We start from the raw sequence: 105443 nt of genomic DNA on the forward strand, positions 1-105443 counted from the left end.
CGTCATCGTTGTAGACCGGCTTGGCGAAGCTGTGCAGTTGGAAGGTCACCTCGGAGCGCGCTGTGCATCCGCGCCCGGCCGGGATCGCTTGTGTCCCTTCGAGGACGATGAACGGCCACACCGTATAGCCCTCGTCATCAACACCGGCAGTGTTTGGCTGGGGGTCAATCGATGTCGGCGCAATGATCGAGGCAAGCGGTGCATCGGCCTTCAGCGAGATGACGCAGGCGCGCTCGACGGCCCGCAGGAGATCATTCGCCATCCGCCTTGGCCTCTTCCTCTTCGGCGATCACGGCGGCGCCTACCTCAATGGCGGCATCGGCGACCTCATCCGCCACCTCGGCAGTCATGCCAGCCTGATAGACCGTGTAATAGCAGCACCCCGTGAGCGCGCTGTAGCGGCGTTTGAACGTGATAGTCTTCATGGGCTTACTCCGTGGATTTCGAGCGCTTCACGACACGGTTTACGGCGCGCTGGACGAGCTTCTGTGCTTCCTTGAGCTTGGCATCGCGGGCTGGGGCCATATAGGGGCGGGCCGGAACCTTGATGTCGTGCGGCTTTGTTTTCGGCAGCGCATGGTGCGCGCCTTGTCCGCTGTTGCTCACAAAGACCGGCTTACCATCCCTCATGAAATAGGGCGTCCCCCCAGAATGATTGATAGTCCCGCCGAACTCATGGATTGCGGCATATTCCGCATTGCTGGACACCTCGACGACGAGGGGCGCCTTCTGAACCGTCTCGATATTTCCTGCGAGGTGCCCGGTATCATTATTCGGAGGCTTCCCCGGAGCCGAAGGTCTATGCTTCGCCCCACTCACCGCTCCCGCAGTGATACTAATCTGCGCCTCGCGCTGGATAATCTCACCGGCTGCGAAAAGCGCGGAGCCAACCTCGCGCGTCATCTCGGGCCCGCGCAGCTTCTTGAGGCGTGCGACATGCGCCTTCACACCGATGATGCCGGACCGCGCCATCAGTTCTTGCGGCCAGTTCCGACCCAGCCTGCGGCGGCGGGATCGCGTTCGAGGCCGCCCACGGTCCAGATCCCGGCGAATGGGCCCAACAGCACCTCGATGCGCGCCTCGGTGCCAAGCGAGCCGGTCAGCGTGGCCGAAAGAACGATGAAACGCACGTCTGTCTGCACGAAGCCTTCAGCCTGGCGCATGTCCGTGTTGGCGACGTCGATCTGAACCGAACAGGGCCGGTGGGTCACGCCCCCGGGCGTGACTATGCTTCCTCCTGCATCGTAGACCGGGGCGGTCTGCTCGATCGTGCGCGCATCATGGAACGGTCCGCCGAACGTGCCCGAGAATGCGAGGCCGATCTCGCCGAAGGCTGCTGCCAGGTCCATCAGTAACGAGCCCCGAAGCCCATCAGCAGAGGACCGCCGAACAGTCGTCGGCGGAGCGCAATGAGTTGCTCGCCCCAGATAGTCGATCCGAGATCGCCTTTGGCACGCCGCGATGCCACGCTGTCGGAGATGGTTGCGGAGAAGGTGCCGCTCTTGAACGACGTCGCGCCACTGGCCGCCAGTGTTCCGGCACCGGTTCCCATGCCGATGCCCTGCACGGCGATATAGTGTGCGGTGAGCAGCTCGGTGGCGCGCTGCTGGTAGGCACCGAAGTTCGAACCGATCTCGGCTTCGGCCTCGGTCGCCCAGGCGTCGTAAGCCAGCTCGGTCAGAGTGGTGAAGGCAGGATATTTCGCTTGGAAGGCGGCAAGGGTGAGGCGGACATAGGCCATGGTTGGTCCTTACGAAAAGGGCCGCCGCGACAATGCGAGGCGGCCCCTGCGTGACGATGGATCAGTGATTAGGACTTGCTGGCCGTCAGGTCTGCGACCTGCTTGGTCAGCGCATCCTTATCGGAGGCGAGACCATCGCGCTCGGCCGTCAGGTCCGCGACCTGCTTGGTCAGGCTCGCTACCTGGGCTTTGAGCTCCTTGGTGGAGGCGCTGTCCGCTGACTTCGAGGACGGCTCACTGCCCATGTCGGGGATTGCGATAGCCTTCGACTTGTCGATGTCAGCCGAGGCACCAGGCTCGACCCAAACGGTCGACCCGTCCTTCATCCGAATGCCGCGCATGCCCTGGGTGTGGTTGGTAATGCTCGCCATGGTCTCAGACTCCGTCGACGAAGGTGATGGCCTTCGGGATGCGGTTCTCGTAACCGCCGATCGCCATCAGGCCCGGGACCTCCCACGAGAAGGGGCCCTTCTGATAGGGCTGGCTGTTGAATAGCTGATGGCCGCCGCCTGGCAGATGAAAGCGGTGTACCTCCGGCGTGTTCGCATACGCGGCGATGCGTTTGGTACCGCCGGCGCCCGCGGTCTCGAGGTGTCGGGTCTTCTTGATGGTCAACGGGCCACGATCCGTGCTCTCGCGCAGATATTGAAGAGCGCTCATGGTCGTGCCAGCCAAGCGCTTCTTGCGCAGAATGTTGAACGTGGTCGAGGGCAGGGCGATGGTATCGGCCTGGTAGGTCTCGCCCGTGTTCTGCTCGACCGAACTGATGGCGTCTTCGATGATCGCGAGATCGTCGTCGGCATCGGATGCGGCAGTGATCGCAGCGGCCCCCGTGGTCGTGGTTGCCAGCGGGTTGTTGACGAAGCCGGTCGCAAACTTCACGCCATCGCCGCGGAGCGCGGTCTTGTGGATGAAGCGCTCAGCCGACTTGCTGGCAGCATCCGCCTTGTCGGCAAGGACGTTGATGCCGAGCTGCTGGCCACGTTCGAGATCCAGACGGTTCCACTTGTAGCCAATCGCGGCCATCCAGTTCTCCTGCAGGAACTGGGTGCGGCTTGCGTCGGCATAAGGCATGTCGTCGGCGGCCGCATCGAACCACTCCGGCTTGCCGGCAATGTCGCCCGAATAGTAGAGCGAGCCAGCGGACCAGATGGTGCCCTGCGTGTCCACCGGCATGAATTCGGCATAGTCCGCCGCCGGGTACTTGATCATGTAGACGCCCTGCTCAACTCGGAGCAGCTGCGGAACAAGGAACGCATTGACCTGCTGCGCGTCGTTCAGGTCGACGCCGCGGATACCGTCGACGAAGGCCGCAACCGATGCGTCCTGCGCTGCCAGGTGTGCGACTGCTGCGGCGACGCTATCGAAAAAAATCTTGGTCATGTGGCCCCCCTTAGCGGCGCACGATGCGGACGAGGCCCGCAGCAGTGATGGTGTCGTCGAATTCCCAGCCATCGGCAGCCGTGTTGTCGGTGTCGACGTTGGTGATGGCGCCTGCGGCCGTCAGATAGACGGGGTCCTTCTTTGCGACAGCGACTGAAGAAGTGACCCAGATCTTGCCTCGGTTCTTGACCGGAAGCGTGTCGCCGGGGGCATAGGTGTCGGCAGCACGATCAGCCGTGACGACATTGCCCTTGTGCGCGATGGCGAATCCGAGAAGATCGGCCGACACGGTGAGCACCGCGCCACGATCTGCCGAACCCTGGAAGACCGGCGCGCCGAACGCACAGGCGTCTTCGCCTTCGAGGATTGCGCTGAGGATGTTGGACAGCTCGCCATCGGCTTCCATGCCCGGATAGCCGTAGGGAATGTCCTCGTTGAAGGTGCTCTGAAGGATGCCCACGTCGATATCTCCTTAGGCGGCCTGACCGCGATAGGCGGTCTGCTTGTCTGCGAGCCATTCGGCTCGGGCGTTCGCCGCAGCGGCGGTGCTGTCGTTAATCGGCTTGGGTGCACCGATCGGTTTGACTTCCGGCTTCGCGTCCTTGGTCAGGACGGCGAACGAGGCGGCGATCTGGTCGGCGGACCAGTCCTTCGCGGCATCGCCCATGTGCTTGGTGACGGTGGCGGTCATGATCGCGGTCTCGTCCATCTCGTCGGAGACGGTGACGCCGAGCGACTTGGCCTTGTCGGCGGTTACCATCAGCGCCTTGCCGGCTTCGCGCAGCTGGGCCGGAGTCGGCTTTGCGTCCTTCACCTGCTGCTCGAGCGTGGTGATCTTGGCGTCCTTGGTCTGGCTCTCGGCGGTCAGGGTCGCGACCTGCGAGGTCAGGTCGGTGACCTGGGCGGTGGCAGCATCGCGCGCGGCGATGAGCGTCTGCACGGTGGCGATGGCCGTATCGGTGTTCGCCATGTCGACGGTCAGCCCGTCGATCAGGATGGTCTTCACGGGCTTCTCCTGGGTGAAGGAATCGAAGAGGTTGGAGGGAAGGGTGTCGCAGACGGCGAACCCGTCCTTGATGGCGCATTCGGAACCTGCGCGGCCTCGATCGACGAGCGCGACGTGGTTGCCGGAAATGGAGGTCTGGCGTGCTTGGCACTTGGTGCCATCGGGCGCAGTGAAGTCGCCGAACTGCAGGTCGCTGCTGTAGCCGTTGCTCAGCTCGCGCTTGCCGCCATCGACCTTGGCGATCGCCTCGGCGTCGGTGAGCAGGAGGTCGAAGGCGAGGTATTCGCCGTCACGCATTGCGCCCATGATCGTGCCGCGCGCGTGGTCACGCCAGTTCGAGGTCGTGACGGGAGCTGCGGGATGATCGTCAGTGATCGGCTTGCCGATGAACGAACGGACCGACTTCTCGTCGAACACGGTGCCGTCGTCGCGCAGAACGTTGACCAGTGCGGTATCGCGCAGGTTGTGCTTGTTCTCGGGATCTACCTCGGAGCCAGCGTACTGGTAGACGCCGGTTCGGGCGGCCCGGGCGCGGACGGCCATGGCGCCATCATTGAGGCGGCGCGGGGCATCAAGGGTGAGGCTGTCCCGAAATTGCATAGGCGGGACAATATGTTTCGGAGTATCGGCAGTTTACCGTTATAGGTTGCAGAAATGTCTGCTCATTCTGGAGGCGAAATGACCTTTTTTTGAATCAACGTCAATAACAGTCGGCGATATCAATTCGGTCAAGGGAACTGCATTCTGCCGGCTTTTGAGGCGAGGTAATTTACCAGTTTTGATAACTGGCGGGGATAAGAATCATGTGATGTTCCTCGAGGGGGATTTGAAAGGGCAAGGGTATCCATTGGAAGGAGGGCGTGAGGAACAGGCTCTCATTTTTGATAATGTCTTGATTGAAGTAGACCTATCTTCTGCTTTTAAAGGTGAGCTGATAAGTCAGCCTGCAGGTGCTTTTCGCCGATCCAGAGATTTTCATGGCGTTAGTATTGTGGCTGCTGACGGGCACGGATTTTCAAATTTAATCGATGTGGAAGTCGGGTATAGCGATGTCATCCGCAGGAATCTTGATGCGGCGACCGTTGGTTTCAAGAAATGGAGAATTGTCAGGGGGAGCGGTCCTGAAAAGATCACTCTTTTTGAATTCGAAGCCGATAGTCTTGCAAGCTATTAGTCAAATTTCATCACAGCTTGCGACCGGCACCCGCAATACGGCAACTGTCCCGGCAGATCCTGCGGTGCCGTCGCATCGGTGTACTCGTTCCCGTCCCGCGCCGCGTGCTCGGGGCGGTAATGCAGCTTGTGGCTTGATCGCCACTTCCAGGTATCGATTCCGGCTTCGCGCCTCCGCTCATCCGCTAGCGACGACGTCAGCTTGTTGAGCTGGTCCGACGCAATCGCGATCGATCGGCGTCGCCCCATGCTGACCGCCTCACGCATGGACTTGGCCACATCGCGCGCCGGCGTCCGATTCCGCAGCCCGTCGAACACCGCATTTCCGATCCGCTGGCGCGCTTGATTGCTCACGTCCTTAATGAGCGACGTGTTCCACTCGATGTGCGTTTCCAGCGAGGCGCGGACGTCCCCGGCGCCCAACATCGTGTCCAAGTCCACGCCGGTCGCGCTCAGCACTGCGCCACGCCATTTCCCGCGGTACCACTGCTCAGTGCGCAGGGCCCAGTTTCGGACCTCAGGTGTCAACAGCAGGAACAGCCGGGTGAGGCCCTCCGAAGCGCGATCGATCTCGGCTTGCACGTCGGCGGGGCTGTCCGTCGTCATCTCGGCGATGGTGCGTGCGTAGGCTTCCTCGATGGCGGGCAGGGCAGCGGACCATGCGGCGATCACCCGGGCATAGGTCGCGCGGTAAAGGTTCGTGGCGAGCGTGGCCGGCGGCACGATGTCGCGCAGGACGATGCTCGAGCGGCGTAGGCCTGGATAGGCGCGGCGGGTGAGGGAGGCGAGGTCGAAGCGAGGCATCAGCCTTGCCTAGGCGGTGGCGGCCTGCCTTTGTTCGATGCAACATGGACTGGATCGGCACACACTGGGCACGACACCGTAACGAAATCACCGTCGCGCTGATCGCTGGTGAACTTGGCATCGCTACGCAGGAAGCGAAGTTCCGATTTGCACCTGCGACACGTTACGTCGAACTGGTCATTTTCGGGCAAATGACCATGGCGGATCACCTCGATTGCCATGATCAGGCCGTGATGTGCTTCACCGCCCACATGACGGCTTCCTCGACCTTCTCGGCAGCGATGTTCAGTTCGCGATCGAATGTGCAGATGGCGACGGTATCGCCGTTGATCTCCCCGGCCTGCTCGGGCGTGGTACGAAGGCTTTCGATGAGGTTGAGGAATTCGGCGCCCTCGTCCTTGATTGCCACCATCTGCGCCTTCTCGGCTTCGCTCAGGACGCGGAAGGTGTGGCGGACGGCGTTGTTTGCGGTGCGGTCACAGCCCGCGCTATCAACGTGTTCGGTCATGCTCAGTTCTCCGTGATTTTGCGTTTCCAATCGAGGTCCAGCGGCTCGAATAGTTCAGGCCCGAATTCCAGCGCGCCGGTGAAAGGCTTCACTGCAGTCAGGTCCATGTCCGCCGGCGCCTCAAATGAGATCGTGACGTGCGGGTGGTACTCGTCGAAATCGTGGCTACCGCCAGCGTCGACCATGGAACGATGTCGGCTCTCCAGTTCCCACGAGGCGAACAGCAGGACGACGGCATTTTCACCGAAACGTTCGATCGCGCGCGGGCCGCCGGGCTTTACGCGAATGCGGCCCTGGTCGTCACCGGCCCAGCTCTCGCCCATCTTCATCGGATCGACGGCAGTGCGCGAGTAGAGCACCGTAACGTGCATGTCGCTCGCGGCGAGCGTGGAGGTAAATCCGTTCTTCTTTGCCCAGGTGATCAGCTCGGAGGCGTTGAGAAGCTTGCGCTGGACGTAGAGAGGGCGAGGCTGGGCATCCGTAAAGAACCCATCTTGCGTGGCGCGGCCGGCGGGCACGTTCGTCCCGCCGCCGGCAGATGCAGGATCACCTCCTTCGCTCGACTGTAGCGCTGACGGGTCGGTGCCGTCCGCACTTGGGTTGAGACCGTAGCGTTCGTCTTCCGGGATATCGTCTAGTGCGGCGTCAATGCCCGGAATGAAGCCGTTTTCGATGAGCCCGTTCTGATAGCCCTTGTTGTAGGCCTCATCTGGGACGGCGCTGCTGACGCGCACGTTCTCCATGGCGTCGGTCCAGACCTTGAAGCGCTCGGTCGCTTCCTTGTCGGTCTCGATCGACAACGGTGCCCATTTCCACCAGATGCCGTCCGGCGATACGCCTGCCGAGCGGATCAAGACCGGGTCGAGCTTGGCGAGGCAGGGGCGCGTCTCGAGCTGCTGGCCGGACATGACCATCTTGTTCCAGTTCCGGTCGTCGCTCTCGCCGGTGGCGTTCATGCCAGCTGGGGAACGGCCGGTCAGGCGCGTGAACGGGATATCGGAAACGGCGGCGACGCGCTGATCGAAGGCGTCCATCATCGCGGGGATGCCAGCCCAGGTCACCTGATAGTCGTCGAGCTTTTCGCCTGCATCGTCCTGGCCGCCCGAGGATCGGTAGACCGTTGCGTTGAGGCTGCTCTCGCCCAGGGCGATGACCTCCATGCGCCGGGCGAGCTGCTCGGGATCGCGGCTGTCGAGGTCGGGGATGCCGATGCGCAGGAGCTTGGCCTTGCGCACGAGCGCAGCGAACCATGCCTGTGTCTCATCCGAGCGAGTGACTTCGTTGAATACCCGCAGGAGTCGACTGTCGCCCCAGAAGGCGTCTTCGTCGGAGATCGCGCCGCCAGCGGGAATGCGCGCGCCGCGGAACGGGATGACCCGGCTTGGGTGGATTCTGATCTGGGTGCCGTTCTCGCCCTCGATCTCCCACATCGTGGGTTCACCGTGCTGTGGCGAAGCGAGATCGCGGATCCAGTCCTTGCCCCGTATCTGCCAGCGCGAGACCACGTTGATCGCGACAATGCCACCCTTGCCGATGGCATCAGGCTTGAGTTCCTCGGCATGGTCGCCGGTCGTGATGATGATGAGGGCGCCGCCGCCGATGCCGCGCAGGGTTTCCGCTTCCTGCACCTTGGCGATGAGGGCGAGGCGCTCCTCTTCCTCTTCCAGCGCCGTGATTTGCTCCTTGGCAGCCTGCCAGTCGCGCCACTCGCGCACGCGGTCCTCGGCCGGAATGGCGATGACCTTCCGCATCATGCCCGATGACATGTAGGCGGCGAGGGCCAGCTGGTGCGTGAAGATGCCGGGGAGGGCCGGGCCACCTCCGGTGAAGCGTGCGAGCGGGTTTAGGCGGCCGACTGCCTCGATCGCGCCACGGAGACTATCGGTGATCCAGGCCATGCGGGGGAGGGTAGTTGCGGAAACTTGCGGGAATTACCGCTGTCAGGTGAGGTTCGACATGTTGTAGCGTTTGCTCTGCGACACGACCTCGAACGCGCGCGAGGTGCTGTCTACCCGGTCATCGTGCTTCGCTGACGGGAACGCCTCCAGCTCAGTGAACCACGGATCATTCCACTCCCCGCGCAGTACGTCGACGTTGCCAGCCTCAGCCTGCGCGGAGAAGGGCCCGAATCGCGTGACCTTGTCACCAGTCTCGGTGCTGGACCGGACCGTGTAGCCCGACAGCATCAGCGTCAGCGCTTTGACCTGGCTCTTGCCAGCCTGCCCGGGGTCCTGTGGCAGCGAGATCGTCACCGCCTTTCCGTCCTGCGATGCGTTGTTCTTGATGAACGTCTCGACGCCCGCCGGTGTGGCCTGAATGGTGTTGTTGTGGACGACGATGTAGCGACCGTCGGGCATGCGACCGACCTTGGTCCGGCTCGTGGCGTCTGGATTCGGGTTCTCGGGCGAGGGCGGAGTGGCCGCAAGATCGTAGCCGACGCCGAACACGGTCCCGGCGGGCACGGCGTCGACCACGCGGCACCAAGCGCGTTGGAAGTAGAGCCCCGCGGCAGGCCGGATCTTCCAGTTGCCACCTAGCAGGCGCTCACGCTCGACGAGGGGCAGAGCCAGCAGCGACGCCATATAGCCCGGATCGGCGGCCATCAGCGCCTTGTTGTCGGTCAGCTTGGCCGGAATGAACGTGAGCGACTTCGCCGGGATCGGCACGCTTTCGCCCGCGTCGTTGAGCATGGTGTACTGGGCGAGGTCCGCCGGATCATCCGCCCAGCGCAGGTCTTCCCCAACGCGAACGAACCAGCGCAGCTTGCCCGAGCGTTCTGGGATCGGCAGGCCGGTATCCTGGTCGATCCACCATGCGATGAGGTCGGCCACCCAGCTGTCGGCATCGGGGTTGCAGGTCGCGCGAATGTACGGCCGGACGCCGCACATCGAACGGTTGCGGCTGACCATGTACCAGAACTGGGTAGGCGTGAAGTGGGTCAGCTCGTCGAAGCAGATGAGCGGGATCTGGCTGCCCTGCCAGTTGAAGCGGGTCTTGTCGTGCTCGAGGTGAGCGAACGAGACGCTGGCGCCGGTCGGGAACGTCCACGAGAGGGTGTGCTCTTTCGGCTCGGCGCGCAGGAGGGGATAGAGCGTGGTGCTCTCGTCCCACAGGCCGCCCTCGTTGCGGATCTGGACCGTGGAGCGCCGGAAGAACACCGCGCCGAAGCCGGGATTGCTGACGTGGCGCAGCGGCTCCATGAGCAGGCCCCACGTCTTCCCGCCGCCGGCACCGCCGCCGTAGATGACGATGTCGGCGGCGCTGCTGAGAAACTCGGTTTGCGGGCCTGGCTGGGGCTTGATCGTCTCGGCGGTGATTTGTGGGCCGCCGTTGTGGCCTATGCCGGGAGAAATCGAGGCTTGGGCGTTCACAGGTGGACGCGTTCCTCGCGCAAGTTATCCGCGGCACGGCGCAGGTAGGCGTAGTGAATCCCGGCTCGGCCGTCCTTGGGTATAAGGCTTTCGATCATGCGTGCGGCGACCAGATGCGGGGCGCTATCGAAGCAGCGGCCATCCATGGTGCAGCGCCCCTGATCGGAGCATGAGGGTGCGTATCCCTCGCACGCGAGGATCGCGTAACCGAAACGCACCGAGTTACCCCCGTGTCGCAGGTCGCGTTCAGTGACCTTGACCCTCACGCGTCCCTCCCATTGTCCGGCAGCGCGAACACGGCGACGGCCGGCGCCGCAGCGGGCAGGTCCTTCCCGTCCTTGCCGGTCACCTCGCGCCGGTTGGTGTACGCGTTGCCCATCTCTTCGGCGGCCTGCTTGTGCAGCTGTGCGGCCAGCGGGAAGTTGCCCTTGCGTTCGGCAGCCGAGGCCATGCGTTGTAGCGCTCGGAGCCGGGTGGCCCGGTGCGCGATCGCGATGGTCGACGTGTCCTCGGTGAACGCCTTTCGAGCAGCCTCAAACATCACCCGCCATTTCTGCGACAGGTTGCGACCGGCGTGCTTCGTCGGGTCGTACGTCTGGATCGCCTGCGGGGTTAGAATGATCCCGTATTCGTCCTTGAGGGCAGTAGCGACCTGAGAGGGGCTATCGAACGACGCGAGCGCCTGAATTACAAAGGCTTTCACCTCATCGGTCATCGCCTTTTTGCGAGCAGCCATATTCAAGCAACCTTCAATGAGCAGGTGCCGCAAGCGCCGGCGATGGATGCTCGACCAATCAGCGGTGCGCGCTTGGCGGCATCGACCATTGCGGCCACGCCTGCCGCCTCGGCCCCATAGCGCGCGACCACGCCGACGAACTCCTCGACGTCATGCGACCGCATGGTGAAGATCGGCCGCCCGTCCTTACCGAAAGCAGGCATGCCGTACTGATCCAGCTTGTGGGCACAGTGGAAAAGCTCGTGTTCGACCAGGGCGCAGAACGACGGATCATCCATGCCAGCGGCAGCGGGCGCGCTGAACGTCAGGAGGAAATCGGGCATTCCGTCGAACCACTCTTCGATCTGCTGGACTGCCCGGGCCCGTTGCCACTTGCCCATGGCCATCGGTGGCATCTGCTCTGCCTGGCCGATGACGGTGCGCCCTTTCTTGCTGTTGTCGCAGTTGGTCCAGAGAACGCCGAGCGCGGCCTCGCGCAAATGGATGTGCTCGGCGTTGTAGAGCGGGCTCGTCTCGGCGAGGAACGTGTCACGGATCCATGCTTGCAGGTCCGGGGCGGGCTCAAAGCGGTCCGGCATTTCAAGGTTCGACGGATCGACGAGCTCTTCGGGAGGATAGGGGCGGGTCACTGCGCTTTCTTCCCCTTGAGGTACTGCTTGCGCATCTCGGCCATGCGCTTCCGGCCGATCACCTTCGACCAGGCGAGCACAGTGGACTTGCCCCACATGTTCTCGACCCGGCGCCAGCCATGCTGGACGAACTTCTCGAGGAACTCGGGCGGGATCGGCTTGGGCGCACAGGTGGGCAGGAGCTTACTCTTCGCCATCTTGCACCTCATCCTCGTCGATGATCCCGAATTTTACCGTCTTCGCCAGCTCCATGAAGCTCTCGCGGGCATCGGGCGTGGCGCGGTTCCAAGCGCGCACGATCAGCGTGCACAGCGTTGTGTCGGTGTCCTCGTCGTCGAATAGGGCCCCAGTCTCGTAGCGGCGCTGGGTCACGGCTTCGCGCAGATCCTGCACCTGGAGGTGTTCGCTCGAGGCGCGCTTGAGCAGGGGGAGCGCCTCGTCCTTGGGGAGGCTGGCAACCGCGGCGTGATGCTCGACGGACAGTCGCGTGTCGCGCAGCGCCGGCGGGAAGTTGGTCGCGGCCTTCAGTGCGTCCTTGAGGCGCTTTGGGGCAAGTCCGAGGTTGTCGCTCAGGAAGTCGAACTTTGCCTGGCTGAGGTGGCCGGCTTCCTTGCCCTCGGCCATCCAGTCGGCAATGGCCCAGTCTACGTCCAGACGCTGGGCTACGAGGCTACGGCCCTTTTCGACCCAGTCGGTGAGGGCGCCGGTCGGCGCCGCGATGATGGTGACGGCGTTCATGCTTCCCCCTTGTTCGGGTTGTGAGTGGGGCAGGCCATTGGCCGCTTCGGCCGGCGCACAGTATGGATGCCCAACCCGTTGTTGCGGCGATAAGCATCCATCCAAGCTGGTGTTGTCGCACGAGCGACCTGATCGATCGAACGCATGCCGCGCCGCAGTTTCACGAACCGGCTACTCCAGAAGCCATGAATGCCGTCCGGAGCCAGAACGCCCTCAAGGTTCAGGCCATCGCCGACGCAGTTGCTCACCGGAATAACCCCGGAGACGACGTAGACCTTGCCCGCTTCCAAGCTCGGATGCGCACACCGCGTACCTTCGACGCAGTATGCGCGATCACCTACCCGCCACCCCTCTGCGGGTGAGATCGTGAACATACGGGTCATCCCTCATCCCCTCTGCAAAATCGCGCCCACCCTCGGGCGTGCTGACGGATGCGGTCCCACTCTGTGCCGAGCTTATGCTTCCACGTGTTCGGCGGGAGGACTGTTGTCACTTTGCCGTCCTCGATGACGATGCGCTGTCCGGTATCGCGCTTGACGTGAACCTTGGCGCCTTTCGCGAACTCCGCGGCGCACTGCACGGCCGGAGTATCCAGCGCGGCGATAGCCTCGGCTTCGGACTGGATACCCGGCAGCCGCTCCATCGCTCTGGTGATGGCGTGCGAGGTGATGCGGATCATAGACCTGCCTCCTGCAATGCGTGTTCGATCAGCCCGCGGTGGATGTCCTTGAACTCGCCGGCCTTGCGGCGTTCGTTGAGCTGGGCGCGGGTGATCCGGTTCGTGGCGATCAGGCCGAGCAGGCGGCCATTGTCCTCGCCTGGACGCGGCCGGGCGGTCATGCAGTGGCCTCTCGATTGTCGGGCGGTGCAGCGCGGCGCGGGCGAAGCACGTAGCTGCCGCAGTCGCAGCGCCACAGGTGCGACCGCGTTTCGCCGATCCGCTTCCATCGATCAGGCATGGCGTCGATATCGTCTTGCGAGACTTCGCCGGCGGCGAGCCGGGCCATTGCTTCCTCGAACCGGGCCTGGCGTTCATCGGAGATCCGGCGCAACACCACACCGCGCTTGCTTTCCAGCGGATTGCTCGGCGCGATCTGGCTCAGCATGTCCAGGCACTCCCGGATGGTCGGGAACCACTGGCAGCGGCGCAGGGCCTCGTCCCGCATGGCGCGGATGGCAGCGACCGGATAATTGCCGAGGGCCTGCCGATAGGCTTCGGCCAGAACGTCCTTGGAAACCTCGCCGCGGTGCTGGCTCGGCAGTGCGACCGCAAGGACGGCCATTGCCTCCATGAACTCGGCCTCAGAGCAGGGTACGGGCCGGGGCAAGGGCGCCGCCGCGATCTCCTCGAGCCGGGCCAGCATCCGGTCCGTCAGGCGTTCCGGCACTTTCGCGAGATCGAGCTGCTGCAGCGCGTCGGGCGAAGCCGGACGCGGGGCCGGAGAAGTCGGGCTCAGGGCGGCCTGATGGACGCGATCCGTAATTGTTCCGATTTGCTGCATTTCGGTCTTCCTTGGGGGGATAAAGTCCAGTCCAACTGTGTTCGGTGGCGTCATCGAGGATCGCACCAGGATCGTGGCCATCGGCGCGCCAGCGATCGAGCTTCGCGATCATCAGTTCCTTGGCGCGGTCGGTCATGGGTTTCCGGATGCGGTCACGCATCGCGACGTATCCGTCCCAGGCTTCCATCGGCATCCAATCCGGTATGGCGGGAGCGAGCGTCTTTGACTTCCTCGAAGGTGCGCGATCGGGTTTCGTGATGCGCGCGCCTTGAGGATGCGAAGCATCCGATAGGTTCAAGGATGGTTCTTGGGTGGTTTGGGTCAAATTCTCTGACCGGTGGGGTAAAGGATTTTGACCGGTGGGGTCTGTCTTCTTGACCGGTGAAGCAATTTGACCGGTCAAATTCTCTGACTGGTCATCGGCATGCGATTTGACGAACGGCAGAGCCCGAAGAGCGCGGACGTTGATTGCGTATTCGACGGTATATCCGTTGGCGCAGCGACGCTGCCCATGCTCCAGGAGAAGGCCGTCTTCGATCAACGCACGGATGGTTGAGATGACGGTCTGCTTGGAGGCGCCGATCTCATCTGCCATTCGCTGCTTCGAAGCCCAAATACCTGACCCGTCGTCGCTCGCCTTGTCAGCCATGAGCACCATGACGGCTTTGCGGGCGATGTTGCCCACCTGGCGCTTGTAGACCTCAGATGTGAGGTGGTTGCTCATGCTGGGATTTGCCCTTCTGATTTTGCATATCGGTCTTGGTGAAGAGCGCGCCTGATGGCCCCGCGCACACCAATGCATGGCCGGTGAACCAAGGCGCCGCACTGAGGGCATGAGACATCCAAGGCCGCACGACGTCGGCTGACATGGCCGGGGAGGTACTGCCTCACGTCAGCGCCCCCACGTCACGGAGGATCTGCAGGCCGGCGGCGGCACTTCGCACGGTGTGATGGGGTACTCCCATCGCCAGACACCAATCACGGAAGTCCTTCTGGCCCGGCGTCATCGAGCCGGTCTTCGACTTGAATTCGATCGCGAGGGAGCCCGCCTCCATCAGGAAGAGGTAATCTGAGGTTCCAGTGATCAGCCCCAAGGCGCGGGCAAGGGCTACTTGGGCGGGGACTATCACTTTGCCGCCGGGGCCCTTGCGGACCATGCCCGCGAGCTCATTCGCCGGATGAGTGAACACAGCGCGCAGGCGTCCTTCAAGGGCAGCCGCGCGCAACTCGGTCGCGAAAGCCAGGCACTCCGCATCCTCCGGGCCTACCCGGATCGAGCGCGACAGCCCCCGATACTGCATCAGGCGCACAAGGAAGGCGGGTGTCGTCGTGCTCACCGATCGGCCCCAACCAGTTCGGGAAGGCCCATGCGGATCGCTTTGCGTTCGAGCATGACAACCTTTGCCCGCGCGGCTTCGAGCTGCTTGGGCAGGTGGTAGCGCTGGTTGTAGTCGCGGATGCGGTTGGCAGCCTGGCGCTCGGCTCGTGTTTGGCAAGTCACAGCTTGCTCCAATCAATCGGGGGGAGGTCTTTGCCCTTGGCGCGCAGGTCAGAGCGCAGGCGATCTGTCATCGCCCTTTGCTTCGCCTGCTGTTCGGACATGCGATGCCTGCTCAGCGCAGCAGCGGCGGCGCTGACGTCGATCGCCGGGGCCTCTGGCTGCTTGCGGCTGAACAGGCGAAGCATCAGTCGAGGCCCAGGGCGTCGCGGTAGGTTTCGAGGACCATGTCCATCTCGCGGCGGTCGTCCGGCTTCATCTTCCGGAGACGCACGATCTGGCGCATGATCTTGACGTCATACCCGATAGCCTTGGCCTCGTTGTAGACGTCACGGACATCGTCGCTGATGCCTTTCTTCTCTTCCTCCAGGCGCTCGATACGTTCGATCAGCAGGCGGAGGCGGTCATCAGTCACTGCGGCCATTTCAGGTCCTTTCAAAGCATCAGGGGTTGTTCGTCGGGGCAGTTCGCGATCCAGTCAGCGCGGGCTTCGACGGCTTCGTGATGGGCGCGAACTGCATCGTTCCATTCGGCCTGGGCGGAATCGCGCTTCTCAACGGCGCGGCGCAGGCGGCGCTCGGCGAGCCGGACAAGCTCCTCATGAGCTTCGAGGCTGTCCGGAGTTGGCATCAGGCCGCCGGCTTCAGCTTGGCGAGCTGCGCCTCGATCGCAGCCCGAGCCTTCTCCAGGTCGGATCGGCAAAGGCGGACCTCTTCGGCGCTGATCGCGTCGTCGTCTTCGAGGGCTTCGGACAGCGCCAGGGCGGCCTTCAGGACGTCGGATTGGGCGCGACGATCGTGCAAGGTGGCGAGGCCGGGGCGGCTCGTGATGCACAGCTGATCCAGCGAGCCAGTGAACCGCCCATTCCATTCGCGCTTGGCCGCCGCGAAGGCGACGACGCCCATCTCTGCGAGGCCGGTGCGGTACTTCGCTGCCTGATCTTCGCTCTTGCCGAGGATCCGGCCGATGTCAGCATCGGTGAGGCCATCCTCGGCCTTGATCGTCGTCAGTTCGCGCGCGATCGCCTCAAGCACGGCTGAAGCGGAAAAGATGCTGCGCTGCGGTGTGGATTGCCGGTTCATTGCTGGGTTACCTCGGCGGTATGGAATGGAGCGAAAGTGGAAGGGCCGGGGCTGGCCAACAGGGGGAAGACCAGCCCCGACAGGCGCGCGGCCTCTGCAGGGCCGCGTGGAGAGTTCGTTTGGCCGGTGCCGCGTTTGCGGCGGTCACCGACCGGCGACCCGGAGGCTCCGGGGAAAGTCATGCTGCGTCTGGCGGATCGACATTGTCGTTCAGCGCCGGGCGGGCGGTGGTGAAATGATGAGCGATCTGAGCCTTGGCTGCGGTCAGCAGAACGGCGCGGAAGAGCAGAGCGTGAGGCATCTATCGAGCCTCCCGCGCGGGTACGATGCCAGCGTATTCGAGATCGCTATGGTGGCAGTGTTCCTGGTGGCAGACCGAGCAGAGCGGGCGCGAGTTGCGCGGCGTGCTCGTGAATCGATTGCTGAGCGTGTCGGGTTTATCGGACATGCTGGGGGCTGCGAATATGAAGCTATGCCGGGTCATGTGGCGCTCACCGGGGTGGACTCTCCCGACGAGACCGTGAAGTCTGCGCAGGAAAGGAATGCGGATGACGGAAAAATCGATACGCCCTGGATCTCCGGAGACATGGGGCCCGGACGACGATGGCAATGTGCGGGCTCACGTGGTGGATGGATGGCAGATGGCCGCAGTGATGCGGACATGCCTCGTTCGGATACGGGCGGAGCCGGAAGCGGACGATGCTCGTCCACTTGCGGTGAACTTTGCAATGTCAGCGGACCAAGCCGATGAAATTGGTCAAGGCTTACTCGAAATCGCCCGCCAGCTGCGAGCAGACGGTTCCGCTCTGCAGTAGCGGGGGCGCTGTCGTCGTGAGCGCTCATGCGGCGCGGCCTTGGGGGGCCATCGAGCGCTTCTCGCTGGCATCGCGTGGGCGACCGAAGACAAGATCATGTGCGGTGACTTTCCCACCGGTCGCCTTGACGATGGCTTTGATCGCGCTGTGCGAGGCGTTCTGTTCACCGAACAGGATGCGCCCTATCGAGACCGCACTCAGGCCAGTCTTCCGCGCAAGCTCGGCGGGCGTCATCGCTCCGCTTTTTAGGTAGGCATCTAGCGTCATGCATGAGACTTACACCCCATGTAAGTTCAGGGTCAAGCCTGAATTACGCCCGATGGCATTACCGAGTTACGCCGGATGCCAGATAATGGCGGGCATGGCCGACAAGCGCATTTATCTCAAGCAGTGGCGGAAGTTTGCGCACAAGACGCAGGCGCAAGTAGTCGCGGCTTTGGAAGGGATGGACGATCCGAACCTTCCCACTACCGAGGCGAGCTTGTCGCGCCTAGAGAATGGGAAGCAGCCCTACAGTGAGCGCGTTCTCTTGGCTCTGGCCGAGATTTATGGCTGCGAGCCGTGGGAGCTGATCGGGCGCGACCCAACGAAGGAGGGTCAGGTCATCGACATGGTTCGCCATCTCGATGAGATCGAGCAGGCTCGCGTGATCGCCTATATCGAGGGCATGAGAGCTGGTAACGGCACTGATGGCTGATGCCTCAGGCTTGGCTCTGGCCATTTCGGCGGGCGCGCTCTTGCTCGCAGGCCATGCACAATGGCGAATTTCCAGAAAAGAGAAGCTGGATCGCGGCAGATTAGAGATTATCGAATCTCGTGTCATGAACCTATTTCATGGCGGAAAACCAATGCTTCGAATTACGATCAAGAATGTTGGCCCGGCTTCGCTGTCCATAACCAGCGCCGGGATATCATCTTGGCTACACGACGGTCCCGAAGATGAACCCCAAGCAATCGAAGTCGCAAAAGCGTCTCATCATCTAGAGGCTGGGGAACAGAGATTGGTTCTTCATCCCGTCGAAGTGCCTCCCGAACTCCTAGCCGACGTGATAGAAAGGCGAACCGAGCTACGCGTTGCCATTTACCTCGCAGCTCATGACGCCATTGGCGCGCTCTCATTGACCAGGGCCTATCGCAATATTCCAGGTAACGTCGATATGGCTGATCGCCTAGAGCAGCTAGATCCCGCTCCCATTGTAGCCGCTCTAAGCGTCTAGCCCTGATTTCGACATTCACCGAAATAGCGATCGTCGCGACCGACATCGCGATGGCAGTCCAGTCCATGGGATCCATTCTCAAATCTCCTGTTTCCTACATCACTGCCGAGCGCCATGCTTAGCGTGGCGATTCGTGCGCATGACGCCGGATGCAATATACTTACGCGGGATGTAATTTTCTCGTTGACACTAAACTTACGCAGAGTGTAAGTCCATCTCCAGCAGCCGGTGAGCCGAAAGCGCAGGCCCGGCCAAGTTGGAGATCATCATGGCCCTTGCCATTCCCACAATCCGAACTGCCGAACAGCGCATTGACGCGATCGGCCTGCTGCTCTCGCAGTGCTCTCAGGATGAGCTGGCGGACATCGCCTTCAAGATCATCGAGGGGCGCTACAGCGATCTGAGCGACGCCTTCATCGACACGTTCAACGACGCCTATCACGCGCTCGACAAGGCCACGGCCCAGTGGGCGGACCGTCACGAGCCTGAGGGAGACCTCTACCGCGGCGAGCGCGTCACCTTTGGTATGCACCATCCTGACAGCCCCCAGTTCGGCCGGGCGGCATGATCCGCCTCAAGACCGGGCGCGGCTACGCCACCTTCGACAACTTCATCGACCTGTTCGACTTTGTGCTCGAACGCATGGTGAAGGCAGGGGAGCTGTGATGGCCAAGATCGCCACGCTTGCGAATGGCCAGCCCGCCCACACCGCCGGAAAGCCGCGCCAGCGTCAGAGCCACTACGACGCGCTCCGCCTGGCCGGCGAGCGATATCGCCAGCTCAAGGCGAGCGAGGAAGGCTTTTCCGATGAAATGGGCCTGCGCCGCGAGCCGGGCATCGCCAAGGGCATCGCCTGGATGGGCGTCACGCTCGTCGCGGTCGGCCTCTGGTCGCTGATCTTCTTCGCAATCCAAGCGAACTAAGCGGGCAGGGCGGTCGCCGCTGACTGCCTCCCCAAATTCTCCCGACGCAGCACCAACCGGCGCCCCCCATCCCCCCTGCCGGTACTGCGAAACCAGCTCGCGGCGTTGGTGCCGCCGCGGGCCAAGGAATTCAGCGATGAACGCACAAACCAAGATTGAGGCTGCGGCTGTCCCTGCGGTCTACGGGAAGATTGCTGCCGTCCAGGCGGACATCGCTCGCGAGGGCATTTCCAAGGAACGGCAGAACAGCTTCGACCGCTACAACTTCCGCGGGATCGACGACGTCTACAACGCTCTCTCGCCGATCCTCGCCAAGCATGGCTTGAATATCCTTCCCCGCATCATCGAGCGGGACTGCCAGGAACGGCAGAGCAAGAAGGGTGACGCGATGTTCTACGTCACCGTGACGGCCGAATTCGACCTGATCGCGGCCGAGGATGGTTCGAAGCACACGATCCGGACCTATGGCGAGGCGATGGATCGCGCCGACAAGGCGACGAACAAGGCGATGTCGGCGGCCTACAAGTACGCGGCGTTCATGGCCTTCGCGATCCCGACCGATGGCGACAACGACGCCGATTCCGACACACCCCAGGTCGAGCCTCGCCAGTCCAGGTCGACGGGCATGCCCGACGACGCCTTCGCCAAGCTGGGGAACCTGCTGAGAGCTACAAACACGACGCCCGCGGTTATCTGCGATCACTACAAGGTCAAGGACCTGCGCCGCCTCAACGGCAAGCAGCATGCCGAGATCGTCGAGCGCCTCGAGCAGCGCCTGGCCGCGATGGCCAAGGAAGATACCAACCGCGCTGGCCAGAGCGATGGCAGCGACTTCAACGACATCGATCCGGCTGACCTGCCGTTCTGAGGAGCAACCCATGTTGACCCATTACAAATCCAGCAAGGGGCCGGTCGAAATCGCGACGATGCCTCTCCGCTATGCCAAGAACGCGCGAGACAAGCTCGTGCGAGGCGAGCCCGAGCGGGCCGAAGAGATCGACGTGCTCACGGCGCACATCGAGAAGCTCGAAGCTGCGGCTGAGGCTTCCGAGGGCACTACGACGCAGTCCGTCGCCCAGATAGGCGACAATGGCGGCCCGGCGATCGAGGAGATTGATGCCGGACCGGGCGCATGGAATGCGGTCCAGGCCGATCTCGACGACCTTCTCGAGGAGGCTGCTAACTGGGCCGATGGCGCCGAGATCACGAACGACGCGCAGGCAGATGAAGTCGGCAAGTTGCGCGGCATGCTCCAGCAGTCGACGGCGTACGCGGACCAGCTGCGCCAGACTGAGAAGAAGCCCTTCGACGAGAAGGTTGCCGAGATCCAGGATCGCTACAACGCCTACATCGCGCCGATGAAGAACCGGAACCCGGGCAAAGCAAGCAAGGCCATCTTCGCGCTCAACAACGTCCTGACCGTTTGGCTCAACAAGAAGGAAGCCGAACGCCGCGTCCGTGAGCGCGAGGTAGCTGCAGCTGCGGCCAAGGCGGCGCAGGAAGCGCTTGCTGCTCGTGAAGAGGCAAAGACCTCGACGGATTTGGGCGAGATCGACCGGGCTGACACCATGCTGTCGGATGCGGAAGCACTGATCCGTGAAGCGAAGGGCTTTTCGAAGGAGAAGGTGCGCGCCGGCGGTGGTGAAGGCCTTCGCGCAGTTGGTCTGCGCTCCACCTGGCACGCCGAGATCACGGATCGAAAGGCAGCCCTGCTGCACTACCTCGCCCAGCAGCCGGAAGCATTCCACGCGCTGCTTCAGGAGCTCGCCGACAAGGATGCCCGGAACGAGGCCACCCGCCGCACAATCCCCGGCGTGGCGTTCATCGAAACGAAGAAGGCGGCTTGAGTATGGCGAGCGTCAACAAGGTCATTCTCGTCGGCAACCTTGGTGCGGATCCGGAATTGCGGAGCTTCCAGAACGGTGGCCAGATCGCGAACATGCGCATCGCCACGAGCGAAAGCTGGAAGGACCGCCAGACCGGCGAGCGCAAGGAACGTACCGAGTGGCACAGCGTGGTAGTCGGCTCAGAAGGCCTCGTTGGGGTTGTCGAACGGTTCTTGCGCAAAGGCTCAAAGGTCTACGTCGAGGGGCAGCTCCGCACCCGCAAGTGGCAGGATCGCGATGGGAACGATCGCTATTCGACCGAGGTCGTCGTGAGCGGCATCGGCGGCAAGATCGTGATGCTCGACAGCCTGCAGGGCAATGGAGGCGGCGATCAACGTGGCGAGCGAAAGCGCGGCTATGATGATCGTGACAGCGGGCAGCGTCAATCCGGCAAGGGCAACGACGATTGGGGCAGTTCCGGCAGTAGCTGGGGCGATGACCTCGACGACGACATTCCGTTTTAGGGGCGGCTGAACGATGAAAGGCCAGACGCTCATCCTGTCGAACCCGAACGTGCGGCGCCGCGCTCATCAGCTGATCGAGTGTGCGCCGGACCGGGCCGTCCTCAACATTCGCGAGGCAGGGCGCACGAACGATCAGAACGCCAAGATGTGGGCCATGCTGTCCGACATCGCCCGTGCGAAGCCGCAAGGGCGCGTTCTCACAACGGAGAACTGGAAGGCGCTGTTCATGAACGCGGCGGGCTTCTCCTGCACGTTCGAGCCTGCCCTAGACGGAAGAGGCGTCGTTCCCCTCGGCTTCAAGTCCAGTCGGCTCAACAAGGCCGAATTCAGCGACTTGATCGAAGCAATTTACGCCTTCGGCGCCGAGCATGGTGTCGAGTGGACGGACCCAGTTGAAAGGAAAGCCGCATGAGTTGGTCCCCGCAGCAAGATGCCGCCATTCGTGCGGTGCGAGGCTGGATCACTGATCCGAAGGGCGCTCAAGTCTTTCGCTTGTTTGGCTACGCCGGTACCGGAAAGACGACCCTCGCCAAGGAAATCGCCGAAAAGGTGAAGGGTAAGGTCCTCTATGCCACCTTCACCGGCAAGGCCGCTCTGGTCCTTCGGAAGAAGGGCTGTGACGGGGCGTCTACGATCCACTCGCTCATCTACCGCACCGAAATTGATCCGGAGACCGGCATTGCCGAGTTCAAGCTGAACGACGAAAGCGACCTGGCCGAAGCTGCACTGCTTATCGTGGACGAGGTATCCATGGTCGGCGAGGATCTCGCACGCGACTTGCTTGGCTTCGGCACGCGCATCCTCGTTCTCGGCGACCCCGCGCAGCTCCCGCCGGTGAAGGGGGAGGGCTACTTCATCAATGGCGAGCCGGACGTGATGCTCACCGAGGTACATCGCCAGGCGCAGGACAATCCGATCATCCGCATGTCCATGGACATCCGTCAGGGCAAGGAGCTGCAGGTAGGAACGCACGGCAACAGCCTGGTCACGCCTAGCCGATCGCTTGGCCGGGACCGTCTTGGGGAACTCGTTCTTGGCGCCGACCAGCTGCTGTGCGGTTTGAACCGCACGCGGGTTTCCTACAACCAACGTATCCGGGCGATGAAGGGGCTGCAGGGATCGAGCCAGCCTTGGCACCCGACTAAAGGTGACCGGCTCATCTGCCTGCGCAACGACAAGGACAAGCACCTGTTCAACGGTGGCTTGTGGGATGCGCAGCGGATCGAGGATCTAGGCGACAAGCTTGCGATCAACGTCAATTCGCTCGACGAGGAGCGCGATCCGCTGCGTGTCGAGGTCTTCCCGCACTTCTTCAACGGCACCGAGCAGACGATCCCGTGGCAGGAAAAGCGCGGCACGCAGGAGTTCACTTTCGGGTGGGCGATTACCTGCCACAAGAGCCAAGGCAGCCAGTGGGACAACGTGATCATCTTCGATGAGAGCGGCGCGTTCCGCGATGCAAAGCGCAATTGGCTCTACACAGCCGTCACGCGCGCGGCGGAACAGGTGACGGTGATCGTATGAGCCGCCGTCTCCTTCCGAACATCAGCGTTGCAGGCTGGGGTGGCCCTGGCGAGAACATCGACCAGGTCTACGCCGGGCATTCGCTCGTGGTGGAGTGGGGCCCGTTCATCCTCGAAATCTGCATGGGGAGGGCGAAGTGAGCCCCCAAATCGAAAGCCTTATCGCGCGCGGCGCGCTGTTCGTGATCAACGACAGCGCTGGGAAGGATAGCCAGGCGCAGAAGATCAAGGTCATGTCGATGGTTCCGCATCGACAGATCCTGATTGTTCACGCGCTTCTGCCTGAAGTTGAATGGGATGGGACAGTTGAGCACATCGAAGCGAACAGTGGGAATATCCGCATTGTCTATGCCCGCGCTCGAAAGACGCTCTTCGAGATGGTCGAGCATCGCGGCATGTTCCCCAGCCCAGCAAATCGGCAGTGTACGTCAGACCTCAAGCGGGGGCCGATAGAGCGCGAAATTCGTCGGTACCTGAAGGCGCATCCTGAGTTCGGTGGCCTTGTCGTCAACTGCTTGGGAATGCGCGCTGAGGAAAGCACTGGGCGAGCCAGGCTGACGCCATTCAAGCTCAACGCGGCAAACAGCATCGCAGGCCGCGAGTGGTACGATTGGCTGCCGATCCATGACTGGGCGACCAGCGACGTCTTCGCCTGCATCGCGCAAGCAGGCCAGAAGCCCCATTGGGCATACGCGGCTGGAATGACCCGCCTGTCGTGCTGCTTTTGCATCATGGCAAGCCAGGCGGATCTCACGACCGCCGCCAAGCTCAACCCGCCACTGTACCGCAGGTACGTCGAAACAGAGCAACGCTTGGGCTTCACGCTCAGCATGTCGCGCAAGGCGCTTCCGGAAATCACGGGGATTGCAGCATGAAGAACAAGCTCACCGACTTGAACGATCACCTGTTCATGCAGCTCGAGCGCCTGGGCGACGAGGGCATGGACGCAGACAAGATCGAGCAGGAGGCCAAGCGCGCCGATGCGATGGTCCAGGTCGCCGATCAGATCATTCGCAACGCTGACCTGCAGCTGAAGGCCGCGAACCTCATCGCCAATCACGGCGACCGCTTCCGGCCCATGCTTCCCATGATCGAAGGCAAGTCGGAATGAAGGGCCGGGCTATCCCCTACAGCGCTGCCGAGATGGTATGGCTGGAGGCGAACAAGACGCTGCTGATCGGCGACTACCACGCCGCGTTCCAGGAGCGCTTCGGACGCGCCGACGTGACGGCTGCAAACCTTCATGCCCTGCGCAAGCGCAAGGGCTGGCGCACCGGCCGCACGGGATGCTTCGTGAAGGGGCAGGAGCCCATGAACAAGGGGAAGACGTGCGCCCCGGGGCAGGGCGGTCGACATCCGAATGCGCGTCGGACCCAGTTCAAGAAGGGGCAGATGAGCGGCACTGCCCAGCACAACTACAAGCCAATCGGGTACGAGCGGATCACCGAGGACGGCTATGTCGAGCGCAAGATCAGCGACAGCGGTACGGCGCGGCAGCGGTGGCGGGCTGTGCACCTGCTGAACTGGGAGGCCATCCATGGCGCGCTCCCGGAAGGGCATGCCCTCAAGTGCCTGGATGGCAACAAGCAGAACACCGATGCAGGAAACTGGGAACTCGTGCACCGCGGCGTGCTCGCGCGCCTCAATGGCGGTCGCTTCCGCAAGACGATTCCCTATGACGCCGCCCCAGCCGAGCTCAAGCCGACTGTGATGGCCGTTGCGAAGCTGAAGCATGCTGCCAGCGAACGGAGGAAGGCATGACCGTCTATGTCGACGACGCCCACTCACTCCGTGATATGCATGATCTCCAGCGACATCTTGCTGATGGTGCTGTCGAGCATCTGCAGGCGCCGCGCAAAATGCGCAGCCCGGCCAAAATCGCCGTTGGCCCGTGCAGTTTCGAAACTTCGGCGCGCGCTGGCCTCGATGTTGACCAGCCTCTGGAGCGCCACTGCGTCATCCATGGTCATCATGCGACTCACCTCTCTGTGCTCTGGATAACACAGGTAAGGGCGAGGGCGCGAATCTCTGAGCTGGTGCGGCAGGGAAGACGGGCCGCATGACCCGCAAGCAAGCCGCTCAGTTCCAGCAGCGCGCCAATGCGCTGCGCAATCATCTCCTTGGCGCGGTTGAACCGTCCGACGCCGAAAGCCTCTCGCGCTCCTATGGCCTGCCGCTGGCAGAGGTTGAGCGCATTATCAGGAGTACGGGAAATGCTCGATAGCGCGATCTCGCCTAACCAGGTCAGTGCGCAGACCGGCGTGACCTTCGCGGTCGCCCAGGCAGCCGTCTACATGCGCATCTCGGCAAGCGACGGCTGGACCATGGCCGACTTCACGCAGCGGACCGGCATGACCAGCCGCGCGGCGAGGGGCCTTGCCTTCAAGTTCGGCATTGCGTTTCCTGACTACCCCCCCCTGGGCGAACCAGTGCGGCTGGAATGGCGCAAGGCGAAGCCAGGCTGGGAGCTGTTCAACGGCGCGGAGCTGATTGGCTCCTGCACGCGAGAGCCGGATCGGCAATATCACGTCCGTGTGAATGGCCTGGACCACGCGGAGCTAGAGCTGGGTTCCGATCCTCGCGTGGTCATGCGCAAGGCAGCTGCCGCTATCGATGCGCTTTCGCCCAAGATCTTCCAGGGCGCTCCGGTAACCGCCTGCATCATCGAGGCGGATGGCTCGGTGGAGACGCTGTTCCCGCCGCTCGACGAAGAGCTGAGCGCGTGCAGGAAGGTGTTTGATGCATGACCGAAGATCCATTCGATTGCTTCGAAGATGGCGGCTACATGATCGTCGATGAGCCAGCCGCTTGGGCGGCCATCCCCGACGACCTCAAGCCCAAGGTAGAGATCGCGGCGAAAGCTATGTGCCGTACGACCTCGGCGCTCGGCGAGGAAGGCCCGGACCACTGCGCGGGCTGCGACACGCCGGCACGCGGCTCGTGCTGCGCCTTCGGCCTTTGGGGCAAGGTGGCGCTCGATGTGGTGAAGGCGCTTGAGGAGGGGAGGGCAGAATGAGCTATGACCTGTTCACACGCGACCTCGCCAACAAAGCCGCAGATGACGCGGCCGAGGCGATCTATCGCACGATGGCTCTTCACCCTTCGCTTTCCGGGAAGACCATGATCGCGATCATGGCGGCAGGGAATGCGATGGCGATCCCTGCAGGCATGGTGGCAGCTCAGAGCAGTGGCAGCCCGGAGGAGGTCGTCCAGGCGCTGTGGCAGCGTCTGCGGCCGGTCATTCTGCGGGCGACTACTGACGCGATGAAGGGGGCGCAGGCATGACCGACTTCTACATCATCGATGTACGTCAAGAATGGCGCAACAAGCCTTACATCACCGTATGGCGCCCTGATGATGGTGGCTACGCCTACCCACTCGAATGGGCTGGGAAGTACAGCAAGGAACGGATCGATGGGAACCCGAACTATTATCACAAGCATCGCTGGCCTTCGCAGCGGGCGCTAGAGCGCTTTCCAGTTGCTTGCGCGATTGTCGACCGGATGGGCGTCGCCCCGAACCCGCGCGAGATCGACGGCGACGCTGGCCCGGTCATTCCAAACACGGGGGTGAACCGCGCCGCGCTGCGGCGCGCTCGCTATAGGCCCGCCGCGTCGGAGAACTCCCATGTGTGATTGCGAAGTACCTCAGGCGTTCAGCGAGCGCTGGCGTAGCGCCCGCAAGCCTCACCGCTGCTGCGAGTGTGCAGCTTGGATTAAGCCCGGAGACCGCTACCAATACGTCAGCGGGATCTGGGACAACCAGCCGGACAGCTACCACACCTGCGTGGAGTGCGTGCAGGTCCGCGACTGGATCGTCTCGCAACTGACGGGATGGGACTGCGGGCCGTGCTTCACCCAGCTTTACGACGACATGCCCCGCGCAGAGTGGCCGCCTCACTTGGTTGAGGCTCAGGCGGCGCTCAGGGCGGAACTTGCGAGGGAGGCTGCATGACAGCGCCGAGCTTCAACATTTCATCGCCTCCGCCGCTGACCGTGAAGCAGGTCGCCTCGCGCTGGGGATGCAGCACCAGCCTCGTTCGGAAAGTCATCGACAGCGGTTCGCTGCGTTGCTTTCGCCTTGGGTCTCTGATGCGAATCAACGTGTCGGAAGTGGAGCGTTACGAATGCGAAATGACACAGGCGGCGCAGAAGCCGCAGAAGACTACTCAGTCCAGCGCTTCCGAGGCGGATTTGCCCTCGTCTGGCACGAAGACAACGGACATGGCGGGCGCAAGCGTCGTCGCCGCCAGCTCGAAGCGTCAGATCGGCAGGGCGCCGAGGCGGAAGCGCGCCGGCTCTGGCAAGACGGGGACAGTTCACCTTGGACCGTGGGCCGGATCATGACCGGCTACCTCGCCTCCATTCAGGACAAGCCCTCGTACTCGCGCCGAATCGACGCATGGAAGGCGATGAAGCTGTATTGGGATGGCATCGACCCGAAGCTGATCGACGAGCCGATGGCCCGCACCTATTACAACCGGCGTCGCGTAGGCCCCGCGACCGTGCGCTACGAGCTTATGCAGCTTTCGACGGCGCTTGGCTGGGCGACCACCAACGGGCCAAAGCTGGACCGTCGCATTCCGGTCTGGCTGCCCAAGCCGCCTGAGACCAAGCGACGCCACCTCGACCATCGCGAGTTCGATCGCTTCTTTGAGGCCGTCGTGGCGCCGCATGCCCGCATCTACATGATGCTCGGTCTCTACACGATGGCCCGGCCGACCGCGATCCTGCAACTTACCTGGGACCGGGTCGACTTCATGCGCCGTCAGATCGACTTCACGCCGCCCGGCCATGTGCGCACGTCGAAGCGCCGGACCATCGTGCCGATCGCGACCGACCTCCTGCCGGTGCTGCAAGAAGCCTTCATGGCGCGCACGTGCGAATCGGTGATCGAGCGGGGCGGCCAGCCGATCGCCTGCATCAAGAAGGCGTTCCAGGCGGCAAGCGAAAGGAGCGGTGTCCATGCGACGCCGTACACGCTGCGTCATACCGGGGCGGTTTGGGCTGCTGAGGCAGGGGTGCCGATGCCGCAACTCGCCCAGTTCATGGGCCATGACGACGATCGCACGACGCAAAAGCACTACGCGAGGTTCAGCCCGGGCTACCTGCTTGGCGTTGCCGACGCGATCCGCAAGCGGGCGTAGGTTCAGAACGAGCCTTCGGCCCCTGTCCAGATTGACCCCTGTTGAAGCCAAAAAGGACGGTTTTCTGCGATGTTATTGAAAGTGAAATGGTCGGGGAGAGAGGATTCGAACCTCCGGCCCCTGCCTCCCGAAGACAGTGCTCTACCAGGCTGAGCTACTCCCCGACCGATGTCTGGAGCGCCGAAGCGCCCCGGGCAGGTGGGCGCCTATATAGGGGGTGTTCGGGGCTGGCAAGGGGAAAATTCAATTTTCGTTCCGCTTTTTACGCGGCCTGGCGCATTCCGCCCAGATTTCCGCCATGTCCTTCTGCGGAAACCTGAAAATGCTGAACCAGTCGCGCCATGGCTTCGGCTTCGCTGGAGAGGTGGCGGGCCGCGGCCGTACCTTCCTCGACCATGGCGGCATTCTGCTGTGTGGCGGAATCGAGGCGGCCGACACGCTCGTTGATGCGGCCGATTTCGCCCGCCTGGTCCTGCGAGACCGACGCGATACGTTCAATGGCCTCGTTGATCTCGGCGATCCCGGAGACGATCGTCATCAGCGATTCGCCCGACTGGCCAACGAGCTTGACCCCGCGCGCGACCTGTTCGCCCGAGGTGTCGATCAGCGCCTTGATGTCGTTGGCCGCATCGGCCGAGCGCTGGGCAAGCGCGCGAACTTCCGTGGCGACGACCGCAAAGCCCTTGCCCGCCTCGCCCGCGCGGGCGGCCTCGACACCCGCGTTGAGCGCGAGGAGGTTGGTCTGGAAGGCGATGCCGTCGATGAGCGCGATGATCTTGCCGATCTCGTCGGCTGAACGCTCGATCTCGCTCATGGCGAAGACCGCATTTTCAACCACTTCGCTGCCCCTCAGCGCGTCGTCGCGAGCCTTGCTGACATTTGCCTGGAGATTGTGCGCAGAGGTGGCGTTTTCCGAGACGGTGGTGTTGAGCTGGCGCAGCGTGTTGGCGATGTCTTCCAGCGTCGAGGCCTGCTGTTCGGTGCGCAGGGCCAGATCGTCGGTTGCCGAACGAATCTCGAGCGAGCCGGTCTCGATCTGTCCGGCCGAGCGGGTGACGTCGCGCACGATGCGGTCGAGATCGCTTGCCGCCCCATTGAAGTCGTTGCGCAGGGCCTCGTAACTTTTGGGAAAGGCGTTGGCGATCCGGCGCGACAGGTCGCCGCCGGCAAAGGCGCGCAGGCCCTCACCGATCTCGTCAATCACCTGTTGCTGCTCGCGGGCGGCGCGGGCGCGTTCCTCTTCGGCGATTTCCTCGGCGCGGATGCGCGCGCTTTCGGCCGAGGCCTGCTCGACGACCAAGCGTTCAAAGTCGCGGGCGATGATCACGAGAACCGCCGTTTCCGCGACGACGATGACGGCGTGAAGCAGGACGCGCGCGAAATCCGGGCCGTCCGGGAAGACGAGCGAGGGGGCCAGGAAGTTGGCAAGCAGGTGGTGGGCCGCTGCAACGCCCGCTCCGAGCAGGACGGGGCGCCAGTCGGCAATCAGCATGAGCGTTGCGAGCGAGGCGAAGATCGTCATGTGCAGGTCGATCATCCAGTGGCTGCCGGTCCACTGCCACAGCAGGATCGCGGGATAGATCGGCGAGGTGAAGCCCAGGATCATGCGCATCTGCTGCCCTTCGGGGTGTTGCAGGGCGAGCATGGTGGGAACGATGGAAACCACAATGGCAAGCACCGGGGGAAGGAAGCCGGTCTCCGCAAAAAAGGAGCACCCGATCGTGATCAGGACGTAGACCCAGCCCAAGGCGACCAGGGACAGCGCGCCCTTGCGGCGCAGTTCGTTGAGTTCGTTCATGGTTCTAGAGCCAGTTTGGTTTGGGCAGGGCTGCCGCAGAGAAATTCCGGGACGGCGAAGAGCAGCGCGCCGCTTTGCAGAGCCTCACCCGTGAGGTTGTCTGCAGGCACCCGGACGAAGAAGGAACCGCGATAGGGTCCGGGCGCCACGAGCGCGGCGCCGTGCGTGCGCGACCAGGCAACGGTGCGCGCCGGGCTCGTGGCGGTCAGGGGCAGGTAGAGCGCTGTCCCGCGCGAGGCCGGGGACAGCGCGATGAGCAGGACGCCCAGTGCAAGAAGAGCCTGCACGGCCATGGGGCTGGGCAGGACTTTGTGCAGGGAAACGGGCAGGCGGACGTGCATGTGCGTTTCATGCACCCAGGCGCTTTTCGGTCGCGCAAAGGCTTGCTTACGCAAAAATGCGGATGTTCAAGCCGGATGATCGTTGCGCAAGCGTAGCGCAAAGCTGGCATCTTGCTATTAGAGCCAAAGCCATGACCGAGTCTCTCTCCTCCACCAAGCCGCCCGCTCCCGCCTCCCTTCAAGGGGAGGCCCGTTCGCGCCACTGGGAATGGCAGTATCTCGATCTCATGCGCCACATCTGGGAGCATGGGGATGAACGGGTAGACCGCACAGGCGTGGGCACGCGTTCGGTTTTCGGGGCGACCATCCGCTTCGATCTGGCAGGGGGGGCAATGCCGCTCCTCACCACCAAGCGGGTCTATTGGAAGACGGCCACGCGTGAACTGCTCTGGTTCCTGACCGGCGACACCAATATTCGCAAGCTGTGTGCGCAGAACGTGCAGATCTGGACCGACTGGCCGCTTGAGCGCTACCGCCGCGAGACCGGTGATGCCATAACCCGCGAAGCGTTCTCGCAGCGCATCGTCGAGGATGCGACGTTCGCGTGGCTGTGGGGAGATCTCGGCCCGGTCTATGGCAAGCAGTGGGTTGACTGGCCCACCTACGAGCCGGTGGGTGAGGGCCTGTTCCGAAAAGGGGCGGGCATCAACCAGGTCGCGCAGGTCGTCGAAAGCCTGAAAAGCAATCCAGGCAGTCGTCGGCACATCATCGAGGGGTGGAACGTCGCCGAACTCGATTCGATGGCGCTGCCCCCGTGCCACAAGACCTACCAGTTCCATGTTGCGGACGGGAAGCTCTCGTGCCTGCTCTACCAGCGCAGCTGCGATCTGGGCCTGGGTTTTGCCTTCAACATGTGGTCGCTCGCCGCGCTGACGCGAATGATGGCCCAGCAATGCAACCTCGAGCCGGGTCACGCCGTTTGGACAGGAGGTGATGTCCATCTCTACCTCAACCACGGGGCGCTGGTGGAAGAGCAGCTTGCGCGTGAACCTGCCGGGGATGCGACGCTGACCTTCGCACGCCGCCCGGCCTCGATCTTCGACTATACGATCGAGGATTTCGAGGTGACCGGCTACGCGCCCCAGGCCCATATTGCCGCGCCCGTCGCGGTCTAGATCGGGTTTCCGGAGCGATTGATTGACATTGCCACGGTTTGAAATATTCTGACCTAACCGTGGAATTTTGATGCACTGCAAAAGATAACCGCAGGCGCCTGTTCTCACGGTCCGTAAACGACGGGAGAGAACGTGATGGTCGACCAGACGGGACGAATCGGCATGCCGCGGGGCAACCTGCCGCCGCTTGAGCTGCATGTGCCCGAGCCGCGCTTTCGGCCGGGCGATCCGGTCGACTATTCCTGGCTCGATATTCCTGGTGCCGGGGAGCTTCCCCGCTTTGACGAGGCCTGCGAGGCGCGCGAGACGATGCCCGCGACGCTGGGCATGGTGCGCGTGCTCGATGACAAGCACCGCGCGGTCGGCCCCTGGGATCCGCGCCTCGATCCCGAAACGCTGCGCCGCATCCTGCGCACCATGGCGCTGACCCGCGCCTTCGATGACCGGATGTACCGGGGCCAGCGGCAGGGCAAGACCAGCTTCTACATGAAGTGCACCGGCGAGGAGGCGGTCTCGGTCGCCCATGCCTATGCGCTGGCGGGCGATGACATGGTCTTCCCCAGCTACCGCCAGCAGGGCATTCTGATCGCGCGCGATTATCCCCTCGTCGAGATGGTGAACCAGATCTACTCGAACCGGGCCGACCGGCTGAAGGGGCGTCAGCTCCCCATCATGTATTCGGCGCGCGATTACGGCTTCTTCACCATCTCGGGCAACCTGGCGACGCAATTCCCGCAGGCTGTCGGCTGGGCCATGGCAAGCGCGATCAAGGGTGACACGCGTATCGCAACCAGCTTCGTGGGCGAAGGTTCGAGCGCGGAAGGGGACTTTCACGCCGCGATGACCTTCGCGGCGGTCTACAACGCGCCGGTGATCCTGAACGTCGTCAACAACCAGTGGGCGATTTCGAGCTTTTCCGGGTTCGCCGGGGCGGAGCGTTCGACCTTCGCGGCGCGCGCGGTAGGCTATGGCATTGCAGGGCTTCGGGTGGACGGCAACGACGCGCTCGCTGTCTACGCGGCGACGCAGTGGGCGGCCAACCGCGCGCGGGCCAACAAGGGGCCGACGCTCATCGAGCACTTCACCTACCGCGCCGAAGGCCATTCCACTTCGGACGATCCCAGCGCCTATCGCTCTGCGCACGAGCGCGAGGAATGGCCGCTGGGCGATCCGGTCATGCGTCTTGCGCGCCATCTTATTGCCCTTGGCGAATGGGATGACGAGCGCCACGCAGCCATGGACCGGGAGGTGGCCGAAGAGGTGAAGGCGGCGGCCAAGGCGGCCGAGAAGAATGGCGTACTTGGCCACGGCTTCCACCATCCGTTCCACACGATGTTCGAGGATGTCTTCGAGGACCTGCCGTGGAACCTGCGCGAGCAGGCTGAGCAGGCGATCCGCGAGCGCGAGGCCAAGTGGCCCGATGCCCGAGGGGCGGGCACGGGCGAGGAAGGAGAGGGCGCATGATCGAGGAAACCGCCGTCAGCCTGCAGGAGGGCGAGGCGCGGCCGATGAACATGATCGAGGCCATCAACGATGCGCTGCACGTCATGATGGGCCACGATCCCGACGTCGTCGTCTTTGGCGAGGATGTGGGCTACTTCGGCGGGGTGTTCCGCGCGACGGCAGGCCTGCAGGCCAAGTTCGGCAAGATGCGCGTCTTCGACACCCCCATCAACGAGTGCGGCATCATCGGCGCGGCGGTCGGCATGGCGGCCTATGGTCTGCGTCCCGTGCCCGAGATTCAGTTTGCCGACTACATATACCCCGGCCTCGACCAGCTGATCTCCGAGGCGGCGCGCCTGCGCTATCGCTCGGCGGGAGAGTTCACCGCGCCGATCACGGTGCGCTCGCCCTTTGGCGGGGGTATCTTTGGCGGGCAGACGCACAGCCAGAGCCCGGAAGCGCTCTTTACCCACGTCTCGGGCCTGAAGACGGTGATCCCGTCCACCCCGCACGATGCCAAGGGGCTTCTCATCGCGGCGATCGAGGACAACGATCCCGTCATCTTCTTCGAGCCCAAGCGCATCTACAACGGCCCGTTCGACGGCTACTATGACCACCCGAGCAAGACCTGGAAGAACTACCCGGGCGGACAGGTGCCTGAAGGCTACTATTCCATCCCGCTGGGCAAGGCGCGCACCGTGCGCGAGGGCTCGGCAATGACCGTGCTGGTCTATGGCACCATGGTTCACGTTGCCGAAGCCGTGCTGGCCGAGAAGGGCGTGGACGCCGAGATCCTCGATTTGCGCACGCTCTGGCCGCTCGACATAGAGGCTGTGGAAAAGTCTGTTCAGAAGACGGGGAAATGTCTCGTCATCCATGAAGCCACGCGCACCTCGGGCTTTGGCGCCGAGCTCGTCAGTCTCGTCCAGGAGCGCTGCTTCTACCATCTCGAAGTCCCGATCGAGCGCGTGACCGGCTTCGATACCCCGTACCCGCACAGCCTGGAGTGGGCCTATTTCCCCGGCCCGGTCCGCATCGGCGATGCGGTCGACCGCCTGATGAAGGAGTGATCCCATGGCTCGTTACACGTTCCGTCTTCCCGACATCGGGGAAGGGATTGCCGAAGCCGAGATCGTCGCCTGGCACGTCGCCGTGGGCGATCATGTCGAGGAGGACGCGCGGCTTGCCGACATGATGACCGACAAGGCCACGGTCGAGATGGAGAGCCCGGTCACGGGCACCGTCGTCGAGATCGCGGGCGAGGCGGGGGAGATGGTGGCCATCGGATTGCCGCTCGTCGTGCTGGAGGTTGAAGGCGCGGGCAACGCGCGCGAGGAGGCTCCGGGGAAATCCGAGAAGGTGCAGGCGCCAGTCGAAGAGCCGGAGCAGGATACGGTGTCAGAGCCTGCACCTGCGCCCTCTCCAGAGCCGAAGGAGACGGTTACCGCGCCGAAACCAGCAGCAAGCCCTCCGGCCGCGCCAGCACCAGCGCCCGCCAAGCCCCAAGCGGCCGTGCAGGGTGATGGCGCGCGTATCCTCGCCAGTCCGGCGGTGCGCAAGCGTGCCACCGATCTTGGTATCGATCTTGGCGAGGTCCGCCCGGCCGAGGACGGACGCGTGCGCCACGGTGATCTCGACGCTTTTCTCTCCTACAATGCGAGCGGGGGCTTCCAGCCCGCCGGGCGCACGGGCGAGGATGAGCAGGTGCGCGTCATTGGCCTGCGCCGCCGCATCGCCGAGAACATGGCCGCCTCCAAGCGCCACATCCCCCATTTTGCCTATGTCGAGGAATACGACGTCACGGCGCTCGAAGAGACGCGCGCGCAATTGAACGCTGGGCGCGGCGAGCGCCCCAAGCTGACCATGTTGCCGTTCCTTGTCGCGGCGATCTGCAAGCTGATCCCCAAGTATCCGATGCTGAACGCGCACTACGACGACGAGGCGGGCGTGGTGACGCGCTATGGGGCGGTACACCTGGGCATGGCGGCACAGACCGCCTCGGGCCTGATGGTGCCGGTCATCCGTGATGCGCAAGGCCGCAACCTGTGGCAACTGGCCGCCGAGATATCGCGGCTGGCGGAGGCCGCGCGCGAGGGCAAGGCAACTTCGGGCGAACTGACCGGCTCGACGATCACCATTACCTCACTTGGCCCCAAGGGCGGCGTCGCGACGACGCCGGTCATCAACCGCCCCGAGGTCTGCATCATCGGGCCCAACCGCATTGTCGAGCGCCCGATGTTCGTGACCGATGCCAGCGGGGTGGAGCGGATCGAAAAGCGCAAGACGATGAACATCTCGATGTCCTGCGACCACCGTGTCGTCGACGGCTGGGATGCGGCCAGCTTTGCGCAGGACCTCAAGACCCTGATCGAGGCTCCCGCGCTCATCCTCGCCGGGTGAGGGCGCGGGGGCGAATCATGCGGAGCTTGTGATTCGTGTTCGCGAAAAATTTTGCAGCGCCATGAACGTCGCGGAAATCTGCGGTTTATCGCGTCATTTGGGTTTGAAAACAGAAGTTTGGATGAATTTCCCAAGGCGTCCTCCATCCTCTTTGATGCGGGATGGAGGGCGCGATGAAACCGGCTTCGTCATTTTTTCGCGCAGCCTTTTGCGTCCCTAACCACGCATTTCTGCGGGCCTCGCGGGGGGTGGCCGGGAGAGGGCACAAAAAAATGCATCGGCCGGTGTAATTCCGTTGACAGGGTCGCCTCCCCGTCATAGATGCGCGGCTCCCAAGCGGACGCACCGCCCAAGTATGCGGGTGTAGCTCAGTTGGTTAGAGTGTCGGCCTGTCACGCCGAAGGTCGCGGGTTCGAGTCCCGTCACTCGCGCCACTTGGGAGTTGCTTCGTTCCAGCCTCGGCTGGACGGGGTCTTTCCGGGAAACCGGAGGAAAACATAGGGATGTTCGGGTAACCGTTTGTTCCATGCTGCGCGGGTGTAGCTCAGTTGGTTAGAGTGTCGGCCTGTCACGCCGAAGGTCGCGGGTTCGAGTCCCGTCACTCGCGCCACTTTCCTTACCGAAAGTGGCCATACAGCGCGCAAGAGGCCGGGGTAACACCCGGCCTTTTTCCTTTTCGGCATACTCTTTCGGCACAGGACCTTCCTCGCGATGGTGGACACCGCGCGCCCGACCTTGGGCATCGACTTCGGGACGACCAATTCGGTCATGGCGCTGGCGGCCAGTGAAACCGAAGGGGAGATGATCCGCTTTGCCGCGCCGTCGGGCGCAAGCTCGGTCTTCCGCTCGGCGCTGTGCTTCTGGCAGGAAGAGGGCGTGCGTGGTGGCCTCGCCCATGAGGCAGGCCCCTGGGCGATCGAGGAATTCCTCGAGTTCCCGCAAGGTTCGCGCTTCATCCAGTCTTTCAAGTCGGTCGCGGCCAACCCTGCGTTCGAGACCGCCGGCATTTTCGAGAAGCGCTACCGCTTCGAGGACATGGGCAAGGTCTTTCTCGATCACCTTCTGGCGCACGCGGGCGATGCTCTGCGGGATCTGCCCGAGCGCGTCGTGGTCGGGCGTCCGGTGCGCTATGTCGGCGCGCGCGCCGATGCGCAGCTGGCCCGCACGCGTTATGACGCGATGTTCGCAAGCCTCGGGCGCGAGGTGCACTATGTCTACGAGCCCGTGGGGGCGGCCTTCAGCTTTGCCTCGCGCCTGAGCGAACCTGCAACGCTCATGGTGGCCGACTTCGGTGGCGGTACGAGCGACTTTTCCATCGTGCGGGTCGAGGCGCCAGGGGCGGCGCAGCGTTGCACGCCGCTTGCTGCGGCGGGTATCGGCCTGGCCGGGGACCGCTTCGACTATCGCATCATGGACAACCTTGTCCTGCCGCAGCTGGGCAAGGGTGGGACGTACCGCTCCTTCGACAAGGTGCTGGAGATCCCGCCGGGGCACTTCACCGACTTTGCCGACTGGTCGCGTCTGGCGATGATGCGCAACAAGCGTACGCTCGAGCAGCTCAATAAGCTGCAGCAGAGCGCCACCGATCCGGCCTCGATTGCCCGTATGATCGCGGTGATCGAGAACGAACTTGGCTTCGGCCTCTACGAAGCGGTGGGCGCTCTGAAGCGCGCCCTGTCCGGAGAAGAGCACGCCGCGCTCGACTTCGAGAGCGACGACCTGCGCATTCACGCCGAAGTGACACGCGCCGAATTCGAGAGCTGGATCGCGCCCGACCTTGCCCGTATTGGCGAGACGGTCGACGAGGCACTGGCCCGCGCCGACCTGGCGCCCGAGCAGATCGACCATGTCTTCCTGACAGGCGGGTCCTCGTTGATCCCGGCTGTGCGCCGCCTGTTCGCGCAGCGCTTCGGCGAGGCGCGCCTGGCAAGCGGGGACGAGTTGACCTCGATTGCGCATGGCCTCGCGATGATTGGGCAGTCGGGCGACCTTGCGCAGTGGGCGGCGCGCGACGAGGTCTGAGCGCGCGGGCGCTTCAGCCCCAGCGGCCGGTCTCCATCCAGGCGAGGTAGCGCTTCAGCGGAAAGATCCAGACGATGCCGAGCGCGATATAGACCGGCAGCTGGAGCAGCGCGTGCCAATCCGCGATCACCGGGTGCACGTAGCGCGCGATCAGGATCGCATAGACAAGCAGGGCGGCGCATAGCGCCAGTACGCCCACGGGAATGCGCCAGGTCGGGGTCTCGCGCATGTTCTCAGCCCACCCCGTGGTAGATGCGCGTCGGGGTAACCACGGCGCTGAGCGGCTGGTCGTGCGCTTCAACCGGCAGCTCGTCAGCCAGCTGGCAGTCCCAGGCAAGGCCAATGGCCTTTGTCCCGGGATTGGCGGCGAGCCAGCGGTCGTAGTGTCCGCCCCCCTGGCCCAGGCGGTGTCCCTCCTGGGTGAAGGCGATCAGCGGCACGACGACGATGTCCGGGGCCGCAAAGGCAGCCGTGCCCGTCGGCTGGGGCATGCGGTAGGGCCCTTCTTCCAGTGCGTCGTCGTCGAAGGGGTTGGCCCATTCGCGAAATTCCATGCCGGCGCTGCGCGCGGCAAAGCGGGGAAGTGCGACCCGGCGATTATTCTCGGCAAACCAGCGCGCCCACCCCAGCGAAGGCGCTTCGGGGCCGAGTGGGTAATAGAGGCCGACGCTCGCCCCTTCCGGGATCATGTCGCTGACCGGAGCCGGGGGGCGATTGAGAATCAGTGCGCGCAGGTTCTCGGGCAGGCTGGCCACGTGTTCGGCGCGCGCTGCTCGGAATTTCCTGCGCAGGAGGGCCTTCGCATCGGTCAGGCTGGGAGGGGGTACCATCAAACGTCTTCCTGCGCGCCGCTCGCGGGAGGCGAGGGTGTCCAGGGGGACTAGCGCAGGCCGGGCCTTGCAACAATGGTGGTGTGGCAGGGCATGGTGCTTGTGGGAGCGCGATGCTCCTGACAGGCTTGCGGTCGGCACCCGGCGGCCTTGTGCGACCGTCTCCGGGGTGCCTTCCAGGCTTTCCTCTCACTTAAGACTCATCCGGATTTCCGGATTGGATTAGTGTGTCTCAGCACCCGTTGGACTTGTAGTCGTGGATATGGCCCTTGCCGCGACCATTGCCATGGCCCTTGCCCTTGCCATTTCCTGGGCCGCCCTGTGCCTGGTTGACGGCCCAATCCAAGGCCGCGCTCTTCATTGACGAAGGCGTGAACTTGGCATCACCGGCGTGGGTGCCGGCCAGGGCGGGGGTAGCGACACCGAGTGAACATGCTACGACAAGCATGGCCGTAGTGGCTCTTTTCATCAAGTAGTCTCCGGTTTTAGGTTTAGCGACGAACCCAACTGATTTTATGTCTCGATATGCGTTGGGGTAATCGATTGCACCTCATGTTCCGGGTTCCGTCAATCGAAGTAACCTAATATTAACTAGGGATATTATGTTCCTGTGAAGGACTTTCTAAGGGGCTTAACTAAACTTCGAGATGCATTGCTCGAAAAGTTTACGACCTGTTAGGGTTTGTAGAGAAGGTGGGCGCTGCCTTCGCGTGAAATTTCCCACCGATGTGCTCAGTTGGCCTTGTGTCCAGGAGTGCGCGGAGATTTTTTCCGTTAATCACTTTTTATTCCGCCCCGGGCTGCGGATAGGCAGCGCAGCGCAACCCAACGCCGAGGCGGCGAGGGAGGGGGCGTCTTCGGTCTCAGGTAATGTTGCCGCGCACGGTCGCGGCCGTGCCCTCAGGCGAATGATCAGATTGGATCGGGGGAAAACGGTGACGGGTCCACCATGGGTCGTTTTCCTAGAACTCCTCTGACGCCTCAACGTCAGGTGGGGGCCATGTACGTCGGACCACGGTCCGGGCAGGGACAGCCCCCTAGGATTGCTTATAGCCTCAGGGATGTTCGAACGGCTCGTGCCGGGCAGATCCCGTCGCGCGTCTAATTAGAGATCCTTTGCCCCATCCTCAAGTGGCGTCTCGAGCAGGTCGGCAAGTTTTTCCATCTTTTCGGCAATCCGCGTGAGGCGCGCTGTCTCTTCCGGATCCGGGGCAGGGGGCTCGGTGTCCGCGGGAGCGGGTGTCGCGGTGCCTGCGCTGCGCTTCAATTCGTCGTTCTCGTCTGCGAGAAGGAGGGCGGCGAACAGCAGCATGCGCGCTTCCGAGAGCCCGCGCGCATTGGCGGCATCGACCTTGTCGGCAATGACCTTGCCGAGCGCGCGGACATGCTCTTCCTCGCCCGGGCCACAGCCGACGAGGAAGTCGCGTCCGCCGATGACCAGTTCGACGTTGTTCATGGTGCGCTTCCTTCGATCAGCGTATCGAGCTCACCCAGCGTCTCCTCGACGCGGGCGCGAAGCGCGCCGTGGCGCTGGAGGAGAGCGTCCTCCGCGCGCAGGCGGTGCGCACAGGCGCTCTCGATGCGGGCAAGGGCGGCTTCGATCCGGGCAAGGGGGGAGGCGTCGGGGGCCTCGCCCGTCTCGGCGGACGGCGCGGGCAGGACAGTTTCTGTCTCTTCCATGGTGTCTCGCTATCGCACTTGTCGCAGAACGCAATCGTCTCGGCGCGTTTGTTCACAAGCCAGCCTGTATCGCAGGGCAATTGTGCGCATGTCCAAGATTGGGCTGGACGGCGCATTTCCGGGGTGCTGAACTTGACGACGGTGCGGCCTGCCCTAAAGGGGGTCGGCAAGTCCGAATCATAGTGTAATAATCCGTTTTCCGGAGCCAGTCTGATGACCCTTGCCCCCGCCCGCCTCGCGCCGATGGCCAACGCCATTCGCGCGCTTTCCATGGACGCGGTCCAGGCGGCGAACTCTGGCCACCCCGGCATGCCGATGGGCATGGCCGACGTTGCCACCGTTCTCTACGCCAAGCACCTCAAGTTCGATCCGAAGAACCCGCAGTGGGCCGATCGCGACCGCTTCGTGCTGTCGGCGGGCCATGGCTCGATGCTGATGTATTCGCTGCTGTACCTCACCGGGTACGAGAGCCCGACGATTGAGGACATCCGCAACTTCCGCCAGATGGGCAGCCCTTGCGCGGGCCACCCCGAGAACTTCCTGCTCGAAGGCGTGGAGTGCACGACCGGTCCGCTGGGCCAGGGCCTGGCGATGGCGGTCGGCATGGCGATGGCCGAGCGTCAGCTCAATGCAACCTTCGGCGATGACCTCGTTGACCACAACACCTGGGTCATCGCGGGCGACGGCTGCCTCATGGAAGGCATCAACCACGAGGCGATCGGCCTTGCCGGCACGCTGGGCCTGGGCAAGCTCAAGGTCCTGTGGGACGACAACGACATCACCATCGACGGCAAGACCGGCCTGTCGACCTCGGAAGACATCCCCGCGCGCTACCGCGCTTCGGGTTGGGACGTCTTCTCGTGCGACGGCCACGACTTCGCCGACATCGAGCGTGCGCTGGCGGAGGCCGCGGCTTCGGACAAGCCTACGCTGGTCGGCTGCAAGACCGTCATCGGCAAGGGCGCGCCCAACAAGCAGGGCGGCTCGGGCGTCCATGGCTCGCCGCTCGGCGCGGACGAGATCGCGGCAGCGCGCGAAGTCCTGGGCTGGAGCGCGGAACCCTTCGTGATCCCCGAGGACATCCTTGCCGACTGGCGTTCGCTCGGTGCCAAGGGCGCCGAGGCGCGCGAAGCCTGGGAAGCGCGCAAGGTCGCGAACCCCGAGGCGGCCGAGTTCAGCCGCCGCATGGCCGGCGAACTGCCGGACACTGAGGAAGTCGCCAAGACCTTCGCCGGCTGGCTGGAAGGCGATGCCAACGTCGCCACCCGCAAGGCCTCGGAGAACTGCCTCAACGTGCTCGCCCCGGCGCTGCCCGAGATGATCGGCGGTTCGGCCGACCTTACCGGCTCGAACAACACCAAGGCCAAGTGCCAGGAGCCGTTCACGGCCGAGAACTACGCCGGTCGCTACGTCTATTACGGCATCCGCGAATTCGGCATGGCCGCGGCAATGAACGGCATGGCGCTGCACGGCGGCGTGATCCCCTACGGCGGCACGTTCCTGATCTTCTCGGACTACTGCCGCAACGCGATCCGCCTTTCGGCGCTGCAGCAGGTCCGCGCGATCTACGTGCTGACCCATGACAGCATCGGTCTTGGCGAAGACGGTCCCACCCACCAGCCGGTGGAACAGGTCATGTCGCTGCGCCTGATCCCGAACCTCAACGTCTTCCGCCCGGCCGACGTGATCGAGACGGCGGAGTGCTGGAACATCGCGCTGCAGACCCAGGAAACGCCCTCGGTCCTCGCGCTGACCCGCCAGAACCTGCCGCAGCTGCGCACGTCGGGCGAGATGCTCTCGGCGCGCGGCGCCTACACGCTGCGCGCGGCGGAAGGGGACCGCAAGGTCATCCTCATCGCCAGCGGTTCGGAAGTCGAGCTGGCCTGCACCGTGCGCGACGAACTCCAGGCCCAGGGCATCGGCGCGGACGTCGTCTCGATGCCGTGTATGGAGCTCTTCGACGCGCAGGAAGAGGCCTACAAGCACGAAGTGCTGCCCCACGATCCCTCGATCCTCAAGGTCTCCATCGAGGCCGGCACGACGATGGGTTGGGAGCGCTACACCGCGACAAGCCGCAATGGCGGCCTCAATATCGGTCTGGACCGTTTCGGCGCGTCGGCCCCGGCCCAGGATCTGTTCGCTCGCTTCGGCTTCTCGGCCGCTTCGATCGTTCCCAAGGTCCTCGAAAAGCTTAGCGTCTAAGGAGGAGATTTGAATATGGCGACCAAGGTTGCGATCAACGGTTTCGGACGTATCGGGCGTCTTGTGGCCCGCGCTATTCTCGAACGTCCCGACTGCGGTCTGGAACTGGTCTCGATCAACGACCTGGCCGACACCAAGTCGAACGCTCTCCTCTTTGGCTTTGATACCACGCACGGGCGCTTCCCGGGCACGGTCGAGGCCGGTGAAGGCAAGATCATCGTCAACGGCAAGGAAATCGCCGTGACCGCCGAGCGCAACCCGGGTGACCTGCCGCACGCCGCGCAGGGCATCGACATCGTGCTCGAGTGCACCGGTATCTTCCAGTCGAAGGAGGCCTCGCAGCCCCACCTCGACGCCGGTGCCAAGCGCGTGCTGATCTCGGCTCCGGCCACGGGCGTCGACAACACCGTCGTCTTCGGTGTGAACCACGAGACGCTGACGGCCGACCACATCGTCGTGTCGAACGCCTCGTGCACCACCAACTGCCTGGCGCCCGTCGCCAAGGTCCTGAACGACACCGTCGGTATCGAGCGTGGCTTCATGACCACGATCCACTCGTACACCAACGACCAGCGCATGCTCGACCAGATGCACAAGGATCTGCGTCGCGCCCGTGCAGGCGCTGCCAACATGATCCCGACCACCACCGGCGCTGCCCGTGCGGTCGGTCTCGTGCTGCCGGAACTGAAGGGCAAGCTCGACGGTTCGTCGGTGCGTGTCCCGACCCCCAACGTCAGCCTCGTCGACCTGTGCTTCGTGCCCCAGAAGGACACGACGGTCGAAGAGATCAACGCGGCGCTCAAGGCGGCTGCCGAAGGTCCGATGAAGGGCGTTCTCGCCTACACCGACCAGCCGCTGGTCTCCTCGGACTTCAACCACTACCCGGCCTCGTCGACCGTCGACAGCCTGGAAACGGCGGTCATGGAAGGCAAGTTCGTGCGCGTCGTGTCGTGGTACGACAACGAGTGGGGCTTCTCGAACCGCATGCTCGACACCGCAGGGGCGATGGCGAAGTTCCTCTGAACGTGATGTCGGCTTACGGCACGCTCCAGGGCATTGCGCGGCGAACGCGTTCGCGTGCGCCCATGGAGACCGTGCCGCAGGCCGAAGTGACAATCGCCGCGGGAATCCAGGGGGATTCCCGCGGCGTTGCACGTGAGGGCAAGGTTCCGCGCCGCCAGGTCGCGCTGATCGAGGCGGAAAGCTGGCAGGCGGCGATGGATGAACTCGGGCTCATGCCGGGCATGGAACTGCCCTGGTATGCGCGCCGGGCGAACCTGTGCGTGGCGGGCCTGCGTCTCCCGCGCGAAGCGGGCCACGTGCTCGCGATCGGGCCGACCTGCCGGATCGAGACAACCCTGGAATGCGATCCATGCAGCCGCATGGACGAGATAGCGCCCGGGCTCATGGCCGCGCTGACGCCGGACTGGCGTGGTGGCGTGCTGGGCCGGGTCATACGCGACGGACCCGTCTCCGTCGGTGACGAGGTGAGGATACTTAGATGAGCGCTTTCAAGACTCTGGATGACCTTGGCGATGTGGCTGGCAAGGTTGCGCTGGTGCGCGTGGACCTGAACCTGCCGATGCAGGACGGGCTCGTGACCGACGCGACCCGCATCCGCGCCGCGGTGCCCACCATCAACGACCTGTGCGCCAAGGGCGCGAAGGTCCTGTTGCTCGCGCACTTCGGCCGCCCCAAAGGCGAGCGCCACTCGCAGATGTCGCTCTCGATGGTCGTGGGCGCGGTCGAGAAGGTGCTGGGCAAGGAAGTGATGTTCGTGCCCGAGATCGCCGGTGACGTCGTCGCGCAGACGGTGGGTATCCTCAAGGGCGGCGATGTCGCCATTCTCGAGAACACCCGCTTCTGGAAGGGCGAGGAAAAGAACGATCCCGAACTGGCCAAGGCGATTGCGGCCAACGCCGATTTCTACGTGAACGACGCCTTCTCGGCCGCGCACCGTGCGCACGCCACCACCGAAGGTCTCGCCCACGTGCTTCCCGCTTATGCAGGCCGTTCGATGCAGGCCGAACTCGAAGCGCTCGACAAGGCGCTGGGCGCGCCGGAGAAGCCGGTGGCGGCGGTCGTGGGCGGCGCGAAGGTCTCGTCCAAGCTCGACGTGCTCAAGCACCTTGTCACCCAGGTCGATCACCTGATGATCGGTGGCGGCATGGCCAACACCTTCCTCGCCGCAAAGGGCGTGGACGTGGGCAAGTCGCTGTGTGAGCACGATCTTCTGGACACTGCCACGGACATCCTCGCCAATGCCGAGGCGAGCGGGTGCACCGTGCATCTGCCCTACGAGGTGGTTGTCTCCAAGGAATTCGCAGCCAACCCGGAATCGCTGCGCACCTGCAACGTGCACGAAGTCGCGCCCGACGAGATGATCCTTGATGCCGGGCCGCTCGCGGTCGAGGCTTTGGCCGACGCGCTCAAGACCTGCCGCACGCTAGTCTGGAACGGCCCGCTTGGCGCCTTCGAGATGGAGCCCTTCGATGCCGCGACCGTCTCGCTGGCCCGCACGGCCGCTGCGCTCACCATCGAGGGCACGCTGACGTCGGTCGCGGGCGGCGGAGACACGGTCTCGGCTCTGAACCACGCTGGAGTGGCCGAGGACTTCTCGTACATCTCGACCGCGGGTGGGGCTTTCCTGGAATGGATGGAAGGCAAGGAACTGCCTGGCGTCGCGGCGCTCTCGGCCTGACAGGTCCGGGCCGCGAGGAACATCGCGGCCCATCATTCTGCACTGCAGCGAGGGTAGAGCGCAAGGAAGCCGGATCCACGAGGAGGCGTGATCCGGTCGCTCGGCTCTCGGCATATTGGCTATTCGCCGTAACCTGGCCCCCACCCACCCCGGTGCGGAGGTATTGTATCCTCGCGATACATGGTTGCACCTTTGCCGCAGTTGCGAATTTCTCAGGCGGGCTCTAGCCTGCCATCCACACGACGCATGACTTGAGGAGGAGTTTTATGCAGGTTTCGGAAATGACGGCCAAAATGGCCGACGGTGACGGTTTTATCGCCGCGCTGGACCAGAGCGGCGGGTCGACCCCCAAGGCGCTCAAGGGCTATGGCATCGAGGATGATGCCTGGGCCTCGGAAGAAGAGATGTTCGGCCTCATCCACGAGATGCGCAGCCGCATCATCTCCTCGCCGGTCTTCACGGGCGAGAAGGTCATCGGTGCGATCCTGTTCGAGCGCACAATGGACGGCACCGTGGGCGGCGTGCCGACCCCGGCCGCGCTGATCGCCAAGGGCATCGTTCCCTTCATCAAGATCGACAAGGGCCTTGAGGACGAGGCCAACGGCGTGCAGCTGATGAAGCCGATGCCCACGCTCGATGCGCTGCTCGAGCGTTCCAGCGCGCTCGGCGTCTTCGGCACCAAGGAGCGTTCGGTGATCCACTCGGCCAACGCCGAAGGTATCGCCGCCGTGGTCAAGCAGCAGTTCGAAATCGGCGCACAGGTCATCTCGCACGGCATGATGCCCATCATCGAGCCCGAGGTGAACATCAAGAGCGAGACGCGCGCGGATTGCGATACGATCCTCTGCGCGGAAATCCTCAAGAACCTCGACGCGCTGCCCGAGGGGCAGAAGGTCATGCTCAAGCTCTCGCTGCCGGTCGTGCCGGGCACGTTCGACGCGCTCGTCGATCACCCCAAGGTTCTGCGCGTGGTGGCGCTTTCGGGCGGTTTCTCGCGCGACGAGGCCTGTGTCGAACTGGCTAGGAACAAGGGCATCATCGCCAGCTTCAGCCGCGCGCTCCTGTCCGAACTGCGCGCGCAGATGAGCGACGATGAATTCGACGCCGCGCTCGGTGAGGCGATCGATGCGATCTACAAGGGCTCGACCCAGAAGGTCGCGGCCGCGGCCGCAGCCTGATCGCCGCCGCGGCGTGCTGGCCGCGCCATGACGGAATAGGCGGGGCGCTTTCCTCTGGGAAGGCGCCCCGTTTCGTTTCGGCTTGGCCCATGTCGCGAGGCGCTTCCCTTGGAGAGCGGATTTTCCTAAGGGACAGGTCATGACCGACGACACCGATATCGAACGCGAACCTACGCAGCTTTACCTGATTTCGCCGCTGGAGGTGGGAGGCGACTTCCCCCAGCGCCTGGAGCGTGCGCTCGACGCTGGAGAGGTCGCGGCTTTCCAGTTTCGCGTGAAGGATATCGACCAGCATGAGGCGGTGCGTCTGGCTGAGCCGTTGCAGGCGATCTGTGCCGCGCGGGGCGTCGCTTTCATCGTCAACGATTCGATCAGCCTCGCCAAGCGCCTCAAGGCCGATGGCGTGCATCTGGGGCAGGACGACGACACCGTTGAGGAAGCGCGCAAGGCCCTGGGCATGGATGCGCAGATCGGGGTGACCTGCCACGACAGCCGTCACCTCGCCATGGAAGCGGGCGATGCGGGCGCGGATTACGTTGCCTTCGGAGCTTATTTCCCGACGACCACGAAGGAAACCAAGCACGTCGCGGGCACGGACCTGCTCGAATGGTGGCAAGCCATCTTCGAGATTCCGTGCGTCGCCATCGGCGGCATCACGCCGGAAAACTGCGTGGATCTGGTCCGCAAGGGCGCCGACTTTATCGCGGTTTCGGGCGCAGTCTGGAACGGGGATGAGGCCGAGGCTGTGGCCGCGTTCACCAAGGCCATTGCCGAGGGCACAGCGCACATGACCTGATCGGCTATCCCGGCGTGCATGGCCGATCAGGTCATGTGCGCTGTGCCCTCCAGGATCCGCCGCACCAGTTCGGCCTTTCCGCGCACGCCCAGCTTGGCGTAGATGCGCTTGGAGTAGTTGCGCGCCGTCTCGACGGTCAGGCCCATGGCCTGTGCGGCTTCGGCAATGCTGAGCCCTTCCGACAGTTTCAGGGCCAGTTCGGCCTCGCGCGGGGGCAGGGCGTGCAGGGCGGTGAGGCGGGCCTGGGCGTCGTCTGACGGCGCGTGGGGGAGGGCGAAGACGGCGAGAAAGCGCGCCGTGCTCGCAGGGGCCGGGTCATCGTCCAGCGCGATGCGTTGCACCAGGGCTTCAACCCGCGGAGAATCGCTCAGGAGCACAGGCCGCGGCGCGGCTGCCTTATCCCGCGCGAGCTCGTCGATTGCGCTGAGCAGGCCGCGTTCGACTGGACGCGCCAGGCCAAGGAGGCGCTCCCCTCTGCGTGGAGGCTGGCCATAACGCGCGCTCCACCATGTCTGTGTTTGCGCACTGAGGTCGACGAGGCGGCCGTCGGCATCGAAGGTCATCCAGCCATTTCCCGAGCGCGCCATTCCGGCCGCGTTGATCCGGGCACTGTCACGCGCGGCGTCGAGATCCCGTCCCGAGCGCAGCGCTTCGGCAACATAAGGAGCCAGATTCGACAGCAGCGCGCTGTCGCTCGCGCTGCAGGGGCTCGTGCGGGCAAGCACCAGCCAGGCATCGAGACCGGGATCGGCGAGGATACGCACGATCCGCTCGTCGGCCAGGCCAAGGTCGCGCAGTTCACGCCAGCGCTGGGCCCTGAGTACCGGGTCGTGATCGACGAGTTCGCCCAGCGCGTAGACGCGTCCGGGACGCAGGCTGTCGTAGTGGGCGCGGTCGAGGTCGAACAGCGCCGAACTGCCCGTGACGGGGCTTCCGGTCGGAAGAGGATCTCCCGCGTGAAACTCGGTGATCGGAGCTTTGCCGAGGCCGCCCTGGCGCGTGAGAAGGGCAATATAGCGCGCGCCGGTGCGCCTCCGCAGGCGCTCCAGGAACGTGGAAAAGCGCGGCGTTTCGCGCATGGCTCCCAGCAGCGGGAGCAGCAGATCTGTCTCGTCGGAGCTCGTCAGGGCCATACCCTCCCATATGGGAGGTTCGCGCCGCTGTCATCCCTGTAGGTTCAGGCTATTCCCGTTCCCAGGCGCTGTCGCCCGGGGGACGCGCACGGCTCGAAGAGGGAGTTCGATGAAGAAACTGACGCATCTTGAAAGGCTGGAAGCGGAAAGCATCCAGATCATCCGCGAGGTCGCCGCCGAGGCCGACAAGCCGGTCATGCTCTACTCGGTGGGCAAGGACAGCGCGGTGATGCTCCACCTTGCGCGCAAGGCCTTCTATCCCTCGCCGCCGCCGTTCCCGCTGCTCCACGTCGACACGACCTGGAAGTTCAAGGCCATGTACGACCTGCGCGACAAGATGGCCGAGATGTCGGGCATGGAACTGCTCGTCTACAACAACCCCGAAGCCAAGGAAAAGGGCATCAACCCCTTCGACCATGGCTCGCTTCACACCGACATGTGGAAGACCGAAGGGCTGAAGCAGGCGCTCGACAAGTACGGTTTCGATGCCGCCTTCGGCGGGGCCCGCCGCGACGAGGAAAAGAGCCGCGCCAAGGAGCGTATCTTCTCGTTCCGCACGTCCTCGCACGGCTGGGACCCGAAGAACCAGCGCCCCGAGCTGTGGAACCTCTACAACGCGAAGAAGGCGCGCGGCGAATCGATCCGCGTCTTCCCGATCTCGAACTGGACCGAGCTCGACGTGTGGCAGTACATCCGCCTCGAGAACATCCCCATCGTGCCGCTCTACTTCGCCGAGAAGCGCCCGACCTTCGAGTGGGAAGGTGGCCTGTTCATGGCCGATGATCCCGAGCGCTTGGAAAAGGTCCTGGGCTACATGCCCGAGATCACCGAGAAGTCGATCCGCTTCCGCACGCTTGGCTGCTTCCCGCTGACCGGCGCGGTCGAGAGCGAAGCCTCGACGCTGACCGAGGTCATCCAGGAGACGCTCCTGACCACCACCAGTGAGCGGCAGGGCCGCGTGATCGACAAGGATGCCGGCGGTGCCGGTATGGAAGTCAAGAAGCAGCAGGGGTACTTCTGATGGCCGATATCGAGACCAAAGAGGCCGCATACGTCGTCGACAAGCTGATCGCCGAGGACATCGACAGCTATCTCGACCAGCACGAACACAAGACCATGCTGCGCTTCATTACCTGTGGCAGCGTGGATGACGGCAAGTCGACCCTGATCGGGCGCCTGCTCTACGATTCGAAGATGATCTTCGAGGACCAGCTCGACGCGCTCGCCAACGACTCCAAGAAGGTCGGCACGCAGGGGCAGGAGATCGACTTCGCGCTCCTCGTCGACGGCCTCGCCGCCGAACGTGAGCAGGGCATCACCATCGACGTCGCCTACCGCTTCTTCAACACCGAGAAGCGCAAGTTCATCGTCGCCGACTGCCCGGGCCACGAGCAGTACACGCGCAACATGGTGACCGGCGCCTCGACCTCGGACCTCGCCGTCATCCTGATTGACGCGCGCAAGGGCGTGCTCGTCCAGACTCGTCGCCATAGCTACCTCTGCAAGCTTCTGGGCGTGAAGAACATCGTCCTGGCCGTCAACAAGATGGATCTTGTCGACTACAGCCAGGAGGTCTTCGACAAGATCCTCGCCGACTACCGCGAGTTCGCCGAATCGATCGGCATCGAGAACTTCACGGCGATGCCGATCTCGGGCTACAAGGGTGACAACATCACTACGCTTTCCGAGAACACGCCCTGGTACAAGGCCCCGGAATACGCCGGTGTTCCGCTTATCGAGCACTTGGAGACCGTCGAAGTCCTGACCTCGGACGATGCGGACAAGCCGTTCCGCATGCCGGTGCAGTGGGTGAACCGTCCCAACCTCGACTTCCGCGGCTTCTCGGGTCAGATCGCGACCGGCGTGGTCAAGCCCAAGGACAAGATCCGCGTTCTGCCTTCGGGCAAGACCAGCACCGTCTCCAAGATCGTCACCTTCGATGGCGAGCTGGAAGAGGCCGGGGCCGGTCAGTCGGTGACGATCTGCTTCGAGGACGAGATCGACTGCTCGCGCGGTTCGGTGATCTCAGTCGCCGATGCGCCGCCGCAGACCGCCGACCAGTTCGAATCGACCTTCGTGTGGATGGCGGACGAGGCGATGGTGCCGGGCCGTGCCTACTGGATGAAGATCGGTACGCAGATGGTGTCGGCCTCGGTTGCCGAACCCAAGTACGAGATCAACGTCAACACGATGGAAGAGCTGGCGGCCAAGACGCTTGAGCTCAACTCCATCGGCGTGGCCGAGATGACGACCGACAAGCAGATCGTCTTCGAGCCCTACACCGAGAACCGCCAGCTTGGCGGCTTCATCCTGATCGACAAGATGACCAACGCGACGGTCGCGGCGGGCATGATCAACTTCAGCTTGCGCCGTTCGCAGAACGTCCACTGGCAGGCGGTCGACATCAGCCGCACGCAGCACGCCGCGCTCAAGAACCAGAAGCCGGCCGTGCTGTGGTTCACGGGGCTCTCGGGTTCGGGCAAGTCGACGATTGCCAACATGGTCGAGAAGAAGCTGCACCGGATGAACCGGCACACCTTCCTGCTCGATGGCGACAACGTGCGCCACGGTCTCAACAAGGACCTGGGCTTCACCGAGAGCGACCGCATCGAGAACATCCGCCGCGTGGGCGAGGTCTCCAAGCTGATGACCGATGCCGGCCTGATCGTGATCACTGCGTTCATCTCGCCGTTCCAGGCCGACCGTGAGCTGGTGCGCGCGATGCTGCCCGAGGGCGAGTTCCTCGAGGTCTTCATCGACACGCCGCTCAAGGTTGCCGAAGCGCGCGACGTGAAGGGCCTCTACAAGAAGGCCCGTGCCGGTGAGCTCAAGAACTTCACGGGCATCGACAGCCCCTATGAAGCTCCGCGCAATCCTGAAATCCGCATCGACACGACCAAACTTTCGCCAGAAGAGGCGGCAGACCTGATCGTCGACACGCTGCTGGGAGACGTCTGATGACGATGACCGACGGCGACCTTGCGGCGCATCTCGCCAACGTTGCGGGCAAGATCCTCATCGAGGTGCGCGAATCCGGCATGTTCGAGGGCAAGTCCCTCGGCAAGGCCGGCGACCAGACGGCCAACCAGTTCCTCGTTCACGCGCTGCGCGAGCAGCGCGCCGAGGACGGCCTTCTCTCCGAAGAGGAGAAGGACAACGCCGAGCGTCTCGCCAAGGAGCGCGTGTGGATCGTCGATCCGGTCGACGGCACGCGTGAATATGGCGAAGCGCGCGCCGACTGGGCGGTCCATGTCGGCATGGCGGTAAACGGCGTGCCGACGCTGGGCGCGGTCGCGCTGCCAGGGGCCGACATGGTGCTGCGTTCGGATCAGCCGGGTGAAATCCCGGCTGCGCCCGAGAAGCTGCGCATGGTGGTCAGCCGCACGCGTCCAGCCAAGGAAGCGACCGGCGTGTGCGAGGCCATCGGCGGCGAGCTCGTCCCGATGGGCTCGGCGGGCGCCAAGGCTATGGCGATCCTGCGCGGCGAAGCGGACATCTACCTGCACTCGGGCGGCCAGTACGAGTGGGATAGCTGCGCGCCCGCAGCGGTCGCACTGGGCTGGGGCCTTCATGCCTCGCGCATCGATGGCAGCCCGCTCGTCTACAACCAGGAAGACGTCTACATGCCCGACCTGCTGATCTGCCGGAAGGAGCATGCCGAGATGGTGCTGGAGAAGGTCAAGGCCTTCCTCTGACACCCCATGTCCACGAAAACGTGAAAGGCCCGTCCCGGGATGCCGGGGCGGGCCTTTCACGTTTCGGATGGGGCGCGGCTCTGTCCGGCCGGGATCAGCTCTCGCTGGCGTTGGCGTGGATGCGGTCCATGAATGCGCACATCTGTTCCAGTTCGCCGTCGCTGAAACCCTTGAAGAGCTGGGCCTCGTTCTCGGTTGCGGCCTCGCCCAGAGCGGCGAGTACCGGGGCGGCTGCCTCGGTCACGTAGACGACACGCGCGCGCCGATCGTCCTCCTTGGCGCGGCGCTCAAGCAGGCCTTCCTGGCACAGCTTGTCGATAAGGCGCCCGGCCGAGGCTTCGGACATGTCGAGATACTCGGCGATGCAGCGCTGGGTCGAGCCGGGATAGCGTGCGACAATCGCGATCATCGTCCATTGCGAGCGGGTGGCCTGGAGTGAAGCGGCCTTCCGGTCGAAGGAATTGCGCAGCAACCGGGCGAGGACGGAAAGGCGGATGCCGACCTGCCGCTGCAGCGAATCTGTCTCTGTAAACAGCGATTTCATGGTCTTGCCGGTGCTGGCATCCGGCGCATTCGTGCTCACGTCTCGTTCCTCGTAGTCGCGCATCGCCCGCGCAGGTCACAGGGGACGTGCCCCGTGGTGAAAGGCGGCACGCATGGTGCATCGCCGCCCATCGCGTGTCGCGCACGCGGGGTCAAGTGGACGCGCGCTGCGCCGATTGCATGGGCGGGTGCCTAGTTTGCGGCCTCGTCGGGGCGCGGCTGACTTACCCACTCGCCGCCGAGCACGCGGTAGAGCGTGATGCGGTTGACCGCGCGGGCAAGTCGCATGCCCACTTCGGCCTGCCGCGCGGCATAGAGGCTGCGCTGGGCATCAAGGTTCTCCAGCGAACTGGCCATGCCCTGCCGGTAGGTGACCTCGACGAGGCGCGCGTTGTCGGCGGAGACTTCGGTGAAGTTGGTGGCCGCATCCAGCCGCTCGGCGATGGTCCCCTGGTCGGCGAGCGCGTCGGCGGTCTCGCGAAAGGCGGTCTGGATCGCACCTTCGTAGGTTGCAAGCGCGGCGTCGCGCTGGGCCTTGGCAACGCCGACATTGGCGCTGCGGCCGCCCGCGTTGAAGATCGACCATTCGCCGTTGCCGCCGTAGCTGGTGGAGCGCGACGCCTCGTCGAAGAGACCGGAGAGCGACTGCGCGGCAAAGCCGGTCAGAGCCGAGAGCGAGATGGTGGGGAAGAGCTGCGCGCGTGCAACACCGATGTTGGCGTTGGCGGCCCGCAGCGAATACTCGGCCTCCAGCACATCGGGGCGGCTGAGCAGGATGGTCGTATCGGCGCTGGCCGGGACTTCGGCAAGCGCGGCGTTGACGCGCGTGATGCTGCCTGGAAGCGCGCTTTCGTCGAAGTCCGCGCCGACGAGCAGGCGAAGGGCGTTGACGTCCTGGGCAAGCGCGGTCTTCTGGGCGGCCAGGTCGCTGCGCGCGGTTTCGAGCACTTGCTGGGCCTGACGCAGTTCGCTGCGCGCCGCGATCCCCCCTTCGAGGCGTGCCTGGGTCAGGCGCACGCTTTCCCCGGCGATGCGCGCGGTGTCTTCGGCGATGCGCAGCAGTTCACGGTCCGCGGCGTAGGTCGCCCAGCCTTGCGCGATGTCGGCAACGAGGCCGAGCTGTACGGTGCGTGCGGCCGCTTCGGTCGAAAGTGCAGTGTTGACCTGCGCGGCGGTGGCGTTCTTGAGCCGCCCGAACAGGTCGAGCTCGAAATTCGAGACGCCGCCGCGAAGGGCGTAGGACCAGCCGTTGAGGCCGAAGCCGCCGCCCGTCTCCTGGTGGGTGGCGGATGCGGTGGTGGCAAGCGCCGGGAACTGGTTGGCCCGCGTTACCTTCACCTGGGCTCGGGCCGCTGCGATATTGGCCGCCGCGACCCTGAGGTTGCGGTTGTTCTCGAGCGCCTGTGCGATCAACTCCTGCAGCGCGGGGTCCTCGAAGACCTCGGCATAGGTGAGCGGGTGGGGCTCGGCGCTCACCGTGTCACGATAGGCTTCGCCGTCGGGCCATGTCTGGGGCACCGGGCTGTCGGGCTGGACGTACTTGGGGGCCATCGAACAGGCGCCCAGCAGGGCGGCGCTAAGAAGGGCGCTCGTGCGCCTCAGATGCGAGCGGACGATGCGCGTCGACGGCCTCATGCCGCGTCTCCTGCGTTGGAGGCTTTTTTCTCGCGGCGCGTTTCGAGGCGGGCGCGGGCGGCGGCGAGGCCGTCGCGTACGCTGCGGCGCACGATCACGAAGAACAGCGGGATGAAGAAGATCGCAAGAATCGTCGCGGTCAACATGCCGCCCACGACCGAGGTGCCGATGGCGATGCGGCTGTTGGCGCCCGCACCCGAGGCGGTCGCGAGCGGGATCACGCCGAAGATGAAGGCGAAGCTCGTCATCAGGATCGGGCGCAGGCGGATGCGCGCGGCTTCGACCGCGGCCTCAATCACGCGCATGCCCTGACGCTCGGCGTGTTCGGCAAATTCGATCATCAGGATGGCGTTCTTCGCGGCGAGGCCCATCGTGGTGAGCAGGCCGATCTGCAGGTAGACGTCGTTCTCCAGCCCGCGCAGCGTAACCGCAAGGATCGCGCCCAGGAGGCCCAGCGGAATGATCAGGATCACCGCAATCGGGATCGACCAGCTTTCATAGAGCGCGGCAAGGCACAGGAACACGACCAGCAGCGAGAGCGCATAGAGCAGCGGCGCTTGCCCCGAGGAGAGGCGCTCCTGATAGGAGGAGCCCGCCCAGGCGACCGAGATGCCCTGGAACTGGTGGGAGAGCTCTTCCATCACGTCCATCGCCGTACCCGAGCTGACCCCGTCGGCGGGCGTGCCCGAGAATTCGTAGGCCATCAGGCCGTTGAAGCGCGAGGTGGAACTGGGCGCGGTCGACCAGCTGGTTTTCGCAAAGGCGGAGAAGGGCACCATCTGGTTGTCCGAGCCACGCACGAACCACTTGTAGAGGTCTTCCGGGCGCGAGCGCGAATCCGCCTCGCCCTGGACGTAGACGCGCTTCACGCGGCCCTTGTCGATGAAGTCGTTGACGTAAGTACCACCCCAGGCGGTCTGCAGTGTCGAATTCACGTTGGCGGGCGTCAGGCCATAGGCCGTGAGCGCGGCAATGTTGTTGTCGACCTTGAGCGTGGACACCTCGGGAAGGTCGGAGAGGCGCACGCTGGAGAGGCGCTCGTCGGCCTGGGCGGCGGCGAGCAACTGGTCGCGCACTTCCTGGAACTTCTCGCGCGTCAGGCCAGACTGGTTCTGCAGCTCCATGGTGAAGCCCGAGGACTGACCAAGGCCGCGGATCGCGCCGGGCACGAGGACGAAGACCTGGGCATTGCGCAGCTTGGCAAAGGCCTGGTTGGCGCGTGCGACAATCGCGGTCGCGGCCTGGTCGGGGCGCGTGCGCTCGGACCAGTCGCGCAGGCGGATGAAGCTGGAGCCGGCGTTCTGGCCCGATCCGCCCGGACCGCCGCCCGAGATGGCGAACAGGCCGGTGATGTTTTCGGCTTCTTCCTTGAGGAAGTACTGCTCGACGATATGCTGGATGTCCTGGGTTTTCGAGAGCGGCGTGCCCGAGGGCAGGCGCCACTGGACCATGATGTCGCCCTGGTCCTCGTTCGGGAGGAAGCCGGTGGGCAGGCGCTGGAACAGGAAGAAGGTGCCTGCACAGATGAGGGCGAAAAGTGTGAGCCAGCGCCACTTGTGGGCGACCACCGTCTCGACCTGACGCGCGTAGGCATCGCTCATCCTGTCAAACGAGCGGTTGAACCAGGTGTGGAACTTCTCCCAGGCGCGCGCGAGCCAGGGCAGATGACGTTCGGTCCAGGTCTTCTTGCGGTCAGGGGCCCGGTTCTTGCCCTTGAGAAGCTGCGCGCACAGCGCCGGGCTGAGCACGAGGGCAACAAGCACCGAGAGGACCATGGCCGCCACGATGGTGAGCGAGAACTGGCGGTAGATGACGCCGGTGGAGCCCCCGAAGAAGGCCATCGGCAAGAACACGGCCGAAAGCACGAGGCCAATCGCGATCAGCGCGACCTGGATTTCCTTCATGGATTCCAGGGTCGCATCGCGCGCGCTCATGCCCGGATTTTCCTCAAGCAGGCGCTCGACGTTCTCGACCACGACGATGGCGTCATCGACGAGGAGGCCGATCGCCAGGACAAGGCCGAACAGCGTCAATGTGTTGAGCGAGAAGCCCATGAGGTAGAAGATGGCAAAGGTGCCCAGCAGCACGACCGGAACGGCAATCGCCGGGATCAGCGTTGCGCGCCAGCTCTGCAGGAACACGAACATGACGATCACGACGAGGATGATCGCCTCGAACAGGGCCTTTTCGACCTCGTCGACCGAAAGCTGGATGAACTTGGTGCTGTCGCGGCCGTACTCGAACTCGATGCCCTCGGGCATGTTCTGCGCGAGTTCCTCGACCTTGGCCTTGACCCGTTGCGCGGTGGCAAGGGCGTCGGCGCCCGGCGAGAGCGAGACGGACAGGCCTGCGCCCGGGAAACCGTTGTAGTTGGTGACGACCGAGTAGCTTTCGGCGCCCATCTCGACACGGCCAAGATCCCCCACCGTGACGGTCGAACCGTCAGGGTTGCTCTTCACCACGATGGCCCGGAACTGTTCGGCGGTCTGCAGGCGCGAGCCGGCGGTGACCGTGGCGGTCAGGGCCTGATCGTCCGGTGCGGGCAGATCGCCCACGCTGCCTGCGGCCACTTCGGTGTTCTGGGCCTGAATCGCCGAGACGACGTCGGCTGGGATCAGCGAGACGGCCGAAAGCTTGCGCGGATCGAGCCAGATGCGCATCGCGTGGGGCGCGCCAAAGACGTTGACCTCGCCCACACCCTCGACGCGTGAGAGCGGGTCCTGGATGTTGGAGGTGAGGTAGTCGGAAACGTCCTGGTTGGAGCGGTTGCCGGTCGAATCGTAGACCGAGACGACCATCAGCTGGTCCGGGTTCGACTTGGTGACGCGCACGCCCTGCGCCTGCACGGCCTGGGGCAGGCGCGAGAGCGCGGACTGGACCTTGTTCTGGACCTGGACCTGCGCAATGTCGGGATCGGTGCCCTTGGCGAAGATCGCGCTGATCGAGGCGCGGCCGCGGTTGCTCGACTGCGAGCTGAAATAGAGAAGTCCGTCGATACCGGTCAGGTTCTGCTCGATGACCTGGGTGACGCTGTTCTCGATGGTTTCGGCCGAGGCGCCGGTGTAGGTCGCGCTGATGTTGACCTGGGTCGGCGCGATGTCAGGGTACTGTTCGTTGGGCAGGAACATGAGCGCGCCGAGCCCGGCGAGCATGACCACGATGGCAAGCACCCATGCGAAGATGGGGCGGTCGATGAAGATCCGTGACATGGGGGCTTAGCGACCCTGCCCGGCAGGCTTGGGGCGTTCGACCGGCTGCGGCTGCGAAGCGGCCACGGCCTTGACCGGCATGCCCTGCCTGAGGCCGTTGAGGCCCTGCACGATGATCCTGTCGCCCTTCTTCAGGCCCTTGGTGACGACGAAGAACTCCTTGTAGGTGCGCCCGGCATCGAGGTTGCGGCGCACCGCCTTGCCGTCCGGCCCCGCCAGCATGACGTACCCGGTCCCGTCGAAGTCGCGCTGGACGGCGCCCTGGGGAACGAGGAAGGCGCCCGGGTTGCGGGCCTGGTCGAAGATGGCGGTTGCGAACATGCCGGGCAGCAGCAGCCCTTCGGGATTGGGGAACTGCGCGCGCAGGGTGACCGTGCCGGTGTCCTGATTGACGGTCACTTCGGAGAACTGGACCCGGCCGGGTAACCCGTAGTCGGTGCCGTCGTCGAGCTGGAGGCGCACTTCGGTGCTGCCCGGCTCTGCGCCGCCCTGGCTCAGCTGACGGCGCAGCGCGATAAGTTCGGAGGCTGACTGCTGCATGTCGACGTACATCGGGTCGGTGCGCTGGATCACCGCCATGGGATCGGCCTGGCTGTCGCTGACGAGTGCGCCGACGGTGACGAGGTTGCGTCCGATGGTGCCCGAGATCGGGGCGGGGACGGTGGAGAAGCGCAAGTTGACGCGCGCGGTCTCCAGCGCGGCGCTGGCCTGGGCGATGGCGGCCTGCGCCACGCCTGCATCGGCCTTGGCGTCGGTGTAGTCCTGCCGGGCGACAGCTTCCATCTCGGCAAGCGGCTTGAGGCGCGCGGCGCGGGCCTTGGCGGATTCGGCGGTGGCCTTCGCGCTGGCGAGGTTGGCTTCCGCTTCATGGACGGCCGCGCGGTAGAGGCTGGGGTCGATCTGGTAGAGAGGTTGCCCGGCCCGGACGGTGGAGCCCTGCGTGAAGTAGATCTTCTTGATGACGCCGGTTACCTGCGGGCGCACTTCGGAGGTCTCGTAGGCGACCGTGCGTGCGTTCAGCGATACCGGCATCGGTACCGTGCTCGGCTTGGCCTCAATGATCCCCACTTCGACTTCGCGCCCGCCCATTCCGGGTCCTGCTTCCTGCTGCGAACAGCCGGAAACCGCGACACTTGCGAGCATGAGGGCCGCAAGTGCCGGTTTGCAATGGTGGAAGGCATGCGAAAATGGGGAGTAGTACAAGCCGGTAACCTCAGTCGCGGGGAATGCGCCGTATCGAAAGAATTGTAGCGCAGTGCAAGCACTTGTGGACGCTGTGCGACAATTTGTGACGACTGAATTCGGCGTCCGAACAGAATATTCCCGCGTATCAGCCGTTTGCGGCGAAATGCCCGCTCTGGTGCGAGGAGAACTTGCGGCAGTTACCGTCTGTCGGGGAAGTCGTGCGGTGTGGAAATGCCCCGCATTCGCGAGCTTTCGGGCGGGGCTGGCCGAGCCTGGGGCCTGTGTTCTTGCGTGCCCGTGCCGAAACAGCGGAGGTTTGGAGGAGGAGGAGCCGCCTCGGGCACGGGCACGCGCGCCGCGTGCTCCCGGGAAGGGGGGCGCGCGACGGATTGCAGTCTCGAAGGGGCGAGGCTGCAAGCCAAGTGAAAAGCGCTTCACATGGGCGCGTTGTTCCAGCTTGCAGGAGTGTCGGTCGACACCAAGGTTGCTGAAAAGCTGAACCTGAAATTTTGGTTGAGGAGCCGACTTACCTGCTTTTCTCAGGTTTTCAGCGTTGCACCAGCTTCATGGGGAAGTGGTGCCCGAGGGCGGATTCGAACCACCGACACTGCGATTTTCAGTCGCATGCTCTACCAACTGAGCTACTCGGGCATCTTCGTGATCGGCGTTTTCGTTTACCGCCGATCAGCTGGTTGCGGGCCTATGAAGAAGGGATTGATTCGTTGCAAGCCCTAAATTGGCAAGTTTTTTCAATCTTCGTCCTGATCCCCGGAAAACGGGGCCAAATCGCTTGAAGAAAGATCGGGAGGCCCCGGCAGGGCATAGCCGCCATCGAGCCATTGCAGCAGGTCGCGGTCCCGGCAGCGCTTTGAACAAAAGGGAGAATGTTCCTCGGACCGGGCCTTGCGGCAGATGGGGCAGGTGCGTTTGGGAGTCGTCATGATGCGACGGCCTGCGCGAAACCACCGCCAAGGGCAAGGCCATCGTCCACGCTCCAGCGCAGAGTGCGGCCGGTGCGGCGGGCCAGTTCCTCTTCCCATTCGGGGCGTATCGCGGCGCGCACCGCGCGCGAGGCACCAAGAAGGAGGATGCCCGGCTCGCTGACCGCTTCGGCCCGGCGCAGCAGCAGACGTGCCCCGGCGCCGGCAGGATCGTTGTGCACGCGGTGCAGCAGGGAGGGGCCCTCGCAGCGGGCGACAAGCTGGACGAAGCCAAACCCGTTCATGGCCGTGGACTGGTGGGGCCAGTGGTCCAGCGCTTCGGCCAGGGCCGTATCGACGGCGCGGCGCTCGTCCTTGCGCTCGAGGGATGGGAAGTCGATGCCGATCGCCCCGTTGAGATCAAGTTGCCCGATGCACGCGGCGATTGCCGGGACGGCGGCCATGGCCAGCGTGGCTGGGGGAAGGGTGCCGTCGATGTCGATCAGCGTCATCGCCGGAGTCGGGCTGACAAGGAGCGTGCCGCCGGGAAAGGGGATCTGTCCGTCGAGCGCCTGAAGCACGAGCTCGGGCCAGGGATCGTCCGGGAAGCGGCGCACCTGCTCGAGGGCAAAGCCATCGCGTTCCAGTTCCTCGCGCGGCGTGGGCGGCGGGCAGGGCGCCTTGTCGGTCGGGCGCACCTGCATGCGCTTGACGCGGCTGCCTTCATGGATGGCGCTGCGTGTCACGACAACACGTAAGGGCGCTCCCTCGCTGGCGCTCTTCTCAAGCCCGTCGATTAGAGCTTCTTCGCCCGAGGGCAGGCGCACGGTGCCGCGCCGGGAACCGGATTGGCGCGCGACGAGCCTGGCCTCGAGGACGGCGCCCGCGCGCGTCTCGCCGGGGAGGAACAGGCGCGCGGCCAGGACCTCGCCATCCTCGACAAGGACGGCGCGTGTCTCGCCGATGCCGTCCTCGATCAGCCAGCGCGGCATCGAAATGTCAGGTGAGGGGGAAGCCGGCGGCCTTCAGCAGGGCGCGGGCTTCGAACAGGGGCAGGCCGACGACAGCCGAATGGCTGCCCTGGATCCAGGCGATCAGGCCCTCGGCACGGCCCTGGATGGCGTAGCCACCGGCCTTGCCGTCCCAATCGCCGCTGGCGATGTAACCGTCGATTTCCTCGGCGGTCAGAGGTTTGAAGCGGACCACGGTCTCGCTCAGGCGCTCGTGCAGCGTGCCATCGGGATGGCGCAGGGCAATCGCGCTGAGAACGCGGTGGCGTCGGCCCGAGAGCAGCTTGAGGCAAGCGCGTGCGGTCGCCTCGTTCTCGGCCTTGGGTAGGATGCGCCGTCCGCAGGAGACCACGGTGTCGCCAGCGAGGATGTGCGCGTCGCTGTCCGGGATCGCCAGCGCCTTTTCACGCGCCATACGGCGGGCATAGACACGCGGAAGTTCGGCCTTTGCGGGCGTCTCGTCAATGTCGGCGGCGCAGATCTCTGCGGGTGTCACCCCGAGCCGCGCGAGCAATTCGCGACGGCGCGGGCTGGCAGAGGCCAGGACCAGGCGCGGCGCGGGCGCCGCGTCAGCAGTCTCGGTCATGGCAGATCAACTGGGTGATCAGGACGAGTAGCCGCCGGGGCCGCCGCGTCCGGGCATGAAGCGGTAGGTGATACGGCCCTTGGTCAGGTCGTAGGGGGTCAGTTCGACCAGCACCTCGTCGCCCACCAGCACGCGGATGCGGTTCTTGCGCATCTTGCCTGCCGTGTGGCCGAGGATCTCATGGCCGTTTTCCAGTTCGACGCGGAACATGGCGTTGGGCAGCAGCTCAACGATGCGGCCGCGCATTTCGAGAAGTTCTTCTTTCGCCATTGGCGATCAATATCCAATCGTTTTGTAGGGTGTTTGCGGCGCGACATAGCCATCAACCGGCCAAAATGGAAGCCTTCACGCAACAAGAAGGCCAATCGGGACTTATTGGCCTGTCGCAGGACCCACAATTTGCGACAAAGTGATACCGCGCGAAGGCTTGTCGAAACACATCCGAAACGGCAGCAGGACGTCACAGGGAGAGGCCGAATTTCTTTACGGAGACAGTGTTTGCGACTGACCTACCTTCTGGCCCTGGCCACCAGTGTTTCGATGCCGGCACTTGCCGCCGCCCAGGACATGTCGGTCCCTCCGGGCAGCGCGGCGACGAATACGGACGACGAGGAAGAACTCGGCGGGGCGCTCGGTTCCGATGCTGTTATCGGCAACGAGATCATCGTGACGGGCCGCAGCGTGCTGCCCGGCGCTGTCGATACGCCTTACGAGCCGATCCAGACCTTTGAGGAAAGCGACATCGCGGCTTATGGCGCGTCCTCCATCGCCGAGCTGCTCGACGCGATCTCGCCCCAGACGGGAAGCGGGCGTGGGCGCGGCGGCGGGCGTCCGGTGATGCTCGTCAACGGCCTGCGCATCACCAGCTGGCGCGAGATGCGCAACATTCCGCCCGAAGCCATCCGGCAGATGCAGGTCCTGCCCGAGGAAGTGGCGCTGCAATTCGGCTACTCGGCGGATCAGCGGGTGGTCAACCTGATCCTCAAGGACAATTTCGCGGCGGGAACCGGCGCGGGCGAATACAACCGCCCGACGCGCGGCGGCTATGACAATTATGAGCTGGAAACCGGCATTTTCAGCGTGTCGGGCCCGCGCCGCTACAACCTGTCGGCCAAGCTCACCGAAACCTCGATGCTGACCGAGGACGAGCGGGGCATCGCGCGCGAGCCGGGCGAGATGCCCACCGTGGCGGGCGATCCCGATCCCCGCCGCTTCCGCAGCCTTGCGGGTGACGAATCCGAACTGGAGATCAACGGCACCGTCACGCAGGGCCTCGGCGAAGGGGGCATGAACGGCCAGATCACCGGGAACCTGGCCTATACGCGCACGGTCACCAATTCGCTCTCGGGCCTCGACACGTTCACGCTGAGCGACGGCGCGGGCAATTCCGAGATCCGCACCTATGACGATCCGCTTGCGCAGCGGGTCTCCACCGATCTGTTCGAAGGCGGTCTGGGCTACAACCGGCAGATTGACGGCTGGCAGCTCAGCATCACCGGCGACGGCGCCTATACCGACACCGCGACCCAGGTGGACCGCCGCCGCGACACGAGCGCGATCGAGGCCGATGCGCTTGCCGGTGACCTCGACATCGCGGGGGCCTTGCCCCAGCTTCCCGGTCCGGGCGTCGACTTCGCGCGCAACCGCACGCTGGCGCTGACCTCGCTGGGCACCTTGTCGGGCCGTCCGGTCAGCCTCCCGGCGGGGGATGCGAGCCTGACGCTCAAGGCCGGGTACAATTATTCGCGCACGCTGAGCGATGACACCCGCAGCGAGTTCGACACCGTGCGCCTGACGCGCGGCGATGTCTCGGCGGGCGTCAACCTGGCACTGCCGCTGACGAGCCGGAACAACTACTTCCTCGATGCCATCGGCGATCTCTCGCTGAACCTGGGCGCCGGGATCAACCATCTTTCCGACTTCGGTACGCTGACCAACTGGACCGCGGGCCTCTCCTGGTCGCCGACCGAGACGCTGACGCTCCAGGCGACGTACTTGGGCGAAGAGGCCGCGCCCATGCTCTCACAGCTGGGTTCGCCGCAGATCGTGAACTACAACGTCTCGGTCTATGATTTCACCAATTCGACAACGGCGCTGGTGACCGCGACAAGCGGGGGCAATCCGGATCTCCTCAAGGAGAAGCGGCGGGACATCAAGCTCTCGGCCAACTGGCAGCTGCCGTTCCTCGACCGTTCAAACCTGGTTCTGGAGTATTTCCGCAACCGCTCGGATAACGTCTCGCAATCTTTCCCACTGCTGACGCCCGCCATCGAGGCCGCCTTCCCGGACCGGGTGACGCGCGACGAGAACGGCTCGCTCATCGCCATCGATCAGCGTCCGGTGACTTTCGATAAGGTGTCGAGTTCGAATGTGCGCTGGGGCTTCAATATCAGCGGGAGCCTGGGCGCCACCGAGCCTCCTTCGGGAGGTCCCTCGGCGCGCTCGCAGAATGCCGATGCCCCCCGCGGGCCGGGCGGTCCGGGAGGTCCCGGCGGCGGGCGCAACTTCGATCCGGGCCGCTTCGAGGCGATCAAGGCGGCGCTGTGTACAGAAGGGCAGGAGCCCGACCTTTCCGCGCTGCCCGAACCGATGCTGGCGCGTCTGCGCAAGGAAGACGGCTCGATCGACAAGGAGCGCCTCGCCGCGATGCGCGAGCGGATCTGCAATTCGGACGGACCGCCGTCGCGCGCCGGAGGAGCGGCTGCGCCCGCCTCGCCGGCGCCAGCACGTCGCGGTCCTCCGGGCGGGCGCTGGAACCTTTCGCTCTACCACACCTGGCGCCTGTCCGAAGACGTGCGCATCGGCCCGAACAGCCCCGTGCTCGACCAGCTGTCGGGCGAATCGCTGGCCGCTGGCGGCACGCCGCGCCATTCGATCGAGGCCGAGGGCGGGTTTTTCCTCAACGGCAACGGCGCGCGCCTGAAGGGCGAATGGAGCGCGCCTACACACGTCAACGGGACTGGTGCGCCGGGCAGCTCGGACCTGCGCTTTGGCAGTACGTTCGAGCTCGACCTGCGCATCTTCATGGACCTGGGGGGCAAGGAAAGCCTGGTGCAGAAGATGCCCTTCCTCAAGGGTTCGCGCCTCTCCTTCACGGTCGATAACATCCTTGATTCGCGCCAGAAGGTGACCAATGCCGGAGGCGAGATCCCGATTGCCTACCAGCGCGGGTACCGCGATCCGCAAGGGCGCGTTATCGGTATCGACTTCCGCAAGCTATTCTGAGGGCAGGCTCCGCTTAACTGCGGATAGGACGCGGACGGGGCTGGAGAAGCGCCGTCCGTGCCCCTATCTGGAGGACATGTCGCGAACACCGGCCGGAACTCCGGAAACTCCCCAGGGCACCGAACGCTTCCACGAGGATCGGGCCACCTCCACCGTGCGCGGGTCGGACAAGCCTGACCTCGAAGCCGGTGTCGAGGTGATCCGCGATACCGTGCGCACGCTGCCCACGCGTCCGGGCGTCTACCGCATGCAGGATTCGCGCGGCGAGGTTCTCTACGTTGGCAAGGCCCGCGTACTGCGCAACCGCGTTGCCAACTACACGCAGTGGGAACGCCTGCCCTCGCGCCTCCAGCGCATGGTCAGCCAGACCCGCTCGATGACCATCGTCACGACCAATTCCGAGGCCGAGGCGCTGCTCCTGGAAGCGCAGCTCATCAAGCGCTTTCGGCCCGCCTACAATGTGCTTCTGCGCGACGACAAATCGTTCCCCTTCATCCTTTTGCGTGCCGATCACGACTATCCGCGGATCATGAAGCACCGGGGCGCGCGCAAGGCCAAGGGCAATTACTATGGCCCTTTTGCCAGCGCGGGATCGGTCAACACCACGATTAATGCGCTTCAGAAACTCTTTCTCCTAAGGAGCTGTACTGACAGCTTTTTTGCGCGCCGTGATCGTCCCTGCCTGCTCTACCAGATCAAGCGCTGCTCGGCGCCATGCGTGGGCCGCATCGACGAGGCGGGCTATGCGGAACTGGTGCGCGAAGCGAAGGATTTCCTGGGCGGCAAGTCCAACGCGGTGCAGCGCAAGATCGAGGCGCAGATGGCCGAGGCGGCCGAAGCGCTCGACTTCGAGCGCGCGGCCATGCTGCGCGACCGCCTGCGCGCGGCGACCTTCATCCAGGGCAGCCAGGCGATCAACGCCGAAGGGCTCGACAGCGCCGACATCTTCGCGATGGCGGTGAACAATGGGCAGGTCGGGATCCAGGCCTTCTTCATCCGTGGCGGGCAGAACTGGGGGCACCGCGCCTTCTTCCCGACGCACACTGAGGGCCTTTCCGACGAGCAGGTGCTGCAGAGCTTCCTCACCCAGTTCTACGAAGAAGTGCCGCCAGCCAAGGTCATCCTTGTCGACCGTGAAATTCCCGAGAACGACCTCCTCTCTGAAGCCTTCCGCGAACTGGCCGGGCACAAGGTGGAAATTTCGGTGCCCCAGCGCGGTTCGCGTCGGCGCCTTATCGACCAGGCTGCGCGCAACGCGCTCGAAGCGCTCGAACGGCGCCTTGCCGAACGCGGCACGCAGGCCAAGGTCATGCGCGAGATGGCCGAGTTTCTCGAACTTCCCGAGATACCCCAGCGCATCGAAGTCTACGACAACTCGCACATTCAGGGCGCCAAGGCCCTGGGCGCGATGGTCGTGGCGGGGCCCGAGGGCTACATCAAGAACCAGTATCGCAAGTTCAACATTCGCGAGGCCCAGTCGAACGACGACTACGCGATGATGCGCGAGGTGATGACCCGCCGCTTCGGCCGCGCGATGGAAGAGGACCCGGACCGCGAAAGCGGCACCTGGCCCGACCTCGTCCTGATCGACGGCGGCAAGGGGCAGATGAGCGCGGTCAAGGAGGCGCTGGAGGAGCTGGGCGTCGAGGACGTGACGCTGATCGCCATTGCCAAGGGCCCGCACCACGGGCGCGAGGGGCGGGAGGTATTCCACTTTCCCGATGGGCGCGAGAAGATGCTGCCGGTCAATTCCCCGGTGCTGTTCTACCTTCAGCGTCTGCGCGACGAGGTCCACCGCTACGTCATCGGGGCGCACCGTGCCAAGCGCAGCCGCGCCATCACGGCGAGCCCGCTCGACGAAATCCCGGGCATCGGCCCGGCGCGCAAGCGCGCGCTGCTGCTGCATTTCGGGACAGCAGGCAAGGTGCGCGCGGCGAGCCTGGAAGACCTGCAACGCGCGCCCGGCGTCAGCGCGGCCGTGGCGCGCACGATCTACGATTTCTACCACCCGGGCGGGTGATCGGCAGGACGCTCCGCTAACCTGAGGCCAGCGCGGCAAGAAGCAGGAGCGCGACGATGTTGGTGATCTTGATCATCGGGTTCACGGCCGGTCCGGCGGTGTCCTTGTAGGGGTCGCCCACGGTGTCACCGGTGACGGCGGCCTTGTGGGCTTCGGAACCCTTGCCGCCGAAGTTGCCGTCCTCGATGTACTTCTTGGCGTTGTCCCAGGCGCCGCCGCCCGAGGTCATCGACAGCGCCAGGAAGAGGCCGCCGACGATCACGCCCAGCAGCAGCGCGCCAAGCGCGGCAAAGCCGTTCTCCCGCCCCGCCACCAGCGTGATCGCGAAATAGACCACGATAGGGGCCAGCACCGGAAGCAATGAGGGCACGATCATCTCCTTGATCGCGGCCTTGGTGACGAGATCGACCGTGCGCGCATAGTCGGGGCGGGTCTGGTGGGTCATGATGCCCGGGTTCGCCTTGAACTGCGCGCGCACGTCGCGCACGACATCGCCCGCCGCGCGTCCGACGGCGGTCATGCCCATCGCGCCGAAGAGATAGGGCAGGAGGGCGCCGAGCAGCAGTCCCACAATGACGTAGGGGTTCTCCAGACTGAAATCGACGGTGAGCTCGGGAAAGAACTCGCGCAGGTCCGTGGTGTAGGCGGCAAACAGCACCAGCGCGGCAAGCCCTGCCGAACCGATGGCGTAGCCTTTGGTGACGGCCTTGGTCGTGTTGCCCACCGCATCGAGCGCGTCGGTCTTGGCACGCACGCTGTCATCGAGCCCGGCCATCTCGGCAATCCCGCCTGCGTTGTCCGTGACAGGCCCATAGGCGTCGAGCGCCACGACCATGCCCGCCAGCGCCAGCATGGCGGTCGCTGCATAGGCGATCCCCAGTAACCCTGCGATCTGGTGGGCAACGATGATCCCGGCCACGATCAGTAGGGTGGGAAGGGCCGTCGCCTCCAGGCTGATGGCGAGGCCCTGGATGACGTTGGTGCCGTGCCCCGTGACCGAGGCCTTGGCGATGGACTTGACGGGGCGAAAGCTGGTGCCCGTGTAGTATTCGGTGATCCAGATGATGAGCCCTGTGATGGCAAGGCCGACCATCGCGCTGTGGAACAGGTCAAAGCCATGGACTTCGCGTGCGCCGACCTGGAACTCGCTTGCCATGCCGCCCAGGGCGTAGGAGATCGCGAGCCAGATCGCCGGGATCGAGAGCACAGCGGAGACCAGGAAGCCCTTGTACATGGCGCCCATGATGTTGGCCTTCCGGCCCAGCTTGACGAAGAAGGTGCCCACGATCGAGGTGACGATGCAGGCCCCTCCGATAAGCAGCGGAAGCGCCATGAGCGAGGGGAGCCGCGGGCCGACATCGCCCAGCAGCAGCGCGGTCAGGATCATCGTCGCGCCCACGGTGACGACGTAGGTTTCGAACAGGTCGGCGGCCATTCCGGCGCAGTCGCCCACGTTGTCGCCCACGTTGTCAGCAATGACGGCAGGGTTGCGCGGGTCATCCTCGGGAATGCCGGCCTCGACCTTGCCGACAAGGTCTGCGCCCACGTCCGCCGCCTTGGTGAAGATCCCTCCGCCCAGCCGCGCGAAGATCGAGATGAGCGAGGCCCCGAAGGCGAGGCCCGTAAGGCCGTTGACGACGCTGCGGTCCTCGCCGCTCCAGCCATGGCCGGCAGGCCCGGTGAGGTACCAGGAGAAGACGGCTATCGCGAGAAGGGCCAGGCCCGCCACAAGCATCCCGGTGATCGCGCCTGCCCGGAAGGCGAGGGTGAGGCCCTCCTGCAAACCGTCCTGCGCGGCCGAGGCGGTTCGGACGTTGGCGCGCACCGAGATGGTCATACCGATGAAGCCCGCGGTCCCGGACAGCACCGCGCCGATCACGAAGCCGGTCGCCGAAATCGCGCCCAGTGTCAGGAAGAGGATAACGGCCACGACCACACCGACGATGGCAATGGTGGTGTACTGGCGTTTGAGGTAGGCCTGTGCGCCTTCCTGGATGGCGGCGGCGATTTCCTGCATGCGGGTGTTGCCCGCATCGGCACCGAGCACGAACCGGCTGGTGACGAAGCCGTAGACCAGCGCCATCCCACCCAGGGCGATTGCAATCGTGAGTGCATTCACGCGATTGTCCCCTTCCCACTGTTATTATCGTTCTTGCGGCGGGTTTCTCCCGCTCAGGAGCTCTCAGAGCTACGCCTGTGCCGGGAAACTGGCAAGTTGCTTGTCAGGGGAGGGGGTCAGTGCTCGTAGCCAAGGTGGGTCGGGAGGGGGATTTCCGCACCCTCGCAGGTCAGGTGCAGACCCGCATCTGCGCCAATCGTGCCGAGCGCACGCACGGCGCCGCCCGTGGCCTTGGCGACAGCTTCGATGTGGGCCGTGTTTTGCGCTGGCGCGGTGAAGAGCAGGACATAATCATCGCCCGCACAGGCCGCTTTCATGCGGGCCTCGCGCGTGGTTCCGGCAAGAGCCGTGTACGCCGGAGACAGCGGCATGGCGCCAAGATCGATCCGGGCGCCGACAGCGCTGGCCGTAGCCAGGCGAGAGAGGTCGACGAGGAGGCCGTCTGAAACATCCATCATCGCATGCACATAGTGCGCAAGCGCCGGGCCGAGCGGGGTGAGGGGCATGGGGCGCCGGTAGCGGGTCTTCAGCCAGTCCGCCTCGGGTCCGGTTGCCGTTCGTGTTCCCTGCAGGATGTCGAGGCCGAGACCGGAATCGCCGATGGTCCCGCTGACCCACACGATATCGCCGGGGCGGGCCATCGTGCGGGCGGGCGGCTCGGTGCCTTCGGGGCCTTGGCCGAGTGCGGTCAGTGAGAAGCTGCGCGGCGCGCCTTCGGGCATGCGTACGGTGTCTCCGCCCAGCAGCGGCAGCGTAAAATGGCGGCAGGCCTCGGCCAGCCCCTCCAGGAAGGCGGTGTCCCAGGCGTCCTCGCCCAGCGCGTGCGAATAGAGGCAGCCGAGCGGGGAAGCCCCTTGGCCGAAAGGTCCGAGGCGTTGACCGCAACCAGCTTCCAGGCCACGTCCTGCGCCGGATCGTCGGGGAGGAAATGCACGCTCTCGACCACGGTGTCCATGGTCAGGACCAGGTCCGCGCCGCCCACGTTCAGGACGGCGGCATCGTCCATCAGCCCGCGCGCAGCGGTGCTGGACGCAAGGTTGCGCAGCGCCGAGATGAAGGCGGTTTCGGAGCTCATGGAAAAGAGGATAGACCGGAACGCGATGCTCCGGTCAATCCGGGTATCGGGCTTAGCGGACCGACTTCGCGACCGCGTCGAGGACGCCGTTCACGAACTTGGCTTCGCGCTCGTCGAAGAAGGCGTGGGCGACATCGACGTACTCGGTGATGACCGCGCCGGTCGGCACGTCGGCGCGGGCCATCAGTTCGTAGGCACCGGCGCGCAGGATCTGCAGCATCGTCTTGTCGAGGCGGGTAAGGGCCCAGCCTTCGGCAAGCTTGCCCGAGACGATCTCGTCGATTTCGTCGCGGCGCGCGATCACGCCCTTCACCACGTCGTCGAAGAAGGGGATGTCGGCATCGGCAAACTTCTCGTCGTCGATTTCCATGCCAAGGCGATGGCGGCGGAATTCGTCGAGGAGGCTGGCCTGGGGCGTGCCTTCCATGTCGAACTGGTAGAGCGCCTGGACGGCGGCGAGACGGGCGGCAGCCCGCGATTTCTTGGAACCGGACATTACTTTTCAAGCCTTACGGAAACGGAGCGGGCGTGCGCGGGAAGACCCTCGGCCTCGGCCAGCGCCACGGCGGCGGGGCCGACGGCGCCAAGGGCGGCCTCGTTCAGCTGGATGAAGCTGGTGCGCTTCATGAAGTCCAGCACGGAAAGCCCCGAGGAGAAGCGCGCGCGGCGCCCGGTGGGAAGAACGTGGTTGGGGCCGGCGACATAGTCCCCGACCGCTTCGGGGGTCATGCGGCCCAGGAACACCGACCCTGCGTGGCGGATCCTGGCAAAGATCGCTTCGGGATCGTCGGTGGCGATCTCGACGTGTTCGGCGGCAAGGCGGTTGGCGAGGGCGGGCGCCTCGTCGAAATTCTCGACCACGACGATGACGCCGTTGTCGTTCCACGAGGTGCGCGCGGTGCCTTCGGTCGAAAGCTTGGTGAGCTCACTCTCGATGGCCTCGGCGACGGCGTCGGCAAAGGCGGCATCGTCGGTAATGAGGATCGACTGCGAGGTCGGGTCGTGCTCGGCCTGGCTGAGAAGGTCGGCGGCGGTGTGGACCGGATCGTTCTTGCCATCCGCGATCACGAGGATCTCGCTCGGCCCTGCAACCATGTCGATGCCGACGACACCGTAAAGCTGGCGCTTGGCTTCGGCGACCCAGGCGTTGCCCGGGCCAGTGATGACGTCGACCGGCGCGATGCGCGCGGTGCCGTAGGCCAGCGCGCCCACCGCATGGGCTCCGCCCACACGCCAGACTTCGTCCACACCAGCGAGGTGCGCGGCGGCGAGCACCAGGGCATTCACCTCACCCTTGGGCGTCGGGGTGACGACGACGAGACGCTCCACGCCCGCAACCTTGGCGGGAATGGCGTTCATCAGCATCGAGGAGGGGTAGGCAGCGCGCCCACCCGGCACGTAAAGCCCGGCCGCATCGACCCCGCGCCAGACCGCGCCCAGGCGTACGCCGGCCGCATCGGTGTAGTCGCGATTCTCGGGCAGCTGGGCCTCGTGGTAGGCGCGGATGCGCTCTGCGGCGAGTTCAAGCGCGGTGCGAAGGTCAGTGTCGAGCGCGTCGAAGGCGGCCTTGCAATCCTCAGCCGAGACCTGCCAGCCCGTGGCGTCGAGATCGTGGCCGTCGAACTTCGCCGTCAGTTCGGCGAGCGCGGCATCGCCGCGCGTGCGCACGTCCTTGAGGATCGCGGCGACATCGGCCGCGACATCGGTCGCGCTTTCGCGCCGGTCATCGACGACGCGCGCGAACGCCTCCTCGAAGCCGGGATCTCGGGTGGAAAGGCGCTGCATCAGGCGGCTTCCTTCTCGCGCGCGACGGCGGCGCGGAAGGCATCGACCAGCGCGGCCACGCGCTCGTCGGTCTTGAGCGCGGCGCGGTTGACGATGAGGCGGGCGGAGATCTCGAGGATCTTGCTCGTCTCGATAAGGCCGTTTTCCTTCAGGGTCCGCCCGGTCGAGACAAGGTCCACGATGCGGCTGGAGAGGCCGAGCGTCGGGGCCAATTCCATCGCACCATTGAGCTTCACGACCTCGGCCTGCACGCCCAGTTTTTCAAAGTGGCGGCGGGTGAGGTTGGGATACTTGCTGGCAACGCGCAGGTGCGAGGGCAGCGTGTCGGTCTGCTCGCCCTTGATCTCGGCGACCGAGAGGTGGCAGTGCCCGATGTCGAGATCGACTGGCGCGTAGAGATCGGGGTAATTGAACTCCTCGACCACGTCCGAGCCGACGATGCCGACCTGCGCCGCGCCATGTGCGACGAACGTCGCGACATCGAACGCGCGCACGCGGATGAGACGCATGTCGCTGTTCTCGCACGCAAAGGAAAGCGCGCGCGACTTCTTGTCATGAAACTCGGCGTCGGGAACAACGCCTGCGCGCGCCATCAGCGGCAGAGCTTCATCGAGAATACGCCCCTTGGGCACGGCAAAGGTCAAAGGTGTCGGCATGGTGCGCGCATTTAGGCGCACGCAGGCCAAAGGGCAACCTGCAGAAGCCCGCGATTTTGGCGATGGCTGTCATCGCCAAAATCGCGGGGCAAATTTGCAGGACGCGATCACTCGCCGGGCGCGCGCGCCTTGATGGCAAGGGCATGGACCCGCTCGCCGGGAATGTCGCCCAGTGCAGCGTTCACCATGCGCTGGCGCTGGAGGCGCGAAACGCCTTCAAATTGCGCACTTTCGATATGGATCGTGAAGTGCGATTCGCCCGTGCCGTCATCGCCCATGTGGCCCGCGTGATGGGCCGAGTCGTTGACGATCTCGAGCTGGGTGGGAGCGAGGGCAGCGGTCAGGCGCTGGGCGATTTCCTGGGCGATAGGTCCGGTCATGGGGTTTCATTTAGCGACTGTTTCGCCCATCTTGAAGCGGGTGAGACAGCATAGATTTCATGGAAGATACGATTCCGACGGGCGCGAATGCAGCTGGCCGGGATGTGAAGAGGCAGGCGAATTTCGTGCGCCGGGTTCGCGCTCGCCCAGTTTCGACGGGCCAGGCGACTATCGGTGGTTCTGCCTGGAGCACGTGCGCGAGTTCAACGCCGGTTACGACTATTTCGAGGGCATGGAAGCCGAGGAAATCTTCCGCGCGCAGTCTCCGCTGCACGGTTGGGAGCACACCGCGCGCGCCTTCCGCCCCGACGAGACGGTCGATGGCGCGCCGCACTGGGCGCATTTCTCCGATCCGCTGGAGGCGATCCAGGCCCGCGCACGCCAGCACGTCAAGCGCCGCCGTGGCGAGGTGCAGGACGAGATGCGCGCCAACGCCCGTTTCACGCCTGCCGAACGCGGCGCGCTGAAGGTGCTCGGCCTCGAACTCGATGTCGACCGCAAGACGATGCGCATGCGCTACACCCGCCTCCTGCGCCAGTACCATCCCGATCAGAATGGCGGCGATCACGGCCATGCCGAGAAGCTGCAGAAGGTTGTCGAGGCCTACAACCTGCTCAAGAAGGCGGCGGCTTTCGCCTGAAAAGTGGATTAGAAGAGTTTGAAGCGATGATTCCGAGGGCCATTGCCCTCGGGCTCCCAAAACTGTCTGGCTCACCTCTCACCAGCTGCGTGGGCCGAGAGAGGTAAGGTCGCCCATTTTGGGGGCAAGGGGCGATGGCCCCTTGGAAAAGCATACTTCCTTTGTCTTCGCGCTGACTGTCAGCGCTCCAGCACGGCTTTCCAGCGTGCGGCATTGGCCTCGCCGAAGACGCGCGGGACGTCCTTGCCACGGTAGAAGGCCTCGAAGGCTTCGGCGCCTTCGGGGATGACGACCCAGTCCTGCTTGGCCTTGGTGAAGATATGCAGGTCGGGAACCACGGCGTGCGTGTTGTCGAGGGTGCCAGCCCGCACGAAACGGGCCTTGTCTCCGGCCTGGTGGAAGGTGGACCACAGCGAGATGCGGCAGTGGGGGCATCGGAAGTTTGCCTGTCCGTGACCGCTTTGGGTGGGCATTTCCACAGCTTCGGGGGCTTCGCCCAGCAGGGTGATGTGCGCGGTCTCGATCACCAGGTTGAGGGCAAACGCGCTGCCGGTCTGGCGCTGGCAGGCGTGGCAGTGGCAGCATTTGGTGACGATGGGTTCGGCCTCGAGCCGGTAGCGCACCTTGCCACAGTCGCAGCCGCCTTCCTCTCCGCTCAGCATCGCATCACACTCCCTTGATGGACGGGTGGCTCACGCCTTGTCGGACTTGGCGATCAGCGCGCCGTCGATGGCCTTGGCCTCCTTGTAGGCGCTGCGGGCCTGGCAACGCTCGGTATAGGCGACGAAGGATTCGTTGGGCGGCAGCAGGCCGAAGTTGAGCCCCCAATCGATCGAACTTCCGACATAGACATCGGCCATCGTGAAGCGTTCGCCGCACACCCACATGCGGTCTTCGAGAAGGTGGTCGAGCGTGGCGATCAGGCGCTCGAAATTGCCGAAGCTGACGAGCCCTTCCTGCCGCGCGTCGGAGGGGCCGAAGCCCAGCGCCTTGGCGGTGAGGGCCTGGTCGACGGGGCCTGCGCAGAAGAAGGTCCAGCGGTAGTAATCCGCCATCTGCGTATCGTCGGGCAGCAGTTCGGCCTCGGGGTGCATCTCGGCAAGATAGAGGCAGACGGCGGCGGCCTCGCTCACCACGCGCGGGCCTTCGTTGGCGTGATGGATAAGGGTGGGAACCTTGCCCATCGGGTTTGCCGCGAGGAAATCGGCGCTCTTGGCGCTCCAGTCGACCAGTTCCTGATCGTAGTCGGCTTCGACTTCGTGCAGGGCCCAGCGCGCAATCTGCCCGCGCGACATGGGATTGGTGTAGAACGTGTAGTCAGCCAAGAACCGTTCTCCTTGCCCGGCGAACCCCTGCCGCAGAGCCTTGTCCCGGGAAGCTGCGGCAAGGCGCGCCTGCCGTCAATCGCTTCGCGGCGGACCGAAGGTGTGGACATGCCAGGAGATCGCGGGGGCAATGAGGCCCTTTTCGCTCCGATGTGGAGGCAGTCCTGTTTTGTGCCGGTCTGGTGGAGGGTTACCAATTGCAACCATGGGACTTCAGCAGATCTCGCGTCAAACGGATGGCACGTCGGGGGCGGCACTGGCGCAGGCACCGGCCCACAAGGCCCGGCGCTGGTACCAGGACGGCTGCGGGGCTGCCCAGGCGCTTGAGCTCATGGGGGAGCGGTGGTCGCTGCTGATCGCGCGCGAACTCCTGCTTGGGGCGCGGCGCTTCAACGAGATTCGCGCGGCCTTGCCGGGCCTCTCGGCCAAGATCCTGAGCGAGCGGCTGGAGACGCTGGAAGCCAGCGGCGTGGTCCAGCCTTGCCTGCTGCCGCCTCCGGTCTCCGCGCGTGCCTACGGGCTCACGCAATGGGGGCAGGGGCTTGAGGACGTGCTGCGCTCGCTCGTGCGCTGGGCGCATCGCGAGGGGGACGTGCAGGGCGAAGAGCTCCCGCTAACTCCGGTGGCCTTGATGCTCGCCTTGCGGTCCTGGCTCGTTCCCGAACGCATTGGAAAGCTCGATCTGTGGGTCGCTTTCGACATTGCCGAACAGCGTTTTGCCGCGCGCGTTCGGGCCTCCGGCATGACCATTCATCCCGGAGGCGCGGCCCTGCGCGCACCGGACCTGCGCTTCACGGCGCGAAGTGCCCGGGATCTGCACGAGGTGCTCTTTTCAGGCGCAGAGCGTGACGTGCCGGAGAAGGGCCTGCGCAGTGAGGGCGATCCGGCTCTTGCCGACCGCTTTGCCGGACTTTTTGCGCAAGCGGGTCCCGAACCACTCTGATCGTTCGTAGCGCGACGGGTGCCCGACACCAGCGGACCGGGAAAAAGCCTTTGCGGTGCAAAGCATGTTGCGGTGCGGTGCTCTGTCCTTTAGTCGGGTAGCGCGATGACAGAGACAGCGATGACCCAAGCCGAGAACCGCGAAGCCACCGTGCTCGCCGCACCCGATATCGAACTTGATGTTCGCGAAACCTTCGGGATCGACATCGACATGAAGGTGCCTGCCTTCTCCGAAGCGGACGAGCGCGTTCCCGATCTTGACGAGACCTACGTGTTCGATCCGGACACCACGCTCGCGATCCTGGCCGGCTTTGCCTACAACCGCCGCGTGATGGTCCAGGGCTATCACGGGACCGGCAAGTCGACCCATATCGAACAGGTCGCAGCCCGCCTCAACTGGCCGTGCATCCGCATCAACCTTGATGCCCACATCAGCCGTATCGACCTGATCGGGCGTGACGCGATCGTGCTGCGCAACGGCATGCAGGTGACCGAGTTCCGCGAAGGCCTGCTTCCCTGGGCGCTGCAGCACCCGGTTGCGCTGGTCTTCGACGAATACGACGCGGGTCGTCCCGACGTGATGTTCGTGATCCAGCGCATTCTCGAGACCGAGGGCAAGCTGACCCTGCTCGACCAGAACCGCGTGATCCGCCCGGACAAGCACTTCCGCCTGTTTGCGACGGCCAACACGGTGGGCCTTGGCGATACCTCGGGCCTCTATCACGGCACGCAGCAGATCAATCAGGGCCAGATGGACCGCTGGAACCTGGTCGTCGGCCTTAACTACCTCCCGTCGGAAACCGAAGTCGACATCGTGAGCAAGAAGGTCACGCAGGTCGCCCCCGAGGTCATCGCGCAGATGGTCAAGGTCGCTGATTTCTCGCGCCAGGGCTTCATGAACGGGGACATCTCCACCGTGATGAGCCCGCGTACCGTCATCACCTGGGCGCAGAACACCGCGATCTTCAACGACGTGGGATTCGCGTTCCGACTCTCGTTCCTCAACAAGTGCGACGAGACCGAGCGCATGCTGGTGGCCGAATACTACCAGCGCGTCTTTGGCAACGACCTTCCCGAAAGCGTCGTCGGCAAGGCCTGATCTTTCGCTGCACCTGGGTGCGGCGAAGGCTCTGAAAGACAAAGATACATCCAATTGCGCCCCGGAGCGGGAGGGAAACCTCTCGGTCCGGGGCGCAATTGCGTTGGCCGCATGTTGAAAAATACTCACGCGGTGCTGAGAAATGGGTTACAATGCGTATCTGGCAATCGCGCTTTGTTTAACTACATAGCATCGCAACAGGGGCTGACACCAAGCTGACACAATCCCGCAATCTGGTTCGTGTTGGCCATGGCCGTCGATGGTCTGAAACGCACTGCAAAACCCCCGAAGAGGGCCGTTTCGGCGACTGGATGTAGCCTCCCTGTGTGAAGCTGTGTCCCATCCAGGAAACGAAGACCCTGTCATGATTATCGATTTCAAGTCCACCGAACTGTCCACCTTCGATGCCGACGTGTGCATCGTGGGATCCGGAGTTGCGGGTATTACCGTCGCGCGCCGCCTGCTGGCGGCCGGCCGAAGCGTCACGATCCTGGAATCGGGCGGCTTCGACTACGAGGAGGACACGAGCGATCTCAACGCGGGCGAAACGGTCGGCGCGCCCTACTACCGACTCGATCACGCCCGGATGCGCTTCTTTGGCGGCACCACCGCGATCTGGGGCGGGCGCATCGCCGAGCTCGACCCCATCGATTTCGAGCGCCGCGACTGGGTGCCGCACTCGGGTTGGCCGGTCTCCTATGCGCAGATGCAGGAATACTACGACGAATCGCGCGGCTATTTCGGCCTGCCCGAGCGTCGGCTCGAAGCCAAGGATCTGGCGCGCGTCGGCGTCTGGTTTCCCGAATTCGACGATACGATGACCGTGAAGCTGTGGAATTTCGACCCGGAATTCAGTCGCTTCAACATCAAGAATTGCCGTGACCTCGTCAGCCATCCGCGCTGCACGATCCTGACCCACGCCACCGCGACCCAGATCCGGACCGACCACAGCGGGGCCCATGTGACCGGTCTCGACATCGCGAACCTTGCGGGCCGCCGCGCGCGCATCAACGCCCGCGAGGTCGTTCTCGCCTCGGGCGGGATCGAGAACCCGCGCCTGCTGCTCGCGTCCAACCAGGTCCATGCCAAGGGCCTGGGCAACGGGCACGATCTGGTCGGCCGCTTCTTCATGGAGCATCCCCACGCGCGCGGCGGACATGTCACGACCAGGCTCGTCTGGGACATGTTCAAGGCCTATGGCCGCCGCCACACCCTGAACGGCCAGACGGTGGCCGCGTTGCTGGCCGCCGCCGAGAGCACCCAGCGCCGCGAGGGCATGCTCAACACCTCGATGACGATCGCTCCGCGCCAGCCGTCGGACAGCCGCCAGTTCATGGGCATGCGCGCCTACAACAAGATCAAGCACGATCTCTCGCCCACGCGCCACGCGCGTCTCATGTGGCTGGTCACCAAGCGGGCGGCGACGATGGCGCAGAAGGTGGCCGACCCCGCGCGTTCGTGGCTGCTGTACAAGCTCAACCGCGTGGAAGCCGCGCTTCTCGTGCGCGCGGAACAGGCGCCCAATCCCGACAGCCGGGTGCGGCTTTCGGGCGAGCGCGATGCGCTGGGCATGCCGCGCGTGGAACTGGACTGGCGCCTCACCGACCTTGACGTGCACTCGGTCGACCGGCTGGTTTCCACCTTCGGGGCGGAGATCGAGCGGATGGGGCTGGGCAAGGTGGACAAGGAGCCCTGGCTTTCGGGCGCGCGGCGTGAGTGGACGTTCGATCCGCTGGTCAGCGCGCATCCGATCGGCGGCTACCACCACATGGGCACGACGCGCATGTCCAATTCACCATCCGAGGGTGTGGTCGACGCGCAGTGCCGCGTCCACGGGGTCAACAACCTCTACATCGCGGGCAGTTCGGTCTTCCCGACCTCGGGTTGGGCGAATCCGACCTTCACCATTGTCGCGCTGGCGCTGCGCCTCGCCGACCAGATCGCGGGTCAGCCTGCGCAGCCGGTTCTGAAGAAGATCGCCTGATCGCCTGATTGCCTCCTGGGCCTATGTGAAAAGGGCCTGCCGTTCCGTGGGGAGCGGCAGGCCCTTTTCGTGTCAGGAGCTGGTGCGGGCGAAGCTCTTGGGCCGCCCGTCCTTGTCGACGGCGACCATGGTGTAGCGTGCGGTCGCGGCGTGGCTGCGCAGGCCGCTCAGCAGTTCCTCGGCCCACAGTTCGACCTCGACCAGCATCGAGGTGCGCCCCGTCATGCGGATGCGCGAGACGAGCTCGATCATCGAACCTTCGCGGATCGGCGAGGTGAAGTCGATGCGGTCGGAGGAGGCCATCACCACGATCTCGCGGCAATGGCGGGTGGCCGCGATGAAGGCGGCCTTGCCCATCATCTTCATGGCATCGCCGCCGAACAGGTTGCCGTGGTGGTTGGTGGAGGTGGGAAAGACCATCTCCACCATGCGCAGCGGCTCGTCCTCGGCTGGTTCGGGGGCCGGGGCAGGCATCGGCGGGAGGGGCAGGCGCGTATCGGGGCCCTTGCGTGCGACCATGGTGAAGAGCCCGCGCGTCAGGTTGCGCCGCTCGCCGCTCACCAGTTCCTCGGCAATGACATTGACTTCGACATCGAGCGAGCTGTTGCCCACGCGCGTCAGCGTGCCATGCACTTCGACCATTTCGCCCGAGAACCCGGGCGCGGTGAAGTCGATGCGTTCCGAGCGCGCGGTGACGAAGGGCGCGCGGCCGTGCCGCGTGGCGGTCAGGAAGGCCACCTTGTCCATATGGGCCAGAGCCACACCGCCGAACAGCGTGCCATGGTGGTTGGTGTCGCCCGGAAAGATCATGTCGATCAGGCGCACCGAGCTGTCGGCAAAGGTCTGGGTGTCTTCGGGGGTAGGGGCAATCAGGTAATCAGAGGACATTCGGGTTCCCGCGTGGACGTGGTGGCAACAGGGACGGCGCAGGCATACCCCAGCTTCGGCGTAATGCCGGGAAGGGGGACCTTTGCTCTCCTGTGGGGTTCGGGCGCGGCGCGTGCGGGGCGCTCATGCGCCCGCAGCTTTAGTGCGCCCCGGTTGCAGCGCCGCCGTTCCGGGGCTGCAACACGTGCGTCGCGTATCCCTGTGAGCGTTACCGTCTCAGGTCAAGGGCTTGGCGCGAAGGCTTATTGCTGTGCGGATAGCGCGCGCTCGAAGCGCTCAGGCCTCGGGATAGATGGCGCGCACGAAGTAGAGCCCGTCGGGCGGCGCGTTCAGGCCAAGCGCCTGCCGGTCCTTGGCGGCCAATGCCTTGCCGACTTCGCTCTCGTCCCAGCGGCCCATGCCGACCAGTGCGAGGCAGCCCACCATCGAGCGCACCTGGTGGTGCAGGAAGCTGCGGGCCTCGGCCTCGATCAGCACCATATCGCCTTCGCGCCGCACGTCGAGCCGATCGAGCGTCTTCAACGGGCTTTGCGCCTGGCAGTGGACCGAGCGGAAGGTGGTAAAGTCGTGGCGCCCGACCAGTGCCTGCGCGGCGCGGTGCATGGCTCCCTCGTCGAGTGGGCGCGAGACCTGCCACGCCTTGCCGCGCTCCAGTGTCAGCGGGGCGCGGCGGTTGGCGATGCGGTAGATGTAGGAGCGCCCGATGCACGAAAAACGCGCGTGCCAGTCGTCGGGGACCACTTCGCAGGCGGTGACCGCGACGGGATCGGGCCGCATCCTGGCGTTGAGCGCTTCCATCAGGCGAAAGGCGTCGAAGGGTTTGGCGATCTCGATATGCGCGCGCATGCCCAGCGCATGGACGCCCGAATCGGTGCGTCCGGCCGCGTGCATGATTACATCCTCCCCGGTGATGGCGTGAGCCGCATCCTCGACCGACTGCTGCACCGAGGGGCCGTGCGACTGGCGCTGCAGGCCCATGAAGGGCGCGCCGTCGAATTCGAGAGTGAGGGCAAAGCGGGTCACGCGATCTGGGTTCCCACAGGGATCGCGCGGCCGCGCAGGAGGTCCTGGGTCGCCATGGCCGGCTTTCCGGCGCGCTGGATGCGCGTCACGCGCAGCGCCCCTGTGCCGCAGGCGATGGTGAGCGCATCGTCGAGCGTCGTGCCCGGCGCTCCGGTGCCGTCGACGACCTCGGCCGCGTGGACCTTGTAGCGCTTGCCCTCGAACTCGAAAAAGGCGCCGGGCGCGGGCATGAAGGCGCGCACCTTGCGTTCGATGGCCTGGGCGTCCTGCGTGAAGTCGATGCGGGCCTCGCCCTTTTCGATCTTCCTGGCGTAGGTGACGCCATCTTCGGGCTGGGTGACGGGTCGGTGATTGGTCAACTCGCGCAGCGTGCCGACCATGAGCTGTGCGCCCTTGTCGGCCAGTTCCGCGGTCAGCTCGCCAGTGGTCTTGCCATCGATGGTGGTGCGCAAGGTGGCAAGCATGGGGCCGGTGTCGAGGCCCTTTTCCATCTGCATGATGGTGACACCGGTGGTCGGGTCGCCCGCCTCGATCGCGCGGTGGATGGGCGCCGCGCCGCGCCAGCGCGGCAGGATCGAGGCGTGGATGTTGAGGCAGCCGTGGCGCGGCGCATCGAGGATCGCCTGGGGCAGCAGCAGGCCATAGGCCGCGACCACCGCGACATCGGCCTCGAGCGCGGCGAAGGCGGCCTTCTCCTCTTCGCCCTTGAGCGAGACCGGCGTGCGCACCTCGAACCCGCGCATTTCGGCCACCTTATGGACGGGTGTCGGGGTCAGTTCGCGGCCGCGGCGGCCACCGGGACGGGGCGGCTGCGAATAGACGCAGACGATCTCGTGGCCAGCATCGGCCAAGGCTTCCAGCGCCGGGACCGCGAAATCGGGGGTTCCCATGAAGATGATACGCATATTGTGGGCAACTTCCTCGCTCGTCGTGGTGCCGGGCTTCCGCTCGGACCGGGGAGGCCCTATCTCTCTCCTCATGGCATCGCAAGAGATCGAGACGCTGACCGCCGCGCTGGCCCGCTTGCCGGGCCTTGGCCCCCGTTCGGCCCGGCGCGCGGTGCTCTGGCTCATCAAGCGGCGTGAAAGTTCACTCGTTCAGCTGCTCGAGGCGCTCGATGCGGTGCGCGAGACGCTGGTCGAATGCAGCGTATGCGGCAATGTCGACACGCGCGACCCTTGCGGCATCTGCGCCGATCCGAGGCGCGACCAGCGTTCGCTCTGCGTGGTCGAGGAAGTGGCCGATCTGTGGGCGCTTGACCGTGCGCATCTCTTTACCGGGCGCTACCATGTTCTGGGCGGACGGCTCTCCGCGCTTGATGGCGTACGGCCCGAAGACCTTGCCATCGACAGCCTGCTTGCCCGGATCGAGGAGGGCGGCATCGATGAGATCCTCCTCGCCATGAACGCCACGCTCGAAGGCCAGACAACCGCGCACTACATCGCTGAAAAGTTGGAGAACCGGCCTGTGCGTATCACCCAGCTGGCGCATGGTTTGCCGGTGGGGGGTGAACTCGATTACCTGGATGAAGGCACGCTGGCGCAGGCGATCCGCGCGCGCCGCCCCGTCACCTGAGCGAGGGGACTGGCGGCACGATTTCTGTGATCGCCATCGCAATCTTGCGAAACGCGCAGGCTGCGCTTATTTGCAAGGCATGGCTATCCGCGAAATCCTTGAAGTTCCCGATCCTGTCCTGAAGCAGGTCTCCAAGCCCGTCGAAACTTTCGACGACGAGCTCAAGACCCTTGTCGAGGACATGTTCGAGACCATGTACGATGCCCCCGGCATCGGTCTTGCCGCCATTCAGGTCGGCGTTCCCCTGCGTGTCCTCGTGATCGATCTCCAGCCCGACGATCCCGATGCAGAGCCCGAAGTGTGCAACCACGGCGGGCACCAGCACACGCACCAGCCCACGCTCAAGGAGCCGCGGGTTTTCATCAACCCGGTCATCCTCGACCCGTCCGAAGAGCATAGCGTCTACCAGGAAGGCTGCCTCTCGGTTCCCGAGATCTACGCCGACGTGGAGCGTCCCGCGACCTGCCGCGTGCAGTACCAGGACCTGGACGGCAACCACCATGAGGAAGCCATCGAGGGCATGCTGGCAACCTGCCTGCAGCACGAGATGGACCACCTCGAGGGTATCCTGTTCATCGACCACCTCTCGCGTCTCAAGCGCCAGATGGCGCTGCGCAAGCTGGAAAAGCTGCGCCGCGCGGCCTGATCCATCCAGAATTGCGGACAACGGACCGGGAAGGTCTGGCGTTCTTGAATTGTTCCAACTAGAATGGCGGCATGGACATCATCCTTGCCGCCATTCTTGCACTCGTCGTCGGCCTTGGTGCCGGCTGGTTCTTCGGCTCGCGCCCCACAGCGCAGGCCAACGCGCGCCTCGCCAGGAGCGAACGCGCCCTCCAGGAACTGGAAGAGCGCTTCCGCGCCGCGATCCGCGATCTGGCGGGAGCCGAGGCGCGCGCGGGGCGTGCGGACGAATATTCCGCCGCCCTGACCCGCGAGCGCAGTGCCTATGCCGATCAGCTGGAGCGTGTGCGCGGGGAGGCTACGGCCACTCTGGAGCGCGAACGCGCCGAGGCGACTGCGCGCTACGATGCGGCCCGCAACGCGTTTGACACCGAGATGGGCCGTCTGCGTGAGGCCTATCGCGAGGCCAGCGACGAACTTTCCACCCTGCGCGAAAAAACCGCCAACTTTGATGAGCAGAAGCGCCTTCTGATCGAGGCGCAAGACGCGCTGCGCAAGGAGTTCGAGAACGCGGGGGCCAAGGTCCTCGAAGGTGCGCAGGAAGCCTTCCTGCGCCGCGCGGGTGCGCGTTTCGAGGAAAGCGAGAAGGCCAACGCCGAACGCATCCGCGCGCTGCTGGAACCCGTCGGCGCGCGCCTTCAGAGTTATGAGGCGCAGGTGTCCGAGCTGGAAGCCAAGCGCGTCGATTCCTTCGGCCAGCTGACCGGCCTCATCCAATCCATGCGCGAAGGGCAGGAGCGGGTGCGTGAGGAAGCGCAGCGCCTTGGCAACAGCCTGCGCAACGCCCCCAAGGCGCGCGGGCGCTGGGGGGAGCAGCAGCTGCGCAACCTCCTGGAGCAGTGTGGCCTGTCCGAACACACCGACTTCGTGACCGAGCATTCGATCGACACCGAGGAGGGGCGTCTGCGTCCCGATGCCATCGTCAACATTCCGGGGCAGAAGAAGCTGGTGATCGATGCCAAGGTGTCGCTCAACGCTTACCAGGAAGCCTTTGAGGCCGAGGACGATGCCGCGCGCGAACTGGCGCTCAAGGCCCATGTCGCCTCGATGCGAAATCATGTGCAGACATTGGGCGCAAAGAGCTATCAGAGCCAGTTCGAGGACGCCCCGGACTACGTGGTGATGTTCGTGCCGGGAGAGCATTTCGTGGCAGCCGCGCTCGAATACGATCCGGAACTGTGGGACTTCGCTTTCCGCAACCGCGTTCTCCTGGCCACGCCCACCAACCTTGTCGCCATCGCGCGCACGGTCGCGCAGGTCTGGCGCCAGGATGGCCTCGCCCGTGAAGCGCGCGAGATCGGCCGGATGGGCGGTGAACTGTACGACCGCATCGCGGTGGCGGCCGAGCACATGAAGCGCGTGGGCGCGGGGCTGGAAACGGCGGTCAACAATTACAACAAGTTCGTCGGCAGCTTTGAGCGCAACGTACTTTCGTCGGGACGGCGCCTGCGTGAAAAGCACATCGAGATCGGCAAGCGTGAGATCGAGGAGGCTCCCCGTGTCGAGGCCGCGCCGCGCTACGGCGCTGCGGATATCGAGGACGCGCTCCCGGAGTATCCCGAAGCTGAAGCGCGTGCTGCGCTGGCTTCGGCTGACAAGGACTAAGGAGCGCTCAGTCCTCGACGCGGATAAGCTCGGCGGTGTGGCCGCTCGATTGCAGGATCATGCGCTCCTCGTTCACGCGGATGCGCGGCGTGGACGCGAGGAGTGAGCCGACGGCCTTTTCCTGATCCCAGGCCGGGGCAGGGCAGGCCATTTCGGTCTGCACCAGGGGGCCGGCGACGAGACGGTCGGCGGAAATCCGCCAGGGCCCGCTCATGCGGTTGCAGCCGACGAGAACGCGGACCTCGCCCTTCTCGAAGCGCATGTCAGCCGCATCGGACATCGGCGACTGGCCGTCGATCAGGGCAAAGCTCCAACGGCTGGCGCTGAGGTGCTGGCCTTCGGTGTCCGGGGCGCAGGCGATGAGGGCCAGCGTGGGAAGGGCGCCTGCCAAGGCGCGGCCGAAGGAACAAACTCGAATCATGCCTGCATGGTGCCATGCAGCATGTGAGAGCGCGATGAACGGGCCTATCCGCAAAAGGCAGGCGCAGTCGCGCTGGGCTACCCGCCGCGCTCAGGGATCGAGGTGGGCGAGGGCTTCGTAGGCGAGGACCGCGCCTGCGACAGCGGCGTTGAGGCTGTCCGCGCGCCCGCGCATCGGGATCGTGACCCGCAGGTCGCAGGTGTCTTCGTATTCGGCCGGGAGCCCTTGCGATTCGTTGCCGACCATGAGGAAGCAGGGCGCCGCATATGGCGCCTTGCGGTAGTCGGTCGGGTCACGCAGCGAGGCGGCGACCAATTGGCCCTCGCCTTCGCGCAGCCAGGACTGGAATTCATCCCAGCGCGCCATCGCCAGCTTCTGCGTGAAGATGGCGCCCATGCTGGCGCGCACGGCTTCGACCGAAAAGGGGTCGGCGCAGTCGTCGATAAGGATGAGGCCGCCAGCCCCGACCGCATCGCCGGTGCGCAGCATCGTCCCCAAGTTCCCTGGATCGCGCAGCGCCTGCGCGACGAGCCAGATGGGAGCGGCCTGCCGGTCAATCCCGGCAAGGCGCGTGTCGAACTCGGCGAAGACCCCGGCAACGGCTTGCGGGTTGTCCTTGCCGGTCACCTTGGCGAGGATGTCCTGGTCCATCTCCACGACTTCGCCGCCCGCCGCGATTACGGCCTCTTCGAGTTGGTCGAGCAGGGGATGGGGGGCGCGGCCCGTCGCCATGACGAGCATCTCGGGGAGAATGCCCGATTCGCGCGCGTCGGTCAGCAGGCGCAGGCCTTCAGCCAGGAAGCGCTGCTCACGCCGACGGTGCTTCTTGTCGCGCAGCGAGCGCAGGAACTTGACGAGCGGATTGGAAAATCCGGTGATGGTGCGGCGGTACGTCACGTCGGGATGCGCCTTCTCAGCCCTGGTCTTCGCCAAAGCCGTCGCGCACCAGCGCAACAAGCCGGTCGAGCGCGGACTGCGCGTCGTCGCCGGTGCACGCGATCTCGATGCTGTCGCCCTTGGCGGCGCCCAGCATCATCAGGCCCAGGATCGAATTGCCCACCGCGCTTGCGCCATCCTTGCTGACCGAAACCGACACGCTTGCGGGCAATTCGGTGACGTAATTCACGAACTTGGCACTGGCCCTGGCATGAAGTCCGCGCTTGTTAACGATGGTCACCGTCTCACGGCAGTCGTTCATGCATCCTGTCCCAGGTATTCGCTTGCGATGGTGATGTAGTTGCGCCCCGCTTCACGCGCAGCCACGGCGGCGTCGCGCACCGACATGCAGGCGCGGGCCTTGGCGAGGCGGATCAGCATGGGCAGGTTGATCCCGGCGATGACTTCGACCGTTCCGGCTTCCATCAGCGAGATCGCGAGGTTCGAGGGTGTTCCGCCGAACAGGTCGGTGAGGATGATCACGCCTTCGCCGCTGTTCACCTTGACGATGGCCTCGGCAATCTCGGCACGGCGCCGCTCCATGTCGTCGTTGGGACCAATGCACACGGTCTCAACCGCCGTCTGATCGCCGACGACATGTTCCATTGCGTGAACGAACTCTTCGGCAAGATTGCCGTGAGTGACCAGAATCATGCCGATCATGTTGAGGAAACGCTCCGAATACCCTGCAGTTGCACCCGGATCTTAGTGCTTGTCATCACGCCGCGGCTCTCCTTCAAGAAGATCGGCTGCTCGTGAGCCCAGGTTGCGGTGCAGCAATGTGGGGGAAAATCCCGAGTGGCGCAAGGCCGATGCCATCTGTTCCGCGGTAAAAACCGAACGGTGTTTCCCACCGGTACACCCGAAGGCGATATGGACATAGCTTTTGCCTTGCGCCTTGTAGCGCGGCAGCAAGAGCAGGAGCAGGTCGCGTATCCGGCTGAATGCCTCGGAAAAGGCCGGATCCTTGCGGATGAAATCGCCAACGGCCGCGTCCTGCCCGGTCTTTGGGCGAAGGTCCGGGTCCCAATGGGGATTGTCGAGGAAGCGCATATCGAAGACCAGGTCGGCGAGCGGGGGCATCCCGCGCGCGAACCCGAAACTTGAAATGGTGAGGGTGGTACCCTCGGTCGCGCTTTCGGCGAATCTCTCGCGAATCACGCGCTGGAGATCGTTGCTGGTGAATTCGCTGGTATCGATCAGCACCTCCGCCCAGCGCCGCAGCGGCGTGAGCAGGTCGCGCTCGGCCTGGATCCCGGTTGCAACGGGGGCGTCCGCGGCGAGCGCATGGCGGCGGCGGGTTTCGTTATAGCGGCGCTCGAGCTCGGCGCTCTGGCAATCGAGGAAGAGTGTCGTGAGCGCGATGTCTGGACGCTCACTAAGGGTTTTTACCTGGGCGATCACACGCTCGGGATCGAAGCCGCGGGTGCGCGAATCGAAGCCGATGGCAAGGGGCGTGGGCAGATCGCTCTGCGCCTCGCCCGGAACGTCAAGCAGACCTTCGAGCAGGCGGATCGGGAAGTTGTCGATGATTTCCCAGCCAAGGTCCTCCAGGACCCTGAGAACCGTGGTTTTTCCGGCACCAAGCATGCCGGTGACAAGCAGGACCGATTGACGCTGGGGTAGCGCCGGGTCAGTCCCCGTGTCGTGGGCGCCGTGTGCGCTGGCCTCGGGGGTGGGCTCAGGTGTTGCGGTCATCGGGGCTGTTTGCGCTCCTCAGCCCGGAAAGGGAAGGGAGAGTTTGGTCTTATCCGACCGATTTTGCCCGGTCCTGCTTGCGCGTGTTTTCAGCGAGTTGCGGGCCCTAGGCCATGGACGGCGAGCGCGCGTTCGGCCTTGATGGCCATCGGGCCGCTCTCGGGCGAAAGGCGCAGGGAAGGAATGACCAGCCCCGCAAGCTCGATGCCCTGGCTTTCTCGATGAAACGCGGAGCGCTGCTATCCAGGAGGATGTGGAGGCAGACCCGAGCCTCGGCGCAGAACGGTTCATCGAGGATGCCAAGATTGCGGACTTCGATCAGACCGGCTGTGCGGGGGTGGGGCCTGGCGACGAGATGCCCGGCGCGCGGTTCGAGGACTACGCCATCATCGCCCACGAGCACTGCGCCCCGGTCTATCAACTCGAGCGCGAGCGAGGTCTTGCCCGCGCCCGACGGGCCTTCAATGAGAATGGCGCGCCCCGCGCACGCGACGCAGGTTGCCTGTCGGACCAACGAAGGCGAGGCACCGGTGGTCATGCCTCGGGCTCGCTGGGCCATTGGGGAAGGGTGAGGACGAAGCAGCCACCCGGCAATCCGTCGTCGCGATCGGTTGCAAAGAGCGAGCCGGAGTGGGCATCGACAATGGTGCGGGCAATCGAGAGCCCCAAGCCCGAATGGCGCCCGAATTCCTCCGACGAGGGGCGCAGCGAGTGGAAACGCTCGAAGATCCGTTCGCGTGAGGCCTTGGGAATGCCCGGGCCGTGGTCGCTGATCGTGATGCGCACCTTGCTCTTCACGCTCTCCAGGGTGACGTCGATGGGCGCGCCCTCGGGGGAGAAGGATACGGCGTTGTCGAGCAGGTTCTGGAGCACGCGTTCAAGGCGCGGGGCGTCACCCGGCGCGACCAGCGGGCCCGCCCCCGTCTGCGCGATCACGACCTCGCTCGCGCCGTTCACGCCGCGCTGGGCGCGCTCGGCGACAAGGGCGCGCAGGAGGCTGTTCATGTCGACCGGCTCGAAGGTGGTACGGCTGAGCTGCGCGTCGATACGGCTGGCATCGGCGATCTCGGTCACGAGGAAATCGATCCGCCGTACATCGTCGTTGGCCACCGTCACGAGCTGGCGACGAAGGTCGGGATCGTCCACCCGCTCCAGGTTCTCAAGGGCGCTGCGCAGCGACGTGAGCGGGTTCTTGAGTTCGTGCGCGACATCGGCCGCGAAGCGCTCGACCGCGTCGATGCGCAGCCGCAGCGCGCCGGTCATGTCGGAGACGGCGCGGGCGAGGAGGCCGATCTCATCGCGGCGGTCGGGCAGGCGGGGGACGACCACGCTGCGCTCGCGTCCGAGGCGCACGCGCACCGTCGCGCGTACGAGCTTGCGCAAGGGATCGACGATCGTGCGGGCGAGGAACAGCGACAGCAGGATCGAGACTCCAAGTGCAGCGCCCACGATGATTGCAAGTGTCTGGCGGGCCATGCGCACGTTCTCGGTGATGTCGCGCGCGTTGCGGGTCATCAGCAGGATTTCGCCCCTGTCGCCGAGCGGCGTGGCGGCAAGGATGACCGGGGTCTGGTCGGGCGCGGCCTTCTGGTCGATGCGCGTTTCGCCTGTCGCGAGCGCCTCGCGGGCGACAGGCCAGTCCTGGATCGCCTGTTCGGGTGGGTTGCGGTAGGCCGGGATGCGCCGGGCACCCAGGAGAAAGTCCATGCCCTGATCGAGCAGGCGCGCCGCGTCCTGTAGCCAGGGTTCGCTGTCGGGATCGATGAAGCGGTAGGAAGGGGGGGCCAGCTTGAAGCTGTCCGCGACAAGATCGCCATCGGCATCGTAGAGGCGCAGGCGCAGCTTCTGCGTGGTTCCGATGCGCGCGATCAGGTTGCGTTGCCTGTCGAGGCTTTCCCCGGAGAGGGCCTGGGCGGTGATCTCGGCTTCGCTGCGGGCAAGGCGAAAGCGTTCGTCGAGAAGTTCGCGGCGGTAGCTGTCGATGTAGAAGAGGCTGCCCGCCATGAGGGCGAGCGCGATGATGTTGACCGCGAGGATGCGCGCGGTCAGCGAGACGCGCCAGGACAGCCCCAGGCGGACGGGCAGCGAGGCCGCGATGCGGGCATGCGAGCGCTCGGCCATGCGCTCAGACGGTCCGTCGGGGCACGATCACCCCTCGCCACTCGCGGCGTGCTCGTCCGAGAACGAGTAGCCCGCGCCGTAAAGGGTATCGATGGCATTGAAGGACGGGTCGACCGCGCGGAACTTGCGGCGCAGCCGCTTGATGTGGCTGTCGATGGTCCGGTCATCGACATAGATGTCGTCGTTGTAGGCCGCGTCCATGAGCTGGTTGCGGCTTTTGACGACGCCCGGGCGCAGCGCCATAGCTTCCAGGATCAGGAACTCGGTGACGGTGAGCGAGACCGCCTGTCCGTCCCATTCCACCTGGTGGCGAGCCGGGTCGAGCGCGAGGCGTCCGCGCACGACGGGTTCGGGCAGGTTCTCCTGGATGGGCTGCTCTGGCCCTGTGCGCACCAGTTCGCTGCGCCGCAGGATGGCGCGGATGCGGGCGGCAAGAAGACGCTGGCTGAAGGGCTTGGTGATGTAGTCATCCGCGCCCATCGCAAGGCCAAGCGCCTCGTCGGGTTCCTCGTCCTTGGAGGTGAGGAAGATCACCGGCAGGCTGGAGCGCTCGCGCAGATGGCGCAGCAATTCCAGACCATCCATGCGCGGCATCTTCACATCGAAGATAGCCAGGTCAGGCGGATTTTCGAGGATCGCTTTCAGCGCGGTTTCGCCGTCGGTATAGACCCTTGTGGAAAAACCTTCGGCCTGCAGCCCGATCGAGACCGTGGTCAGGATGTTGCGGTCATCGTCGACCAGCGCGATCGTGTGGCGGCGCGTCTCGCCCTGGGCGCTGCGGGGCTCGGAAGCGGAGGACGGGGATGCTGGCACGGACATCGCAGGTGCCCTGGTCCTTTCTCAAAACGCGAAGAGGCTGCCTAGCCGCTGGACGCCTGACTGGCAATGTGGCGAACCCTGGGAACGGGGTGGGGCGCAAGGGGCGCCTGGGGCATCTGGCCTGTTTCTTTCGCGTTTCGGCCCTTTGCGGTTCCATTTGTTGTCAATTTGACGGAAAAGAATGCGTCGATTATCCGCGGTCCCGATTCCTGAGGAGGAATTGATGATGCCATCGCCGGATAGTCTGGCGAGGTGTCACGTTGGAGGAGATGACATTGACCGCTTCCCTAAGCTACCCGCTCGATAAACAAGGGATCGCCACCAAGGCGGAGATTTTTGCGAACCTGGGCACCGCGCCCCTGGTTGAGCATGCCATCCGGAACGAGGAAGGCACCCTGTCCGCAGATGGGCCTTTCGTTGTTGCGACGGGCAAGCACACGGGCCGTTCGGCCAAGGACAAGTTCATCGTCAAGGACGCCGAGACGGAAGACACGATCTGGTGGGGCAACACCAATGTGCCTATGACGCCGGAGCATTTTGCGGCGCTTAAGGAAGATTTCCTCGCGGCCGTTGGCGGCAAGGACAAGCTCTACATTGCGGACCTGTTCGGCGGTTCGCAGCCCGAGCACCGCGTCAAGGTGCGCGTCATCAACGAGTTCGCCTGGCACAACCTGTTCATCCGCACCCTGCTGGTGCGTCCGGGTGCCGAGGAACTCGCCAGCTTCGTCCCCGAGTACACCATCATCGACCTGCCCAGCTTCAAGGCCGATCCGGCCCGCCACGGCAGCCGCAGCGAGACCGTGATCGCGGTCAACTTCACCGAGAAGCTGATCCTGATCGGCGGCACGGCCTATGCCGGCGAGATGAAGAAGTCGGTCTTCGGCATCCTCAACTACCTGCTCCCGACCAAGGGCGTGATGCCGATGCACTGCTCGGCCAACATCGGCCCCGATGGTGACACGGCCGTGTTCTTCGGCCTTTCGGGCACCGGCAAGACCACGCTGTCGGCCGACGCCTCGCGCACCCTCATCGGCGATGACGAGCACGGCTGGTCGGATACCGCGGTCTTCAACTTCGAAGGCGGCTGCTATGCCAAGATGATCCGTCTCTCGGCAGAAGCCGAGCCGGAAATCTTCGCCACGACCAAGCGTTTCGGCACCGTTCTCGAGAACGTCGTGATCGACCCGGAAACCCGCAAGATCGACCTCGACGACAACTCGCTCGCCGAGAACAGCCGCGGATCCTATCCGATCGACTTCATTCCGAATGCCTCCGAGGACAACCTCGGGCCGGTGCCGAAGAACGTGATCTTCCTCACCGCCGACGCGTATGGCGTGCTGCCTCCGATCGCGCGTCTGACGCCCGACCAGGCGATGTACCACTTCCTGTCGGGCTACACCGCGCGCGTCGCGGGCACCGAAATCGGCGTGACCGAGCCGGAGGCGACCTTCTCGACCTGCTTCGGCGCGCCGTTCATGCCGCGTCACCCCTCGATCTACGGCAACCTCCTCAAGGAGCGCATCGCCAAGGGCGGTGTGAAGTGCTGGCTGGTCAACACCGGCTGGTCGGGCGGCAAGGCGACCATGGAAGGCATCAAGCGCATGCCGATCAAGGCGACCCGCGCGCTGCTCAATGCCGCGCTCGACGGCAGCCTCAACACCGCCGAGTTCAAGGAAGATCCCAACTTCGGCTTTGAAGTGCCCGTGGAAGTGCCCGGTGTTGACACCGCGCTGCTCGATCCGCGCGGTGCCTGGGCCGATGGCGCCGAGTACGACAAGACCGCGCAGGTTCTGGTCAAGAAGTTCATCGACAACTTCGCCCAGTTCGAAGCGCACGTTGACGAGGGCGTCCGCCAGGCCGCGCCCGTCACCGCCTGACAGGCGCGCTAGCAACCTATGACATGAAGAAGGCCCCGGACGCTTCGGCATCCGGGGGCCTTCTTTCCTTGCGGGACGCGCGCGGTGCCTCCCGGCAGAACCAGGAGAGAGAGACATGGGACTATTGGACGGCGTACTGGGGCAGATGGGCGGCAACGCCGATGTGGCCAATCTTGCCGGGCAACTCGGCATACGACCGGAAATGGCCGAGAAGGCCGTGGCCGCGCTCGGCCAGGCGCATCAGCAACCGGGCGACACAGCTGAACTTGCAGCCGGGCGCACGGGGCTCGATGTTGCCACGATCCAGCAGATCATCACCGCCATTGGCGGCGAGAGCGCGCTGGCGCGCTTTGCCGGTGAAATCGTGTCCAACCCGCAGGTCATGGCGTTGCTCGACCGCGACGGGGACGGCGATGCGATGGACGATATCGCAGGGTTCGCTTCGGGGCTGTTCGGACGAAAGTAGAGCTTCCCGGATGAAAAAGGCCCCCGGATGCGGACATGCACCCGGCGGCCTTTTCGCTTTTTCGTGACGTGACCGCCTAACCCTTCACGCCCGCGATGTAGCGCGTGATGTTGTCGCCCAGAACGTCGAGGGGGACGTTGCCCCCATTGACCACGGCCTGGTCGAAATCGCGCAGGTCGTAGGCATCGCCCAGCTCGGAAATGGCGCGCAGGCGCTGGCGGTTGATCTCGTTGTGGCCCATCTTGTAGCCACAGGCCTGGCCGGCCCAGGAGCAGTAGCGGTCGACCTCGTTGACCACTTCCTCACGCTTGTTGCCGTTCTTCTCCATGAAGAAGCGGATGCCTTCCTCGCGGCTCCACCCTTGCGAGTGCAGGCCGGTGTCGACGACCATGCGGCAGGCCCGGAAAGCGATGGACTGGAGGTAGCCCAGGCGCCCGACCGGATCATCGTCATAGGCACCCAACTCGTCGCCCAGCTGCTCGCCATAGAGCGCCCAGCCTTCGGAATAGGCGTTGAAGGCCAGGATCGAGCGGATCAGTGGCAGGCGGTTGGCGTATTCGCCCTGCCAGACGTGGCCGGGGATCGTCTCGTGGTGGACGAGGGTGGGCAAGTCGTACTTGCGGTGGAGGTCCGTGGTGCGCAGGTTGATCCACATCTTGCCCGGCACCGTGCCGTCCTTGGAGCCCGCGCCGCCATAGGCGGTAGGAGCGCCCGGTTCCTCGGCAAGGGGCAGGCGGCGGACTTCGACGTTGCCTGGCACCAGTTCGCGGAACGCGCGCGGCATCTGCGAGGTGATCCAGTCGATACGCTGACGGATGAAAGCCATGATCTGGTCGCGGCCCTCATCGCCCTTGGCGAACATGAAGCGCGGGTCCTTGCCCAGCGCGGTCATGCGCGCGCCGACGGTGCCTTGGGTGTAGCCAAGCTCCTTGAGGATCGGGTCCATCCGGCCATGCAGTTCGGCAAGCTGTTCGTGGCCGAGCTTGTGGATCTCCTCGGCGGACATGGCGGTGGTGGTGCTGGCTTTGAGCGCCCAGGCGTAGAACTGCGCGCCGCCGGGGCGTTCGCGCAGGCCCGGTGCGCTGGAGGCGAGGCCACGCTGGCGCTTGAGTTCGGCGAGCTGGCGCTGGAGTGCGGGCAGCACGTCGCCCGCGACAAGGCTTTTCGCCTGCTTCTCCCAATCGCCCTGGAACGTCGCGGTGCGGTTCGCGACCGAGGCAACGAGCCCGCCGCCGTCCTTGCCCGCGTCCGCCACCGTGCTCTCCATCTGCGCGATGGCACGGTCGAGCAGGAAGTCGGGCGGCACGAGGCCCTTGTCGGTCGCGGCCTTCATGCGCACCAGTTCGCCGTCGAGCTGGTCGTCCATCTGGGCAAGGCGTGCGATATAGGCGTCCGCATCTTCAGGCGTCTTGATCGGATGGTCCGCATCAAGGAAGCGCGGCGTGTCGAGATAGGCGCCCACGTTCTGGATGACGACGTAGGGCGTGTTGCGCCAGCTGCCCACGGCAACGTCGCCATAGGGCTGCGCGAAGCCTTCGAGCGAAGTCGTATAGGCACTCTTGATGACTTCCAGGCTGGTGCGGGTCGCGGGATCGATGCCAGTCTCATCGAAGGCGGAGACCGCCGCGAGATCGCGCCGCAGCAGGGCGGCCATGCGTGCCACGCCATCGGGGGAGCGGTCCTCCATGCGGCTGCGCAAGGCGGCGTGCGCCCCCGTATCGACGCCCAGGCTGGTCGCCGTGCCGGGATTGAGATCGAGGAAATTCCAGGCGAGCGTGTCGAGAAGCGCGCTCGCCTCGGCTGAGGCGGGCGAGCCTGAAGCACTCTGGGCAAGCGCGCGGGAGCTCCCCGGAAGGGCCACGGCGGCGACGCCGCAGGACAGGATCTGGAGAGCGTTGCGACGGGAAAGCGGCGCTGCGGCCGATGCAGGGTGTGTCATGGCGCGAAACTGGCTCCGACAGGCGGACAAGTCAAACGCGGATGGGGATGAAAGGAGGGGGAAAGCGGGGCCGGATCGGGGCTCGCATGGCGTCCGGGGATCGGCTATCGCCTTGCCATGGCTATTGCGCTTTCCCTCATGGTCCTCGCCAGCATCGCGCTGGTGCTGGGCAGCATCGCCCTGTGGCGCCGCCCCGGCCATCGCAAGCGGGCCGTGTTGATGCTCGTCCTTGCAGGGATCATGGCGATCAACGTCGCGATCCTCACCGTGCCGACGCCCGATGGCCGCTCGCTTGCCGGTATCGCCGAAACGCAAGAGGCGCCGCAGTAGCCCTGCGACGCCCCGTCTTGCGTGCCTTGCGTGGACTTGCGCGATTACTTGATCGGGCAGTCCGGCGCGAGGCGCATGTCGAGGTAGTTGTTGACCGACTTCATCAGGTCATCGGTCTCGTTCTCGAAGAAGTGGTTGGCCTTGCGCACTTCATCGTGGTGAATGGTGATGTGCTTCTGCGTGCGCAGCTTGTCGACCAGCTTCTGCACCGCGTTGGGCGTCACCACCGTGTCGGCTTCACCCTGGATGATGATGCCCGAGGCCGGGCAGGGCGCAAGGAAGCTGAAGTCGTACATGTTGGCGGGCGGCGCGATCGAGATGAAGCCGCGGATCTCCGGGCGGCGCATCAGGAGCTGCATGCCGATCAGCGCGCCGAACGAGTAGCCCGCGATCCAGGTGGTCGAGCTTTCGGGGTGGATCTGCTGCACCCAGTCGAGCGCGGCGGCCGCGTCCGAGAGTTCGCCGATGCCGTTGTCGAAGCTGCCCTGGCTGCGGCCCACGCCGCGGAAGTTGAAGCGCAGGGTGGCAAAGCCGCGCGCCACGAAGGTCTTGTAGAGATGCTGCGTGATGCGGTCGTTCATCGTGCCGCCCGCCTGCGGGTGCGGGTGGAGGATCATGGCGACCGGCGCGCGCGGACGCGGCGCGGGCTGGAAGCGGCCTTCGAGACGGCCTTCGGGTCCGGGAAAGATCACTGCGGGCATGGAATAGCGAACCTGACTTGTTGAGGCTCCGGCAAGAATGGCCGCGCAAGGAAGGGGCCGTGATTGCAGGAGTGGAAATGGGAGAGCAGCTTATATAGAAACATTCGTACCAAAAACAATCACGACAAAACAAGCGGAGCCGCCAATTTCTTCCCCTGTCTACCTGGACCATGCCGCAACCACCCCCTTGCGGCCCGAGGCGCGCGCCGCCTGGCTTGAAGGTGCCGAAATCTGGGCCAATCCCTCCAGCCCGCACAAGCAGGGGCGCGCCGCGCGCGCCGCGCTCGAGGATGCGCGTGAGCGGGTGAAGCGGGCGCTGGGCTGGAGCGGTGAACTTCTTTTCACCTCGGGCGCGAGCGAGGCGCTGGCTCTCGGGCTGGGCCGCGCGAAGGTGCAGCGCCGGCTTGTTTCGGCGGTCGAACATGACGCGGTTTTCCGTGCCGCGCCCGATGCCGTCGAAGTGCCGATGGCAGGGGGTAAGTTGGACGCAGAGGCGCTGGCCGAACACCTTGGCGAGGAGGGGCACTGCGTGCTCGCGCTCCAGTCGATCAACTCCGAGACCGGGACCGTGCTCCTGCCTTCGGGGCCGAGCGAGGCGTTGGAGGCCATGCGCGCGGCCGGAGGGCTGCTGCTTGCCGACTGCTCGCAATCGGCCGGCAAGGCGCCGTTGCCGGAGGCGGATCTCATCGTGGCCTCGGCCCACAAGCTGGGTGGCCCCGTCGGGATCGGGGCGCTGCTGGTGCGCGACTTTGCGCTCCTGGAGCCAACCGGCGGGCAGGAGCGTGGTTACCGCGCGGGGACGGAAAACCTGCCCGCCGCGATGGCCTTTGCCGCTGCGCTGGACGCGGGCGGCGTCGAAAGCTGGGCGACGAGCGAGGAGGAGCGCTTTGCCTTCCGCGACCGCCTCGCCGAATTTGGTGAGGTGATCCAGCCCGGCACGGCCTGCTCGCACATCTTCGCGGTTGCGGCGCCCAGGCTTGCGGCAACCGCCATGCTGATCCGGCTCGATGCCATGGGCTTTGCGATTTCGGCGGGAAGCGCGTGCTCGTCCGGCACGCTCAAGCAGAGCCGGGTGCTCAAGGGCTTCGGCATCGACGAAGGCACCGCACGGCGCACCGTGCGCGTCAGCATCGGCTGGAACACGACACCCCAGGACCTCGATACCTTCGCGGACGCCTGGGCGCAGGTGAACGCATGATCTATCTCGACTATCAGGCAACGACCCCATTGGCGCCCGAGGCGCGCGAGGCCATGCTGCCCTGGCTGGGTGGGCCTGAGACCAGCGGCTTTGCCAACCCGCACAGCCCGCATCGTCCCGGACGCATGGCGGCGGCGGCCGTGGAAGTCGCGCGCGACCAGGTAGCCGCCCTTCTGCCACCGGGAGGCCGCGTGATCTTTACCTCGGGCGCGACCGAGGCGATCAATCTGGCATTGGTTGGAAGCGGGTCTAAGCGGCTGGCCGTGTCGGCCATCGAGCATTCGGCCGTGCTCGACACCGCGCGTTGGATCGATCCTGGCTCTCAGGAAATCCCGGTCGGAGAGGACGGCTGTGTGGCTGCGGACGCGTCGCTGCGCGAGGGCACCGACCTCGTCGCGGTCATGCAGGTCAACAACGAGATCGGAACGGTCCAGCCCGTGGACGAACTGGCGCAGCGCGCCCATGCGGCAGGCGCGCTGTTCCTGTGCGATGCGGTGCAGGGAGCCGGCAAGATCGCGCCGCCGCAAGGCGCGGACATGGTCGTGATCAGCGCGCACAAGATGTACGGTCCCAAGGGGATCGGGGCGCTCTGGGTGCGCGATGGGCTCGATCTCGCCCCGCTGATCCGCGGCGGCGGGCAGGAGCAGGGCCTGCGTTCGGGTACCTTGAGCCCGGCGCTGTGCGCGGGGTTTGGCGCTGCAGCCGCACTGGCGCTCAGGAGCTGTGATGAGGACGCGGTGCATATTGCCCGGCTTTGGGACAGCGCGCGTGCGGCTTTGCCGGACTGGGACCTCAATGGCTCGGCCGAACGGCGCTGGAAGGGAAATTTAAACTTGCATCGCAAGGGTTTGGATGTAGCCCGTCTGATGTCTGATCTTCGCGCCGTGGCGTTTTCGGCTGGCTCGGCTTGCGCCAGCGGCTCGGGAAGGCCCAGTCATGTGCTGCGCGCGCTCGGACTTGCCGACAGTGCGGCCAAAGCCTCTATCCGTTTGGGATTCGGGCGATATAGTACGCAACGGGACATAGAGGATGCCTGCGCTCAAATAGAAGCCGCTGCGGCGGCGCAGGGAGTCTGAAATTGGTAAACGTGCAATTCGTCACGACCGAAGGGAACAAGGTTTCGGCACAGGCCGAGCCGGGAACGCGCCTGCTCGAAGTGGCCCAGGCCGCGGGCATGCCGCTCGAAGGGACGTGCGAGGGGCAGATGGCCTGTTCCACCTGCCATGTCTATTTGTCGGATGAGTGGTTCGCCAAAGTCGAGCCCGCCTCGATGGACGAGGAGGACATGCTCGATCTGGCGGCGGGTGTCGCGCGCACCAGCCGCCTTTCCTGCCAGATCGAACTGACCGAGGATCTCGACGGGATCGAGGTGCGTATTCCCGGCGTTTCGCGCGACATGCAGATCGGCTGAACCTCAAAAAAAGCGACGGCCGCACCCGTTCGGGGATGCGGCCGCGCGGTTTTCGGGGCATTATCGGAGCGGCTCTCGTCAGGCGGCCTGCGCGGGAACCCGGATGGCCTCGATCAGGGCGTTCGAGAAAGCCGGAATGTCATCGGGCTTGCGGCTCGTGATGATGTTGCCATCGACGGCCACTTCGCGGTCGACAACGTTGGCCCCCGCATTGGCAAGATCGGTGCGGATCGAGGGCCAGCCCGTCACGGTCTTGCCGCGAACCGCGTCCGCTTCCACCAGCAGCCAGGGCGCGTGGCAGATGGCACCAACGGGCTTGCCCGAATGGACGAAGGCCTGAACCAGTTCCACGGCCGTGGAATTGAGGCGCAGGGTGTCCGGATTGATCTGGCCGCCGGGCAGGACGAGAGCATCGAACTCGCTTGCCTTCACATTGTCGAGCGCAAGATCCACCTTGACCGGATCGCCCCAGTCGGTGTGATTCCAGCCCTTGATCTCGCCCGCCTCGGGGCTGGCGATCTGAACGTCCATTCCGGCATCGCGAAGGGCATCACGCGGACCGGTGAGCTCGGAGGGCTCGAAACCGTCGGTGGCGAGGATGAGAATGCGCTGGGTCATGTCGTGACCTCCTTTCTTGTTGGCATTTCCTCCTTCAACACCGCCGCGAGGCGTGCCGTTCCCGGTTCCGGCACCGTCTGCCGCGCCTCGGCCACGGATCGAAGTATGCCGCTTCGCCTCGGTCAGTTACGCCCGCGACGGCGCAGGTGGCCCACCAGCCAGACGATCCCCCAGATCACGAGGCCGAGCGGAATGCCGATGGCCCCCAGGATGATGAGCGCGCCGATCACGGTGCCCAGGATCGTGTCGAGATTGCGCACTGCCTCGCGTATGGGGCCAAGGAAGCCTCCGCTCGACGGCGTGCGCGCGGCGTAGGAGAGGTTCATCTCGCTGAAGTCGACCCGGCCCTGCATTTGCGCCAGCCAGCTCTCGGCCTGGTCGATCTCCTCATTGACCTTGGCCACGCCGCGCTCGGCCTCGACCAGTTCGGCGACCGAGCCTTTGCGGGTGGCGAGGACCTCCATCAGGCGGTCGCGCAGCAGGCGGCGGGCCTTGAGGCGCGCGGCGGTATCGACGATCTGCTTGGAGAGATCCTCGCCTTCGATCGCGCTGCCGATCTGGTCGCCGCCCTGGCCGCTGACCAGTTCGGCCAACTCCTGCCCAAAGGCACGGGCGCGCGGCGCGGCGACGGCCAGTGTCAGCGACCCGCTGGCGTAGTCGTTCTCGCCAAGGTCGCTCTGCATGGAGAGGACGCGGCAGACCTGTGGCCCCTGCTTCTCGCACAGGCTGGCCTGCCGGGCCTGGACCTGCGCGATGTGTTCGGCGGGCAGGCGGTACTGGTAGCGGTAGGTGTAGGCGATGCGCGGAACCGAGACGGGGATCTCACCGCTCTCCGGCGTTTCCTTTGGCGGTTCTTCGCCAATGTCTACTGTCGTGAGCTTTTCCACCCCGCTCGGAGCGGCTTCGTAGTTGCCGCCTTCGCTGCAAGCGACCAGAAGAAACAAAGCGAGAACAGGCGCAAGCGGCCACGCGGGCCTTGTCGGACAGGACATTCTCTCTCCACTCTGATTCGTAGAATAGCGTAGCGCGCCGCAAGCCTGCGGAAAACGGCGAATTGTCGCTTTGGAGAGTGGCCCCGCGCTGCTACGCTCCTGCCCATCATGGTGACTTCTCTCGACGACAGTTCCGATCCGTTCGACGCCATTGTCGATGCGCCGTTCGATGCCGCGCTTTCCGAGCGCTACCTCGTCTACGCGCTCTCGACGATCACCGCGCGTTCGCTGCCCGACCTTCGCGACGGGCTGAAGCCGGTCCACCGGCGCCTGCTCTGGGCGATGCGGCAGCTGAAGCTCGATCCGGCGAGCGCCTACAAGAAGTCCGCGCGCGTCGTGGGCGACGTCATCGGCAAGTACCACCCGCATGGCGATGCGTCGGTCTACGATGCGATGGTCCGCCTCGCCCAGGACTTCTCGCTGCGCTACCCGCTGGTGCAGGGGCAGGGCAACTTCGGCAACATCGACGGCGATAACGCGGCAGCCTACCGCTACACCGAGGCGCGCCTCACCAAGACCGCGATCCAGCTCATGGCCGGGCTCGACGAAGGGACTGTCGACTTCATCCCGACCTACAATGGGGAAGAGAGCGAACCGGACATCTTCCCGGGGCTCTTCCCCAATCTGCTTGCCAACGGGGCGACGGGCATCGCGGTGGGCATGGCGACCTCGATCCCCAGCCACAACGCGGCCGAGATCATCGATGCGACGATGCTCCTGATCGAGAACCCGCAGGTCGAGCACGAGCAGCTCATGGAGGTCTTCCATGGGCCCGACTTTGCAACCGGCGGCCTTGTCGTCGACAGCGCGGCGGCGATCTCCCACGCTTATGAGACGGGCAAGGGCGCCTTTCGCATGCGCGGACGCTTTTCCAATGGCCGTGACGAGGCGGGCAACTGGGAGGAAACCGGCATCGAGAAACTGGGCGGCGGCCAATGGCAGCTCGTCGTTTCCGAAATTCCCTACATGCTCGCCAAGGGCAAGCTGATCGAGCAGATCGCCCAGCTGATCGCGGACAAGAAGCTGCCGATCCTGGAAGACGTGCGCGATGAAAGCGACGAGCAGATCCGCATCGTCCTCGTGCCCAAGAGCCGCAACGTCGATCCCGAACTCCTGAAGGAAAGCCTCTATCGGCTGACCGACCTGGAGAGCCGCTTCTCGCTCAACCTCAACGTGCTCGATGCTGAGCGGACGCCGGGCGTGGTGGGCCTCAAGGACCTCCTGCGCCAGTGGGTGGTCAACCAGATCGACATCCTCCAGCGCCGCACCCAGCACCGCCTCGACAAGATCGCGGCGCGCCTGGAACTGGTCGCAGGCTACATCATCGCCTACCTCAACCTCGACCGGATCATCGAGATCATCCGCACCGAGGATGAGCCCAAGCCGGTGATGATGGCCGAGTTCAACCTGACCGACCGCCAGGCCGAGGCGATCCTCAACATGCGCCTGCGTTCCTTGCGCAAGCTCGAGGAAATGGAGCTGCGCCAGGAGCACGAGGAACTGCTCAAGGAGCAGGACGAGCTCACCAAGCTGCTCGAGAGCCCGGCGCGCCAGCGTACGCGCCTCAAGCGCGACCTGATGGCGCTGCGCAAGGACTACGCCGAGGATACCGAGCTTGGCCGCCGCCGCACCACGATTGCCGAGGCGCGGCCTACGGTTGAATTCTCGATGGACGCGATGATCGAGAAGGAGCCCATCACGGTGGTCCTCTCGCAGCGCGGCTGGATCCGTGCGGCCAAGGGCCACGTCGCGCTCGACAGCGAGTTCAAGTACAAGGAAGGCGACGGCCCGGCCTATGTCTTCCACGCGCAGACGACCGACAAGCTGCTGATCGCGCTTGATAATGGTCGCTTCTATACGCTGGGCGGGGACAAGTTGCCGGGTGCGCGCGGATTTGGCGAACCGATCCGCACGATGGTCGACATAGACGCCGAGGCGCAGATCGTCGCGGCGCTCGCGCACAAACCCAAGGGGCAGCTCCTGCTCGCCTCCAATGTGGGTCGCGGCTTTGCCGTGGTGACCGATGAGATCCTGGCGGAAACCCGCAAGGGCAAGGCGGTGATGAGCACGAAGCCGGGCGTGAAGCTGGCCGTGGTGCGCGAGATCCCGGCCGAGCACGACCACGTCGCCGTGGTCGGGGACAACCGCAAGCTGGTCGTCTTCAACCTCGACGAACTGCCGATCATGGCCAAGGGGCAGGGCGTTACGCTCCAGCGCTACCGCGACGGGGGCATGGCGGACGTGACCACGCTCAAGCTGGAAGAGGGGCTGTCCTGGACGATGGGCGGCGACACCGGACGCACGCGCACCGAAAAGGACATCGCCATGTGGAAGGTCGCACGCGGTGCGGCCGGACGCCTGCCGCCCAACGGCTTCCCGCGCGACAACAAGTTCTGAAGAACGAAGGAAGTGATTCCGAGGGCCATCGCCCTCGGGCTCCCCAAACTGTCGACCTCACGTCTGGCGCGCCGCGCTGGCTGAAAGAGGTGAGGTCGCCCATTTCGGGGGCAAGGGGCGATGGTCCCTTGAACAAATCCTTCTACTAGACTTCTTCCACCGGCTGGGGATGGTTCGGCACGAGGATCAGTGTGCGTCCTTCAACACGCCAGCTGGCAAGGCGCGAGAGCAGGTTCATCCCGATCACGTTCTGCTCTCCCAGGCCCGGTGCAACGACCGCGTCGAGATCGCGCGCGACGATGTTCCCGAAGCGCAGTTCGTCTACCGTGACCAGTTCGGCGGGCACCGTGCCATTGGCCGTGCGCATAGCGATCCGGCGCGGGACGGGCGAGGGCTCGATCTGCGCAGCCTGGGCCGTCACGGGGGCAAGTGCGGTGAGCGTCGCGCCGGTGTCGACGAGGAAGTCCCGCTCGACACCGTTGATGCTGGCGCGGATCCAGAAGTGCCCGTCCGGGGCCATGGCGACCCGTGTCTCGCTGCCCTCGACGCTCTGGCGTTCGATCCCGACCTGGGGCAGGGCAAAGTCGAAACCGGTGTTGAGGCGGGCAAATTGCGCGATGGTGAGGAGCAGGGCCGCGACGAGGCCGAGGTTGCCCACGCCCTTCACGAAGCCACCCAGAAACGGCAGTGGGCCGCGCAGCAGGCCTCCGATCATCGTGACCAGCAGCGCCCCCAGCGCGAGCGCAAGAAGTGGCTGGCCCGCGAGATAAGTCGCAAGCTCATCGAGCTGGTCGGGAATTTCGAGGTTCATGGTTCCTATACTACCCGCAGATAGCTTGCCGGTTCCTGACCGGGACGGGCCGTGCTCACGGTGTCAGGATCAGCCGCTCGCCTTCCACGCGCCAGCTCTTCATCTGTGAGAGCAGGTTCATGCCGATGACGGCGGTGTCGTTCTGCGTGTCGGGCAGGACGGCGAGCGGCAGGTCGCTCGCCTCGATAGTGCCCAGGCGCAGCGAGCGGGCCAGGCCCATGCGCGCGACAACGGTGCCGTTGGCGGTGTCGAGCAGTCGCCCTTCACCGTCTTCGCTCGCGGCAAGGCCGGTGCGCTGCGCGACGCTTTGGGGGACCGTGGTGTAAGTGGCGCCGGTGTCGATCATGAAGTCGACGGGTTCGCCGTTCAGTTGGGCCTTGACCCAGAAGTGCCCGTCCGCGCGCATCGCGATGACGGTCTCATCGCCTTCGATCCGGGCCTCGCGGGTGTGATCGAGCCAGAGCGCGGCGTCCGAAGTCCGGTTACTGCCTGCGAACTGCACCACCGTGAGCAAGCCGGCCACAAGCAGTCCGAGGTAGGCCACATTGCGCATCCCTGTGCCAAGGCTTGGACGCTGCGCGCTCACCATCTGGGCGGCCACGGCGAGCACGATCGCGGCCACCGTCAAGGCGAGGAGCGGCTGGCCTTCCAGCGTGGAACCAAGGTCACCTGCGCTCACGCGGGGCCTTGCTGTGCGATCACATCGTCGAGCAGCTGCTCCACGCGCGGGCTATCCGGGAATCCTTCCGCGATCCACAGGGCTTCGACGGTGCGCAGGACACGTGCGACCTCGGGACCTGCGCCGACACCGCGCGCGACGATCTGGCCGCCCTTGAGTGGGAAGGTGGGGATGGTCCAGTCCATGAGGGGGGTGACATCGGCCCCTGCGATGAGCAGGCGGTCGAGCGCCTGGTCCATACCCAGTCGGAAGGCGAGGGCCCGTGGCGCAGCGGGGGTATCCTCGCGCGCAGCGGCAAGCGCCAGGCGCTTCTTCTGCGCGCCCGAAAGCCGGAAGCGCGAGGCGATCTGTTCGGCAAGAGCAACATCGGCCGGGAGCAGGGCGGCAAGGCGGCGAACCGCATCGGGCGCGATGTCCTGGCGTTGCTCGCAGGCGATAAGGGCGGTGAGCGCTTCGGGGCGGGCTTCGGGCAGGATCACGTCGAGAACGCCCAGCGCCTTCATGCGCGCGATGGTCGGGGCGGGGTCGGGGAGGCCGAGGAGGTTCATCGTCTCCATGCCTACCCGCTCACGCGAAAGACCTTTGAGTGTCGCGGCGAGTTCGCGGCAGGCGCTCTCGGCGTCTTCGTCGGCGGGCTGGCTGCCGAACCGGGCCTGGAAGCGGAAGTAGCGCAAGATGCGCAGGTGATCCTCGCGGATGCGCTGACGGGCATCGCCGATAAAGCGCACGGTGCGCGTGGCGAGGTCCGCTTGGCCCTCGAAATAGTCGTAGATCGTGCCGTCAGCGGGATCGGCGTAGAGGGCGTTGATGGTGAAATCGCGGCGCGCGGCGTCCTCGTGCCATTCCTGCGCGAAGGCGACCGTGGCGCGGCGCCCATCGGTCGATACGTCGTGGCGCAGCGTGGTGATCTCGACCGGGCCGCCGGGCAGAACCGCCGTGACGGTGCCGTGTTCGATACCGGTGGGTACGCGCCGGATTCCGGCATCCTCAAGGCGCTGCATGACCTCTTCGGGGCGTAGCGTGGTGGCCATGTCGATGTCCTTGACGGCAAGGCCCAGCAACGTATCGCGCACCGCGCCGCCGACGTAGCGCGCGCAGCCCTTGCCCAGTGCCGCGACCAGATCGGCGAGATCCGCGCGGCCCATCCATTCGGCGCAAAGCCGTTCAGTCATGCCAGTTCAGCCTATGCGTCAGGTTGGTGATGATGGCGCCGGTGACGCCCCAGATGCGATGCCCCTCCCACATGATCTCGACATATTCGCGCTGCGCGCCTTCCCATTCCAGGCTCCTGGCCTTCTGGTTGGCGGGATCGAGCACGAAGTCGACCGGGGCCTCGAACCACTTGGCGACCTCGGCGGGGTTGGGGCGGATCTCGATGTCGGGGGGCACGATGCCAAGGACCGGCGTGATCTCGTAGCCGCTGCCGGTGCGATAGAGATCCCCCGTGCCGACGACCCGCACGCACGCGGGATCAATGCCCAGTTCCTCGTTCGCTTCGCGCAAGGCAGCCTCGACAGGCGCTTCGCCCGGATCGATCCGGCCGCCAGGAAAGGCGACTTGCCCCGGATGCGCGCGCATCGAGGAGGGGCGGTGGAGGAGGAGCATGCCCGGCCGTTCGCGTTCGGTCAGGGCGATGAGGACGGCGGCGGGGATGAAGCTCTCGATCTGCGTGGTGCGCGGATCGGTGAAGCGGCGGGACTGGGCATGCCCTTCGCGCGCCTCGAAACGGCGCTTCACGGCTTCGAACAGGGCGCTCATGCCGGGCTCAGCGGGAAACGGGCGGTGCCGCTGGTGACCGAGAGGTCATCGCTTGCAAGCGCGATCTCGGCGAGCTGGGCGTACGTGCTGCGGTTGAGCCGGGCACGGCAGCCGTGGCGCACGCCCAGATAGATGGCGGGGGTGTCGGGATCGCCCTCGGCCGTGATCGGGTGCGCGGGGCCCGCGATCACGAGGTCATCGGTGTTGAGGCGAAAGACGAGATTGCCGTCCTCCTCCTTGAGGTCGACGGCGAGGAACGCGGCATCCTCCACCGCGATCGACAGTTTCTGGGTGGGGGTGACGAGCCAGTGCTGGCCGCCCGCATCGCACAGTAGAAGCGAGGCGAAGGCGCGCACCATCGCGGGGCGCGTGATCAGGCCGCCTTCGTGGTACCAGCGGCCATTGGCCGCGATGCGCATGTGGCTGTCGCCGACATGCGCGGGCTCCCAGGTCTCGACAGGCGGCAGCTGCCGCGCTTCGAGGAGCGCGGCCACGTCGGCGAGGGAAAGGCCGGCAAGGTCGGGTGGGGCATCGTAAGGCATGGCGTGTGCGATGCCAGATAGGCACGCACGCGCCAAGCGCCAAGCCTTTCCAGCTTCATTCCCGAGCCAGGCGCCGCGATATGCGGCCGGGACCTGGTCCGGTTCAGCGCGTCCAGGGACCGAGCGTGCCCTTTGCG

General features: G+C 64.9%; 128 protein-coding genes, 4 tRNA genes and 1 pseudogene (2 of these 133 cut by a window edge). 53 read left to right on the top strand and 80 right to left on the bottom strand.

All coding sequences use genetic code 11. The features are described from left to right. The 9 genes from gp17 to MBENS4_RS16605 all read right to left on the bottom strand — a co-directional run. On the bottom strand, positions 1–262 hold the 5' portion of the coding sequence (gene gp17 / locus MBENS4_RS16570; protein WP_039392890.1) for a tail completion protein gp17. Its footprint begins 200 nt before the window's first position; only the first 262 of its 462 coding nucleotides appear in the window; it begins with the start codon at positions 260–262; the stop codon falls past the left edge of the window. Beyond that, complete coding sequence (locus MBENS4_RS25900; protein ID WP_159108087.1) at positions 252–425, bottom strand: hypothetical protein; 174 nt, start codon at positions 423–425, stop codon at positions 252–254. The genes gp17 and MBENS4_RS25900 overlap by 11 nt, the downstream gene beginning before the upstream one ends. A 4-nt stretch (positions 426–429) precedes the next feature. Then, entirely contained in the window at positions 430–972 is a 543-nt protein-coding gene (locus tag MBENS4_RS16575) for an HK97 gp10 family phage protein (protein ID WP_039392891.1), read from the bottom strand. Further along, entirely contained in the window at positions 972–1349 is a 378-nt protein-coding gene (locus MBENS4_RS16580) for a hypothetical protein (protein WP_039392892.1), read from the bottom strand. The genes MBENS4_RS16575 and MBENS4_RS16580 overlap by 1 nt, the downstream gene beginning before the upstream one ends. Then, complete coding sequence (locus MBENS4_RS16585) at positions 1349–1741, bottom strand: DUF4054 domain-containing protein (RefSeq protein ID WP_039392893.1); 393 nt, start codon at positions 1739–1741, stop codon at positions 1349–1351. The genes MBENS4_RS16580 and MBENS4_RS16585 overlap by 1 nt, the downstream gene beginning before the upstream one ends. A 68-nt stretch (positions 1742–1809) precedes the next feature. Then, positions 1810–2112 (bottom strand): hypothetical protein, encoded by a 303-nt coding sequence (locus MBENS4_RS16590; protein ID WP_039392894.1) that lies wholly within the window; start codon positions 2110–2112, stop codon positions 1810–1812. 4 nt (positions 2113–2116) lie between these two features. Next, entirely contained in the window at positions 2117–3124 is a 1008-nt protein-coding gene (locus tag MBENS4_RS16595) for a major capsid family protein (RefSeq protein WP_052322470.1), read from the bottom strand. Between the two features lie 10 nt (positions 3125–3134). After that, the gene (locus tag MBENS4_RS16600; RefSeq protein ID WP_039392895.1) at positions 3135–3584 is read right to left on the bottom strand and encodes a structural cement protein Gp24; all 450 of its coding nucleotides are present in this window, start codon (positions 3582–3584) and stop codon (positions 3135–3137) included. A gap of 12 nt (positions 3585–3596) precedes the next feature. After that, positions 3597–4730 (bottom strand): DUF2213 domain-containing protein, encoded by a 1134-nt coding sequence (locus MBENS4_RS16605; RefSeq protein WP_052322471.1) that lies wholly within the window; start codon positions 4728–4730, stop codon positions 3597–3599. Positions 4731–4938: 208 nt separating this feature from the next. Between MBENS4_RS16605 and MBENS4_RS25485 the strand changes: the two genes are divergently transcribed. Next, positions 4939–5304, top strand: coding sequence for a hypothetical protein (locus tag MBENS4_RS25485; protein WP_159108088.1), 366 nt, complete (start codon positions 4939–4941; stop codon positions 5302–5304). Here the strand turns inward: MBENS4_RS25485 and MBENS4_RS16610 are convergent. From MBENS4_RS16610 to MBENS4_RS16690, 23 genes are all read right to left on the bottom strand, one after another. Next, positions 5301–6107, bottom strand: a complete 807-nt coding sequence (locus MBENS4_RS16610) for a phage minor head protein (protein ID WP_039392896.1) — start codon at positions 6105–6107, stop codon at positions 5301–5303. The two genes, MBENS4_RS25485 and MBENS4_RS16610, sit on opposite strands and share 4 nt — an antisense overlap. A 223-nt stretch (positions 6108–6330) precedes the next feature. After that, positions 6331–6615, bottom strand: coding sequence for an Acb2/Tad1 domain-containing protein (locus tag MBENS4_RS16615; protein WP_039392897.1), 285 nt, complete (start codon positions 6613–6615; stop codon positions 6331–6333). A gap of 2 nt (positions 6616–6617) precedes the next feature. After that, positions 6618–8513 (bottom strand): phage portal protein, encoded by a 1896-nt coding sequence (locus MBENS4_RS16620; protein WP_084592209.1) that lies wholly within the window; start codon positions 8511–8513, stop codon positions 6618–6620. A 42-nt stretch (positions 8514–8555) separates the two neighbouring features. After that, entirely contained in the window at positions 8556–9986 is a 1431-nt protein-coding gene (gene terL / locus MBENS4_RS16625) for a phage terminase large subunit (RefSeq protein ID WP_199904428.1), read from the bottom strand. After that, on the bottom strand, positions 9983–10132 hold the full coding sequence (locus tag MBENS4_RS25905; RefSeq protein WP_159108089.1) for a hypothetical protein: 150 nt from the start codon (positions 10130–10132) through the stop codon (positions 9983–9985). The genes terL and MBENS4_RS25905 overlap by 4 nt, the downstream gene beginning before the upstream one ends. A gap of 116 nt (positions 10133–10248) precedes the next feature. Continuing rightward, on the bottom strand, positions 10249–10722 hold the full coding sequence (locus MBENS4_RS16630; RefSeq protein ID WP_039392898.1) for a DUF2280 domain-containing protein: 474 nt from the start codon (positions 10720–10722) through the stop codon (positions 10249–10251). A 2-nt stretch (positions 10723–10724) separates the two neighbouring features. Further along, positions 10725–11351 (bottom strand): putative metallopeptidase, encoded by a 627-nt coding sequence (locus MBENS4_RS16635; RefSeq protein ID WP_039392899.1) that lies wholly within the window; start codon positions 11349–11351, stop codon positions 10725–10727. Beyond that, positions 11348–11548 carry a hypothetical protein gene (locus tag MBENS4_RS16640; protein WP_039392900.1) on the bottom strand — a complete coding sequence of 67 codons (201 nt, stop codon included), beginning with the start codon at positions 11546–11548 and terminating at the stop codon, positions 11348–11350. Before MBENS4_RS16640 ends, MBENS4_RS16635 begins: the two co-directional genes overlap by 4 nt. Beyond that, a complete protein-coding gene (locus tag MBENS4_RS16645) occupies positions 11535–12089 on the bottom strand; it encodes a hypothetical protein (RefSeq protein ID WP_039392901.1) in 555 nt (184 codons plus the stop codon). The genes MBENS4_RS16640 and MBENS4_RS16645 overlap by 14 nt, the downstream gene beginning before the upstream one ends. Next, positions 12086–12472, bottom strand: a complete 387-nt coding sequence (locus MBENS4_RS25490) for a hypothetical protein (RefSeq protein WP_144400979.1) — start codon at positions 12470–12472, stop codon at positions 12086–12088. The genes MBENS4_RS16645 and MBENS4_RS25490 overlap by 4 nt, the downstream gene beginning before the upstream one ends. Beyond that, positions 12469–12768, bottom strand: coding sequence for a hypothetical protein (locus tag MBENS4_RS16650; RefSeq protein WP_039392902.1), 300 nt, complete (start codon positions 12766–12768; stop codon positions 12469–12471). Before MBENS4_RS16650 ends, MBENS4_RS25490 begins: the two co-directional genes overlap by 4 nt. Further along, positions 12765–12929, bottom strand: a complete 165-nt coding sequence (locus tag MBENS4_RS25910; RefSeq protein WP_159108090.1) for a hypothetical protein — start codon at positions 12927–12929, stop codon at positions 12765–12767. Before MBENS4_RS25910 ends, MBENS4_RS16650 begins: the two co-directional genes overlap by 4 nt. Then, a complete protein-coding gene (locus MBENS4_RS16655; protein WP_144400980.1) occupies positions 12926–13381 on the bottom strand; it encodes a hypothetical protein in 456 nt (151 codons plus the stop codon). The genes MBENS4_RS25910 and MBENS4_RS16655 overlap by 4 nt, the downstream gene beginning before the upstream one ends. A gap of 10 nt (positions 13382–13391) precedes the next feature. Continuing rightward, a complete protein-coding gene (locus MBENS4_RS25495) occupies positions 13392–14315 on the bottom strand; it encodes a helix-turn-helix domain-containing protein (protein WP_159108091.1) in 924 nt (307 codons plus the stop codon). Then, positions 14312–14482 carry a zinc finger domain-containing protein gene (locus tag MBENS4_RS27630; RefSeq protein ID WP_445321520.1) on the bottom strand — a complete coding sequence of 57 codons (171 nt, stop codon included), beginning with the start codon at positions 14480–14482 and terminating at the stop codon, positions 14312–14314. The genes MBENS4_RS25495 and MBENS4_RS27630 overlap by 4 nt, the downstream gene beginning before the upstream one ends. After that, on the bottom strand, positions 14479–14928 hold the full coding sequence (locus MBENS4_RS16660) for a hypothetical protein (protein WP_052322472.1): 450 nt from the start codon (positions 14926–14928) through the stop codon (positions 14479–14481). The genes MBENS4_RS27630 and MBENS4_RS16660 overlap by 4 nt, the downstream gene beginning before the upstream one ends. Continuing rightward, complete coding sequence (locus tag MBENS4_RS25915) at positions 14925–15092, bottom strand: hypothetical protein (protein WP_159108092.1); 168 nt, start codon at positions 15090–15092, stop codon at positions 14925–14927. The genes MBENS4_RS16660 and MBENS4_RS25915 overlap by 4 nt, the downstream gene beginning before the upstream one ends. Further along, positions 15089–15277 (bottom strand): hypothetical protein, encoded by a 189-nt coding sequence (locus MBENS4_RS16665; RefSeq protein WP_039392906.1) that lies wholly within the window; start codon positions 15275–15277, stop codon positions 15089–15091. The genes MBENS4_RS25915 and MBENS4_RS16665 overlap by 4 nt, the downstream gene beginning before the upstream one ends. Continuing rightward, positions 15277–15513 carry a DUF2312 domain-containing protein gene (locus MBENS4_RS16670; protein ID WP_039392907.1) on the bottom strand — a complete coding sequence of 79 codons (237 nt, stop codon included), beginning with the start codon at positions 15511–15513 and terminating at the stop codon, positions 15277–15279. Before MBENS4_RS16670 ends, MBENS4_RS16665 begins: the two co-directional genes overlap by 1 nt. 11 nt (positions 15514–15524) lie before the next feature. Beyond that, positions 15525–15719, bottom strand: a complete 195-nt coding sequence (locus tag MBENS4_RS16675; RefSeq protein WP_039392909.1) for a hypothetical protein — start codon at positions 15717–15719, stop codon at positions 15525–15527. Further along, complete coding sequence (locus MBENS4_RS16680) at positions 15719–16171, bottom strand: hypothetical protein (RefSeq protein ID WP_039392911.1); 453 nt, start codon at positions 16169–16171, stop codon at positions 15719–15721. Before MBENS4_RS16680 ends, MBENS4_RS16675 begins: the two co-directional genes overlap by 1 nt. A gap of 178 nt (positions 16172–16349) precedes the next feature. Continuing rightward, positions 16350–16472, bottom strand: a complete 123-nt coding sequence (locus tag MBENS4_RS27235) for a hypothetical protein (protein WP_255352670.1) — start codon at positions 16470–16472, stop codon at positions 16350–16352. 538 nt (positions 16473–17010) lie between these two features. Further along, positions 17011–17253, bottom strand: coding sequence for a helix-turn-helix domain-containing protein (locus MBENS4_RS16690; protein ID WP_144400982.1), 243 nt, complete (start codon positions 17251–17253; stop codon positions 17011–17013). 94 nt (positions 17254–17347) lie between these two features. Here MBENS4_RS16690 and MBENS4_RS16695 point away from each other — a divergent pair, with 94 nt between their 5' ends. From MBENS4_RS16695 to MBENS4_RS16745, 13 genes are all read left to right on the top strand, one after another. Continuing rightward, complete coding sequence (locus MBENS4_RS16695; RefSeq protein ID WP_159108093.1) at positions 17348–17683, top strand: helix-turn-helix domain-containing protein; 336 nt, start codon at positions 17348–17350, stop codon at positions 17681–17683. Then, positions 17676–18203, top strand: a complete 528-nt coding sequence (locus tag MBENS4_RS25500; RefSeq protein ID WP_144400983.1) for a hypothetical protein — start codon at positions 17676–17678, stop codon at positions 18201–18203. The genes MBENS4_RS16695 and MBENS4_RS25500 overlap by 8 nt, the downstream gene beginning before the upstream one ends. A 268-nt stretch (positions 18204–18471) precedes the next feature. Continuing rightward, entirely contained in the window at positions 18472–18771 is a 300-nt protein-coding gene (locus MBENS4_RS16700) for a hypothetical protein (protein WP_144400984.1), read from the top strand. 97 nt (positions 18772–18868) lie between these two features. Further along, positions 18869–19126 (top strand): hypothetical protein, encoded by a 258-nt coding sequence (locus MBENS4_RS16705; protein WP_039392917.1) that lies wholly within the window; start codon positions 18869–18871, stop codon positions 19124–19126. A 136-nt stretch (positions 19127–19262) separates the two neighbouring features. Further along, the gene (locus tag MBENS4_RS24280) at positions 19263–19994 is read left to right on the top strand and encodes an ERF family protein (RefSeq protein ID WP_052322473.1); all 732 of its coding nucleotides are present in this window, start codon (positions 19263–19265) and stop codon (positions 19992–19994) included. 10 nt (positions 19995–20004) lie between these two features. Continuing rightward, positions 20005–20973 (top strand): hypothetical protein, encoded by a 969-nt coding sequence (locus tag MBENS4_RS16715; protein ID WP_039392920.1) that lies wholly within the window; start codon positions 20005–20007, stop codon positions 20971–20973. A gap of 2 nt (positions 20974–20975) precedes the next feature. Continuing rightward, on the top strand, positions 20976–21476 hold the full coding sequence (gene ssb, locus MBENS4_RS16720; protein WP_039392921.1) for a single-stranded DNA-binding protein: 501 nt from the start codon (positions 20976–20978) through the stop codon (positions 21474–21476). Positions 21477–21489: 13 nt separating this feature from the next. Then, positions 21490–21888 carry a recombination protein NinB gene (locus MBENS4_RS16725; protein WP_039392922.1) on the top strand — a complete coding sequence of 133 codons (399 nt, stop codon included), beginning with the start codon at positions 21490–21492 and terminating at the stop codon, positions 21886–21888. Further along, positions 21885–23000, top strand: coding sequence for an ATP-dependent DNA helicase (locus MBENS4_RS16730; protein ID WP_039392925.1), 1116 nt, complete (start codon positions 21885–21887; stop codon positions 22998–23000). Before MBENS4_RS16725 ends, MBENS4_RS16730 begins: the two co-directional genes overlap by 4 nt. Beyond that, complete coding sequence (locus MBENS4_RS25920) at positions 22997–23140, top strand: hypothetical protein (protein ID WP_159108094.1); 144 nt, start codon at positions 22997–22999, stop codon at positions 23138–23140. Before MBENS4_RS16730 ends, MBENS4_RS25920 begins: the two co-directional genes overlap by 4 nt. Beyond that, complete coding sequence (locus MBENS4_RS16735; RefSeq protein ID WP_039392926.1) at positions 23137–23874, top strand: phosphoadenosine phosphosulfate reductase domain-containing protein; 738 nt, start codon at positions 23137–23139, stop codon at positions 23872–23874. Before MBENS4_RS25920 ends, MBENS4_RS16735 begins: the two co-directional genes overlap by 4 nt. Then, positions 23871–24110 (top strand): hypothetical protein, encoded by a 240-nt coding sequence (locus tag MBENS4_RS16740; RefSeq protein ID WP_039392928.1) that lies wholly within the window; start codon positions 23871–23873, stop codon positions 24108–24110. Before MBENS4_RS16735 ends, MBENS4_RS16740 begins: the two co-directional genes overlap by 4 nt. Next, positions 24107–24760: an HNH endonuclease gene (locus MBENS4_RS16745; protein WP_039392929.1), complete on the top strand. Its 654-nt coding sequence runs from the start codon at positions 24107–24109 to the stop codon at positions 24758–24760. The genes MBENS4_RS16740 and MBENS4_RS16745 overlap by 4 nt, the downstream gene beginning before the upstream one ends. A gap of 23 nt (positions 24761–24783) precedes the next feature. Here MBENS4_RS16745 and MBENS4_RS16750 read toward each other — a convergent pair whose 3' ends face one another. Further along, positions 24784–24972, bottom strand: a complete 189-nt coding sequence (locus tag MBENS4_RS16750) for a hypothetical protein (RefSeq protein ID WP_039392931.1) — start codon at positions 24970–24972, stop codon at positions 24784–24786. An 86-nt stretch (positions 24973–25058) separates the two neighbouring features. Here MBENS4_RS16750 and MBENS4_RS25925 point away from each other — a divergent pair, with 86 nt between their 5' ends. From MBENS4_RS25925 to MBENS4_RS16785, 7 genes are all read left to right on the top strand, one after another. After that, positions 25059–25223 carry a hypothetical protein gene (locus MBENS4_RS25925; protein WP_159108095.1) on the top strand — a complete coding sequence of 55 codons (165 nt, stop codon included), beginning with the start codon at positions 25059–25061 and terminating at the stop codon, positions 25221–25223. Next, positions 25213–25746 carry a hypothetical protein gene (locus tag MBENS4_RS16755; RefSeq protein WP_039392932.1) on the top strand — a complete coding sequence of 178 codons (534 nt, stop codon included), beginning with the start codon at positions 25213–25215 and terminating at the stop codon, positions 25744–25746. The genes MBENS4_RS25925 and MBENS4_RS16755 overlap by 11 nt, the downstream gene beginning before the upstream one ends. Further along, positions 25743–26015 carry a hypothetical protein gene (locus tag MBENS4_RS16760; RefSeq protein WP_039392934.1) on the top strand — a complete coding sequence of 91 codons (273 nt, stop codon included), beginning with the start codon at positions 25743–25745 and terminating at the stop codon, positions 26013–26015. The genes MBENS4_RS16755 and MBENS4_RS16760 overlap by 4 nt, the downstream gene beginning before the upstream one ends. Then, complete coding sequence (locus tag MBENS4_RS16765) at positions 26012–26284, top strand: hypothetical protein (protein ID WP_039392935.1); 273 nt, start codon at positions 26012–26014, stop codon at positions 26282–26284. The genes MBENS4_RS16760 and MBENS4_RS16765 overlap by 4 nt, the downstream gene beginning before the upstream one ends. Beyond that, entirely contained in the window at positions 26281–26634 is a 354-nt protein-coding gene (locus MBENS4_RS16770; protein WP_039392937.1) for a hypothetical protein, read from the top strand. The genes MBENS4_RS16765 and MBENS4_RS16770 overlap by 4 nt, the downstream gene beginning before the upstream one ends. A gap of 315 nt (positions 26635–26949) precedes the next feature. Beyond that, positions 26950–27345 carry an excisionase family DNA-binding protein gene (locus tag MBENS4_RS25930; protein WP_039392940.1) on the top strand — a complete coding sequence of 132 codons (396 nt, stop codon included), beginning with the start codon at positions 26950–26952 and terminating at the stop codon, positions 27343–27345. Further along, the gene (locus tag MBENS4_RS16785) at positions 27342–28145 is read left to right on the top strand and encodes a tyrosine-type recombinase/integrase (RefSeq protein WP_052322476.1); all 804 of its coding nucleotides are present in this window, start codon (positions 27342–27344) and stop codon (positions 28143–28145) included. Before MBENS4_RS25930 ends, MBENS4_RS16785 begins: the two co-directional genes overlap by 4 nt. An 87-nt stretch (positions 28146–28232) precedes the next feature. Here the strand turns inward: MBENS4_RS16785 and MBENS4_RS16790 are convergent. From MBENS4_RS16790 to MBENS4_RS16800, 3 genes are all read right to left on the bottom strand, one after another. Next, positions 28233–28309, bottom strand: a tRNA-Pro gene (locus MBENS4_RS16790). A gap of 98 nt (positions 28310–28407) precedes the next feature. After that, the gene (locus MBENS4_RS16795; protein ID WP_052322477.1) at positions 28408–29943 is read right to left on the bottom strand and encodes a methyl-accepting chemotaxis protein; all 1536 of its coding nucleotides are present in this window, start codon (positions 29941–29943) and stop codon (positions 28408–28410) included. Continuing rightward, the gene (locus MBENS4_RS16800; protein ID WP_039392941.1) at positions 29940–30284 is read right to left on the bottom strand and encodes a hypothetical protein; all 345 of its coding nucleotides are present in this window, start codon (positions 30282–30284) and stop codon (positions 29940–29942) included. Before MBENS4_RS16800 ends, MBENS4_RS16795 begins: the two co-directional genes overlap by 4 nt. Positions 30285–30415: 131 nt before the next feature. Here MBENS4_RS16800 and thyA point away from each other — a divergent pair, with 131 nt between their 5' ends. The 7 genes from thyA (at position 30416) to MBENS4_RS16835 (ending at position 37264) form a co-directional block, all read left to right on the top strand. After that, positions 30416–31399 (top strand): thymidylate synthase, encoded by a 984-nt coding sequence (thyA, locus tag MBENS4_RS16805; RefSeq protein WP_039392944.1) that lies wholly within the window; start codon positions 30416–30418, stop codon positions 31397–31399. Between the two features lie 135 nt (positions 31400–31534). Next, the gene (locus MBENS4_RS16810) at positions 31535–32863 is read left to right on the top strand and encodes a thiamine pyrophosphate-dependent enzyme (RefSeq protein WP_039392946.1); all 1329 of its coding nucleotides are present in this window, start codon (positions 31535–31537) and stop codon (positions 32861–32863) included. A gap of 44 nt (positions 32864–32907) precedes the next feature. Further along, entirely contained in the window at positions 32908–33912 is a 1005-nt protein-coding gene (locus MBENS4_RS16815; protein ID WP_039395221.1) for an alpha-ketoacid dehydrogenase subunit beta, read from the top strand. Between the two features lie 4 nt (positions 33913–33916). After that, complete coding sequence (locus MBENS4_RS16820; protein WP_039392948.1) at positions 33917–35242, top strand: dihydrolipoamide acetyltransferase family protein; 1326 nt, start codon at positions 33917–33919, stop codon at positions 35240–35242. A gap of 357 nt (positions 35243–35599) precedes the next feature. Then, positions 35600–35676: transfer RNA gene (locus MBENS4_RS16825), tRNA-Asp, on the top strand. A 99-nt stretch (positions 35677–35775) separates the two neighbouring features. Beyond that, positions 35776–35852: transfer RNA gene (locus MBENS4_RS16830), tRNA-Asp, on the top strand. 101 nt (positions 35853–35953) lie between these two features. Next, on the top strand, positions 35954–37264 hold the full coding sequence (locus tag MBENS4_RS16835) for an Hsp70 family protein (RefSeq protein WP_039392950.1): 1311 nt from the start codon (positions 35954–35956) through the stop codon (positions 37262–37264). A 13-nt stretch (positions 37265–37277) separates the two neighbouring features. Here MBENS4_RS16835 and MBENS4_RS16840 read toward each other — a convergent pair whose 3' ends face one another. The 5 genes from MBENS4_RS16840 to MBENS4_RS16860 form a co-directional block, all read right to left on the bottom strand. Continuing rightward, positions 37278–37493, bottom strand: a complete 216-nt coding sequence (locus MBENS4_RS16840) for a DUF2842 domain-containing protein (protein ID WP_039392953.1) — start codon at positions 37491–37493, stop codon at positions 37278–37280. Between the two features lie 4 nt (positions 37494–37497). After that, entirely contained in the window at positions 37498–38094 is a 597-nt protein-coding gene (locus tag MBENS4_RS16845) for a 5-formyltetrahydrofolate cyclo-ligase (protein WP_039392957.1), read from the bottom strand. A gap of 232 nt (positions 38095–38326) precedes the next feature. Next, a complete protein-coding gene (locus MBENS4_RS16850; RefSeq protein ID WP_144400985.1) occupies positions 38327–38563 on the bottom strand; it encodes a hypothetical protein in 237 nt (78 codons plus the stop codon). Positions 38564–39199: 636 nt separating this feature from the next. Further along, positions 39200–39550, bottom strand: a complete 351-nt coding sequence (locus tag MBENS4_RS16855; protein ID WP_039392961.1) for a cell division protein ZapA — start codon at positions 39548–39550, stop codon at positions 39200–39202. Further along, positions 39547–39774 (bottom strand): hypothetical protein, encoded by a 228-nt coding sequence (locus MBENS4_RS16860; RefSeq protein ID WP_039392964.1) that lies wholly within the window; start codon positions 39772–39774, stop codon positions 39547–39549. Before MBENS4_RS16860 ends, MBENS4_RS16855 begins: the two co-directional genes overlap by 4 nt. A 213-nt stretch (positions 39775–39987) precedes the next feature. On the opposite strand from MBENS4_RS16860, the gene tkt reads away from it, so the two are divergent. From tkt to thiE, 6 genes are all read left to right on the top strand, one after another. Continuing rightward, the gene (gene tkt / locus MBENS4_RS16865; protein ID WP_039392965.1) at positions 39988–41976 is read left to right on the top strand and encodes a transketolase; all 1989 of its coding nucleotides are present in this window, start codon (positions 39988–39990) and stop codon (positions 41974–41976) included. 15 nt (positions 41977–41991) lie between these two features. Further along, complete coding sequence (gene gap, locus MBENS4_RS16870) at positions 41992–42999, top strand: type I glyceraldehyde-3-phosphate dehydrogenase (protein WP_039392967.1); 1008 nt, start codon at positions 41992–41994, stop codon at positions 42997–42999. A 5-nt stretch (positions 43000–43004) separates the two neighbouring features. Next, positions 43005–43481 (top strand): MOSC domain-containing protein, encoded by a 477-nt coding sequence (locus MBENS4_RS16875; RefSeq protein ID WP_039392969.1) that lies wholly within the window; start codon positions 43005–43007, stop codon positions 43479–43481. Then, entirely contained in the window at positions 43478–44677 is a 1200-nt protein-coding gene (locus tag MBENS4_RS16880) for a phosphoglycerate kinase (protein ID WP_039392971.1), read from the top strand. The genes MBENS4_RS16875 and MBENS4_RS16880 overlap by 4 nt, the downstream gene beginning before the upstream one ends. 266 nt (positions 44678–44943) lie before the next feature. Next, entirely contained in the window at positions 44944–45855 is a 912-nt protein-coding gene (locus tag MBENS4_RS16885; RefSeq protein WP_039392973.1) for a fructose bisphosphate aldolase, read from the top strand. A gap of 139 nt (positions 45856–45994) precedes the next feature. Then, entirely contained in the window at positions 45995–46651 is a 657-nt protein-coding gene (thiE, locus tag MBENS4_RS16890; RefSeq protein WP_039392976.1) for a thiamine phosphate synthase, read from the top strand. Positions 46652–46677: 26 nt separating this feature from the next. Here thiE and MBENS4_RS16895 read toward each other — a convergent pair whose 3' ends face one another. After that, positions 46678–47784, bottom strand: coding sequence for a helix-turn-helix transcriptional regulator (locus MBENS4_RS16895; RefSeq protein ID WP_039392979.1), 1107 nt, complete (start codon positions 47782–47784; stop codon positions 46678–46680). A 10-nt stretch (positions 47785–47794) separates the two neighbouring features. Here MBENS4_RS16895 and cysD point away from each other — a divergent pair, with 10 nt between their 5' ends. Genes cysD through MBENS4_RS16910 form a run of 3 tightly spaced genes read left to right on the top strand, consistent with a single transcriptional unit; the run spans position 47795 to position 51479 of the window. Then, positions 47795–48805 carry a sulfate adenylyltransferase subunit CysD gene (gene cysD, locus MBENS4_RS16900; RefSeq protein WP_084592212.1) on the top strand — a complete coding sequence of 337 codons (1011 nt, stop codon included), beginning with the start codon at positions 47795–47797 and terminating at the stop codon, positions 48803–48805. Continuing rightward, a complete protein-coding gene (gene cysN, locus MBENS4_RS16905; RefSeq protein WP_039392983.1) occupies positions 48805–50742 on the top strand; it encodes a sulfate adenylyltransferase subunit CysN in 1938 nt (645 codons plus the stop codon). Before cysD ends, cysN begins: the two co-directional genes overlap by 1 nt. Positions 50743–50747: 5 nt before the next feature. Then, positions 50748–51479: a 3'(2'),5'-bisphosphate nucleotidase CysQ gene (locus MBENS4_RS16910; protein WP_039395224.1), complete on the top strand. Its 732-nt coding sequence runs from the start codon at positions 50748–50750 to the stop codon at positions 51477–51479. Between the two features lie 94 nt (positions 51480–51573). On the opposite strand, the gene MBENS4_RS16915 is transcribed toward MBENS4_RS16910, so the two are convergent. The 9 genes from MBENS4_RS16915 to infA form a co-directional block, all read right to left on the bottom strand. Beyond that, positions 51574–52062: a MarR family winged helix-turn-helix transcriptional regulator gene (locus MBENS4_RS16915; protein WP_340140846.1), complete on the bottom strand. Its 489-nt coding sequence runs from the start codon at positions 52060–52062 to the stop codon at positions 51574–51576. Between the two features lie 152 nt (positions 52063–52214). After that, the gene (locus tag MBENS4_RS16920) at positions 52215–53657 is read right to left on the bottom strand and encodes an efflux transporter outer membrane subunit (RefSeq protein ID WP_052322478.1); all 1443 of its coding nucleotides are present in this window, start codon (positions 53655–53657) and stop codon (positions 52215–52217) included. Continuing rightward, positions 53654–56866, bottom strand: coding sequence for a multidrug efflux RND transporter permease subunit (locus MBENS4_RS16925; protein WP_039392985.1), 3213 nt, complete (start codon positions 56864–56866; stop codon positions 53654–53656). The genes MBENS4_RS16920 and MBENS4_RS16925 overlap by 4 nt, the downstream gene beginning before the upstream one ends. 6 nt (positions 56867–56872) lie before the next feature. Then, on the bottom strand, positions 56873–57955 hold the full coding sequence (locus MBENS4_RS16930; RefSeq protein ID WP_242404988.1) for an efflux RND transporter periplasmic adaptor subunit: 1083 nt from the start codon (positions 57953–57955) through the stop codon (positions 56873–56875). 671 nt (positions 57956–58626) lie between these two features. Next, a tRNA-Phe gene (locus MBENS4_RS16935) sits at positions 58627–58702 on the bottom strand. A 98-nt stretch (positions 58703–58800) separates the two neighbouring features. Further along, positions 58801–58992, bottom strand: a complete 192-nt coding sequence (gene yacG, locus MBENS4_RS24880; protein WP_084592214.1) for a DNA gyrase inhibitor YacG — start codon at positions 58990–58992, stop codon at positions 58801–58803. Next, a complete protein-coding gene (locus tag MBENS4_RS16940) occupies positions 58989–59963 on the bottom strand; it encodes a ribonuclease (RefSeq protein ID WP_039392990.1) in 975 nt (324 codons plus the stop codon). Before MBENS4_RS16940 ends, yacG begins: the two co-directional genes overlap by 4 nt. A 7-nt stretch (positions 59964–59970) precedes the next feature. Next, the gene (locus MBENS4_RS16945; RefSeq protein ID WP_052322479.1) at positions 59971–60567 is read right to left on the bottom strand and encodes a Maf family protein; all 597 of its coding nucleotides are present in this window, start codon (positions 60565–60567) and stop codon (positions 59971–59973) included. Positions 60568–60585: 18 nt separating this feature from the next. Then, positions 60586–60837 (bottom strand): translation initiation factor IF-1, encoded by a 252-nt coding sequence (gene infA, locus MBENS4_RS16950; RefSeq protein WP_039392992.1) that lies wholly within the window; start codon positions 60835–60837, stop codon positions 60586–60588. Positions 60838–61065: 228 nt separating this feature from the next. Here infA and MBENS4_RS16955 point away from each other — a divergent pair, with 228 nt between their 5' ends. Beyond that, positions 61066–63792, top strand: coding sequence for a hypothetical protein (locus MBENS4_RS16955; RefSeq protein ID WP_242404989.1), 2727 nt, complete (start codon positions 61066–61068; stop codon positions 63790–63792). A 76-nt stretch (positions 63793–63868) separates the two neighbouring features. Then, positions 63869–65812 (top strand): excinuclease ABC subunit UvrC, encoded by a 1944-nt coding sequence (gene uvrC, locus MBENS4_RS16960; protein ID WP_039392994.1) that lies wholly within the window; start codon positions 63869–63871, stop codon positions 65810–65812. A 16-nt stretch (positions 65813–65828) separates the two neighbouring features. On the opposite strand, the gene MBENS4_RS16965 is transcribed toward uvrC, so the two are convergent. The 6 genes and pseudogenes from MBENS4_RS16965 to MBENS4_RS16990 form a co-directional block, all read right to left on the bottom strand. After that, complete coding sequence (locus MBENS4_RS16965) at positions 65829–67931, bottom strand: sodium-translocating pyrophosphatase (protein WP_039392995.1); 2103 nt, start codon at positions 67929–67931, stop codon at positions 65829–65831. Between the two features lie 116 nt (positions 67932–68047). Next, positions 68048–69006 (bottom strand): annotated as a pseudogene (thiL, locus tag MBENS4_RS16970) (thiamine-phosphate kinase). Positions 69007–69058: 52 nt separating this feature from the next. After that, positions 69059–69502, bottom strand: a complete 444-nt coding sequence (gene nusB, locus MBENS4_RS16975) for a transcription antitermination factor NusB (protein ID WP_039392997.1) — start codon at positions 69500–69502, stop codon at positions 69059–69061. Then, positions 69502–70791: a histidinol dehydrogenase gene (hisD, locus tag MBENS4_RS16980; RefSeq protein WP_039392999.1), complete on the bottom strand. Its 1290-nt coding sequence runs from the start codon at positions 70789–70791 to the stop codon at positions 69502–69504. The genes nusB and hisD overlap by 1 nt, the downstream gene beginning before the upstream one ends. Beyond that, the gene (gene hisG / locus MBENS4_RS16985) at positions 70791–71447 is read right to left on the bottom strand and encodes an ATP phosphoribosyltransferase (protein WP_039393002.1); all 657 of its coding nucleotides are present in this window, start codon (positions 71445–71447) and stop codon (positions 70791–70793) included. Before hisG ends, hisD begins: the two co-directional genes overlap by 1 nt. A gap of 107 nt (positions 71448–71554) precedes the next feature. Beyond that, a complete protein-coding gene (locus MBENS4_RS16990) occupies positions 71555–71827 on the bottom strand; it encodes a BolA family protein (RefSeq protein WP_039393004.1) in 273 nt (90 codons plus the stop codon). 193 nt (positions 71828–72020) lie between these two features. Between MBENS4_RS16990 and MBENS4_RS16995 the strand changes: the two genes are divergently transcribed. Next, positions 72021–72467 (top strand): J domain-containing protein, encoded by a 447-nt coding sequence (locus tag MBENS4_RS16995; RefSeq protein ID WP_338422161.1) that lies wholly within the window; start codon positions 72021–72023, stop codon positions 72465–72467. 179 nt (positions 72468–72646) lie between these two features. Here the strand turns inward: MBENS4_RS16995 and MBENS4_RS17000 are convergent, their stop codons facing one another. Then, positions 72647–73129 (bottom strand): GFA family protein, encoded by a 483-nt coding sequence (locus tag MBENS4_RS17000; RefSeq protein ID WP_039393023.1) that lies wholly within the window; start codon positions 73127–73129, stop codon positions 72647–72649. A 30-nt stretch (positions 73130–73159) separates the two neighbouring features. Then, on the bottom strand, positions 73160–73792 hold the full coding sequence (locus MBENS4_RS17005) for a glutathione S-transferase family protein (RefSeq protein WP_039393025.1): 633 nt from the start codon (positions 73790–73792) through the stop codon (positions 73160–73162). 205 nt (positions 73793–73997) lie between these two features. On the opposite strand from MBENS4_RS17005, the gene MBENS4_RS17010 reads away from it, so the two are divergent. The 3 genes from MBENS4_RS17010 (at position 73998) to MBENS4_RS17020 (ending at position 77817) form a co-directional block, all read left to right on the top strand. Next, positions 73998–74735, top strand: coding sequence for a winged helix-turn-helix transcriptional regulator (locus MBENS4_RS17010; RefSeq protein WP_084592216.1), 738 nt, complete (start codon positions 73998–74000; stop codon positions 74733–74735). A gap of 120 nt (positions 74736–74855) precedes the next feature. Next, entirely contained in the window at positions 74856–75833 is a 978-nt protein-coding gene (gene cobS / locus MBENS4_RS17015; RefSeq protein WP_413465125.1) for a cobaltochelatase subunit CobS, read from the top strand. A gap of 364 nt (positions 75834–76197) precedes the next feature. Next, on the top strand, positions 76198–77817 hold the full coding sequence (locus MBENS4_RS17020) for an FAD-dependent oxidoreductase (protein ID WP_039393028.1): 1620 nt from the start codon (positions 76198–76200) through the stop codon (positions 77815–77817). A 72-nt stretch (positions 77818–77889) separates the two neighbouring features. Here the strand turns inward: MBENS4_RS17020 and MBENS4_RS17025 are convergent, their stop codons facing one another. The 3 genes from MBENS4_RS17025 to fmt form a co-directional block, all read right to left on the bottom strand. Then, positions 77890–78705 (bottom strand): acyl-CoA thioesterase, encoded by an 816-nt coding sequence (locus MBENS4_RS17025; protein WP_052322480.1) that lies wholly within the window; start codon positions 78703–78705, stop codon positions 77890–77892. A 276-nt stretch (positions 78706–78981) separates the two neighbouring features. Further along, positions 78982–79728, bottom strand: a complete 747-nt coding sequence (truA, locus tag MBENS4_RS17030; RefSeq protein WP_039393083.1) for a tRNA pseudouridine(38-40) synthase TruA — start codon at positions 79726–79728, stop codon at positions 78982–78984. Beyond that, positions 79725–80633, bottom strand: a complete 909-nt coding sequence (gene fmt / locus MBENS4_RS17035) for a methionyl-tRNA formyltransferase (protein WP_039393085.1) — start codon at positions 80631–80633, stop codon at positions 79725–79727. Before fmt ends, truA begins: the two co-directional genes overlap by 4 nt. Before the next feature lie 73 nt (positions 80634–80706). On the opposite strand from fmt, the gene recR reads away from it, so the two are divergent. From recR to rmuC, 3 genes are all read left to right on the top strand, one after another. Continuing rightward, complete coding sequence (gene recR / locus MBENS4_RS17040; RefSeq protein ID WP_039395244.1) at positions 80707–81303, top strand: recombination mediator RecR; 597 nt, start codon at positions 80707–80709, stop codon at positions 81301–81303. 79 nt (positions 81304–81382) lie between these two features. Further along, positions 81383–81949: a peptide deformylase gene (def, locus tag MBENS4_RS17045; protein ID WP_039393087.1), complete on the top strand. Its 567-nt coding sequence runs from the start codon at positions 81383–81385 to the stop codon at positions 81947–81949. Between the two features lie 71 nt (positions 81950–82020). Beyond that, positions 82021–83592: a DNA recombination protein RmuC gene (gene rmuC / locus MBENS4_RS17050; RefSeq protein ID WP_052322481.1), complete on the top strand. Its 1572-nt coding sequence runs from the start codon at positions 82021–82023 to the stop codon at positions 83590–83592. A 7-nt stretch (positions 83593–83599) separates the two neighbouring features. On the opposite strand, the gene MBENS4_RS17055 is transcribed toward rmuC, so the two are convergent. From MBENS4_RS17055 to MBENS4_RS17090, 8 genes are all read right to left on the bottom strand, one after another. Then, positions 83600–84013 (bottom strand): META domain-containing protein, encoded by a 414-nt coding sequence (locus tag MBENS4_RS17055; RefSeq protein WP_084592217.1) that lies wholly within the window; start codon positions 84011–84013, stop codon positions 83600–83602. Between the two features lie 90 nt (positions 84014–84103). Next, positions 84104–84910, bottom strand: coding sequence for a TrmH family RNA methyltransferase (locus tag MBENS4_RS17060; RefSeq protein ID WP_039393089.1), 807 nt, complete (start codon positions 84908–84910; stop codon positions 84104–84106). A gap of 16 nt (positions 84911–84926) precedes the next feature. Next, entirely contained in the window at positions 84927–85211 is a 285-nt protein-coding gene (locus tag MBENS4_RS17065; protein ID WP_039393091.1) for an HPr family phosphocarrier protein, read from the bottom strand. Then, positions 85208–85612 carry a PTS sugar transporter subunit IIA gene (locus MBENS4_RS17070; RefSeq protein ID WP_039393093.1) on the bottom strand — a complete coding sequence of 135 codons (405 nt, stop codon included), beginning with the start codon at positions 85610–85612 and terminating at the stop codon, positions 85208–85210. The genes MBENS4_RS17065 and MBENS4_RS17070 overlap by 4 nt, the downstream gene beginning before the upstream one ends. A gap of 42 nt (positions 85613–85654) precedes the next feature. Then, entirely contained in the window at positions 85655–86647 is a 993-nt protein-coding gene (gene rapZ, locus MBENS4_RS17075) for an RNase adapter RapZ (protein WP_052322482.1), read from the bottom strand. 106 nt (positions 86648–86753) lie between these two features. Beyond that, positions 86754–87206: an HPr kinase/phosphorylase gene (locus MBENS4_RS17080; protein WP_340140847.1), complete on the bottom strand. Its 453-nt coding sequence runs from the start codon at positions 87204–87206 to the stop codon at positions 86754–86756. After that, entirely contained in the window at positions 87182–88768 is a 1587-nt protein-coding gene (locus MBENS4_RS17085; RefSeq protein WP_039393095.1) for a sensor histidine kinase, read from the bottom strand. Before MBENS4_RS17085 ends, MBENS4_RS17080 begins: the two co-directional genes overlap by 25 nt. 27 nt (positions 88769–88795) lie before the next feature. Continuing rightward, a complete protein-coding gene (locus tag MBENS4_RS17090) occupies positions 88796–89587 on the bottom strand; it encodes a response regulator transcription factor (RefSeq protein ID WP_084592218.1) in 792 nt (263 codons plus the stop codon). Positions 89588–89856: 269 nt separating this feature from the next. Between MBENS4_RS17090 and MBENS4_RS17095 the strand changes: the two genes are divergently transcribed. Beyond that, complete coding sequence (locus MBENS4_RS17095; RefSeq protein ID WP_039393097.1) at positions 89857–91464, top strand: phosphoenolpyruvate carboxykinase; 1608 nt, start codon at positions 89857–89859, stop codon at positions 91462–91464. Positions 91465–91579: 115 nt separating this feature from the next. Beyond that, on the top strand, positions 91580–91930 hold the full coding sequence (locus MBENS4_RS17100) for a hypothetical protein (protein WP_039393099.1): 351 nt from the start codon (positions 91580–91582) through the stop codon (positions 91928–91930). Positions 91931–92006: 76 nt separating this feature from the next. Here the strand turns inward: MBENS4_RS17100 and MBENS4_RS17105 are convergent, their stop codons facing one another. Next, the gene (locus tag MBENS4_RS17105; protein WP_039393101.1) at positions 92007–93869 is read right to left on the bottom strand and encodes a DUF885 domain-containing protein; all 1863 of its coding nucleotides are present in this window, start codon (positions 93867–93869) and stop codon (positions 92007–92009) included. A 117-nt stretch (positions 93870–93986) separates the two neighbouring features. Here MBENS4_RS17105 and MBENS4_RS17110 point away from each other — a divergent pair, with 117 nt between their 5' ends. Next, positions 93987–94199: a hypothetical protein gene (locus MBENS4_RS17110; protein WP_039393103.1), complete on the top strand. Its 213-nt coding sequence runs from the start codon at positions 93987–93989 to the stop codon at positions 94197–94199. A gap of 44 nt (positions 94200–94243) precedes the next feature. Here the strand turns inward: MBENS4_RS17110 and MBENS4_RS17115 are convergent, their stop codons facing one another. Further along, positions 94244–94900 carry an alpha/beta hydrolase gene (locus tag MBENS4_RS17115; protein ID WP_039393106.1) on the bottom strand — a complete coding sequence of 219 codons (657 nt, stop codon included), beginning with the start codon at positions 94898–94900 and terminating at the stop codon, positions 94244–94246. Between the two features lie 187 nt (positions 94901–95087). Between MBENS4_RS17115 and MBENS4_RS17120 the strand changes: the two genes are divergently transcribed. The 3 genes from MBENS4_RS17120 to MBENS4_RS17130 are packed head-to-tail and all read left to right on the top strand — an operon-like array spanning position 95088 to position 97509. Next, complete coding sequence (locus MBENS4_RS17120; RefSeq protein WP_242404990.1) at positions 95088–96098, top strand: cysteine desulfurase family protein; 1011 nt, start codon at positions 95088–95090, stop codon at positions 96096–96098. Beyond that, positions 96095–97174 (top strand): cysteine desulfurase family protein, encoded by a 1080-nt coding sequence (locus MBENS4_RS17125; protein ID WP_039393108.1) that lies wholly within the window; start codon positions 96095–96097, stop codon positions 97172–97174. The genes MBENS4_RS17120 and MBENS4_RS17125 overlap by 4 nt, the downstream gene beginning before the upstream one ends. Before the next feature lie 2 nt (positions 97175–97176). Then, the gene (locus MBENS4_RS17130; RefSeq protein ID WP_039393110.1) at positions 97177–97509 is read left to right on the top strand and encodes a 2Fe-2S iron-sulfur cluster-binding protein; all 333 of its coding nucleotides are present in this window, start codon (positions 97177–97179) and stop codon (positions 97507–97509) included. 78 nt (positions 97510–97587) lie between these two features. Here the strand turns inward: MBENS4_RS17130 and MBENS4_RS17135 are convergent, their stop codons facing one another. After that, complete coding sequence (locus tag MBENS4_RS17135; protein WP_039393112.1) at positions 97588–98127, bottom strand: type 1 glutamine amidotransferase domain-containing protein; 540 nt, start codon at positions 98125–98127, stop codon at positions 97588–97590. Between the two features lie 122 nt (positions 98128–98249). Further along, complete coding sequence (locus MBENS4_RS24290) at positions 98250–99119, bottom strand: DUF4349 domain-containing protein (protein ID WP_052322483.1); 870 nt, start codon at positions 99117–99119, stop codon at positions 98250–98252. 108 nt (positions 99120–99227) lie between these two features. Here MBENS4_RS24290 and parC point away from each other — a divergent pair, with 108 nt between their 5' ends. Beyond that, a complete protein-coding gene (gene parC, locus MBENS4_RS17145) occupies positions 99228–101516 on the top strand; it encodes a DNA topoisomerase IV subunit A (protein ID WP_039393116.1) in 2289 nt (762 codons plus the stop codon). A gap of 145 nt (positions 101517–101661) precedes the next feature. Here parC and MBENS4_RS17150 read toward each other — a convergent pair whose 3' ends face one another. From MBENS4_RS17150 to MBENS4_RS17175, 6 genes are all read right to left on the bottom strand, one after another. Next, positions 101662–102327, bottom strand: coding sequence for a retropepsin-like aspartic protease family protein (locus MBENS4_RS17150; protein ID WP_039393118.1), 666 nt, complete (start codon positions 102325–102327; stop codon positions 101662–101664). Positions 102328–102382: 55 nt separating this feature from the next. Continuing rightward, positions 102383–103006 carry a retropepsin-like aspartic protease family protein gene (locus MBENS4_RS17155; RefSeq protein ID WP_039393120.1) on the bottom strand — a complete coding sequence of 208 codons (624 nt, stop codon included), beginning with the start codon at positions 103004–103006 and terminating at the stop codon, positions 102383–102385. Beyond that, the gene (locus MBENS4_RS17160) at positions 103003–104178 is read right to left on the bottom strand and encodes a CCA tRNA nucleotidyltransferase (protein ID WP_039393122.1); all 1176 of its coding nucleotides are present in this window, start codon (positions 104176–104178) and stop codon (positions 103003–103005) included. Before MBENS4_RS17160 ends, MBENS4_RS17155 begins: the two co-directional genes overlap by 4 nt. Further along, entirely contained in the window at positions 104171–104764 is a 594-nt protein-coding gene (locus MBENS4_RS17165; RefSeq protein WP_039393124.1) for a CoA pyrophosphatase, read from the bottom strand. The genes MBENS4_RS17160 and MBENS4_RS17165 overlap by 8 nt, the downstream gene beginning before the upstream one ends. Beyond that, positions 104761–105306: a DUF1285 domain-containing protein gene (locus MBENS4_RS17170; RefSeq protein WP_039393128.1), complete on the bottom strand. Its 546-nt coding sequence runs from the start codon at positions 105304–105306 to the stop codon at positions 104761–104763. Before MBENS4_RS17170 ends, MBENS4_RS17165 begins: the two co-directional genes overlap by 4 nt. A gap of 103 nt (positions 105307–105409) precedes the next feature. Continuing rightward, positions 105410–105443 carry the final stretch of a GNAT family N-acetyltransferase gene (locus MBENS4_RS17175; RefSeq protein WP_039393130.1) on the bottom strand. It continues 494 nt past the right edge of the window, so 34 of the gene's 528 nt are visible here — the last part of the coding sequence; its start codon lies off the right edge, out of view — the gene reads right to left on this strand; the stop codon is at positions 105410–105412.

It is taken from the genome of Novosphingobium sp. MBES04 (genome assembly GCF_000813185.1).
Taxonomy (GTDB): domain Bacteria; phylum Pseudomonadota; class Alphaproteobacteria; order Sphingomonadales; family Sphingomonadaceae; genus Novosphingobium; species Novosphingobium decolorationis.

What these genes read in the sequence shown, in the direction of transcription:
- MBENS4_RS25900 (WP_159108087.1), bottom strand. Translation starts at nt 425, where the DNA reads ATGAAGACTATCACGTTCAAACGCCGCTACAGCGCGCTCACGGGGTGC.
- MBENS4_RS16575 (WP_039392891.1), bottom strand. Translation starts at nt 972, where the DNA reads ATGGCGCGGTCCGGCATCATCGGTGTGAAGGCGCATGTCGCACGCCTC.
- MBENS4_RS16580 (WP_039392892.1), bottom strand. Translation starts at nt 1,349, where the DNA reads ATGGACCTGGCAGCAGCCTTCGGCGAGATCGGCCTCGCATTCTCGGGC.
- MBENS4_RS16585 (WP_039392893.1), bottom strand. Translation starts at nt 1,741, where the DNA reads ATGGCCTATGTCCGCCTCACCCTTGCCGCCTTCCAAGCGAAATATCCT.
- MBENS4_RS16590 (WP_039392894.1), bottom strand. Translation starts at nt 2,112, where the DNA reads ATGGCGAGCATTACCAACCACACCCAGGGCATGCGCGGCATTCGGATG.
- MBENS4_RS16595 (WP_052322470.1), bottom strand. Translation starts at nt 3,124, where the DNA reads ATGACCAAGATTTTTTTCGATAGCGTCGCCGCAGCAGTCGCACACCTG.
- MBENS4_RS16605 (WP_052322471.1), bottom strand. Translation starts at nt 4,730, where the DNA reads ATGCAATTTCGGGACAGCCTCACCCTTGATGCCCCGCGCCGCCTCAAT.
- MBENS4_RS25485 (WP_159108088.1), top strand. Translation starts at nt 4,939, where the DNA reads ATGTTCCTCGAGGGGGATTTGAAAGGGCAAGGGTATCCATTGGAAGGA.
- MBENS4_RS16610 (WP_039392896.1), bottom strand. Translation starts at nt 6,107, where the DNA reads ATGCCTCGCTTCGACCTCGCCTCCCTCACCCGCCGCGCCTATCCAGGC.
- MBENS4_RS16615 (WP_039392897.1), bottom strand. Translation starts at nt 6,615, where the DNA reads ATGACCGAACACGTTGATAGCGCGGGCTGTGACCGCACCGCAAACAAC.
- MBENS4_RS16620 (WP_084592209.1), bottom strand. Translation starts at nt 8,513, where the DNA reads ATGGCCTGGATCACCGATAGTCTCCGTGGCGCGATCGAGGCAGTCGGC.
- MBENS4_RS25905 (WP_159108089.1), bottom strand. Translation starts at nt 10,132, where the DNA reads ATGGATGGCCGCTGCTTCGATAGCGCCCCGCATCTGGTCGCCGCACGC.
- MBENS4_RS16630 (WP_039392898.1), bottom strand. Translation starts at nt 10,722, where the DNA reads ATGGCTGCTCGCAAAAAGGCGATGACCGATGAGGTGAAAGCCTTTGTA.
- MBENS4_RS16640 (WP_039392900.1), bottom strand. Translation starts at nt 11,548, where the DNA reads ATGGCGAAGAGTAAGCTCCTGCCCACCTGTGCGCCCAAGCCGATCCCG.
- MBENS4_RS16645 (WP_039392901.1), bottom strand. Translation starts at nt 12,089, where the DNA reads ATGAACGCCGTCACCATCATCGCGGCGCCGACCGGCGCCCTCACCGAC.
- MBENS4_RS25490 (WP_144400979.1), bottom strand. Translation starts at nt 12,472, where the DNA reads ATGACCCGTATGTTCACGATCTCACCCGCAGAGGGGTGGCGGGTAGGT.
- MBENS4_RS16650 (WP_039392902.1), bottom strand. Translation starts at nt 12,768, where the DNA reads ATGATCCGCATCACCTCGCACGCCATCACCAGAGCGATGGAGCGGCTG.
- MBENS4_RS25910 (WP_159108090.1), bottom strand. Translation starts at nt 12,929, where the DNA reads ATGACCGCCCGGCCGCGTCCAGGCGAGGACAATGGCCGCCTGCTCGGC.
- MBENS4_RS16655 (WP_144400980.1), bottom strand. Translation starts at nt 13,381, where the DNA reads ATGGAGGCAATGGCCGTCCTTGCGGTCGCACTGCCGAGCCAGCACCGC.
- MBENS4_RS25495 (WP_159108091.1), bottom strand. Translation starts at nt 14,315, where the DNA reads ATGAGCAACCACCTCACATCTGAGGTCTACAAGCGCCAGGTGGGCAAC.
- MBENS4_RS16665 (WP_039392906.1), bottom strand. Translation starts at nt 15,277, where the DNA reads ATGCTTCGCCTGTTCAGCCGCAAGCAGCCAGAGGCCCCGGCGATCGAC.
- MBENS4_RS16670 (WP_039392907.1), bottom strand. Translation starts at nt 15,513, where the DNA reads ATGGCCGCAGTGACTGATGACCGCCTCCGCCTGCTGATCGAACGTATC.
- MBENS4_RS16675 (WP_039392909.1), bottom strand. Translation starts at nt 15,719, where the DNA reads ATGCCAACTCCGGACAGCCTCGAAGCTCATGAGGAGCTTGTCCGGCTC.
- MBENS4_RS16680 (WP_039392911.1), bottom strand. Translation starts at nt 16,171, where the DNA reads ATGAACCGGCAATCCACACCGCAGCGCAGCATCTTTTCCGCTTCAGCC.
- MBENS4_RS27235 (WP_255352670.1), bottom strand. Translation starts at nt 16,472, where the DNA reads ATGCCTCACGCTCTGCTCTTCCGCGCCGTTCTGCTGACCGCAGCCAAG.
- MBENS4_RS16690 (WP_144400982.1), bottom strand. Translation starts at nt 17,253, where the DNA reads ATGACGCTAGATGCCTACCTAAAAAGCGGAGCGATGACGCCCGCCGAG.
- MBENS4_RS16695 (WP_159108093.1), top strand. Translation starts at nt 17,348, where the DNA reads ATGGCCGACAAGCGCATTTATCTCAAGCAGTGGCGGAAGTTTGCGCAC.
- MBENS4_RS25500 (WP_144400983.1), top strand. Translation starts at nt 17,676, where the DNA reads ATGGCTGATGCCTCAGGCTTGGCTCTGGCCATTTCGGCGGGCGCGCTC.
- MBENS4_RS16700 (WP_144400984.1), top strand. Translation starts at nt 18,472, where the DNA reads ATGGCCCTTGCCATTCCCACAATCCGAACTGCCGAACAGCGCATTGAC.
- MBENS4_RS16705 (WP_039392917.1), top strand. Translation starts at nt 18,869, where the DNA reads ATGGCCAAGATCGCCACGCTTGCGAATGGCCAGCCCGCCCACACCGCC.
- MBENS4_RS24280 (WP_052322473.1), top strand. Translation starts at nt 19,263, where the DNA reads ATGAACGCACAAACCAAGATTGAGGCTGCGGCTGTCCCTGCGGTCTAC.
- MBENS4_RS16715 (WP_039392920.1), top strand. Translation starts at nt 20,005, where the DNA reads ATGTTGACCCATTACAAATCCAGCAAGGGGCCGGTCGAAATCGCGACG.
- ssb (WP_039392921.1), top strand. Translation starts at nt 20,976, where the DNA reads ATGGCGAGCGTCAACAAGGTCATTCTCGTCGGCAACCTTGGTGCGGAT.
- MBENS4_RS16725 (WP_039392922.1), top strand. Translation starts at nt 21,490, where the DNA reads ATGAAAGGCCAGACGCTCATCCTGTCGAACCCGAACGTGCGGCGCCGC.
- MBENS4_RS16730 (WP_039392925.1), top strand. Translation starts at nt 21,885, where the DNA reads ATGAGTTGGTCCCCGCAGCAAGATGCCGCCATTCGTGCGGTGCGAGGC.
- MBENS4_RS25920 (WP_159108094.1), top strand. Translation starts at nt 22,997, where the DNA reads ATGAGCCGCCGTCTCCTTCCGAACATCAGCGTTGCAGGCTGGGGTGGC.
- MBENS4_RS16740 (WP_039392928.1), top strand. Translation starts at nt 23,871, where the DNA reads ATGAAGAACAAGCTCACCGACTTGAACGATCACCTGTTCATGCAGCTC.
- MBENS4_RS16745 (WP_039392929.1), top strand. Translation starts at nt 24,107, where the DNA reads ATGAAGGGCCGGGCTATCCCCTACAGCGCTGCCGAGATGGTATGGCTG.
- MBENS4_RS16750 (WP_039392931.1), bottom strand. Translation starts at nt 24,972, where the DNA reads ATGATGACCATGGATGACGCAGTGGCGCTCCAGAGGCTGGTCAACATC.
- MBENS4_RS25925 (WP_159108095.1), top strand. Translation starts at nt 25,059, where the DNA reads ATGACCCGCAAGCAAGCCGCTCAGTTCCAGCAGCGCGCCAATGCGCTG.
- MBENS4_RS16755 (WP_039392932.1), top strand. Translation starts at nt 25,213, where the DNA reads ATGCTCGATAGCGCGATCTCGCCTAACCAGGTCAGTGCGCAGACCGGC.
- MBENS4_RS16760 (WP_039392934.1), top strand. Translation starts at nt 25,743, where the DNA reads ATGACCGAAGATCCATTCGATTGCTTCGAAGATGGCGGCTACATGATC.
- MBENS4_RS16765 (WP_039392935.1), top strand. Translation starts at nt 26,012, where the DNA reads ATGAGCTATGACCTGTTCACACGCGACCTCGCCAACAAAGCCGCAGAT.
- MBENS4_RS16770 (WP_039392937.1), top strand. Translation starts at nt 26,281, where the DNA reads ATGACCGACTTCTACATCATCGATGTACGTCAAGAATGGCGCAACAAG.
- MBENS4_RS25930 (WP_039392940.1), top strand. Translation starts at nt 26,950, where the DNA reads ATGACAGCGCCGAGCTTCAACATTTCATCGCCTCCGCCGCTGACCGTG.
- MBENS4_RS16785 (WP_052322476.1), top strand. Translation starts at nt 27,342, where the DNA reads ATGACCGGCTACCTCGCCTCCATTCAGGACAAGCCCTCGTACTCGCGC.
- MBENS4_RS16795 (WP_052322477.1), bottom strand. Translation starts at nt 29,943, where the DNA reads ATGAACGAACTCAACGAACTGCGCCGCAAGGGCGCGCTGTCCCTGGTC.
- MBENS4_RS16800 (WP_039392941.1), bottom strand. Translation starts at nt 30,284, where the DNA reads ATGCACGTCCGCCTGCCCGTTTCCCTGCACAAAGTCCTGCCCAGCCCC.
- thyA (WP_039392944.1), top strand. Translation starts at nt 30,416, where the DNA reads ATGACCGAGTCTCTCTCCTCCACCAAGCCGCCCGCTCCCGCCTCCCTT.
- MBENS4_RS16810 (WP_039392946.1), top strand. Translation starts at nt 31,535, where the DNA reads ATGGTCGACCAGACGGGACGAATCGGCATGCCGCGGGGCAACCTGCCG.
- MBENS4_RS16815 (WP_039395221.1), top strand. Translation starts at nt 32,908, where the DNA reads ATGAACATGATCGAGGCCATCAACGATGCGCTGCACGTCATGATGGGC.
- MBENS4_RS16820 (WP_039392948.1), top strand. Translation starts at nt 33,917, where the DNA reads ATGGCTCGTTACACGTTCCGTCTTCCCGACATCGGGGAAGGGATTGCC.
- MBENS4_RS16835 (WP_039392950.1), top strand. Translation starts at nt 35,954, where the DNA reads ATGGTGGACACCGCGCGCCCGACCTTGGGCATCGACTTCGGGACGACC.
- MBENS4_RS16840 (WP_039392953.1), bottom strand. Translation starts at nt 37,493, where the DNA reads ATGCGCGAGACCCCGACCTGGCGCATTCCCGTGGGCGTACTGGCGCTA.
- MBENS4_RS16845 (WP_039392957.1), bottom strand. Translation starts at nt 38,094, where the DNA reads ATGGTACCCCCTCCCAGCCTGACCGATGCGAAGGCCCTCCTGCGCAGG.
- MBENS4_RS16850 (WP_144400985.1), bottom strand. Translation starts at nt 38,563, where the DNA reads ATGAAAAGAGCCACTACGGCCATGCTTGTCGTAGCATGTTCACTCGGT.
- MBENS4_RS16855 (WP_039392961.1), bottom strand. Translation starts at nt 39,550, where the DNA reads ATGAACAACGTCGAACTGGTCATCGGCGGACGCGACTTCCTCGTCGGC.
- MBENS4_RS16860 (WP_039392964.1), bottom strand. Translation starts at nt 39,774, where the DNA reads ATGGAAGAGACAGAAACTGTCCTGCCCGCGCCGTCCGCCGAGACGGGC.
- tkt (WP_039392965.1), top strand. Translation starts at nt 39,988, where the DNA reads ATGACCCTTGCCCCCGCCCGCCTCGCGCCGATGGCCAACGCCATTCGC.
- gap (WP_039392967.1), top strand. Translation starts at nt 41,992, where the DNA reads ATGGCGACCAAGGTTGCGATCAACGGTTTCGGACGTATCGGGCGTCTT.
- MBENS4_RS16875 (WP_039392969.1), top strand. Translation starts at nt 43,005, where the DNA reads ATGTCGGCTTACGGCACGCTCCAGGGCATTGCGCGGCGAACGCGTTCG.
- MBENS4_RS16880 (WP_039392971.1), top strand. Translation starts at nt 43,478, where the DNA reads ATGAGCGCTTTCAAGACTCTGGATGACCTTGGCGATGTGGCTGGCAAG.
- MBENS4_RS16885 (WP_039392973.1), top strand. Translation starts at nt 44,944, where the DNA reads ATGCAGGTTTCGGAAATGACGGCCAAAATGGCCGACGGTGACGGTTTT.
- thiE (WP_039392976.1), top strand. Translation starts at nt 45,995, where the DNA reads ATGACCGACGACACCGATATCGAACGCGAACCTACGCAGCTTTACCTG.
- MBENS4_RS16895 (WP_039392979.1), bottom strand. Translation starts at nt 47,784, where the DNA reads ATGGCCCTGACGAGCTCCGACGAGACAGATCTGCTGCTCCCGCTGCTG.
- cysD (WP_084592212.1), top strand. Translation starts at nt 47,795, where the DNA reads ATGGGAGGTTCGCGCCGCTGTCATCCCTGTAGGTTCAGGCTATTCCCG.
- cysN (WP_039392983.1), top strand. Translation starts at nt 48,805, where the DNA reads ATGGCCGATATCGAGACCAAAGAGGCCGCATACGTCGTCGACAAGCTG.
- MBENS4_RS16910 (WP_039395224.1), top strand. Translation starts at nt 50,748, where the DNA reads ATGACCGACGGCGACCTTGCGGCGCATCTCGCCAACGTTGCGGGCAAG.
- MBENS4_RS16920 (WP_052322478.1), bottom strand. Translation starts at nt 53,657, where the DNA reads ATGAGGCCGTCGACGCGCATCGTCCGCTCGCATCTGAGGCGCACGAGC.
- MBENS4_RS16925 (WP_039392985.1), bottom strand. Translation starts at nt 56,866, where the DNA reads ATGTCACGGATCTTCATCGACCGCCCCATCTTCGCATGGGTGCTTGCC.
- MBENS4_RS16930 (WP_242404988.1), bottom strand. Translation starts at nt 57,955, where the DNA reads ATGGGCGGGCGCGAAGTCGAAGTGGGGATCATTGAGGCCAAGCCGAGC.
- yacG (WP_084592214.1), bottom strand. Translation starts at nt 58,992, where the DNA reads ATGACGACTCCCAAACGCACCTGCCCCATCTGCCGCAAGGCCCGGTCC.
- MBENS4_RS16940 (WP_039392990.1), bottom strand. Translation starts at nt 59,963, where the DNA reads ATGCCGCGCTGGCTGATCGAGGACGGCATCGGCGAGACACGCGCCGTC.
- MBENS4_RS16945 (WP_052322479.1), bottom strand. Translation starts at nt 60,567, where the DNA reads ATGACCGAGACTGCTGACGCGGCGCCCGCGCCGCGCCTGGTCCTGGCC.
- infA (WP_039392992.1), bottom strand. Translation starts at nt 60,837, where the DNA reads ATGGCGAAAGAAGAACTTCTCGAAATGCGCGGCCGCATCGTTGAGCTG.
- uvrC (WP_039392994.1), top strand. Translation starts at nt 63,869, where the DNA reads ATGTCGCGAACACCGGCCGGAACTCCGGAAACTCCCCAGGGCACCGAA.
- nusB (WP_039392997.1), bottom strand. Translation starts at nt 69,502, where the DNA reads ATGTCCGGTTCCAAGAAATCGCGGGCTGCCGCCCGTCTCGCCGCCGTC.
- hisD (WP_039392999.1), bottom strand. Translation starts at nt 70,791, where the DNA reads ATGCAGCGCCTTTCCACCCGAGATCCCGGCTTCGAGGAGGCGTTCGCG.
- hisG (WP_039393002.1), bottom strand. Translation starts at nt 71,447, where the DNA reads ATGCCGACACCTTTGACCTTTGCCGTGCCCAAGGGGCGTATTCTCGAT.
- MBENS4_RS16990 (WP_039393004.1), bottom strand. Translation starts at nt 71,827, where the DNA reads ATGACCGGACCTATCGCCCAGGAAATCGCCCAGCGCCTGACCGCTGCC.
- MBENS4_RS17000 (WP_039393023.1), bottom strand. Translation starts at nt 73,129, where the DNA reads ATGCTGAGCGGAGAGGAAGGCGGCTGCGACTGTGGCAAGGTGCGCTAC.
- MBENS4_RS17010 (WP_084592216.1), top strand. Translation starts at nt 73,998, where the DNA reads ATGGGACTTCAGCAGATCTCGCGTCAAACGGATGGCACGTCGGGGGCG.
- cobS (WP_413465125.1), top strand. Translation starts at nt 74,856, where the DNA reads ATGACCCAAGCCGAGAACCGCGAAGCCACCGTGCTCGCCGCACCCGAT.
- MBENS4_RS17020 (WP_039393028.1), top strand. Translation starts at nt 76,198, where the DNA reads ATGATTATCGATTTCAAGTCCACCGAACTGTCCACCTTCGATGCCGAC.
- MBENS4_RS17025 (WP_052322480.1), bottom strand. Translation starts at nt 78,705, where the DNA reads ATGTCCTCTGATTACCTGATTGCCCCTACCCCCGAAGACACCCAGACC.
- fmt (WP_039393085.1), bottom strand. Translation starts at nt 80,633, where the DNA reads ATGCGTATCATCTTCATGGGAACCCCCGATTTCGCGGTCCCGGCGCTG.
- recR (WP_039395244.1), top strand. Translation starts at nt 80,707, where the DNA reads ATGGCATCGCAAGAGATCGAGACGCTGACCGCCGCGCTGGCCCGCTTG.
- def (WP_039393087.1), top strand. Translation starts at nt 81,383, where the DNA reads ATGGCTATCCGCGAAATCCTTGAAGTTCCCGATCCTGTCCTGAAGCAG.
- rmuC (WP_052322481.1), top strand. Translation starts at nt 82,021, where the DNA reads ATGGACATCATCCTTGCCGCCATTCTTGCACTCGTCGTCGGCCTTGGT.
- MBENS4_RS17055 (WP_084592217.1), bottom strand. Translation starts at nt 84,013, where the DNA reads ATGATTCGAGTTTGTTCCTTCGGCCGCGCCTTGGCAGGCGCCCTTCCC.
- MBENS4_RS17065 (WP_039393091.1), bottom strand. Translation starts at nt 85,211, where the DNA reads ATGAACGACTGCCGTGAGACGGTGACCATCGTTAACAAGCGCGGACTT.
- MBENS4_RS17070 (WP_039393093.1), bottom strand. Translation starts at nt 85,612, where the DNA reads ATGATCGGCATGATTCTGGTCACTCACGGCAATCTTGCCGAAGAGTTC.
- rapZ (WP_052322482.1), bottom strand. Translation starts at nt 86,647, where the DNA reads ATGACCGCAACACCTGAGCCCACCCCCGAGGCCAGCGCACACGGCGCC.
- MBENS4_RS17080 (WP_340140847.1), bottom strand. Translation starts at nt 87,206, where the DNA reads ATGGCCCAGCGAGCCCGAGGCATGACCACCGGTGCCTCGCCTTCGTTG.
- MBENS4_RS17085 (WP_039393095.1), bottom strand. Translation starts at nt 88,768, where the DNA reads ATGGCCGAGCGCTCGCATGCCCGCATCGCGGCCTCGCTGCCCGTCCGC.
- MBENS4_RS17090 (WP_084592218.1), bottom strand. Translation starts at nt 89,587, where the DNA reads ATGTCCGTGCCAGCATCCCCGTCCTCCGCTTCCGAGCCCCGCAGCGCC.
- MBENS4_RS17095 (WP_039393097.1), top strand. Translation starts at nt 89,857, where the DNA reads ATGACATTGACCGCTTCCCTAAGCTACCCGCTCGATAAACAAGGGATC.
- MBENS4_RS17100 (WP_039393099.1), top strand. Translation starts at nt 91,580, where the DNA reads ATGGGACTATTGGACGGCGTACTGGGGCAGATGGGCGGCAACGCCGAT.
- MBENS4_RS17105 (WP_039393101.1), bottom strand. Translation starts at nt 93,869, where the DNA reads ATGACACACCCTGCATCGGCCGCAGCGCCGCTTTCCCGTCGCAACGCT.
- MBENS4_RS17110 (WP_039393103.1), top strand. Translation starts at nt 93,987, where the DNA reads ATGGCTATTGCGCTTTCCCTCATGGTCCTCGCCAGCATCGCGCTGGTG.
- MBENS4_RS17115 (WP_039393106.1), bottom strand. Translation starts at nt 94,900, where the DNA reads ATGCCCGCAGTGATCTTTCCCGGACCCGAAGGCCGTCTCGAAGGCCGC.
- MBENS4_RS17125 (WP_039393108.1), top strand. Translation starts at nt 96,095, where the DNA reads ATGATCTATCTCGACTATCAGGCAACGACCCCATTGGCGCCCGAGGCG.
- MBENS4_RS17135 (WP_039393112.1), bottom strand. Translation starts at nt 98,127, where the DNA reads ATGACCCAGCGCATTCTCATCCTCGCCACCGACGGTTTCGAGCCCTCC.
- MBENS4_RS24290 (WP_052322483.1), bottom strand. Translation starts at nt 99,119, where the DNA reads ATGTCCTGTCCGACAAGGCCCGCGTGGCCGCTTGCGCCTGTTCTCGCT.
- parC (WP_039393116.1), top strand. Translation starts at nt 99,228, where the DNA reads ATGGTGACTTCTCTCGACGACAGTTCCGATCCGTTCGACGCCATTGTC.
- MBENS4_RS17150 (WP_039393118.1), bottom strand. Translation starts at nt 102,327, where the DNA reads ATGAACCTCGAAATTCCCGACCAGCTCGATGAGCTTGCGACTTATCTC.
- MBENS4_RS17160 (WP_039393122.1), bottom strand. Translation starts at nt 104,178, where the DNA reads ATGACTGAACGGCTTTGCGCCGAATGGATGGGCCGCGCGGATCTCGCC.
- MBENS4_RS17165 (WP_039393124.1), bottom strand. Translation starts at nt 104,764, where the DNA reads ATGAGCGCCCTGTTCGAAGCCGTGAAGCGCCGTTTCGAGGCGCGCGAA.
- MBENS4_RS17170 (WP_039393128.1), bottom strand. Translation starts at nt 105,306, where the DNA reads ATGCCTTACGATGCCCCACCCGACCTTGCCGGCCTTTCCCTCGCCGAC.